The 85,184-nt window shown below is 64.7% G+C and carries 85 protein-coding genes; 55 read left to right on the top strand and 30 right to left on the bottom strand.

The window, feature by feature from the left end; all coding sequences use genetic code 11:
* Window positions 1-133 precede the first annotated feature (133 nt).
* A complete protein-coding gene (locus tag FFS21_RS14295; protein WP_137925449.1) occupies window positions 134-448 on the top strand; it encodes a GIY-YIG nuclease family protein in 315 nt (104 codons plus the stop codon).
* Between the two features lie 40 nt (window positions 449-488).
* Here FFS21_RS14295 and FFS21_RS14300 read toward each other — a convergent pair whose 3' ends face one another.
* The gene (locus FFS21_RS14300) at window positions 489-911 is read right to left on the bottom strand and encodes an organic hydroperoxide resistance protein (protein ID WP_137925450.1); all 423 of its coding nucleotides are present in this window, start codon (window positions 909-911) and stop codon (window positions 489-491) included.
* A 71-nt stretch (window positions 912-982) separates the two neighbouring features.
* Complete coding sequence (locus FFS21_RS14305) at window positions 983-1,456, bottom strand: MarR family winged helix-turn-helix transcriptional regulator (RefSeq protein ID WP_137925451.1); 474 nt, start codon at window positions 1,454-1,456, stop codon at window positions 983-985.
* A 255-nt stretch (window positions 1,457-1,711) separates the two neighbouring features.
* Here FFS21_RS14305 and FFS21_RS14310 point away from each other — a divergent pair, with 255 nt between their 5' ends.
* Window positions 1,712-3,169 (top strand): DegQ family serine endoprotease, encoded by a 1,458-nt coding sequence (locus tag FFS21_RS14310; protein ID WP_137925452.1) that lies wholly within the window; start codon window positions 1,712-1,714, stop codon window positions 3,167-3,169.
* A 259-nt stretch (window positions 3,170-3,428) separates the two neighbouring features.
* Window positions 3,429-3,752 carry a hypothetical protein gene (locus FFS21_RS14315; RefSeq protein WP_137925453.1) on the top strand — a complete coding sequence of 108 codons (324 nt, stop codon included), beginning with the start codon at window positions 3,429-3,431 and terminating at the stop codon, window positions 3,750-3,752.
* 103 nt (window positions 3,753-3,855) lie between these two features.
* On the opposite strand, the gene FFS21_RS14320 is transcribed toward FFS21_RS14315, so the two are convergent.
* From FFS21_RS14320 to FFS21_RS14340, 5 genes are all read right to left on the bottom strand, one after another.
* Window positions 3,856-5,376: an MFS transporter gene (locus tag FFS21_RS14320; RefSeq protein ID WP_137925523.1), complete on the bottom strand. Its 1,521-nt coding sequence runs from the start codon at window positions 5,374-5,376 to the stop codon at window positions 3,856-3,858.
* A gap of 53 nt (window positions 5,377-5,429) precedes the next feature.
* Complete coding sequence (locus tag FFS21_RS14325) at window positions 5,430-5,927, bottom strand: MarR family winged helix-turn-helix transcriptional regulator (RefSeq protein WP_137925454.1); 498 nt, start codon at window positions 5,925-5,927, stop codon at window positions 5,430-5,432.
* A 96-nt stretch (window positions 5,928-6,023) separates the two neighbouring features.
* The gene (locus FFS21_RS14330) at window positions 6,024-8,048 is read right to left on the bottom strand and encodes a transglutaminase TgpA family protein (protein WP_137925455.1); all 2,025 of its coding nucleotides are present in this window, start codon (window positions 8,046-8,048) and stop codon (window positions 6,024-6,026) included.
* Complete coding sequence (locus FFS21_RS14335; RefSeq protein WP_137925456.1) at window positions 8,045-9,070, bottom strand: DUF58 domain-containing protein; 1,026 nt, start codon at window positions 9,068-9,070, stop codon at window positions 8,045-8,047. Before FFS21_RS14335 ends, FFS21_RS14330 begins: the two co-directional genes overlap by 4 nt.
* 21 nt (window positions 9,071-9,091) lie before the next feature.
* Window positions 9,092-10,003, bottom strand: coding sequence for an AAA family ATPase (locus FFS21_RS14340; protein WP_137925457.1), 912 nt, complete (start codon window positions 10,001-10,003; stop codon window positions 9,092-9,094).
* Between the two features lie 251 nt (window positions 10,004-10,254).
* On the opposite strand from FFS21_RS14340, the gene FFS21_RS14345 reads away from it, so the two are divergent.
* Window positions 10,255-11,100 (top strand): phytanoyl-CoA dioxygenase family protein, encoded by an 846-nt coding sequence (locus FFS21_RS14345; RefSeq protein ID WP_137925458.1) that lies wholly within the window; start codon window positions 10,255-10,257, stop codon window positions 11,098-11,100.
* Window positions 11,101-11,180: 80 nt separating this feature from the next.
* On the opposite strand, the gene FFS21_RS32020 is transcribed toward FFS21_RS14345, so the two are convergent.
* The 7 genes from FFS21_RS32020 to FFS21_RS14375 form a co-directional block, all read right to left on the bottom strand.
* Complete coding sequence (locus FFS21_RS32020; RefSeq protein WP_171020413.1) at window positions 11,181-11,348, bottom strand: hypothetical protein; 168 nt, start codon at window positions 11,346-11,348, stop codon at window positions 11,181-11,183.
* Window positions 11,349-11,456: 108 nt separating this feature from the next.
* Window positions 11,457-12,170: a GntR family transcriptional regulator gene (locus FFS21_RS14350; RefSeq protein WP_137925459.1), complete on the bottom strand. Its 714-nt coding sequence runs from the start codon at window positions 12,168-12,170 to the stop codon at window positions 11,457-11,459.
* Window positions 12,171-12,288: 118 nt separating this feature from the next.
* Window positions 12,289-13,293, bottom strand: a complete 1,005-nt coding sequence (locus tag FFS21_RS14355; RefSeq protein WP_137925460.1) for a 2Fe-2S iron-sulfur cluster-binding protein — start codon at window positions 13,291-13,293, stop codon at window positions 12,289-12,291.
* A 13-nt stretch (window positions 13,294-13,306) separates the two neighbouring features.
* Window positions 13,307-13,786, bottom strand: coding sequence for a GlcG/HbpS family heme-binding protein (locus FFS21_RS14360; RefSeq protein WP_137925461.1), 480 nt, complete (start codon window positions 13,784-13,786; stop codon window positions 13,307-13,309).
* Window positions 13,787-13,788: 2 nt separating this feature from the next.
* Window positions 13,789-15,237, bottom strand: a complete 1,449-nt coding sequence (locus FFS21_RS14365) for an aldehyde dehydrogenase family protein (RefSeq protein WP_137925462.1) — start codon at window positions 15,235-15,237, stop codon at window positions 13,789-13,791.
* Window positions 15,238-15,333: 96 nt separating this feature from the next.
* Complete coding sequence (locus FFS21_RS14370; RefSeq protein WP_137925463.1) at window positions 15,334-16,059, bottom strand: iron-containing redox enzyme family protein; 726 nt, start codon at window positions 16,057-16,059, stop codon at window positions 15,334-15,336.
* A gap of 118 nt (window positions 16,060-16,177) precedes the next feature.
* Complete coding sequence (locus tag FFS21_RS14375; protein WP_137925464.1) at window positions 16,178-17,107, bottom strand: ornithine cyclodeaminase family protein; 930 nt, start codon at window positions 17,105-17,107, stop codon at window positions 16,178-16,180.
* 341 nt (window positions 17,108-17,448) lie between these two features.
* Between FFS21_RS14375 and FFS21_RS14380 the strand changes: the two genes are divergently transcribed.
* The 4 genes from FFS21_RS14380 to FFS21_RS14395 are packed head-to-tail and all read left to right on the top strand — an operon-like array spanning window position 17,449 to window position 20,034.
* Window positions 17,449-18,987, top strand: coding sequence for a hypothetical protein (locus FFS21_RS14380; RefSeq protein ID WP_137925465.1), 1,539 nt, complete (start codon window positions 17,449-17,451; stop codon window positions 18,985-18,987).
* Window positions 18,988-19,017: 30 nt separating this feature from the next.
* On the top strand, window positions 19,018-19,371 hold the full coding sequence (locus FFS21_RS14385; protein ID WP_137925466.1) for a 2Fe-2S iron-sulfur cluster-binding protein: 354 nt from the start codon (window positions 19,018-19,020) through the stop codon (window positions 19,369-19,371).
* Between the two features lies 1 nt (window position 19,372).
* Entirely contained in the window at window positions 19,373-19,687 is a 315-nt protein-coding gene (locus FFS21_RS14390) for a ferredoxin (RefSeq protein ID WP_137925467.1), read from the top strand.
* Entirely contained in the window at window positions 19,687-20,034 is a 348-nt protein-coding gene (locus FFS21_RS14395; RefSeq protein WP_137925524.1) for a 2Fe-2S iron-sulfur cluster-binding protein, read from the top strand. Before FFS21_RS14390 ends, FFS21_RS14395 begins: the two co-directional genes overlap by 1 nt.
* 168 nt (window positions 20,035-20,202) lie before the next feature.
* On the opposite strand, the gene FFS21_RS14400 is transcribed toward FFS21_RS14395, so the two are convergent.
* A complete protein-coding gene (locus tag FFS21_RS14400) occupies window positions 20,203-21,024 on the bottom strand; it encodes an IclR family transcriptional regulator (RefSeq protein ID WP_137925468.1) in 822 nt (273 codons plus the stop codon).
* Window positions 21,025-21,200: 176 nt separating this feature from the next.
* On the opposite strand from FFS21_RS14400, the gene FFS21_RS14405 reads away from it, so the two are divergent.
* A complete protein-coding gene (locus FFS21_RS14405) occupies window positions 21,201-22,112 on the top strand; it encodes a LysR family transcriptional regulator (RefSeq protein WP_137925469.1) in 912 nt (303 codons plus the stop codon).
* 113 nt (window positions 22,113-22,225) lie between these two features.
* Here the strand turns inward: FFS21_RS14405 and FFS21_RS14410 are convergent, their stop codons facing one another.
* Window positions 22,226-22,498 (bottom strand): hypothetical protein, encoded by a 273-nt coding sequence (locus tag FFS21_RS14410; RefSeq protein WP_137925470.1) that lies wholly within the window; start codon window positions 22,496-22,498, stop codon window positions 22,226-22,228.
* Between the two features lie 198 nt (window positions 22,499-22,696).
* On the bottom strand, window positions 22,697-23,248 hold the full coding sequence (locus tag FFS21_RS14415) for a YggT family protein (protein ID WP_137925471.1): 552 nt from the start codon (window positions 23,246-23,248) through the stop codon (window positions 22,697-22,699).
* Between the two features lie 197 nt (window positions 23,249-23,445).
* On the opposite strand from FFS21_RS14415, the gene FFS21_RS14420 reads away from it, so the two are divergent.
* Together FFS21_RS14420 and FFS21_RS14425 are read left to right on the top strand one after the other, a co-directional pair.
* Window positions 23,446-23,934, top strand: a complete 489-nt coding sequence (locus FFS21_RS14420; protein ID WP_137925472.1) for a MarR family winged helix-turn-helix transcriptional regulator — start codon at window positions 23,446-23,448, stop codon at window positions 23,932-23,934.
* A gap of 155 nt (window positions 23,935-24,089) precedes the next feature.
* A complete protein-coding gene (locus FFS21_RS14425; protein ID WP_137925473.1) occupies window positions 24,090-24,857 on the top strand; it encodes a glycine zipper 2TM domain-containing protein in 768 nt (255 codons plus the stop codon).
* Window positions 24,858-24,927: 70 nt separating this feature from the next.
* On the opposite strand, the gene FFS21_RS14430 is transcribed toward FFS21_RS14425, so the two are convergent.
* The 3 genes from FFS21_RS14430 to FFS21_RS14440 all read right to left on the bottom strand — a co-directional run bounded on the left by FFS21_RS14430 (window position 24,928) and on the right by FFS21_RS14440 (window position 27,122).
* Entirely contained in the window at window positions 24,928-25,653 is a 726-nt protein-coding gene (locus FFS21_RS14430) for a dienelactone hydrolase family protein (RefSeq protein ID WP_137925474.1), read from the bottom strand.
* A gap of 195 nt (window positions 25,654-25,848) precedes the next feature.
* Window positions 25,849-26,262, bottom strand: coding sequence for a hypothetical protein (locus tag FFS21_RS14435; protein WP_137925475.1), 414 nt, complete (start codon window positions 26,260-26,262; stop codon window positions 25,849-25,851).
* Between the two features lie 287 nt (window positions 26,263-26,549).
* Window positions 26,550-27,122, bottom strand: a complete 573-nt coding sequence (locus FFS21_RS14440; RefSeq protein WP_237380633.1) for a phospholipase D family nuclease — start codon at window positions 27,120-27,122, stop codon at window positions 26,550-26,552.
* Window positions 27,123-27,368: 246 nt separating this feature from the next.
* Here FFS21_RS14440 and FFS21_RS14445 point away from each other — a divergent pair, with 246 nt between their 5' ends.
* Window positions 27,369-27,575 carry a dodecin gene (locus FFS21_RS14445; protein ID WP_137925477.1) on the top strand — a complete coding sequence of 69 codons (207 nt, stop codon included), beginning with the start codon at window positions 27,369-27,371 and terminating at the stop codon, window positions 27,573-27,575.
* Window positions 27,576-27,591: 16 nt separating this feature from the next.
* Here FFS21_RS14445 and FFS21_RS14450 read toward each other — a convergent pair whose 3' ends face one another.
* Entirely contained in the window at window positions 27,592-29,268 is a 1,677-nt protein-coding gene (locus FFS21_RS14450) for a ShlB/FhaC/HecB family hemolysin secretion/activation protein (protein WP_137925478.1), read from the bottom strand.
* 142 nt (window positions 29,269-29,410) lie between these two features.
* The gene (locus FFS21_RS14455; protein ID WP_137925479.1) at window positions 29,411-30,850 is read right to left on the bottom strand and encodes a collagen-like triple helix repeat-containing protein; all 1,440 of its coding nucleotides are present in this window, start codon (window positions 30,848-30,850) and stop codon (window positions 29,411-29,413) included.
* 677 nt (window positions 30,851-31,527) lie between these two features.
* Here FFS21_RS14455 and FFS21_RS14460 point away from each other — a divergent pair.
* The 20 genes from FFS21_RS14460 (at window position 31,528) to FFS21_RS14555 (ending at window position 55,139) form a co-directional block, all read left to right on the top strand.
* Window positions 31,528-32,721: a collagen-like triple helix repeat-containing protein gene (locus FFS21_RS14460; protein ID WP_137925480.1), complete on the top strand. Its 1,194-nt coding sequence runs from the start codon at window positions 31,528-31,530 to the stop codon at window positions 32,719-32,721.
* Between the two features lie 427 nt (window positions 32,722-33,148).
* A complete protein-coding gene (locus FFS21_RS14465; protein ID WP_137925481.1) occupies window positions 33,149-33,349 on the top strand; it encodes a Flp family type IVb pilin in 201 nt (66 codons plus the stop codon).
* Window positions 33,350-33,713: 364 nt separating this feature from the next.
* Window positions 33,714-34,175, top strand: a complete 462-nt coding sequence (locus tag FFS21_RS14470) for a TadE/TadG family type IV pilus assembly protein (RefSeq protein ID WP_137925482.1) — start codon at window positions 33,714-33,716, stop codon at window positions 34,173-34,175.
* A gap of 66 nt (window positions 34,176-34,241) precedes the next feature.
* Entirely contained in the window at window positions 34,242-35,186 is a 945-nt protein-coding gene (cpaB, locus tag FFS21_RS14475) for a Flp pilus assembly protein CpaB (RefSeq protein ID WP_137925483.1), read from the top strand.
* 49 nt (window positions 35,187-35,235) lie between these two features.
* Window positions 35,236-36,624, top strand: coding sequence for a type II and III secretion system protein family protein (locus FFS21_RS14480; protein WP_502705174.1), 1,389 nt, complete (start codon window positions 35,236-35,238; stop codon window positions 36,622-36,624).
* Window positions 36,625-36,660: 36 nt separating this feature from the next.
* Entirely contained in the window at window positions 36,661-37,881 is a 1,221-nt protein-coding gene (locus FFS21_RS14485; RefSeq protein ID WP_137925485.1) for a cellulose synthase operon protein YhjQ/BcsQ, read from the top strand.
* 1 nt (window position 37,882) lies between these two features.
* The gene (locus FFS21_RS14490) at window positions 37,883-39,199 is read left to right on the top strand and encodes a TadA family conjugal transfer-associated ATPase (protein ID WP_137925486.1); all 1,317 of its coding nucleotides are present in this window, start codon (window positions 37,883-37,885) and stop codon (window positions 39,197-39,199) included.
* The gene (locus FFS21_RS14495; protein ID WP_137925525.1) at window positions 39,192-40,118 is read left to right on the top strand and encodes a type II secretion system F family protein; all 927 of its coding nucleotides are present in this window, start codon (window positions 39,192-39,194) and stop codon (window positions 40,116-40,118) included. Before FFS21_RS14490 ends, FFS21_RS14495 begins: the two co-directional genes overlap by 8 nt.
* A 15-nt stretch (window positions 40,119-40,133) precedes the next feature.
* Window positions 40,134-41,225: a type II secretion system F family protein gene (locus FFS21_RS14500; RefSeq protein WP_171020414.1), complete on the top strand. Its 1,092-nt coding sequence runs from the start codon at window positions 40,134-40,136 to the stop codon at window positions 41,223-41,225.
* The gene (locus tag FFS21_RS14505) at window positions 41,225-42,052 is read left to right on the top strand and encodes a tetratricopeptide repeat protein (protein WP_249359389.1); all 828 of its coding nucleotides are present in this window, start codon (window positions 41,225-41,227) and stop codon (window positions 42,050-42,052) included. Before FFS21_RS14500 ends, FFS21_RS14505 begins: the two co-directional genes overlap by 1 nt.
* Window positions 42,049-42,408 (top strand): DUF3613 domain-containing protein, encoded by a 360-nt coding sequence (locus tag FFS21_RS14510; protein ID WP_249359391.1) that lies wholly within the window; start codon window positions 42,049-42,051, stop codon window positions 42,406-42,408. Before FFS21_RS14505 ends, FFS21_RS14510 begins: the two co-directional genes overlap by 4 nt.
* Window positions 42,409-42,421: 13 nt before the next feature.
* Window positions 42,422-44,122: a TadG family pilus assembly protein gene (locus FFS21_RS14515; RefSeq protein WP_249359393.1), complete on the top strand. Its 1,701-nt coding sequence runs from the start codon at window positions 42,422-42,424 to the stop codon at window positions 44,120-44,122.
* A gap of 21 nt (window positions 44,123-44,143) precedes the next feature.
* Complete coding sequence (locus FFS21_RS14520; RefSeq protein WP_137925487.1) at window positions 44,144-45,511, top strand: sigma 54-interacting transcriptional regulator; 1,368 nt, start codon at window positions 44,144-44,146, stop codon at window positions 45,509-45,511.
* A 105-nt stretch (window positions 45,512-45,616) separates the two neighbouring features.
* On the top strand, window positions 45,617-46,762 hold the full coding sequence (locus tag FFS21_RS14525) for an exonuclease SbcCD subunit D (RefSeq protein ID WP_137925488.1): 1,146 nt from the start codon (window positions 45,617-45,619) through the stop codon (window positions 46,760-46,762).
* Window positions 46,759-49,812 (top strand): AAA family ATPase, encoded by a 3,054-nt coding sequence (locus FFS21_RS14530; RefSeq protein WP_137925489.1) that lies wholly within the window; start codon window positions 46,759-46,761, stop codon window positions 49,810-49,812. The genes FFS21_RS14525 and FFS21_RS14530 overlap by 4 nt, the downstream gene beginning before the upstream one ends.
* 551 nt (window positions 49,813-50,363) lie before the next feature.
* The gene (locus FFS21_RS14535; RefSeq protein WP_137925490.1) at window positions 50,364-51,047 is read left to right on the top strand and encodes a 3-oxoacid CoA-transferase subunit A; all 684 of its coding nucleotides are present in this window, start codon (window positions 50,364-50,366) and stop codon (window positions 51,045-51,047) included.
* A gap of 19 nt (window positions 51,048-51,066) precedes the next feature.
* Window positions 51,067-51,714, top strand: coding sequence for a 3-oxoacid CoA-transferase subunit B (locus FFS21_RS14540; RefSeq protein WP_137925491.1), 648 nt, complete (start codon window positions 51,067-51,069; stop codon window positions 51,712-51,714).
* A gap of 29 nt (window positions 51,715-51,743) precedes the next feature.
* Entirely contained in the window at window positions 51,744-52,946 is a 1,203-nt protein-coding gene (pcaF, locus tag FFS21_RS14545; RefSeq protein ID WP_137925492.1) for a 3-oxoadipyl-CoA thiolase, read from the top strand.
* Between the two features lie 344 nt (window positions 52,947-53,290).
* Window positions 53,291-54,022, top strand: a complete 732-nt coding sequence (locus tag FFS21_RS14550; RefSeq protein WP_137925493.1) for an SDR family NAD(P)-dependent oxidoreductase — start codon at window positions 53,291-53,293, stop codon at window positions 54,020-54,022.
* Window positions 54,023-54,134: 112 nt separating this feature from the next.
* A complete protein-coding gene (locus tag FFS21_RS14555; protein ID WP_137925494.1) occupies window positions 54,135-55,139 on the top strand; it encodes a Bug family tripartite tricarboxylate transporter substrate binding protein in 1,005 nt (334 codons plus the stop codon).
* Between the two features lie 108 nt (window positions 55,140-55,247).
* Here FFS21_RS14555 and FFS21_RS14560 read toward each other — a convergent pair whose 3' ends face one another.
* From FFS21_RS14560 to FFS21_RS14580, 5 genes are all read right to left on the bottom strand, one after another.
* Complete coding sequence (locus FFS21_RS14560) at window positions 55,248-55,598, bottom strand: hypothetical protein (RefSeq protein ID WP_137925495.1); 351 nt, start codon at window positions 55,596-55,598, stop codon at window positions 55,248-55,250.
* On the bottom strand, window positions 55,595-56,212 hold the full coding sequence (locus FFS21_RS14565) for a hypothetical protein (protein WP_137925496.1): 618 nt from the start codon (window positions 56,210-56,212) through the stop codon (window positions 55,595-55,597). Before FFS21_RS14565 ends, FFS21_RS14560 begins: the two co-directional genes overlap by 4 nt.
* Window positions 56,209-56,841 carry a PAAR domain-containing protein gene (locus FFS21_RS14570; RefSeq protein ID WP_137925497.1) on the bottom strand — a complete coding sequence of 211 codons (633 nt, stop codon included), beginning with the start codon at window positions 56,839-56,841 and terminating at the stop codon, window positions 56,209-56,211. The genes FFS21_RS14565 and FFS21_RS14570 overlap by 4 nt, the downstream gene beginning before the upstream one ends.
* A gap of 198 nt (window positions 56,842-57,039) precedes the next feature.
* Entirely contained in the window at window positions 57,040-57,255 is a 216-nt protein-coding gene (locus FFS21_RS14575) for a hypothetical protein (protein ID WP_137925498.1), read from the bottom strand.
* Window positions 57,230-57,523 carry a hypothetical protein gene (locus tag FFS21_RS14580; RefSeq protein ID WP_137925499.1) on the bottom strand — a complete coding sequence of 98 codons (294 nt, stop codon included), beginning with the start codon at window positions 57,521-57,523 and terminating at the stop codon, window positions 57,230-57,232. Before FFS21_RS14580 ends, FFS21_RS14575 begins: the two co-directional genes overlap by 26 nt.
* 72 nt (window positions 57,524-57,595) lie before the next feature.
* Here FFS21_RS14580 and FFS21_RS14585 point away from each other — a divergent pair, with 72 nt between their 5' ends.
* Complete coding sequence (locus tag FFS21_RS14585) at window positions 57,596-58,165, top strand: PadR family transcriptional regulator (protein WP_137925500.1); 570 nt, start codon at window positions 57,596-57,598, stop codon at window positions 58,163-58,165.
* Between the two features lie 49 nt (window positions 58,166-58,214).
* Here the strand turns inward: FFS21_RS14585 and FFS21_RS14590 are convergent, their stop codons facing one another.
* The gene (locus FFS21_RS14590; RefSeq protein WP_137925501.1) at window positions 58,215-59,204 is read right to left on the bottom strand and encodes an NAD(P)H-dependent flavin oxidoreductase; all 990 of its coding nucleotides are present in this window, start codon (window positions 59,202-59,204) and stop codon (window positions 58,215-58,217) included.
* A gap of 215 nt (window positions 59,205-59,419) precedes the next feature.
* Here FFS21_RS14590 and FFS21_RS14595 point away from each other — a divergent pair, with 215 nt between their 5' ends.
* Complete coding sequence (locus FFS21_RS14595; protein WP_249359395.1) at window positions 59,420-60,490, top strand: tyrosine-type recombinase/integrase; 1,071 nt, start codon at window positions 59,420-59,422, stop codon at window positions 60,488-60,490.
* Window positions 60,491-60,578: 88 nt separating this feature from the next.
* The gene (gene galE / locus FFS21_RS14600; protein WP_137925503.1) at window positions 60,579-61,601 is read left to right on the top strand and encodes a UDP-glucose 4-epimerase GalE; all 1,023 of its coding nucleotides are present in this window, start codon (window positions 60,579-60,581) and stop codon (window positions 61,599-61,601) included.
* A gap of 41 nt (window positions 61,602-61,642) precedes the next feature.
* Here galE and FFS21_RS14605 read toward each other — a convergent pair whose 3' ends face one another.
* The gene (locus FFS21_RS14605; RefSeq protein WP_137925504.1) at window positions 61,643-61,954 is read right to left on the bottom strand and encodes an H-NS histone family protein; all 312 of its coding nucleotides are present in this window, start codon (window positions 61,952-61,954) and stop codon (window positions 61,643-61,645) included.
* 495 nt (window positions 61,955-62,449) lie between these two features.
* Here FFS21_RS14605 and FFS21_RS14610 point away from each other — a divergent pair, with 495 nt between their 5' ends.
* From FFS21_RS14610 to cheZ, 18 genes are all read left to right on the top strand, one after another.
* On the top strand, window positions 62,450-64,225 hold the full coding sequence (locus FFS21_RS14610) for a methyl-accepting chemotaxis protein (RefSeq protein ID WP_137925505.1): 1,776 nt from the start codon (window positions 62,450-62,452) through the stop codon (window positions 64,223-64,225).
* 150 nt (window positions 64,226-64,375) lie between these two features.
* Window positions 64,376-66,370: a putative bifunctional diguanylate cyclase/phosphodiesterase gene (locus FFS21_RS14615; RefSeq protein WP_137925506.1), complete on the top strand. Its 1,995-nt coding sequence runs from the start codon at window positions 64,376-64,378 to the stop codon at window positions 66,368-66,370.
* Between the two features lie 232 nt (window positions 66,371-66,602).
* Entirely contained in the window at window positions 66,603-66,986 is a 384-nt protein-coding gene (locus FFS21_RS14620; protein WP_137925507.1) for a response regulator, read from the top strand.
* Between the two features lie 190 nt (window positions 66,987-67,176).
* Window positions 67,177-67,662, top strand: coding sequence for a chemotaxis protein CheW (locus FFS21_RS14625; RefSeq protein ID WP_137925508.1), 486 nt, complete (start codon window positions 67,177-67,179; stop codon window positions 67,660-67,662).
* Window positions 67,663-67,740: 78 nt separating this feature from the next.
* Window positions 67,741-69,378: a methyl-accepting chemotaxis protein gene (locus FFS21_RS14630; protein WP_137925509.1), complete on the top strand. Its 1,638-nt coding sequence runs from the start codon at window positions 67,741-67,743 to the stop codon at window positions 69,376-69,378.
* Between the two features lie 183 nt (window positions 69,379-69,561).
* Window positions 69,562-71,418 carry a methyl-accepting chemotaxis protein gene (locus FFS21_RS14635; RefSeq protein WP_137925510.1) on the top strand — a complete coding sequence of 619 codons (1,857 nt, stop codon included), beginning with the start codon at window positions 69,562-69,564 and terminating at the stop codon, window positions 71,416-71,418.
* Between the two features lie 93 nt (window positions 71,419-71,511).
* Entirely contained in the window at window positions 71,512-72,264 is a 753-nt protein-coding gene (locus FFS21_RS14640) for a DUF4088 family protein (protein ID WP_137925511.1), read from the top strand.
* A 397-nt stretch (window positions 72,265-72,661) separates the two neighbouring features.
* Entirely contained in the window at window positions 72,662-72,979 is a 318-nt protein-coding gene (gene flhD / locus FFS21_RS14645; RefSeq protein ID WP_008647543.1) for a flagellar transcriptional regulator FlhD, read from the top strand.
* On the top strand, window positions 72,976-73,581 hold the full coding sequence (flhC, locus tag FFS21_RS14650; protein ID WP_137925512.1) for a flagellar transcriptional regulator FlhC: 606 nt from the start codon (window positions 72,976-72,978) through the stop codon (window positions 73,579-73,581). Before flhD ends, flhC begins: the two co-directional genes overlap by 4 nt.
* 129 nt (window positions 73,582-73,710) lie before the next feature.
* Window positions 73,711-74,574: a flagellar motor stator protein MotA gene (motA, locus tag FFS21_RS14655; protein WP_137925513.1), complete on the top strand. Its 864-nt coding sequence runs from the start codon at window positions 73,711-73,713 to the stop codon at window positions 74,572-74,574.
* Window positions 74,575-74,587: 13 nt separating this feature from the next.
* On the top strand, window positions 74,588-75,565 hold the full coding sequence (gene motB / locus FFS21_RS14660) for a flagellar motor protein MotB (RefSeq protein ID WP_137925514.1): 978 nt from the start codon (window positions 74,588-74,590) through the stop codon (window positions 75,563-75,565).
* 59 nt (window positions 75,566-75,624) lie between these two features.
* The gene (cheA, locus tag FFS21_RS14665) at window positions 75,625-77,646 is read left to right on the top strand and encodes a chemotaxis protein CheA (protein ID WP_137925515.1); all 2,022 of its coding nucleotides are present in this window, start codon (window positions 75,625-75,627) and stop codon (window positions 77,644-77,646) included.
* Window positions 77,647-77,670: 24 nt separating this feature from the next.
* Entirely contained in the window at window positions 77,671-78,165 is a 495-nt protein-coding gene (locus tag FFS21_RS14670) for a chemotaxis protein CheW (RefSeq protein ID WP_137925516.1), read from the top strand.
* A gap of 68 nt (window positions 78,166-78,233) precedes the next feature.
* Window positions 78,234-79,145, top strand: a complete 912-nt coding sequence (locus FFS21_RS14675; protein WP_137925517.1) for a CheR family methyltransferase — start codon at window positions 78,234-78,236, stop codon at window positions 79,143-79,145.
* Window positions 79,142-79,804 (top strand): chemoreceptor glutamine deamidase CheD, encoded by a 663-nt coding sequence (gene cheD, locus FFS21_RS14680; RefSeq protein WP_370459350.1) that lies wholly within the window; start codon window positions 79,142-79,144, stop codon window positions 79,802-79,804. Before FFS21_RS14675 ends, cheD begins: the two co-directional genes overlap by 4 nt.
* A 24-nt stretch (window positions 79,805-79,828) precedes the next feature.
* Window positions 79,829-80,902, top strand: coding sequence for a protein-glutamate methylesterase/protein-glutamine glutaminase (locus FFS21_RS14685; RefSeq protein ID WP_137925518.1), 1,074 nt, complete (start codon window positions 79,829-79,831; stop codon window positions 80,900-80,902).
* 92 nt (window positions 80,903-80,994) lie between these two features.
* Window positions 80,995-81,381 carry a chemotaxis response regulator CheY gene (gene cheY / locus FFS21_RS14690; protein ID WP_137925519.1) on the top strand — a complete coding sequence of 129 codons (387 nt, stop codon included), beginning with the start codon at window positions 80,995-80,997 and terminating at the stop codon, window positions 81,379-81,381.
* 12 nt (window positions 81,382-81,393) lie between these two features.
* Window positions 81,394-82,029, top strand: coding sequence for a protein phosphatase CheZ (gene cheZ / locus FFS21_RS14695; RefSeq protein ID WP_137925520.1), 636 nt, complete (start codon window positions 81,394-81,396; stop codon window positions 82,027-82,029).
* Between the two features lie 178 nt (window positions 82,030-82,207).
* Here cheZ and FFS21_RS14700 read toward each other — a convergent pair whose 3' ends face one another.
* Window positions 82,208-83,158, bottom strand: coding sequence for an ABC transporter substrate-binding protein (locus tag FFS21_RS14700; protein ID WP_137925521.1), 951 nt, complete (start codon window positions 83,156-83,158; stop codon window positions 82,208-82,210).
* A 144-nt stretch (window positions 83,159-83,302) separates the two neighbouring features.
* Between FFS21_RS14700 and FFS21_RS14705 the strand changes: the two genes are divergently transcribed.
* On the top strand, window positions 83,303-84,010 hold the full coding sequence (locus FFS21_RS14705; RefSeq protein ID WP_137925522.1) for a YceH family protein: 708 nt from the start codon (window positions 83,303-83,305) through the stop codon (window positions 84,008-84,010).
* 97 nt (window positions 84,011-84,107) lie between these two features.
* A partial coding sequence (locus tag FFS21_RS14710; RefSeq protein WP_212745242.1) for a hypothetical protein occupies window positions 84,108-85,184 on the top strand: 1,077 nt, incomplete at its 3' end.

Below are 85,184 nucleotides of genomic sequence, written 5' to 3' on the forward strand. Positions count from 1 at the left end.
GCGCCGATGATAGTGCGGATACCCGTGTGAAAGTAGGTCATCGCCAGGCTCTTATGCCCCAAAACCCCTCGACAGCTAACGCTGCGAGGGGTTTTGTCTTTGGGTTCCAGGTTTCCGATATGATCGTGAAGCAATGACAGACGAATCCGACCTCGAACAGCGCGAGGAGACGCCCTGGTTTCTTTACCTGATCGAATGCGAAGGTGCATCGATCTATACCGGCATCACGATTGACGTGGCGCGGCGGTATGCGGCGCATGTTTCTGGAAGAGGTGCGAAATACACGCGTGCCCGTAAGCCGATGCAATTGCTTGGATGGCTGGAGTTTCCGAACAAATCCGAGGCATTGAAGGCTGAAATCCGCATCAAACGGCTGACAGCGGCTCAGAAGCGGGCGTTGGTCGGTGAGTTGAGGTCGGAACCCGCACAACAAAAAACGCCGGCATGACGCCGGCGTTTTTTGTTGGCGGTAAGCCCTGAGTCGTGTTTTAGACCACGATCAGCGTTACCTCGATATTGCCGCGCGTGGCATTCGAATACGGGCAAACCTGGTGGGCTGCCTCGACCAACTTTTGGGCCGCTTCTTTTTCCATGCCCGGCAGCGAAATCTTCAGCTCGGCCTGGATGCCGAAGCCTTGCGGAATCTGGCCGATACCGACGGCGCCTTCGATCTTGGCGTCGGGGGAAACGGTGATCTTTTGCTGGCTGGCCACGAAACGGATCGCGCCAAGGAAACACGCTGAATAGCCAGCGGCGAACAGTTGCTCTGGGTTCAGCCCGTTGCCGGCGCCGCCCATTTCCTTCGGCACCGCCAGCTTGACATCCAGTTGACCATCGGACGTCACCGCACGGCCGTCACGGCCACCGGTTGCGGAAGCATGGGCGGTGTAAAGGACTTTTTCGAGTTTCATTTGTACGCTCCTGGGTAGTGCCCGTCGGGGGCAGTGTTCAACACGTTCAACAAAATGCCGGTAACCGGCAGTCAATCTTCGGCCCGCGCCACTTCGAGCGTGGACCGCAAATCTTGCAGTCGCTTCGTCAGCGACTGGATTTCTTCAAGCGAGCACTGCGTGGCACACAAAATCTCTTCGGGGATCCCGGCTGCCGCCTGTCGCAGATTCCTGCCGGACTGAGTCAACGTCACCAGAACCCGACGCTCGTCGTCAGTATCTCTTTCTCGATGGACATATCCGGCTGCCTCCAGCCGCTTCAACAGCGGCGTCAACGTACCCGAGTCCAACTTCAGCTTCCCCCCTAAATCCGAGATCGTGATACCGCTCTGTTGCCACAACACAAGCATGACGAGGTACTGCGGATAAGTGAGTCCAAGCTCACTGAGGATAGGCTTGTACATCTTGGTCATCGCCAACGATGCCGAATACAGCGCAAAGCACAGTTGCCGATCAAGCTCGAGCCAGTCTTCTGCAGGTGGTGGGATCGTCGTTTGCTTCGTCATGTAAGTTATCTTATACACAATTAGCTTGTGTGCAAGATAAAATTTCTATCAGTCCAATAGCGTTATAGAGAATAGGGGGCGCTCATGTCGGAGCCAAGTCGTACCTTACCCTCGCTGGGATGACCTGAAGGTGGATGCGGCAATACCTGAAGAGAAATTAGATCCTTTAAGTCTGGCTTAAGTGTGGCTACCTACGATGGCACTGTCGCGAAACGCCCGCATGCGGCGACGCCAACCAACGAAAGGAAAGCCACCATGATTCGCCAGACTCTCGCCCGTACCGCCGTAGGTGTTGCAGCGCTTGCTGCGCTTGGCGGCGGTTATGCCTATCTGCAGAAGGACGCCATTACGCCGACGTTTGCTGCGCAAACGCCCGTCAGCGCTGCCCCTTTGGCTGTGGCCACGCCGACCGACTTCTCCGGCATCGTCGATCAGTACGGCCCCGCAGTGGTGAATATCAGCGTGACTGCCCGCGCGCAGCGTACCTCGGCGCAGGTGCCCTCGGGCATGGACCCTGATGATCCGCTGTTCCAGTTCTTCAAGCGCTTCGGCCCGCAATTCCAGGGGCCGCAGGGCGGCCAGCCGCAACTGGTAAGGGGCCTTGGCTCGGGCTTCATTGTCAGCTCCGATGGCCTGATTCTGACGAACGCGCACGTGGTCGACAACGCCACCGAAGTCACCGTGAAGCTGACGGACCGCCGTGAATTCAAGGCCAAGGTGCTTGGCGTCGATCCGCAGAGCGATATCGCGGTGATCCGCATCGATGCGAAGGATCTGCCGACCGTCCGTCTGGGGGATCCGTCAAAAATCCGGGTGGGAGAGCCGGTCCTGGCCATCGGATCGCCCTACGGTTTCGAGAATACGGTGACCGCCGGCATCGTGAGTGCAAAGTCGCGCTCGCTGCCCGACGATACCTATGTGCCGTTCATCCAGACCGATGTGGCGGTGAACCCAGGCAACTCCGGTGGTCCGCTCTTCAATCAGCGCGGCGAAGTCATTGGCATCAACTCGCAGATCTACAGTCAGACCGGCGGCTATCAGGGCCTGTCGTTCGCGATACCGATCAACGTGGCGACCAAGGTCGAGCAGCAGTTGGTGGCACATGGCAAGGTGACACGCGGACGTCTCGGCATTTCGGTGCAGGAGGTCAACCAGGCGTTGGCGCAGTCATTCAACCTGCCAAAGCCGACGGGCGCATTGGTCAATTCCGTGGAGCCTGACAGCCCCGCGGCCAAGGCTGGCTTGAAGCCAGGAGACGTGATCGTGCAGCTTGGCGATGACAAGATCGACCATTCTGGCGACTTGCCAGAACATGTTGCCGATATTCGTCCGGGCACCGAGACCAGTCTCAAGATCATCCGCAAGGGCGAGCCGCTGACGCTGAGCGTCAAGGTGGGTGCTGTAAAGGAAGGCACCGTAGCGCAAGGCAAGAACGGCGGTGAAGCGGCCGGACGGCTCGGCCTGGCCGTGCGCCCGCTCTCGCCAGCAGAGCAACGCGGCAGCGGTATTGATAGCGGTCTGGTCGTCGAGGATGTGACTGGGCCCGCCGCCCGGGTTGGCATCCAGCAGGGCGATGTCATCCTGTCGCTCAATGGTACGCCAGTGACGTCGGCCGAGCAGTTGAGGGCGCTGGTGGCGAAGTCCGGCAAGCAAGTTGCGTTGTTGGTGCAACGTGACGACGCACGGATCTTCATCCCGCTCGACCTCGGCTGATCGCTGCATCGGCCACGCGGTATACGTGCCACTCCAGCATGTAGATCGCAGCTGAGTCGCAGGTACAGCGGGCGTATACGCACCTCACCAACGAACTGCGTATACGCCCGCAAACCGTTGCTACAGGCGGATTTCGGGGCGACAAAACGCCCCAATGCGGCGCGCAAACAGGTATCATCTCGACTGCGATGCTCGAAGCGAGTGGTGACTCACGTCACCATGCTAGGTTCTTGCTCAATCGACAGAAGAAGGATGTCTAATGCAGTTGGATTTCAACCGCGCCCCTATCTCGCCGGTCACCGACCTGGCGCGGCGGCTGTCACCAGCCGCTGCCAAGCCGACCACTCGTCGGCGCAAGAAGGAAGTCCCGCCCCACTGGGAGCGTGGCTACCGCTCCCACTACTACCGCAGTGAACGTGGCGACAAGCTTGGCGAAGTCCGCTTGTCCGATCGTGGCGACCTGCCCGTGGTGTACCACTGGGCAGCGGGTAACTATTCCGGCGCGGAAGGTTCGCTTGCGCATGCACGTGCGCGCGTGGAAGAAACCGTGGGTTTCGGCATGCGCCAGATGTCGCTGTTTTGAGTCGGCATTGACGCGCTGCTGGGTGGCGACTCCAGCGCGAACGTAGTACCTCTCACCGTAGTTCAGTAGTTCCGTTGCCCTGCAACGCTCCACATCCGCCCGGCTAGTCGAGCCGGCGCTGCATCAGCATGAAGACCGCTGCCAGCACGGCAATCGCGGCAATCAACCGGTAGAGATCCTCGCAGGCAATCAATCGTGCCTGTTGATCGACGATGGCCGCCATCTGGGCGAGCGCACCGGCGTGGGCCTGTCCGGCATCGAACCCGCGCGCGACCAGTGCCGCCTGCGCGGCGTCCATCCATTGCGCGGTTTCGGCTGGCCGTTGGCCCACGGCATGTACCAGGCTCGTGTGCACCGCGAACTGCCGGTTCTGTAGCAGCACCGCGCCTATCGCCGAAGCGAACGAACTGGCGATCTGCCGGACCAGGTTCTTGCTGCGATAGCCGTGCCCGAAATCCTCGCCTTTCAGCGAACTGAACGTGATGCCCGCAATGGGGATGATGACCATCACACCGAACAGCCCCTTGGCCACAAGGCCGGGTACCAGCGCAGCGGGTCCGACGCTGGGCGACATGATCGAGAACCACATCATCGCGCCGGCCATCAGCAGCAGGCCAGCCACCATCACGGGCTTCTTGTGGGTCAGTCGGCGCGCCACGCGCAGATAGAACCAAATGCCGGCAAGGCTGATGAGCGCGGCAAAGGTGTTGAGCCAGCCGGTGGTCGCCAGCGGAAAGCCGAGCGCCTGTTCAGCGTAGATCGGGAACACGTAGCTGCTCAGGTTGCTGATCATGTAGTAGATGAAGTACATCGCCAGGCCAGCGATATAGACCGGCTGGCGCAGCGCACGCAGATGGAGTACGGGCGCGGCGTGGTGCCATTGGTGCCAAAGGAAGACGCCGAGCAGTGCCAGTGCGATCCCGCCGGTGACCGTCACACGCAACGGGTGCGAGAAGATATCGAAGCGCGCTTCGGTCATGGCCGCTTGCAGGGCTACGATGGCAACACCGAACAGCAGCAGCGGCACGAGTGCGGGACCTTCCGTATCATCCCGCGGCTCGGCATCGGGTAGCAGCAACCACGCGCCTGCCGTTGCCAGCGCGGCAAAGGGCAGCACGCCATAGAACACGTCCTGCCAGACACCGTGCTCGATCAGCTCTGCGGCAAAAGCCGGCGCCAGCGCCGAGGCGCCAAAGATGCCGAGCATGAAGATGCGCGATGCGCGCGGACGGTCAACGGGCGCGAACATCAGGTTGACCAGGATACGGCAACTCGTGAAGAGCGCGCCACCGCCCACGCCCTGCATGAAGCGGGCAAGCACCAGTTGCTGCAGACCCGTGCTGGTGGCGGCCACCAGTGTGCCGGCCATGAACAGCAGCAGCGATGCGGTCAGGTAGCGACGATAACCGAAACGCTGCGCCAGCCACTGCTGCTTCAGGATCATCATCATGCTGCCCACTGCGTAGGCGGCCTGCACGAGCGCGAAGCTGCGCGGGTCGGCGGAGATCCCGCCCACGATATGGCTCGATGCAAACACGAACATGATGTTCTCGAGGAACTCCACGCCCGTTGCCAGCGCCAGCAGCATCATCATCAAGGTCTGGCGTTGCGGGCGGCTCAGCATCCTCAGCCAGCGAAAGCCGGCGCGCACGCGTCGCCATGGCCTGGTTGCCACATTCACGGCTTGGCCGCCTCCAGCTCGGCGAGGTGGCTATGGAGCGTGGTCAGCCCGCGGATAGTCGTAGCCAGTTCCGTCTTGCCGAGCGGCCCCCATGCCTCGGCATAGGCCGCATGCACGACGGGCACCGCGCGTTTCAGCAAGGCACGCGCAGCAGGCGTCAGACTCAGTTCGAGGCTGCGGCGGTCATGGGCGGCCGGCTTGCGTCGCACCAGTCCGCGCGTTTCCAGTCCATCGACAAGCCGTGTCATCTGCGTGCGCGTGGCATCGATCGACATGCCGAGTTCGGACGGCATGGTGGGCTCGCTGGCGTCGATGGCGAGCATGCTGATCACCAGGTACTGGTTCAGGTCCAGATCATAGGGGGCGAGCGCACGTTCGATATGCTGGCGCATCAGTCGAGCCGAGCGCAGCAACAGGCGTGAGGCGAGGATCAGGTCGCGCGGCGCGTCGGGATTGTCGGCGCAAAAACGGTCGATGCGGCGTTCAAACGACATGTTGTTTCATTCGTAATAGTTACGGATGAAACTATATGCCTCGTCATGCCGATCGGCAAGGCATCGCTGCATAGACAGATTGATCGGCTGGCCGAACTATCTGAGCGCGGCAGCGAGCTCGCGCAGTGCCGCGCGCAGGCGCGCGGCGGACCTGGCGGCCTGATCAGCATCACCATTCGCCAATCCGTAGCGCCAGTCGACGTAGCCATCTGTGAAGGCACGCACCGCCGTTGCCGCGCGGGGGAGGGCGGTTGCGGCGCGGGTGCCGAAGTCGATGGGTCCTTCGGAGACGCCTCGCGTGCAACCGTGGCGCGCAAGCGTCGCGCAGAAGCGCTCGTAGAGCGCCTGCACCGGTTCCACGCGGCGACGTCGCAGCCACATCGGGAGCAGAGCCAAGAGGCTCAACACCGCCATGCCAACTGCCAGCACGCTGGGCAACTGATTGCCGAGTCCCGCCAGTTCGAGCAGTCGCTGCTGCTGGCCGCGATCGTAATCGAGGACCCAGCGCTGCCAGCGATAGGTCAGGCCGTCGATGCCCCAGCGGATGTCACGCAGCCAGCCGGGCGCGCGCAGATCGCGCAAGGCGCCGATTTCTTCGCCGGCCAGCGCCGCGTCCACGCCATCTTCCACGCGGCTCGGTGCCACCGCGCTGGTGGGGTCCACTCGCACCCAGCCCCGGTCTTGCAGCCATACTTCGGCCCATGCATGCGCGTCGGATTGCCGGATGACGTAGTGCTTGCCGACGGGGTTGTACTCGCCACCCTGGTAGCCGGTCACCACGCGGGCGGGCACGCCGGCGGCGCGCATCAGGAACACGAAGCTGCTGGCGTAGTGCTCGCAGAAGCCCCGTCGGGTATCGAATATGAAGCTGTCCACCTGCTGGCCGCCGAGCAGCGGGGGCGACAACGTATAGGCGAACGGCGACGATGCGAACAACCGCATTGCGGCCTGCACGCGCTGCCACGGATCGGCGTACTCGCGCGCCCAGTCGGCGGCCAGGGCGCGGCTGCGCGGATTGCCTTCCGGCAGCGCAAGGGAAAGCCGCAGCGTGCGCCGCGTCAGTGGCTGGGACGCGCCACCCAGCGTCGACTGTGCGCGGTATCGGAGGGTGCGTTCCACGGGCGTGCGTGCGAAGAATTCGTCGTCGGCGGACGAGCGTGCGCCCAGATTCTCCGAGATGGCCACGCCACGGTCCAGCAGATAGAGCCACGACTTGTGCGTGGGTTCGAGCGTAACGTTGTACTCGCGCACGTCCGGGGCGAGCGCCGCAGCGCCCTCGTCTCCCTCATCGACGAGCGAGGGTGCTTCACGCAATGGTGGATTGGCATCGAGCCGCCACACCTGCCCGTCGTACTCCCACATCACCAGCGCACGCCAGTAGAGCGCGCTGGCGGGCAGGGGATCGCCGACGATGTCGGCGCGAAATGCCACATCGGGCGAGCGGATCAGATGACCGATGCTGCCGGGCTTCATCGTGTCGCCGATGCCCATGCGTCCGGTAGGTTCCGACTGCGGCAGGCGCCACAGCGGATGATCGAGGCGCGGAAACAGTACGAACAGGCACAGCGCCCATGGCAGGCCGAACAGCGCCATGCGGCCGAGCAGCGGCCAGATGGCAAGCCGCTCGCGGGCTTCGGGATGATGGAACAGCAGCCAGTTGCGCAAGATCCACGTGCCGATGGCCATGCTGTAGAGCGCCAGCCAGAAAGGCTGTTCCGCCAGATACAGCGTGAGCAGAAGATAGAAGGAGAGTTGCGTGACCAGCGTGGCATCGGCCAGCGCGCGTGTCTCCATCAACTTGAGGATGACAAAGGCCGCGAGCAGCGCCACGCAGAGTTCGCGGCCCAGGCTGCCGCCCGCCTGCCAGACCAGCGCGGCGGCGATGACGAGTACCAGCATGGCCGTCACGCCAATCATCAGCTTCGATGGCAGCGGCGCCCGCTGCCGCCACAACAGCCAGCGCCAGCCGAGCAGCAACAGGAGCAGCAGGCTGATCGACACGGGCAGCGTGCGGGCCTGGGGCACGAGCACCAGCGCTAGCTGGCCGATCAGCATGCCGTGCTCCTGATGGCCGAGCGGGCGTGGCGGTGCCTTTGTCGTCTTGGTTGCCCGGGCCGTCATGACGCGCGCCGCTCCGGCCACAGCGCCAGGGCTTCCAGGCAAGAGCGGCGATGGGCAGCGCCGTGGCCGGGCGGGATTTCCACGCCCGGCAGGCGCAGGCCGATGTCCACGCTGTCACCCGCCGACACCAGCCACGCGCAGAGCCGTGAGAGTCGCGCTTCGGTATCCATCGACACCGGCAGCGTGTGCCAGTCGATCCAGCACGCAGGCGGTTGAGGCATCTGGCCGGTGCGGCTCATCCAGCGGCCCGTGCGGGCACTGTGCTTCCAGGCGATGCGATGCAGGGGGTCGCCGGGGCGATATTTGCGAAGCTGGTCAATGCCATCCTCCGCGGCCGTGGTGACCGCGCCTTCGTCGTCATCGCCGGGGCCCGACATCTGCGGCAGCGGTGGCGCATGGCGCTCGGGCGCAGGATAGACGATGGTCGCCAGCGGGAAATCCGCATAGCTCCACACGTGGAACATGCCGAACGGGAAGCGGCTGAACAGCGTAACGCGCGGCAATGCGAGTCTCCCGCGTTGCTGCGCCGGAAGGCGAATCGACAGCGTACCCTCGTTGCCTTGCGTGCCTCCGAGTGTCAGCGAGACCGCATCGACCGCGTCCGACGATGCGCAGCGCGCTTCGATACCGATGCGCGCCAGGCCATCGTGCTGCCGCGCGTACAGCACGAAGACTGCCGCGTCTCCGGCGAAGGCCGGGGCCACAGGGCCGGCAGAGAGTTCGAGGTCGAGCAGGTTGCGATAGGCCATCCACATGCAGGACATGCCGATGCCGACCAGCAGGAATGTCAGCGCGAAGCCCAGGCTGATGTTGTAGTTCAGCGAGGTGGTCAGCATCGCCAGCAGCAGCACGACAAAGCCGAGTCCGCTGCGGGTGGGCAGGATATAGAGATGACGGCGGTCGAGCCTGATCACGCCGTTGACGGGCGGGCGTGGGCGGCGCGGCCACCTCGACGATGTGCGTGCGGAGGTAGTCGGTCGTATCGAGCCGCGTGGATCGGGCACCGCCGGGGCGCGTCGCATGGTTGCGGAAGGGAAATCCGGTCAGGGAATCGCCACGCCCGCCAGCAGACGGTCGAGGGCTGTGGTCGGCTGGCCGGACGGCAGCAACCTGTGCGCGGCCACCGGCACGAACACCGCCTGGATATCTTCAGGGATCACCATTTCGCGTTGGTGCAGCAGTGCCCAGGCGCGGGCGCAGGCCAGTAGCGACAGCCCGGCGCGCGGCGAGAGTCCTGCAATGAAACCCGATTCGTTGCGCGTGGTCTGGACCAGTGCGAGTGCGTAGTCCACCAGCGCGGGACTCGCGTAGACGCGGCCGACCGCCGCCTGCAGCGCCACGACCTGTTCCGCGTCCATCACCGCCGTGACTTCCGGCTTGGCGGTGCCGCCGAGATACAGCACGCGCTCGAAGGCGGGGTCGGGATAGCCGAGCGAGATGCGCATCGCAAACCGGTCAAGCTGGGATTCGGGCAACGCGTGGGTGCCAACCTGTTCGAGCGGATTCTGCGTGGCGATCACGAAGAACGGCGCCGGCAACGCGTGGGTCACGCCGTCGTGCGTGACCTGGCGTTCGGCCATGGCTTCGAGCAGCGCGCTTTGCGTCTTCGGCGGTGCGCGGTTGATTTCGTCGGCCAGTACAAGTTGAGCGAAGACCGGGCCGCGATGGAATCGGAAATCGCTGGATTCACGGTTGAACACCGATACGCCGATCAGGTCAGCCGGCAGCAGGTCACTGGTGAACTGCACGCGCCGATACTGCAAGCCCAATGTTTGCGCCAGCGCATGGGCCAGCGTGGTCTTGCCTACGCCGGGCACGTCCTCCAGCAGCAGGTGGCCGCCAGCGAGCATGCATGCCAGCGCCAGCCGCAGTTGGCGGGGTTTGCCCAGCACGATGCGGCCTAGCTGGTTCTGGGCCTCGGCGAGCGAGGCGGTAATGCGGGGTCGGGCAGTCACGATGGCGGCATCAGTAGGGTTGGCGATGTCGTTCGGTGCAGCAGGGTCGGGCCATTGTAGCGGCGGTAACGGCGCATGGGTCGCATTGGACCGTGGGTTTCCGCACCATGATTGAGGCGTTGGAGTGGGCGGGCGGGCCGATATCTCACCGCATTTGGCTGGACGGCGATGTCGACTCGCACCGGATCGCGCCGGTTCTGGCATCATCGGCCTGTTAGCAGCTGCCACTTTCAGAAAAGTCTTACCCTGCAATGACTGCCTCGCCATCGCGCGCCGCTCAGGCGTCCGCCTCCCTCGATTTCGATTGTTCCGCGCCGCTGGCTGATCAGGCGGCATTGGCCAGCCTGGCCCGCGAGTTTCAGGCTGGCGGCTATATCGTGCTGCGTAACTTTGCCAGCGAGGCCACCTGCGCCGCGCTGGAAACCGTGACGCGCCAGCATCTGGCGGCGGCGGCACCGCCGGTCGAGTTCGAGGCCGATCTTGGCTACCCTGGGGCGCCGGCCACGCGGCAGGCCGAAGGCGGCCATACGGTGCGCCGGTTGCGCCAGGCATACGGCCGCGACGAAGCCTTCCGACGCTGGGCCAGCGATCCGCAACTGCTGGCCACGGTGGAGGCACTATTGGGCGAGCCGACTCGCCTGACGCTGGCACATCATAACTGCGTGATGACAAAGCATCCGCACTTCGGCAGCCAGACCGGCTGGCACCGCGATACGCGCTATTGGTCGTTCGTGAAACCCGAATTGGTCACGGTGTGGCTGGCGCTGGGCGATGAAGACGAGCGCAACGGCGTGCTGCGCGTGATCCCGGCGTCGCATCGCGCGAAACTCGACCCGGCCCAGCTCGATCCCGCCGAATTCCTCATCGAAGCGCACCCGAACAGCCAGGCGCTGCTCAAGGGCGCGATGCCGCTGGCGCTGCATCGTGGCGACGTTCTGATGTTCGACAGCCGGCTGTTCCACGCGGCAGGGCGCAACGATTCGGAAGCGGTCAAGCTGTCGGTGGCGTTTGCCTACTTTGGCGCCAGCAACCGGCCCATCAGTGGATCGCGCTCGGCGGAGTTCGGCAGTGTGGAGATGCCACCGTCGGCGCTGTGACCTCGGACTGAACGAAAAAAAGCCGCCTCATGTTTGAAGGCGGCTTTTCTTTTGCCGAGGCGCAGAGCTTTCGAGCTGGCTCAGACAGCTTTCCGTCGATCGGACGTGCCGCGGAGCAGTGCGACGAGATCGGCAAAGCGGAAGGGCAGCAGCGGCGTGGCGTGCCGGATGGCATCACGGCGTGCGAAGTGGCTCAGGAGCTGCTCGCCCACCGGACGGTCGAAGTACGAAGCCTCCGGGTAGTTCATGGTTAATCCCCATTGTGGTCACAAAACGCAGACAGTATACACTTCGATGGTGCACTGCGCCATTTCGTGGTGCGTAATGGGGTATTGCGTGGTGCGTGGGCGAAGCGCCTAGCTTTGCTCGCCGCCCTCCGCCTGGATCGATTCCACGGCCTTGGCGGCGCTGAAAACATGCCGCGTGGCCAGCAGCGCGGCCAGGTCGGCGTCGCCGGCAATGACGGCCTGGAGGATCTGCGCGTGCTCGTCCCAGTTGGTGCGCGCGCGGCTCATGTTGGCCGGCGCGAAGAGCAGCGCGGTGCGTTCGCGCAGCGAGCGCATCATGTCCTGCAGCACGCTGTTGGCAGCGATGTTGCCAAGCACTTCGTGAAAGCGCGAGTTCAGTTCGACAAAGCGTTCGGTCTGGCCGGTGTTCACGGCCTCGTTCCCCTCCCTGAGTACCTGCTCGATTTCCGCGATCAGCGCCGGGTCGCGGCGCTGCGCGGCCAGCTTGGCGTTGAGCCCTTCGAGCGTGGCGCGTACCTCGACCATTTCCCGCGCGATGTTGGGCGACAGTCGGGCCACCGAGGCCCCCCGGCGCGGCTCGATGCGCACCAGCCCTTCGGCGGCCAGCGCGCGCAGCGCTTCGCGCACCGGAATGCGGGATACGCCAAGTTCGAGCGAGAGGGTGTTCTCGACGAGCCGTTCGCCTTGTTCGTACTGACCGCCAAGGATGCGCTGGCGCAGGGTGTCGGTCACAAGTGCGAAGAGCGGGGAATGCTGGGCGCCCAGGCTGGTGGCCGGGGCGTCAGGATTCGGCTTGAGGGCACTGGCGGTGGCGTCGTTCATGGTCGGGATCGGCCGTCGGAATACTGGGAAACGCCGTAGCGATGGCTACGGCTGGAATGCCGCTATTGTATACCGTCCCTACTTCATGCAGACATAGGGTAGACATCCACCCGCCCGATCAGCCGCCTCCGTGCTGGAACGTGAACCCGTCCGCGCGAAGGAAGGGCACCTGCGCGCCCAGCGCCATGAAGGTCTGCTTGGCGTCGTGGATCATGTTTGGTGAACCGCACAGGTAGATCGCATGCTCGGAGAGGTCGCCCAGGTCCGCGGCGACCGCGTCGTGCACATAGCCGCGTCGCCCATGCCACGTATCGTCGCCGCGCGACAGTACTGGCACGTATTGAAAGTCGTAGAGCCGCTCGCCCCATCTAGCGATTTCCTCGTGCAGATAGAGGTCCGCCGCCGTGCGCATGCCCCAGTAGAGCCAGACGGGCGGGCAGTCGGGGTCGTCCATCAGGGATTCGAGCATGCTCTTGATCGGCGCGAGGCCGGTGCCCGTGGCCACCATCAGCAGCGGGCGATAGTCCTCCTTGTGCAGGCTGAAGCTGCCATGCGGGATTTCCACGTCGAGCGTGTCGCCAGCATGCAGACGCGGCAACTGTTGCGACGTGAATCGTCCATTGGCGATCTGCCTGACGTGGAAGTCGACGACGTTGCCATTCGGTGCCGATGCCATCGAGAAACTGCGATGGGTACCATCCTCCAGCAGCACCTTGAGGTATTGCCCAGGCGCGAAGTCGAACGGTTCGTCATCGGGCAGCGCGAGTTGCAGGTGCAGTACGTCGGGCCCGAGCGGCGAGACTGCGCGCACCGTGGCGGTAGTGCGCCGGGCAGGTGCCAGATTGCTCGCTTCACGCGCGGTGCTGAGGACGAGGTCGCCATCGGGCCGTGCCTGGCAGGCCAGCGCGTAGCCGTCGGCGGCCTCGGCCTCGGACAGTCCCATCGGAAAATCCTCGTAGGAGACCGACCCCTGCACCACGCGCACGCGGCAGGTGCCGCAGCCGCCGAACGTGCATTCGTGGGCCAGGTCCACGCCGCTGCGCAACGCGGCGTCCAGTACCGATTCGCCTGGGGCCACCATGAAGACCTGCTGTGTTTCCGCGATCTCTACGCGATGGGACATGACCCCTCCTTCCTTATTTCTTGATGTCGGCTTGCGCCAGCACGGTCAGGTCTTCGGCGGCCAGCAGGTCGCGCAGCGCTTCGAGCGCCGCCACGCCGCAGGCGGTGTCTTGCTCGCCGTTGCCACCGGAGAGGCCCACGCCGCCGATCACTTCGCCGTTGACCACGATCGGGTAGCCGCCCACGAACACGGCGAACTTGCCTTCGAAGCTCCACTGGATGCCGAAGGCTTCGTTGCCGGGCAGGGCGGGGCCATTCGGCGCCGTGTTGAACAGGTGCGTGGACCGCTTGTGGCCGGCGGCGGTGAACGCCTTGTTCCACGCGATCTGCGGGCCGGTGATGCGCGCGCCGTCCATGCGTTCGAGCAGCAGTGGATAGCCGCCGTCATCGACGATGCAGATGGATTCCAGCACGCCGATTTCCTCGGCGCGGCGAACGGCGGCGGCCACCATGTGGCGGGCTTCCCGCAGTTCGAGCTTGATGGCTTTCTTCATGGTTAAACCCCCTGGTAGATGGTCTTGATCTGCGTGTAGAAGTCCAGCCCGGCGCGGCCCGATTCGCGGAACGTGGAGGTGCTGGAGCGCTTCAGGCCGCCGAACGGCGCGTTGACGAGATTGCCGGTGGTGGTGCGGTTGATCTTCACCGTGCCGGATTCGATATCGCGCGCGAAGTCGTGCATATAGCGCGGATTGCGCGTGGCAATGGCGGCGGACAACCCGTATTCCGTGTCGTTGGCCGTGGCGATGGCCTCGGCATAGCTGCTCACTTCGATGATGGCGAGCACCGGGCCGAAGATTTCCTCGCGTGCGATGCGCATTTGCTGCGTGACATCGGCGAATACGGCTGGCGCCACGTAGTAGCCGTGCGCGAAATCGCCATCGGTCAGCCGCTCGCCGCCGCATAGCAGCGTGGCTTCCTGCTTGCCGGTTTTGATATAGCCGAGCACTGTGTCGAGCTGCTTGCGCGTGGCAAGCGGGCCGAGGTCCATGCCCGGCGTCGGGCCACTGCCGATCTTCAGCGCCTTGACCTTGCTGACGAGCTTTTCCGTGAACGCCTGCTTCACCTCGCGCATGACCAGGATGCGACTCGTGCCTGTGCATGCCTGGCCGGACAGCGACAGGCCGCCCTTGATGGCGAGATCCACGGCGCGGTCCAGATCGGCGTCTTCCATGACGATCAGCGGGTTCTTGCCGCCGAGTTCCATCTGCGTGCGCGTGGTCATCGGCGCGGAGCGGTGAATCTGCTCGCCGGCTGCGGTCGATCCCGTGAACGACACGGCGCGCACCGCGCGGCTTTCGACGATGGTCGGACCCACTTCGGCGGCGCTGCCGGTGATGAAATTCAGCACGCCTTTGGGGATGCCAGCGCGCACGAAGGCTTCGGCCAGGCGATAGCCGGACAGCGGCGCGTCCGACGATGGCTTGAAGACTACGGTGTTGCCCGTGATCAGCGCCGGGGCGATCTTGCGGGCTGGAATCGAAACCGGGAAGTTCCACGGCGAGATCACGGTCACCACGCCCAGCGGTTCGCGCTGGCTGTAGACCAGCATGTCCGGATCATCGTTCGGATAGCTCTCACCGCCAAAGGTCTGGCCTTCCACCGCGTAGAAACGCAGCGTTTGCGCCGAGCGCATGACTTCATCGCGCGCCAGGTTCAGCGCCTTGCCTTCCTCGCGTGTCAGTTCGGCGGCAATGGTGTCGGCGTTGGCTTCCAGATGCGCGGCGGCATCGTTGAGGATCTTCGCGCGCTTGCCGATCGGCGTTTTTTTCCAGCCATCGAACGCGGCGGCTGCGGCGGAGACGGCGGCAGCGGCGTCGCGCGCATCGGAGGCGGCATGGCGGCTCACGATGTCGCGCGTGTCAGCCGGATTGACGTTCTCCAGCGTGCGGCCGCTGGTGCTGTCACACCATTCGCCGTCGATGTAGTTGCGGTACGTCTCGGTCATTGTGGGGGCTCTGTCGAGGGACTCTGGGGATGCGTGGACCGGACGCCGGCGCATGGGCGCGGCATCCGGCGTGGGGCAATGCCGTAAGGTGACCGCTCAGGCGGCCACAGCCTCGGCCCCAGTCTTCACGTCGACGTAGTCGTAGTACAGGGCCGTGGTGTACAGCAGCCGCATCTGCGCGCCGATCTCGCAGATCTTCAGGCAGCGCGCCTGCAGCTCGGGCGTGTTGGCGTGCTCGAGCACGATCTGATAGCCGCGCTCGCCGTGGATTTCGTCGGAGACGATATGGAGGTCGAAGAACTCCACTTCCTCGTCGGTGAAGCCGTACTTTTCGCGCAGCGTGGGGGTTTGCTTGCGGTAGATCGACGGCACTTGCGACTCCAGGCCCACTACGAGGCCGGCAACAGCGACTACCGGGTCTTCGCGCATTGCCACGGCGTAGCACCAGCTTTGCAGGCCGCGCGTGGTGGGCGACATGTTGTCGGGGCTCACCACACGTTCGCGCGTGGTGCCGCAGGCTTCGGCAAAGCGGATCAGCAGGTCGGTGTGGCGATCGCCGCCGATCTCTTCCTCGTACATGTTGGCCAGCAGGAAGTCCTTGGCCTCGGTCATGTGGTCGGGCGTGCGCGCATAGATGTAGGCGAGGTAGTCGGCGAACGGGCCCACGTAGTGATAGTGGTTCTCGGCCCAGCGCGCCAGATGCTCGCGCGAGAGCGTGCCGCTGGCCCATGCCTTGCTGAACGGCGCCTGGTTGGCGCTCTTGCCCTTGATGGCGTTTTCGAGCGCAGCACGGAATTCTTCACGGTTCATCAGTTCGGCCATTTGAGGCTCCTTGTGTCTGGATCTTCTGATCGCGGGGTGGAAGGACTACTTTGTATACTTTCTACAACGTGATTCGGGCGATAAAAAACCGCGCAGCGCCGGGCTTGCGCGGTCCGGGTCAGGCGGCGAGTGCCTGCGCCGCTTCAATGCGTTGCCAGGCCACACCGGCCAGCGCCACATCCTCAAGGCCGACGCCAACTGACTTGTAAATGACGATGTCGTCGTCGGACTGGCGCACGGTGCGGGACGCCAGCAGGACTTCGGAAAGCTCGACGATCTTGCTGTCGGGCAGTGCGGACTTATCGGCCAGCACCAGATCACCGGCTTCACGCAGCGACTGCGGGCGCCACTCCACCACTACGGCGGCGGCGCGCGCCAGCAGCGTGTCGTCGAGTTCGCGCGTCTGCGGCAGGCTCGATCCGATAGCTGCGACGAAAGCGCCGGGGCGCACCAGATCGCCGGAGAACAACGGCGTGGTGGAGCGCGACGCGGTAACGATGATGTCGGCCGCCGCAGCGGCATCTTCGGGTTTGGCGAACTCGACGGAGATGCCGCACGCCTTGGCAAGGCGACTGGCGGCGCCGGTATCGGCGTACGGATCGCAGATCAGGATGCGCCGCAGCGGCAGTGCAGCCGACAGTTGCAGCGCGTGTTGCACGCCCTGCGTGCCGGCGCCGAATAGCGCCAGCGTCTCGGCACCGGGACGGGCCAGTTGTTGCGCAGCCAGCACGGTGCAGGCTGCGGTGCGCAGCCGCGTGATAGCGCCCGCGTCGAACGAGGCCAGTGGGCGGCCGTCAACCGTCGAAAACAGCAGGATGACAAACGAGAACTGCCCGGCGATGGTCGTGTAGATCTTGGCGCCTGCCACTTGCTGCGTGGGGATGACCGCGCCGAGCGTGGAGAGCTTCACGCCGCCCGCCTCTGTCCGGATGCGTTCCTGCATGGCGGCGTCGCCCTGGCCAAAGCTGCGGAAGGCTTCGCGCATTGCGCCCTGGGCGTCGGCGGCGGTGACGTGGCGGTCGATCATCGCGTCGGTGATATGGAGCATCGTGGGGACGTCCTCGAATGGCGTGGGAACGATTTGGTATACAGTCTACACACGATTCCAGAAAACGCCAGTGGGTTTTTTCACCATGACATCCTGCGCCGGGCTGGTGCCATGTGCCCGGAAACCGTGCTGTTATGCGGTTCTTCCGGGATATTCGCGCACCCATCGGGGGATTTCCCTAGATCCGTCAGTTTTTGCTTGTTCCGGGAACCTGTCGGGATATAGTATACAAATTGGTAGCAGACAAAAACGAGCAGGCGGAGAGCCGCTCAGGTTTCGGCTTCAGATTCAGAACATTCTTATACCGCCCCCACAAGGGCCTCCATGATCAGGGGAGCCTCATGCATCAAACCGTAGAGATCGGCCTGGCCCATTGGGTGTATCTGCTAGGCGTGGCAGTGATCGTCTTGACGATGATCCTGCGAGCCAACGTTGTGGTGCCGTCGATTGTCGGTACCTTCCTCGTCATCCTGGCGATTACCGGTAACCCGGTCAGTGCGCTCGGGGGCATCTTCTCCGCCAGCCTTGTGGCGGCCAAGGAGTTGTTCAACATCTTCCTGGTCATTGCGTTCATGACCGCGCTACTCAACGCGTTGAAGACCCTGCGCTCGGATATCCGCATGGTCGAGCCGTTCCGCGTGGTGATGAAGAACGGGCATAGCGCGTACTTCATCCTGGCGGGCATTACCTATGTGATCTCGCTGTTCTTCTGGCCCACGCCGGCGGTGCCGCTGGTGTCGGCAATTTTGCTGCCAGCCGCTATCGCCGCGGGTTTGCCGCCGCTGGCGGGTGCCATGGCGATTGCCATCGCTGGGCAGGGCATGGCGCTGTCGTCGGACTATGTGATTGGCGTGGCGCCGGGTATCAGCGCCAAGGCGGCGGGCGCGGCGGTCAGCGCAGCCGTGGTAGCGGATCGTGCGCTGGTGCTGTCGGTGATTACCGGTGCCATCGCACTGACGCTGGCGTACCTGTCGATGCGGCGCCATATCGTGCCGGCCAACGGCGCGTTGCTGGATCGCTGGCAAGCGCGCGCATCAGGCAGCGATGCGGCCGTCGAAGCGACCGGCACGTTCGACAAGGCCGAGATTGCACGCGGCACGTCGCATGAGGAGCCGCTGGTCACCGACGCCAACATCGAAAGCAGTCTGGCCATGGTGGCCAAGCGCCGCGTGAAGTGGTCAAAGTTCTTTGCCGTGCTGACGCCGATTGCGTTTCTCTGCGTGGTCACGCTGATGGTGCTGCCGAAGATTTCATCCGCAGCCGGTGATCTCAAGGGCGGTGCGGCAGCGGCATTGGTGGGCGGCGTGGCGGCGGTGCTGATGATGCTGGCCACGCTGGCCGCCGAGGGCCCGCGCCGGATGCTCGACGTCTGCCCCGAGCACATCACGGACGGCTTCGTGTTCGCGTTCAAGGCGATGGGTTCGGTGCTGCCGATTGCGGGATTCTTCTTTGTCGGCGCCGGTGAGACCGCCGCGCAGATTCTCGGTGTGGATGCCGGCAAGGCGCCCAGCCTGCTGTTCGAATTGATCCAGGCCTACCAGCACATGATTCCGGACAACCACGTGCTGGTGGCGTTCGGTGTGCTGCTCGTCGGCATGATCACCGGTATCGATGGCTCGGGCTTTGCCGGGTTGCCGCTGACCGGCACGCTGGCCGGGGCGCTGGGTCCGGTGGTGGGATTCGATTCCGCCACGCTCGCGGCCGTGGGCCAGATGGGCGCGGTGTGGACCGGTGGCGGCACGCTGATCGCATGGTCGTCGCTGATTGCCGTGGCCGGGTTTGCGCGGGTGCCGGTGCTCGATGCCGTGCGCGCGCTGCTGCTGCCGGTGCTCGCCGGACTGTTCGTGTCGACGATCTGCGCAATGCTGATCTGGCACTGATCCCAACTCACTGAACTCAAGCAGAACGCCATGCCGAAAGTTGTCTTCCACAAGAATGGACAGGTGTACGTGGACGAGGTCAAGCCGGAGACCAACATCGTGGTGCGCGCCGGCATCAAGCAGTTTCCGTATCCGAACCTGCGCTACGAGTGCGGCATGGGCAAATGCTCCAAGTGCGCGTGCCGCGTGCTGGCGGGCGCCGAGCACCTGCCGCCGCCGAACTGGAAAGAGAAAAAGCAACTGGGCGAGCGGCTGGAGCAGGGGTTCCGGCTGACCTGCCAGCTCTGGCTCACGCACGATATCGAACTGGAGCAGCCGGAGCAGCCGGAGCAGGCGGAGTCATCGCCGCAGGTTCAGGTGGCTCTGCCGGCCAGGGCTGTCTGACATGTTCGTGATCCTGACCAGCAAGCCCGGCCAGTTCCGCACCGAGGCCGTACCCGGCGTGGTGCCCGTGGAAACCTGGGAATACCTGTTCTACGGGCGCCCGAAGGCCACCTTCGTGATCGCGGTGCTGGAGGACGCGCCGGCTTCCACGAAGGTGCGCGTGATCGACGAGACGGACGGCCCCGACGCCGCGCCCGTGGTCAACCACGTACCCGTCAAATTTCTGGAGCGCTTCGACACGCTCGACGCTGCCCACGCCGCGCTTCGGCAACTGGCGCACTTTGGCAGCATGGATCTTTCACTGAGGAAACAATGATGCAGGCGGACACCGCAGCGGACACCAAAGCGCCCGTGCAGGCGCGCACCGTCGCTATCACCTTCCTGACCAACGCCGGCAAGACCGTCACCGCGCCAGAGAACAGCAACCTGCTGCGCGTATCGCTGCGCGAGCAGGGCGGCATCCCGTTCAAATGCGGCGGCGGCATCTGCGGCACGTGCAAGTGCAAGGTCGAGAAAGGGCTGGAACATACCGACGCCGTGAAGCCGAAGGAGCGCAAGCACCTGACCGAAGAGGATCTGCAGGCTGGCTATCGGATGGCTTGCCAGACGTTTGTGAAGGGGGATGTGGCGGTGTCGTGGGAGCCGAGGGTGGGGCCGCGATAGGTACTAGCTTCTGAGGGTTTGCTCCCCTCTCCCGCCTGCGGGAGAGGGGTGGGGGAGAGGGCCAGCAGTTCAAATTGCCAAACGTTGGCAAGCAGAGCCTCCGGCCCTCTCCCCCAACCCCTCTCCCATTTCATGGGAGAGGGGAGCCAAAACCCTCGGCAGTTTGAGTTACGTCCTCAACCCCACCATCGCCGAGATCTTTTCCGCGGCTTCCTGCAGCGGTGGCAGGAACTGGTCCACCATTTCCTGGGCGCTCGTGCGGTTGGCCTGGCCACTGATATTGATGGCAGCGATCACCTGGCCGGACCGGTTGCGGATGGGCGCGGCCAGCGATACCAGTCCTTCTTCCAGTTCCTGATCGTTCTGCGCCCAGCCCCGTGCGCGGATATCGGCGATCAGCGTCTTCAGCCGGGCGGGGTCGGTGACTGTGCGCCGCGTACGCGGTTGCAGGTCCGACGCCTGCAGCACGGCATCGAGTTCCTCGGCGTTCAGCCCCGACAGCAGCACGCGACCCATTGACGAGCAATAGGCAGGCAGCCGGCTGCCGATCGACAGGTTGATGGTCATGATCTTGCGCGCCGGCACGCGCAGCACGTAGACGATCTCGGTGCCGTCGAGCACGGAGATCGAGCAGCTTTCGTGCACGGATTGCGAGAGCGATTCCATGACCGGCTCGGCCAGATTCCAGAACGGCATCGAGGTCAGGTACGCGAAGCCCAGGTCCAGGATCTTGGGCGTGAGGCGGAACAGCCGTCCGTCGTTCCGAACGTAGCCCAGGCCCACCAGCGTCAGCAGGATGCGGCGGGCGCCAGCGCGCGTCAGGCCGCTGGCCTGGGCGATCTCGGTCAGGGTCTGCGCCGGATGGCTGGCATCGAATGCGCGGATCACCGACAGGCCGCGCGCGAACGACTGGACGTAACTGTCGCTGGGCTTCTCGCCGGAGATGGCGGCCGGTGCGTCGGGCAGTGCGGGATCGGCTGGATTCGCCATGTATCGGAAGGACTCGGAAAGGATTCGGGAAGGCCGAAAGGGTAGAGGAAATGTGCGGGCTTTGCCAGTCTGGCGCCGGGTCGAAGATGTCTGCCGCATAATGTGCGTCCGCACATTGCCGCATCCTACGGCAACAGGCGGTCACGACAATAGTGTCTGGCAAGGGAAACGGGTCTGTGAACGAGACAATCCAGTGGAACGATTGGGAGGCTTTCTGTTGTGTGGTGGAGCAGGGCACGTTCACGGCGGCTGCCGCGACGCTGGACTGCCCCAAATCACGCGTATCGGCGGCGGTGATCCGCCTGGAAACAGCGATCGGCGCCAAGCTGCTGGAGCGCACCACGCGCCGCATGCGGCTCACAGATGCGGGCGGCGCGGTCTATCGCGACGTGGCGCCGCTATTTGCCCGCCTGCGTGAAATCCGCCAGGAGACGCTGGCACGCGAGGAACGCGTGCAGGGCATGCTCCGCATCGCCACGCCTTACGAATTCGGCGCCCAGCAATTGGGCGGCGTCATCTGCCGCACGCTGGCGGCCCACCCGGCGCTCGATATCACCGTGGAAATCGCACAGGGGCTGGTCGATCCGATCCGCGAGGGCTTTGACATCGCCTTTGTCACGGTGGATGCAGACCTGCCCGACTCCGGCACCATCGCGCGCCGGATCTGGCACGTGGAGCGCGGCCTGGTGGCGGCGCCGTCGCTGGCGGCCAGCCTGCCCGCCCAGATGGTGCCGGAAGACCTCTCGAACATGCCCACACTGGCCACGCCGGGCGCCTCGGTCTGGGAATTCTCAAGAAACGGATCGCGCGTGCAGGTGCCGATCCGTCCACGTATGCAGACCTATAACGCCGAATTGCGCATGCAGGCGGCGCTGGCCGGGCTGGGCATCGCGCGGGTGCCGATGACGGCTGCGGGAACGGAGATTGCGCAGGGCAGGCTGGTGCGGGTGATGCCGGATTACCCGTTGCCGCCGCTGAGGGTGTTTGCGCTACTGCCCGACCGACGGCTCCAGCCGCGCAAGGTGCGCGCGTTCATGGAAGCCATCGAATCGATGATGGGGGAAGATCTCGACGACCTCGGGCAGTAACTTGCGTGTGTGGACCGGGTCTACCGGTCAGGCGTGGCAGGGGCACCACGCCGAACCTGCTGGTGCGCCCGATGGCAGTCGGGGCATGCAGGTGAGCGCTGGATCAGGAGAGATCAGGCGCCTTCGCTGAAAACGTCGCGCTTCTCGGTCACGCCACGGGCGCCTTCCGAGTACACATCGCGCTTTTCGGTGACGCTGCGGGCGCCTTCGGTGTACACGTCACGCTTTTCGGTCACGCTGCGGGCGCCGTCGAGGTACGGGTCGATCTTGCGGCCGATGCTGCCGTCGAGGCGGGCCAGATCGGATACGGATTGCGAAGCTTGGGCGGCAGTGGCAGCGGCCGACAGGCCGATGGCGCAGATCAGGGAGAGAGCGAGGGTCTTCATGGTTGTGCTGTTCCTACTTATTGGCATGAACGCGGTGGTTCCGCGCTGGCTGTAATGTAGGCTTCGACACCCCCCCGAAAAAGGGTGATTCCTCGACACTCTGTCCAACTGACCGAACAATACGGGTTAACCCTTGGGGTTCATTCCGTGATACGGTGGCGCCCCGCCACCGGGCGCGCCACGCAGGTTAGTACATGCTCACACCACGCCGCGACTGAGCCCGGCGATGACCATCAACAGGATCTGCGCCACCACGAACAGCACCAGCGGCGAGAGATCGAAACCGCCCAGGCGCGGCATCACGCGCTGGATCGGGCGCAGCAGCGGCGCGGTCAGATGCCAGATGGGTCCGGCCAGCGGGGATTGCGGATTCACCCACGAGAGCACCGCCATCAGCAGCGTGACCCACATGACCATGCTGATGGCCCACTTGAGCATGGTCAGCAGGGCCAGCGCGAGGATGGCGGGCAGGAAGGACACCGGATCGGCACCCAGAATCAGCGTGCGGCAGACCAGGAACGCGACCGCGGTGAGGTAGACCGACACCACGGTAGCCCAGTCGATACCGCCGATGCCAGGCAGGATGCGGCGCAGCGGACGCACGATCCAGTCGGTGACCTGGAATACCCCCTGCGATACGGGGTTGCGCGAGGGCAGCCGGGTGAGTTGCATCCACAGGCGCAGCAGCAGTGCCATGCCGAAGAGGGTAAAGACGGTATCTAGCAGGAACAGGACGATTTCCGTGAACATCGGGCGGATTTCCCTTTCAGGCGTGTTGAGGTGTGACTTGGCGACAGGGTGTCGGCGACCGCACAGATTCTGCCATACCGGCCTGACGGGCTTGCGGCAAAAATACCACCCGTATGCGCGTCAACGCACCGGGCGTAAATTCCGCTGCTCCTATAATGGCGCCCGAACCAGTGATCTCCGCGTCCCGTTTAGTGCTTATGTCCCGAAAGCCCGCCGCAAAATCAGCCAGCAAGTCTGCCTCCAGGCCAGCCACACCCGAGGTCGCCCTCGGCAAGGAGGATTTCGAAGCCCTGTCCGATTTTCGCTACCAGCTTCGACGCTTCCTGCGGTTTTCCGAAGACGCCGCCCAGGCCGAAGGCGTGACCGTGCAGCAGTACCTGTTGATGCTGCACATCCGGGGCAGCCGGGAGAAGAACTGGGCGTCGATCGGCGAGCTGGCCGAGCGCCTGCAGGCCAAGCAGCATGGCGTGGTGGCACTGGTGAATCGCTGCGAGGCAGCCGGGCTGGTGACACGCCGGGTGAATCCCGACGACCGGCGCGTGGTGCAGATCCACCTGCTGACCAAGGGCGAGCGCTGCCTGAATCGCCTGGCCACGCTGCATCGTGCGGAACTCGAATCGCTGCGCGGCGCCTTCCGTGTGGCGCGCATCACCGCGTTCAACGACGACGAATCCGAACGCGGCTGACGCTTGACTGCGGAATCCGGCGTAGCGTTACAGCCGGTTACCCAACACAATCTCCGGTGACACCTGCCTGTGGAGAGCGGCTCTAGACTGCCGCCCAATATCCACATGCCCTCATTCTGCGGGCGATTCTGCGCGCAGGCGCCGGAGCTTCGATCATGTCCATCCCGTCCCATCCGGCTCAACCGACTCGCCCGTCGGCGCGCCGGGGTCTTCGTCCAGCCTTTCGCACCGCCGCACTCGCTGCGCTGGCTGCCAGCGTGCTGGGCGGCTGTGCCGTGCCTTACGGTGCGGGGTACGGCGATGGCTACCAGACGGGCTATCAGACCGGTGCGATCACGGGTGCAGCGACGGGCTATGGCGGATATGGTGGCTATGGCAATGCTGGCTACGACCAGGGAACGTCAGGCACGCAAATCAGCGGCACCGCCCAGCCAGGCTATCCGCAATCCTCCTATCCCCAATCGTCGTATCCGCAGCAACCGGCTTATCCGCAGCAGCCCGGTTACGACCAATATGGCTATCCGCAACAGCCACAACCGCAGCAACCGGGACAGGGCAGCTACTACGGTCAGTCCGATCCCTATGCGGTGCGCTATGGCTGGGTGGAGTCGATCGAACAACTGGGCGGGCAACCGGCTGACACCAGCGGTGCCGGCGCGGTCATTGGCGGGGTGGTGGGCGGCCTGCTCGGCCATCAGGTCGGTGGCGGACGCGGCAACACCGTGGCGACCATCGGCGGCGCGGTAGCCGGTGCGCTGGCGGGCAACGAAGTGGAGAAGCGCTCCAGCACCAGCCCTGCCGCGTTCCGCGTCCGTGTGCGCACGCAGGACAACGGCTACCTGACGCTGACGCAGGGCAGCCCGTACAACATGCGTATCGGCGATCGGGTCAAGGTGCAGAACGGAGTGGCGGTGCCGTATTGATGACGGTGCCGTCTGCAACAAAAAAGCCCGGCTCACAAGCCGGGCTTTTGTTTTCCGCTCGTCGAGCGTTTCAGGCCAACGCATTCGCCAGGAACACCAGCGCCCGCCCGTGCGCCAGCGCCGCCGCGCGCTGGTTGTACGAACCACGCGCCCAGCAGTTGAAGCCGTGATCGGCCTGGTCGTAGACGAAGACTTCGGTGCCGCGCTTGCCGGCCACTGCCTGGCGGACCTTTTCCACGTCCTCTTGCGGAATGTGAGCGTCGATGGCGCCGTAGTGGAACTGCACGGGCACGTTGAGCGCCGTGGCTTCGTGCAGATGATTGTGAATGCCGCCGCCGTAGTAAGGCACCGCTGCATCCACCAGCCCGCGTGCGGCGGCGAGGAATGACGTGAGTCCGCCGAAGCAGAAACCTACGGCCGCCACCTTGCCGCCCTGGCCGATCTCGTTGCGCAGGGCGCTGACCGTGGCGGCGATATCGCCAAGGGTGTCTTCAAGGTTGACGGCCTTGTACAACGTCATGGCCTTTTCCCAGTCTGGTCCGGTGTAGCCCAGTTCCACGTGCGGTTGGGAGCGCCAGAACACGTCGGGGGCGAGCACCACGTAGCCGTCGGCGGCGTACTGGTCTGCCACGGAGCGGATATGTTCGTTCACGCCGAAGATTTCCTGCACGAGCACGATGCCGGGGCCGCCGGGTTGCTTGCCGGCCGGGGGCAGGCTCAGGTACGCGTCGAAGCTGCCAGCGGCGGTGTCGATCTTGATCCAGCGGCTGTTGGGATTGTTGGGCGTGGTGGTCATGGTTCCGCAGACTCCGGGAGGGGAATGGAAGCGCAAGTGTGCCACTGCGGCGGCGATCGTGCAGGGTCAGCGCGAAAGCCGTCGCACAAAAAAATATGCCGGCTCCGCGGGGCGGTAGCCGGCATGGCGGCCGCCCGGAGGCGGCTCAGTACAGCTTGATCAGTACAGCTTGATCGCTACGTTCCGTGCCGAGGCTTACCAGCGCATCTGCACGTTCTTGTCTCCGGTGGCAACCGTCGTACGCTTCGACGTGCCCTCGTAGGTGGCTACTACCTGATACGACGCATGCGGGCCCCGGATCAGGCAGCGCGGGCCGGTCGAGGTGAACTCCGCCACCTGCTTGCCGTTGCGCATCAGCTTCACGTTGACGTCCGAGAGAAACTCGCCGCGTCCGCCCTGCGTGAACAGCAGGCCCATGTCGTAGTGACGCGCCTCGGCGCGCATCTCGGCCTGTTCGTCTGCAGCCACGCCGCCACAGACGTAGGTGAACGGTCCGGCCGTCGATGTTGTCATGTCCGCCTGCGCGGGCATCGACAGACCTAGTGCCACCGCAGCCGCGCCAGCGGCGCACCACAGGCGCCTACGGATTGCTGGATTTTCGGTTTGCATCGCTTCCTCCTGCCTCGGGTTGGCGGGATGGCGCGACACAGGCCATGCGGCAGGTGCATGGCCGGGCAACAACCAACAACTTGTCGCGCGGCATCCGCAGATACGTTACCCGTAGTAGATACCGCGGTGCAGCAGGTCGTCTGTCAGCGTTTGACTGATCTTCCTGCGGGAAGACGTCGGGGCATGCGCGAATTAGCGGGGTGTTCGGACCGCAATCGTCCGGCCACGCCGCGTATGAGAGGCGCTGCTCACTTGGCGCCCCTATGGTGTTCCCGGATTGGCCCGCTTCAATACGCCGAGGACTTGCCGTAACGCGTGCGCCAGTTGTCCGAGTACGCCTTCACCACCGCGCTGTCGCCGCGAATCAGCATGCCGTTCTCGGCATTGCGCTCCTCGGCGGATTTCGTGAAGTTGAACGATCCGGTGAACACGGCCTGCTCGTCGAACACCATCACCTTGTTATGGGCGATGGCCGGCTTGGTATCGATAACGACGGCGATGCCCGCGTTCTTGAGGAAGGTGGCGCTTGTGTAACGTTCGGACGACTGGCTCTTGTCAACAATGACACGAACGTCCACGCCACGCTGGTGGGCTTCCACCACGGCCTTGGCAATCTCCTTGTTGGTGAAGGAGTACGCCTGAATCAGCAACTGGCGGCGCGTGCGATGAATGGCATCGACGATCATGTCCTGGCAACTCGGGCCGTCAGGCACGAAGCACAGTGTGTACGTGCTGCCTGCAGCGAACTGGCTGGTCTGCGGGCGCGGCTCGGTCAACGTGCGGGTCAGGTGCTCCAGCGTGGAGACGGTGCGGGCCTGGGCGGTGCCCGCTGCGGATGCGATGGCGAGCAGGCCGGCCATAGCAAGCCGCCTGTATCGAGGCAAGGAAAGAAACATCGGGTAACAGGATGAGGGAGGGGAGGGACAGGCAATCGAGGGCACGCAGCGTAACAGGCACCAACCCCGGTCCGCAACAGAAAGTCGGGAACTGCATGCATGCCTTGGGACTCGATCCAGCAGGTGCCTATGATGAAGGCATGCCGTGCGACGCTTTCCTGTGGAGCGTCGTGTCCGAACCTCGTTATCCAATACTGCTGGAGACCCGATATGACCAACCACACCTACAAGCTGGTCGAGATCGTCGGCACGTCGCCCGATGGCAACGATGCCGCGATTCGCAATGCGCTGGCCAAGGCCGGCGAGACCATCAAGCACATCGACTGGTTCGAGGTGCTGGAAATGCGCGGCCATGTTACCGATGGCAAGATCGCGCATTTCCAGGTCACGCTCAAGATAGGCTTCCGCGTGAACTGACCCGCCGCATCGGCGTTCAATCGAACTGGTACGACCAGAGCAGGTTGATACGCGGCGAACGGTGGCTGGCGTTCGTGGGCTTGTCGCCCACGGGCTGCGCCACCGAGACATCCATCGTGTAGTAGCGGCGGTCCGAGAAGCGCAGGCCGATGCCAACCGATTGCAGGCTGCGGTGCGACAGCGAAACACTGTTGGAGTACACACGCGCGATGTCAGTCACGATGAACGGCTGCAGCGTTTTCAGATACGTGAAGTCCACCGTGAACAGGCGGTTGATCTCGAATGACGCGCCCCAGCCCTTGTCGCCCGCCACTTCGCCAGCCGGATAGCCGAGCCCGAAGAAGCGGCCGCCGAAGCTGATCTGCTCGCTCGATGCCAGGCGGTTGCCGCTGTACTGGCCGGCTGCGGAGACCGACATGCCAAAGCCGAAAGGCAGGTCGCTGGCCTGCGACACCGCCAGGCGCGTGCGCCAGAAGCTGAGGTCATTGTTGTTGTTCTCCCGATCCGCGCCGAGCGCGTCGAAGCCCTTGTAGACGCCGAACGTGGCGTTGCGCGTCACGCCGACACCGCGCTGCAGGTACGACACCTCGGCCGTGGCCACACGCACGCTGGTAGACAACTCAACCTGACGCCCCGCGCCGGGCTGCACCGCCTGCGTGTAGCGCTCGAACTGGTTATTGGCATAGAAGCCGCCCGCGAGCGTCAGCACGTGCCGGTTGTTGAGGATGACCGGATAGCTCAGCGTGCCGCCCAGCCGTTTGGAGTCGTTCACGTAGCGCGATTCGAACCCGATCGGCGCCAGCGAGCTGTTCTGCGGGACACCGCGATAGTGCGAAGCCGTGACCTTGGCGAGCATGCCCTCGGTGCCCAGCGGCTGTGCGTAGGTGGCGGCGTAGTACTCCTCGTTGTCGCGGCCCTTGGGGAACAGCGTGGAGACCGAGAGTTGCTCGCCCAGCGGCGTGAGGCTGTTCGTCGTGGCCGTGGCGATGGCGCGCACGCCGGGCGACATCCACTCCACGCCGGTGCCGAACGTGAACGGCTTGCGCTTGACCTCCAGAATCATGTCGCACGCACCGTCGGTGGTGGTGGGCGGCTGCACCGTGGCATTGACCTGCATGCCGGGCTGCTGCGCGAGCACGTTGACGTAGTGCTCGAAGCTCTCCTGGCGCAGGGGCCGGTCCTTCTTCAGTTGCTCTGCGATCTTGCGCAGGCGTCCTTCGGCCGGGCCGGGTTTGCCGCGCACCGTGATGTTGGCGACATAGCCTTCCACCACGGTCACCAGCACGTTGCCGTTCTCGAAGCTCTGCGCTGGCACGAATGCGAACGAGAGGGGATAGCCGGCGTCCTTGTACATCTGCGTGACGGCCTCTGCGGCCTGCAGTAGTTCGGCGACCGTGATCTCGCGATTGGCGAGCGGTGCGAACTGCGCGGCGATCTTTTCAAAGGGCAGCGTCTTCGAGCCTTCGATCTGGAAGTGTTTGGGTGTGAGTCGCGCGGCCAGCAGATTCTGCAGCGCCGAATCGGGCCGCTCTACCTGGACGGTGACATTGCTCTGGGCCGGCTTGCTGGGTGCAATGCTCGGCAGGGTCTGTGTTGGATCGCCCTGTACGGGGCCCCGTTCCGCGTGAGACAGGCCGCTTTGGATGACGCCGACGCCGATCAACAGCGCAGCAACGCGAGTGCGTGGTCGCATGGTCTTACCCCTCGGATGAAAACTGCTTTGCGGCTATGGCATTGCGTGCCACGGGCAGTGGGGATGCCGCTTCCCCACCGCCCACCTCGTGGCCGTCACGCCTGATATGGATGGGCGCTCTCCGGCGCCCGGTGCCGAGTGCCTAGCGCTTGCCGCCCAGTGCGCCGGTCAGGCCGCCGACGAGTCCGCCGACCAGGCCCGTGACAGGCGCCAGCGGATTCGCCGGCTTGGTGCCACCCGTGCTGCCACCGGTGCCAGTGCTGGGGGCCGGTGCGTTGCCGCCGGTCAGTGCGCCGACGAGGCCGGTGACCGGAGCCAGCGGGCTGGCGCTGCTGCCCGAACCGCTGGTTGCGCCGCCGACCGCGCTGGTCAGTCCGCTGGTGATGCCGCTGACGAGTCCGGTCACGGGGGCGAGCGGGCTGGCGCTGCCGCCCGTGGCGCTGGTCAGTCCGCTGGTGATGCCGCTGACAAGGCCGGTCACCGGAGCAAGCGGGCTTGCACCGCTGCCTCCGGAACCACCCAGTCCGCCGAGTCCGCCAGTCAGTCCGCCGATCAGGCCCGTGACAGGTGCCAGCGGGCTACCGGCGCTACCGCCTGCGGGGCCGTTCAAGACACCGCCCACCGAAGCCACCGTAGTGCCGGCGCCCGTGACGATGCCGCCGACACCGGAGACCACGGGGGTGTTGGTGTTAGTCAGTTGCGTACCGGCCGTGGCCAGCGCGCCGCCTACCGTTGCCAGCAGGTTGTTGATCGGCTGGCCCAGGCCGGTTGCCGCGCCCAGGGTCTGCGTGCCGTTGGTCAGCGTGGAAGTCAGCGGCACGATGGCCTTGCTCACGCTGCTGGTCAGTTGTTCGACCGGCCCCGTGGAGAGTGCGGTGCCAAGCTTGTCGCCGACGTTGCCGACCACGCCGCCCACTTGCGAGACCACGCCACCGAGTGGAGTGGTCAGCGCGCCGAGCGGTGCCAGCGGACCGCTACCCAGACCCGCCACCGCGCTGCCGGCATTCGTCACGGCGTTGCCAACCTGGCTGACCACGCCGCCCGTGCTGGCCACCGTCGTGCCGAGCGGGTTGGTAGCGTTGGGCATGTTGCCAAGCCCGCTCTGCAAGCCCGTGCCAAGCGTGGTGACGGCATCGCCCAGCGAGCCCACCACACCGGCCAGCCCGTCCTTGGTCTGCGTGGAGACCACCGGAACGTCAGCGTTCTTGATGGCATCGCCCACACCGCTCACGGTGTTGCCTACGCCGTTGACAATGCCGCCCGCGTTGTTGACCACCGTGCTGGTGGGCGTGAGCGGCTTCGGCGTGGTGCCGCCGCCATTGTCTCCACCACCGTCACCATTTCCGCCGCCACCGCCATTTCCGCCGCCACCACCACCGCCGATGCCGGCGTTGTCAGTGCCACCCGTGCCACCCGTGCCGCCCGTCGTGGCCGTGTTGTTCGAGCCGCCCGAACCACCGGCACCGCTCGTACCCATCGACGTGGAACCGCTGCCGCTGGCGCAACCGCCCAGTGCCAGCAGTGACCCCAGCAGGGTCGCCACGAGAATCTGCTTGCCGAACTGTTGTTGTGATTGACGCATGACCGTTGTCCTTTTTCCTTTGGTTTTCCCGACCGAGATTCACGGTCACGCGTCCATTTGAATTCTTGCTGAGTGCGTTGGCGTGCCGTGTTCGTTTCGATAAGCGCAAGCGGTATGCCAATGGTCCGAAAGGATTACCCCGGCACCATACGAAGGAAGGGGAGGTGTGGCGGAAACGTCCATCCGACGCGGCTTTCCGGGCGATGGGTCAAACGCGCGCATGAAGCAGGCGGCGCGGCGCCACACCGCGCCAGGCGTTACGCGTTACGTAACGTGGCCGTGACGAACGGGAACGGCAACGCTGCTACGCGGCCCCGTTCGCGTGCGGCGCAAGGGTTGAGACATGGTGGGGATGACTAGCGGATGAGGATGAAAAGCGCATGAGGTCCGGCGTTACGTCCGGGGCGTCACGTTACGTAGCACGTAACACCGCGCGCCATCGGTCTGGTATCGCCTGGCCGCCTCGCATGCAATGCATGCCATCGCCCGCAGACCCGCGCCGCGCAAGCCTCTGCGGACCATTGACGCACGGTGCCGACCCGCCGTATCGAACATGCGATTGAGGCTGGCACACCGATTGCGCTACCGGTATCGCAACGCCCTTCCGGCAGGACGGCGCGGGCCACAGGACACGCAGACAGCCAACACTCACAAAGAACATTGAAGGAGAACAGGTCATGAAGTCGACGATGCAAACGCGCGGTCTCAAGATGACGACACTTGCCTGTGCGGCAGTGGTAGTGCTGCTGGCTGGCTGCGCCTCGGGCGGCTCCAGCGGCGGTGCGGCAACGCCCACCACGCCATCCACGCCGACCAATCCCGGCACGAACAATCCGCAACCGACGGCCGAGAACACTTCCACCGGCAAGGTCGTGGAAGGTGCAGGCAATACGGTCGTGGCAACGGGCAACGCCGTGAGCCAGATCGGCCAGCAGATCAAGGACACCAATGTGCCGCTGCTGCCGGCTGGTGCGAAGAACGCCACGGGCGACGTGGTGATCAACGCGGGCAATACGGTCGCCACGCTCGGTGAAGGCGTGCGCGATGGCCTGGGCAAGATGGGCGCTGTCGAGAATCCGCTGGGTGTGACCGTTGCCAACACCGGCAACGTGGTATCGAAGGCCGGCGTGACCGTGGTCAGCGCGGGCGATCTGGTGAAGGCCATCGGCAGCGATCAGCTCGCGCCGCTGGCTGCGGTGACGAACCCCGTGGGCGGCCTCGTGCAGCAAGTGGGTGGTGTGGTGATGACGGGTGGCGACAAGCTCGGCCAGGCGCTGTCCACCGGTCCCGTCGCGCAACTGACCGGCGGCGTCAGCAAGGCCATCGTCCCGTTGACGACGCAAGTGACCAGCACCACGCAGACGCTGGGCGCCGCAACGGGCCTGGGCTCACCGGTGAACAACCTCCTGACGCAACTCGGCAATACGTTGGCCACCGGTGGCGACCTGATTGCCGGCAAGAACTTCCCGATCGTCTCGCCGCTGGGTGGTGTCGTGAACGAAGCCGGCAAGACCGTCGCGGTGACCGGCGTGCTGCTGCATGGCAACGGCACCGTCGGCGGCAATCCGCTTGGCGGCCTGCTCAATACCCTGCCGCTCGGTGGTGCATCGAATGGATCGGGTCCGCTGGCACCTGTGACCGGTTTGCTCGGCAATCTGACGGGCGCGTTGGGTGGAGTGGGTGGTGCCGCATCGGGCAATGGCGCGAGTCCGCTCGCACCGGTGACGGGTCTGCTCGGCACGGTGACCGGCACGATCACCACGACCACCACCACGACGACTACGAGTGCGACGGGTGCGGCATCGGGCAACAACGCCAGCAATCCGCTCGCGCCGTTGACGGGTCTACTCGGCGGACTGACGCGCCACTGATACACGCTGGGCCCTGGATGACCGGGGACTTTCCCTGTCATCCAATTCGATTACTTTACGGTGCGTTGTCGTCCTTACCCCGCGCGGCGCATCCTTTTATTTCGTGCCGTGCGGTCAGTCTGTGCCAGCAGGTGCAGGCCTCCGCACGGCATACCGCTTTTATTGCGCGCTCTTTAACAATTAGCTTCCGCTCAGCCGAAGAGCGGAGAGGCTCCCGTATTGTTTCAAACGTCTGTCCTCCAATAAGCTGAAGCAACCATAGCTCGTTTGGGGGGTATGGATGAAACAAGCCATGTCTTATAAATTGTTCACCAGCAGCAAAAACAACATAAGAGCCACAAATAGCAATTAGATGGCAATCGGATTGGGGTCAGAAAGCACTGCTGGAATCCACTCAGGGGTAACTCACTTTTCGGGAGTGAACATCATGAAGCATCTGGCGCGCATCCACACCAACAAGCTCACCAAACGCACCCAGCGCGGTGCCACGGCTATCGAGTATGGCCTCATCGTCGGCCTCATCGCACTCGGGGTAGTCACCGGTGCGACGAGCCTCGGCACGAATCTCGGCACGGGTTTCGACACACTCGCGAACAAGGTTTCAGGCTTGTTCACCGCGAAGCCGTAGCAGGCGTCCCCAAGGTACACCATTCGCTGACTCACGGGTTGCAGTACCGTCCGCGGCTTCCGCTCGCGGCGGTGGCTGCTCGCGCCGTGCGTCCACACTGATCTCTACCGGCTGGCAACGGCACGCGGGGGCGGTTGCCGGACGGAAGAGTCTTGCAGCAAGGCAACTGAAGAAGTGGTAGCTCGGCACTGGCCGCAGGCAATCACGGACGGCCAGGCAAGGACAGTAAGAGTGGTTCCAAGTCGCGAAGCGTAGTGCGAGTACGCCCAATGGGCACACCGTCCCCGGGGCCGGCCATGCCGGCCCCGGCGGAACGGTGCCGGGTCGCCATCGGGTTGGCGCATCGAACATGTCTGGGTGAAGCATGGCATCACGGGGAAACGCGCATCGTCATCGCGACGACGGTGCCGTAGCGCTTGAGTTCGCATTGGTGTTTCCGCTCCTGCTGGCAGTGGTTCTGGGCATCGTCTACTACGGCGTGATCCTGGCCATGCAGCAGGTGCTCACGCTCGCCGCCGAGGAAGGTGCGCGGGCTGCCTTGCGTTATCCCCTCACAACGAATAACGGCACGCTGGCCGATACCGTGGCCCTGCGTGTTTCTGCCGCGGAACAGACGGCGCGCGGCACGCTGCCTGCCACCGTAGAGTCCAACCTGACCAAGGGTGCCGTGGCCCAGGCCGTTGCCTGCACCGCGCCCGCCGGGCAGCAATGTGTACAGGTCACGCTGAACCTGCCCACCAATTCGCTGCTGCCGGTGATGCCATTCGTTCCCGTGCCTGCCTCGCTGACCGGGCAGGCCATTGTCCAGCTTTCTCCCGATACGTGAACCCATGGAGCCGCCTCGTTCGACGCGCACTGCGTTGCCTTCCAACACTTCGTACAGGAGACCGACATGAGCAGTAAACAGATACGGATACTCGCCGTCGTCCTGCTGGTGCTGGCCGGACTGCTGGCGTTGATGGCCTGGCGCGTTGCACGGCATCAGCCGCTGCCCGCTGTCAGCACGGAGCAGGCGGCCTCGCACGCGGTGGTGGTCACCACGCGCGCGGTGGAAGCGGGCAAGCCGCTGCCGGCCGATGCGTTGACCGTGATGCAGTTGCCGATGGACCCGGCAGGCGGCTATCGAGACATCTCGCGCGTGGCGGGACAGGTGCCGCTGGTCAATCTCGGCGCCCATGTGCCCGTGCTCGAAAGCCAGTTGCTGGCAGGACTGGCGCGGCAGATTCCCGAGGGCGACCGCGCGTTGGCCGTGGCGGTGGATGAAGTGGTGGGCGTGGGCCACCAGGTGCAGCCGGGCGATTTCGTGGATGTGTTCGTGATCCTGCGTCGCGACAGCCAGGAAATCACCGACAGCCAGACCCGGCTGCTGCTCTCGCACCTGCGCGTGCTGGCTTACGGCGCGGGTGCGGTGAACGAATCGGCCAAGGCGCAGGGCGAGCAGATGATGGCGCGGCGTGAAGGGGCCAAGACGGCGGTGCTGTCGGTGCCGGTGGATCAGGTGGGCAAGCTCGCGATGGCGCAGCAGGCCGGCCGCTTGATCCTGGCGCTGCGCAATCCAAAGGATGAATCGGTGCCGAGCGAAGGCATGTACAGCGAGCCGCCGCCCGTGTTGCAGGCCCGCGCGGGTGTGCCGCCGCCTGCGGAGCGTGCGCCGGTGGACAGGGCCATGGCGGGCGTGAGCCTGGCGGGGCTGGTGCGCAGCGATGCATCGCGTCCCGCCGCAGCAGGCGTGCGGCAGGTATCGGCGCCGGTGCAGACGCCGATGGCACGACGCGATAACCCGGACAACCGCAGCGGCGTGGAAGTGATCCGCGCCGGCAAGCGAGACATCGAATAACGGACCACACGGCATGAGCAAACTGATCGAAGACCGTGTTTTGGCGCGCATGCGCAAGAAGACGAATGCCCTGGCATGGGCCGCGCTGATGGCGCTGGCGGCGGCCTCGGCCCTCACCATGCGTCCGGCCGACGCGCAACTTGCCACGGATGCGCCGCCGGTGGCATCCACGACCTCCATCCGCACGCTGCGCCTGATGGCCGGCGCGCAGCAGGAGATCCGGCCCGGCCAGGCGCTGGAGCGTGTGGCGGTGGGCAATCCGGCGGTGGCCGATGCGCTGCTGCTGAAGAACAAGGGCGGCGTGCCGACGGTGCTTGTGGTGGCGAAGAAGCCGGGCACCACGGACCTGATGCTCTGGACCCGCAACGGACCGCCCGTGAGCTACACGGTACAGGTGGATGCCGTGGCGCAGGATGCGGGCGGCGCAAAGATCGAGACGTCCGCTGCCGGTGCCACGATCAGCGGCGAGTCGCCAAACTCCGCGGCTGCCGCGCGTGCGCAGTTGGCAGCGCGTGCGGCGGTGGCCGGCGCCGATGGCAAGGGCGGCGTGGTTGTGGATCGGTCCATCGTGCCGGTATCGGGCACGGTGCAGGTCGATGTGAAAGTCGTGGAGATCAGCCGCACCGTGCTGAAGGAGGTGGGACTGAACTTCCTGCGCAGCAAGAACGGATTCGCGTTCGGCTCGTTCAGCCCGTCGTCGCTGACCAAGGCGGACAACATCACGATGCCGAATCCGGTGATCGAGACCGTGTCGCCCATCAGCAGCGCGTTCAACCTCGTCGCGGCGTCGGCATCGAAAGGCATTTTCGCGAACCTGAGCCTGCTGGAGTCCAACGGTCTGGTGCGCGTGCTGGCGGAGCCGAGTCTTGTTGCGCTGTCGGGCCAGAGTGCGAGTTTCCTCGCCGGTGGCGAAATCCCGATTCCCGTGCCGCAGGCGCTGGGCACGACGACGATCCAGTTCAAGCCGTTTGGTATCGGTTTGACGGTGTCGCCCACGGTGTTGTCCAGCGATCGCATCGCGTTGAAGGTGGCGCCCGAGGCAAGCGATCTCGATCCGTCGCGCGGCATCTCGATCAATGGCGCATCGGTGCCGGCCATCGTCACGCGGCGCGCTGACACGATGATCGAACTGGGCGATGGAGAGAGCTTTGTGATCGGCGGGCTGGTCAGCCGCAACACGGTGAGCAACGTGAGCAAGGTGCCGTTCCTGGGAGACCTGCCCGTGCTGGGTGCGTTCTTCAAGAACCTGAATTTCCACCAGGAGGACCGCGAACTGATGATCGTGGTGACGCCGCATCTGGTGAAGCCGCTGGCCCGCGATTCGCAGGCGGCGGCCAATGTGGCCAACGACGGCCGCACGACGTCGAGCCCCAACGTCTGGGGCCGCTTCGTGATGGGCGAGTACGTGGACCGGACACTGCCGGGATTCTCCCGGTAACCGTCAACTGCATGGCTGATGGAGCGAGACAGGCGGATGGATGACTTTCTGCTGAACACCACGCACGAGGAAGTGCGCCACTGGCTGGGCCACGCGCTCCAGGGTGCTGGCAGGCTCGTCGCCGAGGATGGCGCACAGGAGGCGTTCATCGACCAGATCGGCGCGCTGCGCCCGGGGCTGGTCTTCCTCGATTTCACGGCGGCACACGCGAGCGCGTCGGCGCGGCTGGCCGAACAGGTGGTGCGGCTGTTTCCGCAACTGCCGATGGTGGCGGTGGGCCATGCGGCCGAATCCGAGACCATGCTCACGGCGATGCGCGCCGGCGTGCGCGATTTCATCGACCTGCGCGGCGCACCCGCACAGGCCACGGCCGCCGTGAAGCGGCTGGTGGTGCCGCGCGCCCAGGTGCGTGCCGTGACGCACAAGGATCGGCACGGCAAGGTAGTGGCGCTGCTCGGCGCACGGCCCGGTGTGGGCGTGACGAGTCTCGCGGTCAACCTTGCCGCGGCGGTGCGGCAGCGGCAGGACGCAGAAGTGCTGCTGCTCGATCTTGGACTGCCCGCACGCGATGGCGCGCTGTACCTCAACATCGCGCCGGAATTCCATTTCGTGGAGGCCGTGCGCAATGTGCGCCGCTTCGATCATGTGTTCGTGCAGACGGCGCTCGCGCGCCACGCCAACGGCGTGTCCGTGCTGCCGCTGCCGGCCACGCTGGCCGAACTGCGCGACATCTCGTACTCCGAAGCCCTCACGCTGTTCGACCGCCTGCGCGCGTTCTTCGATCTTCAGGTGATCGACCTCGGCGGCTTCACCAATGCGGAGTTCATGGCACAGATCGTCAAGGCGGCCGATGCCGTGGTGCTGGTGGCCGAGCAGAGCGTGGGCGCGATCGTGTCCGCAGCCGAAGTCGTGCAGGAGTTGCACAAGCGCGAGGTGGAGCGGCAGGACATGCATCTGCTGGTCTCGCGTTTCGATCCCGAGTTGGGCGTGGAGGCGCAGCAGATCGCCGAGCGCATCGGTGTGTCGAGCGTTGGGACGCTGCCCGACCGGCGCGCGGCGCTGCTGCAGGCCGCCAATCGTGGCGTGGTGCTGGCCGACGAGGCACCCGCCGATCCCTACGTGCGCGCCCTGGGCGCGTTGATGGAGCGGCTGGGATACCACGCCGGACAACTGTCCGAGCGCGGCATCCTGGCACGGATCAAGGACAAACTGCCCGATGCGCTGCGTGTGGCGCGCACTGCCCGGGCCGGGAACTGACATGACCGACGCGATTGAATTCTCGGACAACACCGCCGCTCCGTTTCCTGTTTCGCAGGAGTTCCACAAGATCAAGGAGGCCGCGCACGAGCACCTGCTCACCCGCATCGAGGAACTGGGCGCGGAGTTCGGGCGATGGTCGCGCGCGGCCATCCAGCGCTTTGTCGATCTGGAACTGGAGAGCTTCACGCGCTTGCGCCGCATCCCGATCAACGAGGCGGAACTGAAGCAGATCTCCGAGGCCCTGACCAAGGAGCTGGCGGGCTTCGGTCCCATCGAGGATCTGCTGCACGATCCCGCCGTGGAAGACATCCTCGTCAACGGCCATCACGACGTGTACGTGTCGCGCCATGGCGTGCTGGAGCGCATACCGGTGCGCTTCGCGGACAACGGCCACTTGCTGCGCATCGTGCGTCGCATCCTGGCGCCGATTGGCCGCCGGCTGGACGAGTCGAACCCGATGGTCGATGCGCGTCTGCCCGACGGGGGCCGCATCAACGTGATCATCCCGCCGCTGGCATTGGCCGGCCCCGTGGTCTCGATTCGCAAGTTCCGCAAGGACCCGCTCACGCCCGCAGACCTGCAGGGGCTTGGCACGATGAGCCCGGAGATCACCGAGCTGCTCGAAGCCGCAGTGCGGGCGCGCTGCAACATCCTGGTGAGCGGCGGTACAAGTTCGGGCAAGACCTCGCTGCTCAACGCGCTGGCCACGTTCATCCCCGTCACCGAGCGCGTGATCACGATCGAGGACACGGCCGAGTTGGCACTGAACCATCCGCACGTGGTGCGGCTGGAGAGCCGGCCCGGCGGCTTCGAGGGCACGGGCACGGTGACGATTCGCGACCTGCTGCGCAACAGTCTGCGGATGCGGCCGGACCGCATCATCGTGGGCGAAGTGCGCGGCGGCGAGGTGCTGGAGATGCTGCAGGCGATGAGCACGGGGCACGATGGCTCGATGGGCACCATCCACGCGAGCAGTCCGCGCGAATGCCTGTACCGGCTGGAGATGCTGGCGGGCTTTGCAGGCTTCCAGGGCAGCGAGGTGAGCCTGCGCCGCCAGATCGCCAACGCGGTGGATTTCATCGTGCAGATCGGGCGGCTGTCGAGTGGCCGGCGTCGCATCGTGTCGATCACCGAGGTCACAGGGCTGGGGGACAACATCATCTCCACGCAGGAGCTGTATCGGCACGAGCCCGTGCAGAACCCGGACGGCACCGAGACCGATCGCTGGCAGGCGCTCGGCATCCTGCCGCATTCGCCCAAGCTGGCGCGCTTGCGCCCGGCCGGCTTCGCGCTGGATGACCGCTTTGATCTCTAGCGCCAGCCTCCTCATCGCCGCGTGTGCCCTGGTGCTGCTGGGGCTGGGCCTGCTGATGCTGGCCACGGCGCGCGCGCGCGGCCACGCCGAACACGCGCGTGCGCACCTGACGGCGCAGACCGAGCAGGTCCGTGCGCGCTACGCCGTGGCGTCGGAGCCGGCACAGCCGGGCACGACGCGCGACCTGCGCCGCCGCTGGACGGAACTGCTGCGCCGCGCCGACCTGACACCGGCACGTGGCACCTACCTGCGCTGGGGCGCGCCGCCGCTGGTACTGGTGCTGATCGGCGCGCTGGCGGGTGGCCTGATCGGCGCGGTGTCGATGTTGCTGACCGGCGGGGCGCTGCTCGTGTTCGTGCTGTCGATGCGCATTCGCCGCATCAAGGACAAGATGCTGCGCCAGTTGCCCGGCTTTCTCGATGGCGTGGTGCGGTTGATGACCATCGGCAGCAGTGTGCCGGCAGCGTTCCAGAACTCCGTAGCCAATACCGAGCCGCCTTTGCGCCAGTGTCTGGTGCAGGCCATCCATCTGCAGCGTGCGGGCAAGGAACTCGATCAGGCGGTGCTGCACGTAGGACGCGCGTACCGGCTCGACGAACTGGTCATCGTGTCGTCCGTGCTGCGGCTGTCGCAACGCTATGGCGGACGGGCCGACGTGGTCATGGAGCGCACGGCCACATTCATGCGCGACCGGGAGGAAGCGCAGCGTGAACTGCTGGCGCTGTCGGCAGAGACGCGCCTCTCGGCATGGGTGCTGGGGCTGTTGCCGCTGGTGGTGGCGGGCGGGTTGTTCGTGATGAATGCGGGCTACATCATGCTGATGTGGCGCGATCCGTCGGGCCGTTCGATGCTGATCGGCGCGGGCATGCTGGAGATCATCGGCGTGCTGCTGCTGTACCGGCTGGCAAAGTCGATCTAGGGGCGCGCGATGCAGATCGAACTCTCGCTCCTGGTGTCTGCCAGCCTGTTCGTCGCAGCCGGTGCGCTCGCGCTGCTGGCGTGGCCGCTGATGCAGCAGTGGCGGCAGCGGCGGACGGCCACGCGCACGATCGATGCCGCACTGCAAAGGCAGGCAGCCCACGTAGCGCAGGTTGCGCAGGCTGCGGCCGGCGCAGCGCCGGCAGTCACGATGCCTTCATCGCCTGCCACGACCTCGGCAGCGCAGACGCCGCAGATGTCTGCCCGCGCCGCGTCGGCGGCTGCGGCCATTGCAAAGGGCGCCACGCCTGGTGCTCCCGCCTCGCTCGGCACGAAGATCGGTGCCGAATTCGGCGAGCGCTTCAACCAGCGCTGGCTGGAGTCGCGGCTCGGGCGCGCGGTGGTCACGCAGGAAGAGCAGTTGCTGCTGGAGCAGAGCGGCTTCTACGGCGTGCAGCCGCGTGCGGTGTTCGGGGGCATTCGCGTACTGGTGCCCACTGTGCTGGCCGTGTGCGTATTTGCGTGGCGGATCGACAAAGGACTGATGCCGGCATTGGTGTCGGCGTTCGTTGCGTTCGCATTGCTGTTCCTGCTCCCCAAGTTCATCCTGCGGCGCCGCGTGCGCAACCGCGTGGCACAGGTGGCGGAAGAACTGCCGGTGCTGATCGACATGCTGCGGTTGCTGCAGGGCGTGGGATTGTCGATCGACCAGAGCCTGCAGATCATCGTGGTGGAGTTCGGCACGATGCTGCGCGTGCTGGGTCCGGAATTGCAACGCGCCAACCAGCAGTTTGCATCGGGCCGCTCGCGGGAGCAGACGTTGATGCGGATTGGCAAGCTGTTCGATGACGAGGACCTCAAGAGCCTGATCACGCTGTTGACGCAGGTGGATCGCCACGGCGGCGCGGTGCAGGAGCCGCTGAGGCAGTTTGGCGAGCGACTGCAAGTGGCACGCAAGGCGCGCCTGAAGGACAAGATCGGCCGGCTCACCGTCAAGATGACCGGCGTGATGGTGGTCAGCCTGCTGCCGGTGCTGCTGATCCTGACAGCGGGCCCCGGTTTCCTGGGCGTGATACGCATGCTTTCGCGCATGAACGGAGGACATTGATGACGCAACAGATCAGGGCGCCGTGGATGTTGGCTGCGCTGGCCGCATTGATGACCACGCTCGTGCTGGGCGGCTGTGCCACGCCACCCGGCAGTGCCGACGCACTGGCACGCCAGACCGAGGCGCAGATCGAACTGGCGCGCCTGCAGGAGAAGGAGGCACGCGCCGAGTACAACGACCAGGGCGTGTACCTGGGATTGATCGGCCGCATGCAGCAGGAGGGAATGTACTACGCGTCGCTGGCCCACGTCGACGCATTTCAGAAGAAGTTCGGCAGCAACACCGCGCTGCAGGTCCTGCGCGCCGATGCGTTACGCGAGACGGGTCAGGATGACGCGGCGCTGCAGGCTTATCGCGACCTGCTGAACACGGATCGCGCTGCGCGTGCACGCCATGGCATGGGTCTGGTGCTGGGCCGGCAGGGCGATTTCATGCGCGCCGCCGTTGAGTTGCGGCAGGCCGCTGCGATCGATCCCGTCAATGCACAGGTTGCCAACGATCTCGGATACGCGTTGATGCGCGGCGGCGCCCTGCAGGAGGCGCGCGTGCCGGTGATGCAGGCGCTGGAACTCGATGCCAACAATCCGCGCGCCATCAGCAACGCGGTGGTGTGGATGCTGGCCACGGGCAAGCGCTCGGAAGCCAACGCGATGATGCAGCGCGCGGCAATGCCGGAGCCGACGCGCGCCGCCGTGCGCAAGGAAGCGGATCGCGTGGCAAAGGCCGCGCAACAGCGCGAGAAAGCCGCGCCGCGCGGCACCGCCAGCGCGGTAGTGAATTCACATGCCACGCAAGCCGTGGCGCTCAACGCAGGAGCCCGGCCATGAGGCATGTATCGATTCTCGCGAAACTTGCGGTAACCGTGGCGATGGCCGCCGCATCGCTGGCAGCAGGCGCACAGACCACACAACCGCCACAGACGGAAACGATGCCCGACGCATCGGCCAGCCAGTATCGGCCCAACGATGTGCCGGTTGGCGACACCACGCGCAACCTGCTCGCCATCCAGCGCAGCGGTACGCAGGCGGGCAAGATGCTGCCGATGACCGGCGAGCAGGCAGCGCTCGGTTATGCGCGCTACATGCAGAGCTTCAACTACGCGCTGCCGGAATACTTCACCAGCCAGTCCACGGGCAGCCCATTGCGCAGCGGCTCGGCAGCCCAGTCCATCAACGGGCGGTAGCCAGAGACGCGCCATGGTCCGCCCCGCCGTTCTCCAAGCTCAGCAACGCGGTGCCATCAGCGTGATGGCGGCCGTGCTGATTGCCACCATCGCCATCGGTGCGCTGGTGTCGATCGACGTCGGCTATGTGTTCTACAGCCAGCGGCAGTTGCAGAAGACGGTGGATCTCGCGGCGTTGTCTGGCGCGCAGCAACTGAAACGGGCTGACGACCTGGCCACTACCTCGACCAATGTCCTGGCGTCCGTCAGTGCGGCGGCAAGCCAGAACGGATACGGCAGTGCCGTTGCGGCCAACTGCGCCGATGCAGCGGTTGGCGCAGCGGATGGCATGCGTACCTGCCTGGGCCTGTGGGACCCCGCCAATCCGGACAATGGTGACAGCGTGCGGCACTTCACGGGCGCGTACGACGCCGCCCTGGTCTCTCCCAATGCGGTACGCGTGCAGGCCACGCATACCGTGCCGATGATGTTCGTGCTGCCGGGCGGACAGTCGCGGCAACTGCGGGCCGAGGCGATCGCGGCGGGGAGTCCGCCGGTAGCGTCGCTGTCGCTTGGTAGCGGGCTATTGAACCTGAGCACGGCCAGCAGCGTGCTGGGGCTGCTACTGGGCAACACGGTCAACCTTTCGATAGCAGACTGGAATGGGCTGGCGAACGCCAATGTCACGCTGGAGCAGTTGCGCCTCAGGCTCGGTGCCGGGACGGTCGATCAACTACTGAACACCACGTTGTCGATCCAGGACTTTTATGCGCTGGTGCTGAACGCCGCGAGCAAGCAGGCGCTGCTTGGTGCCGCGCTGGGCAGCCCCGTGACGCAGCTTGGACTCAATGGCATCGGTACGAAGCTGACGTTGCAGCAGTTGCTCGATTTAGGCGTGCTGACGCCTGCGGCATCGTCGGCGGCGGAAGTGGGGCTGAATGTGGCGTCGCTGCTGACGGCTGCGGCGTATGTGGCGCGGGGGACCGATGCGGTGGCGTTGAACGTGCCGAATCTCAACCTCAATATCGGCATAGCGAAGACGTCGGCGACGGCGGCCATGACCGTTATTCAGCCGCCGCAAGTTGCCGTAGGTCCCGCACGCCAGTTGCCCGATGGCACGTGGCGGACTACGGCGAGTGCTGCGCAATTGGGTCTCAATCTCAATGTGAACGCTACTGTAGACCTGCTCTTGTTGAAGGCGGAGGTGAATCTGCCGGTATTGGCCAGGGCGGCCACGGCACAGGCCGATCTCACGGCGCTACAGTGCGCCGCGCAGCCTTCGCAGCGGCGGGCCACGGTCAATGTCTCGACAAAGCTGCTGGACGCCTGCATGAGCGAAGATGGCCGTCAATGCTCCAACAAGTCTGTGGGCATCGCCAAGGTCTACTTGCTGGGCGCGCAGGTCACCGGTGTGACAGCGCACCCGACCACGCCCAATCCGGCTTGGCAGTCGTCCAGCCAAATCACCCTTGCGCCGGGCGGCAGCGCCCAGTTGTCGTCGAATACGGCGCTCGCCGGGGCGGTGGACTCGCTACTAAAGAATCTCAATCCGACGCTGGATACCCCGGTGGCCAACCTGAAACTTGGCGATCTGTTGGACGCGTTGCTGTCTCCAGTCATCGGGTTGCTAAGCCTCGTGGTGGATTTTCTTGCCAACACCCTCGGCATCAACCTCGCCAACGCCGACCTGCAAGTCAACAGCATCGATTGCAACAACGCCGAACTGGTGTACTGAACCGAATTGAACTGAACCATCATGAAAGCAGAGCGCTGGGCTTACGAGACCCTTGAGGTCTATGTCTGGGAGGGCCAGTACGAGATTGCCGATCGCGTGGCGCGCTTCCTGACGCCGCTGGGCGCCGAAGTGATTCGCGCCGGGGCGCTCGATGCGCTGCCGCCCGGCGAGGCGCGTGCAAAGCCGTGCATCGCGGTGATCAGCGCGTCGGTCATCGGGTCCGCCAAGTTCACGTTGGACGGGGAGGCCGCGCACGGCATGCCTGTGATCTGGGTGGGCGCGCCGGACCGCGAGACCGATCCCGGTCGCTTCCCGGCCGAGTACGCGCACATCCTGCCGCACGACTTTACGGGCGCGGATTTGCGCACGCAGATCGCCAAGCTGATGCCGCAACTGCTGGCGGCGGCGGAGTCGCGTCCCGACGTGGCGGATCTTGTGGCGGGTTCGCCCGCGATGCTGCAACTGCTGGAGCAGGTGGATACGTTTGCGCGCTTCGACAGCAACGTCATGCTCTATGGCGAGACTGGCGCGGGCAAGGAGCGCATCGCGCGGCTATTCCATGAGCGCAACGGCACCTATGGCAAGGGCCCGTTCGTGGCGGTGAACTGCGGGGCGATTCCGGACGGGCTGTTCGAGTCGCAGTTCTTCGGCCATGCCAAGGGTGCGTTCACGGGCGCAATGTTCGCGCATCGCGGCTACTTCGAGCAGGCCACGGGTGGCACGCTGTTCCTCGACGAAATCGGCGACCTGCCGATGTTCCAGCAGGTCAAGCTGCTGCGCGTGCTGGAAGAAAACGCGCTGACGCGGCTCGGCTCCACGATGGCCGTGAAGCTCGACTTCCGGTTGGTAGCTGCTACCAACAAGGATCTCCGCGAAGCCGTGAGTCAGGGACGCTTCCGCGCCGACCTGTACTTCCGGCTGGCCGTGATCGAGTTGCGCATTCCGACGCTGGAAGAACGCGGCCCGGCAGACAAGGTGGGGCTGCTGCAGTCGTTCCTGCGCCACATGATCGGTGCGGCCACGTACGATGCGCTGCCGCCGATGCCGGACTGGCTCAAGGGCGCCGTGGGGACCGCGTTCTTCATCGGCAATGTGCGCGAGCTGCGCAACCTGGCCGAACGCGTGGGCATCACGGTGCAGCACTGTGGCGAGTGGGACGAGGAACGCATCCGCCCGTTGTTTCGCGCCCTGCGTCCTGGCGCATTCGATGGCACCGAGCGCGCCGATCCGCGTGGCGATGCCGAGGAACGGCGTCGCATCATCGCGGCGCTCGATGCCAATGGCTGGCGGCGTCAGGACACGGCGGCCTGCCTGGGCATCAGCCGCAAGGTGCTCTGGGAAAAGATGCGCAAATTCCAGATTGCGGACAGTGAAGCGGAGCCAGTCTGAGGGGCGCGCCGGCCCGGCGACGTTATGATGCGGGACCGCGCGGCATTGCCGTGCCTGCTGCGCCACTGCGCCCGCCGTTGCGCCACTACGCCCCAAGGAACCGAATTGCGTTTTCTGCACACCGCCGACTGGCATCTGGGTCGGCTTTTCCATGCGCGCAGCCTGATCGAGGATCAGGCTTATGTGCTCGACCAGTTCGTCACGCTCGTTCGTGACGTACGTCCCGACGCCGTGCTGATTGCCGGCGATGTCTATGACCGTGCCGTTCCGCCGCCCGAGGCCGTGGCACTGCTGGACGACGTGCTGGCCCGCATCGTAATTGGCGAGGGCGTGCCAGTGGTGATGATCGCCGGCAACCACGATAGCGCGCAGCGGCTCGATTTCGGCGCGCGCCTGATGGCGGGGCGCGGATTGCATGTGGCGGGCCGCGTCGGTGCGGCCACCACCTGCGTGACGCTGAGCGATGCGCATGGGGACGTCCGCATCTACGCGCTGCCTTACGCGGAACCCGCCGTGGTGCGCGATGCGCTGGGCGTTGACCTGTCATCGCACGAGGCCGCGCTAGGCGCGCAACTGGATGCCATCCGCGCGGACCACCCGGCGGGTGTGCGATCCGTGGCGGTCGCCCATGCCTTCGTGGTGGGCGGCGCGGTCAGCGAATCGGAGCGCCCGCTGTCAGTGGGCGGCAGCGGCGCGGTGGCTGCCGAACTGTTCCATGGGTTCGATTTCGTGGCGCTCGGCCACCTGCACCGGCCCCAGACCATTGGCGGGCGGGTGCATTATTCAGGCTCGCTGCTCAAGTATTCGCTGTCGGAAGCCGATCACAGCAAGAGCGTGTCGCTGATCGAACTTGATGAAGCGGGCGGCGTACGCATCGAACAAATGGCCTTGCAACCGCGCCGCAACCTGCGCATTCTGAACGGGGAGCTGGCGGCGTTGATCGCGGCCGGTGCCGGAGACGCGCACCGCGACGATTATGTCCACGCCGTGCTGACCGATATCGGCGCGCTGCTGGACCCCATGGCGCGGCTGCGCGAGGTGTACCCCAACGCGCTGGCCATCGAACGTGCCATCCTCGCCCGCAGTGGGCAGGCGGGCGAGGCCGGGCGCCAGCTTCGCGAACTCGACACAGGCAGTCTGTTCGCCAATTTTTTCCGCGAAGTGTCTGACGCGGACCTGAACGGCGACCAGCGCCGCGCACTCGACGATCTGCTCGCGAGCCTGGAGGCATCGGAAAGGGAATCGGCATGAAACCGCTTTACCTGAAGCTGCAGGCGTTCGGACCGTTCGCCGCCACGGAAACCATCGACTTCACCCAGCTGGGTGATCAGGCATTTTTCCTGATCCACGGCCCCACGGGCGCGGGCAAGACCACGCTGCTCGATGCCATCTGCTTTGCGCTCTATGGCGATACGTCGGGCGGCGAGCGCAGTCCGCAGGACATGCGCAGTGCGAACGCGGACCCCGCGCTGCGCACCGAGGTCACGCTGGAGTTCGCGCTGGGATCGATGCACTACCGCGTCACGCGCTCCCCCACGCAGGATCGGCCCAGCCAGCGCGCGGCGGGTGGGTTCGTCAAGGAGACGCCCAAGGCCCAGCTCGACGTGCAGCTCGACGGCGCGTGGAAGAGCCACGCCAGCCAACCCAACCGGGTGAGCGATGCGGTGCGCGACCTGCTCGGCTTCGACAGCGCGCAGTTCCGGCAGGTCATCGTCCTGCCCCAGGGCCGTTTCCGCGAACTGCTGACGGCGGATTCGCGCGCGCGCCAGAACATTCTGGAGCGACTGTTCCACACCGAGCTCTATCGCCGCGTGGAGGAACTGCTCAAGGAGCAGGCCGCTGGCATCCGCCGCGAAGCAGAGAACATCACGCTGCGGCGCAAGGCGCTGCTGGACCAGTACAAGATGGAATCGGTCGAGGTCATGGCCGGCCAGATCGGCGCACTGCAGGAGACATTGATCGAACTGCTGCGCCGTGAGGATATGGCGCGCGCCGCCAGCGAGGCCGCGCAGGCGTCGCTGCGCCGCGGCGAACTGGAGAGCACGCAGATCCAGGCGTGGCGCGAGGCCGAAGGCGTTCACGCGGTGTTTTCCGCGAAGGTGGCCGCCGTGGACGCCGATCGCACGCGTCTGCAGGCTGCGCGGCGCGCGGCGACTGTCACGCCGACCGTGCAGCATCTGGCGTCCGCGCAGCAAGAGCGTACGGAGGCGGCGTCCGCACTGGTACGCGCCGAAGCGTCGGCAGCAGGTGCCGCGCAGGCTGCCGATGCCGCCGCGCGCACGCTGCAGGCCGAACAGGCCCGCCACGGCGCACGCCTGGCCGCGCAGCGCACCGTCACCACGCTCGAGAATCTGTTGCCGCAGGCGTGCAAGCTTGGCGTGCTGCGCAATGCCGTGGCGCAGGCCGGGACGGAACTGGCGATGTCGCAGGCCGCCTGCACCAAGAAGGTGGAGCAGTTCCAGACGGCCACCGCCGCACTGAAAACCATCGAAGCCGACGCCGAACACGCCCGTGCAGCCAGTGCGGGACTGCAGGCATTGGAGTTGCGCATCGCCCATGCCCGCGAGCGCGCCGCGCGCATCGGCAAGTGCCGGCAGATCGAGGCCGGACTGGCTCCGCTGCGACAGGCACTGCTGGGTGCCGCCACGCTCAAGCGCACGGCAACCGAGGCGCGTGACGCGGCGCGGGCCGCCGTGCAGCAGGCCGAGGTCGACTGGCGATTCGGGCAGGCCGCGCGGCTGGCGGCTGGGTTGCGCCGGGGCGAGCAGTGCCCGGTCTGCGGCGGCAAGGACCACCCCGCACTGGCGCAACAGACGCTGGCGCTGGTGAGCGATGACGATCTGGATACCGTGCGCGCCACGCTGCGGCAGGCGGAAGACAAACTGGCCGAAGCGGTAGCGGCGCATCAGCAGGCCGACACACAGGTGCAGCAGGCACAGGCGCGGCTCGCAGACTTGTCCGAGGCCGCTGGCGATGTTTCGGATGCTGGCGCGCAGGCGCTGGATGCGGAAGTCGCCGCGCTGGCGCAGTCCGTTGCCGTGGCCGCGCAGGCGGCAAAGCGCGCCGAGACGCTGGTCGCACAACTCGCGCAGGCCCGGACGCATCGCGAGGCATCGGAGGCCGCCGCACAGGCTGCCGATCATGCCGTGCGGGTCGCCGTGGCCCAACACGCGCGCCTCGAAGGGGAATGGCAGGCCCAATGCGAGCAGGTGCCCGAAGAATCGCGCGATCCCGATGTCATGCGCGCCACGCTGGAGGCCGCGCGTCGCGAGGCAGGCGCACTGGAAGCAGCGCTACAGGCCGCACAGGGAGCCGAGCGAGATGCCGTAGCCTTGCGTGCCGCCACGGCAGCGGCGCTGGCATCGGCCAATGCGGGGCTAGCGCAAGCCGACGCGCGACAAGCCCAACGCGAGGGCGCGTTGGCCGAGGCATTGCAGGCCGCGGCTTTCGCCGATCTCGATGCCTATCGCGCGGCATGCCTGCCCGACGACGAACTGGCGGCGCTGGACGAGTCCATCCGCGTGTTCGATGTGGAGTTGGCCAAGGCTACCGAATGGCGCGCCCGCACGGCCGCCATCGCGCAGTCTTTGCAGACACCAGACCTGCCCGCGCTGCTGGCCACGCGCGACGAGGGCGCGGTCCGGCTGGAAGCCGCTATCCGCGAGCGCAGCGAAGTGGCCGCCCAGCGCGATGCGCTGCTGCATTGCAAGGGTCAGGTCGATTCGCTGGCGGCGGAAGGCCGCGAGGTGGAGACGCGCTACGCGGTGCTCGGCCGCCTGTCCGAAGTGGCCAACGGCAACAATCCGCGCCGCATGACCTTCCAGCGCTTTGTGCTGGCCACGCTGCTCGACGAGGTGCTCGAGGCGGCCACGCTGCGGCTGATGCGCATGAGCCGAGGCCGCTACGCATTGCAGCGCGTGCGCGAGCAGGGCGACCAGCGTGTGGCGGGCGGACTCGAACTGGAAGTCTTCGATCACGATACCGGCGCCACGCGCCCGGCCAATACGCTGTCTGGCGGAGAAGGCTTCCTGGCCTCGCTGTCGCTGGCGCTGGGACTGGCAGACGTGGTGCAGTCGCGCGCCGGCGGCATGCAACTCGACACCCTGTTCGTGGACGAAGGCTTTGGCACGCTCGATCCCGAAAGCCTCGATTTTGCGATCCGCACCTTGCTGGATCTGCAGCAGGCCGGGCGCCTGGTGGGAATCATTTCCCACGTGACGGAGCTGCGGGAACGGATCGATGTAAGGCTGGAAGTCAGGCCGGGGGTGAGTGGGAGTCAGGCGGTGTTGAGGATGCCTTGACGTCCGTTGTCTCGCTCTGTTGTTGCTCCCCTCTCCCGCCTAATCTTTCTCCCCTCTCCCGCTTGCGGGAGAGGGGCGGGGGAGAGGGCCAGCAGTTCAAATTGCGACGCGTCGGCAAGCAGAACCTCCAGCCCTCTCCCCCAACCCCTCTCCCAAAGGGAGAGGGGAGCAAAGAATAAGCGGGACAGCGGAGTAACCCCCGCCACATTGCTGCACCGCAAAACGTCCGCTGCGCGATTATCGCCCTTCCCGCGCCAACCCTTATTGCCGCGCGGAAGGGTGGCGTGTAACCTTTGTTCATTCTGCGAATTGGAGTTCGTATAGCGAACGCGCTTGCGAGCCGTCCCAATAACGCGCAGATTCTCGCAAGGCCGCCAAGAAGACGGCCGTCAAGACAACTGCAAGTTGGACCCTGTCCTCGTGTGTGATCGGAACGGATCGGCGCACGGACTGGACGCCCGTCTGAGCAGACCACCGGAGACACTCTTTGCGTGCCGCACTTTGTGGCCGGTCCCGGTGCGATGTCGGACCCCTTCCGTACTGGAACGCAAGTGATCAACAAGCTATATGACTCGGTGGAAGCGGCAGTGGCCGGTATCCACGATGGCGCCACGATCCTGATCGGTGGTTTTGGCCTGGCAGGTATGCCGGCGGAGCTGATCGATGCACTGATCGCCTCGGGTGCGCGCGACCTCACCATCGTCAACAACAACGCCGGCAACGGCGATACGGGCCTGGCGGCGCTGCTCAAGACCAAGCGCGTACGCAAGATCATTTGCTCGTTCCCGCGCCAGGCGGATTCGTATGTGTTCGATTCGCTGTACCACGCAGGCGAAATCGAACTGGAACTGGTGCCGCAGGGCAACCTGGCCGAGCGCATCCGCGCGGCGGGTGCCGGCATCGGCGGTTTCTTCACGCGCACGGCCTACGGCACCCCGTTGGCTGACGGCAAGGAAACGCGCATCATCGACGGCCAGGGCTACGTGTTCGAAAGCCCGATCCACGCCGACTTCGCACTGATCAAGGCCGATACCGCCGACCGTTGGGGCAACCTCACTTACCGCAAGACGGCCCGCAACTTCGGCCCGATCATGGCGATGGCCGCCAAGTGCGCCATCGTTCAGGTCAGCCATGTGGTGGAGCTGGGCGAGATGGACCCCGAGCACATCGTCACGCCGGGCCTGTTCGTCAAGCGTGTGGTGAAGGTTGCTGGCGCCGCCGCCAAGGCCGCCTGAGCGCAAGGAGAAAAATACGATGCAACGCCTGACCCGCGATCAGATGGCCGCCCGCGTGGCCAAAGACATTCCGGAAGGTGCCGTGGTGAACCTCGGCATCGGCCTGCCCACCCTCGTCGGCAATCACCTGCCGGCCGACCGTGAAATCCTGCTGCACAGCGAGAACGGCCTGCTCGGCATGGGCTCCGCACCGCCCCCGGGCGAGGAAGACGGCGACCTGATCAACGCCGGCAAGCAGCCCGTGACGATCAAGGCCGGTGGTTCGTACTTCCACCACGCCGATTCGTTTGCAATGATGCGCGGCGGCCACCTCGACTTTTGCGTGCTGGGCGCGTTCCAGGTGTCGCAGCGTGGTGACCTGGCCAACTGGCATACCGGCGCGCCGGGCGCCATCCCCGCCGTGGGCGGCGCGATGGACCTCGCCATCGGCGCCAAGCAGGTGTTCGTGATGATGGAACACCAGACCAAGCAGGGCGAGAGCAAGGTCGTGGCCGAATGCACGTACCCGCTGACCGGCATCGGCTGCGTGACGCGTATCTATACGGACCTGGCCACCATCGACGTGACGCCCGATGGCCTGGTGGCCCGCGATCTCGTCGACGGCCTGTCGTTCGACGAACTGCAACGCCTGACCGGCGTGCCCCTGAAGCAGGCCGTAGCCGCCTGACCCTCCACCCAGAACGAGTGAGACAGAACATGAGCGACGCATTTATCGTTGACGCCATCCGTACCCCGATCGGTCGCTACGGCGGCAGCCTGTCCGCCGTGCGCGCGGACGATCTGGGCGCAGTGCCGCTGAAGGCCCTGATGGCACGCAATCCGAACCTGGACTGGAAGGCCATCGACGACGTGATCTTCGGCAACGCCAACCAGGCCGGCGAAGACAACCGCAACGTGGCGCGCATGTCGTCGCTGCTGGCCGGCCTGCCGCAGGACGTGCCGGGCTCGACGATCAACCGCCTGTGCGGTTCGGGCATGGATGCCACCGGCACGGCAGCGCGCGCGCTGAAGTCCGGCGAGACCAACCTGATGATCTCGGGCGGCGTGGAAAGCATGAGCCGCGCCCCGTTCGTGATGGGCAAGGCCACGTCGGCCTTCTCGCGCGATGCGCAGATTTTCGACACCACCATCGGCTGGCGCTTCATCAACCCGGCGATGCGTGCGGCCTACGGCGTGGACTCGATGCCCGAGACCGCCGAGAACGTGGCCACCGACTACAAGATCAGCCGCGAAGACCAGGATCTGATGGCGCTTCGCAGCCAGGAAAAGGCTTCGCGCGCACAGGCCGACGGTACGCTGGCCCAGGAAATCACCGCCGTGACGATCGCCCAGAAGAAGGGCGACCCGCTGGTGGTGGATCGTGACGAGCACCCGCGTGCCACGAGCATGGAAGCGCTGGCCAAGCTGCGCGGCGTGGTGCGTCCGGACGGCACCGTCACGGCCGGCAATGCGTCGGGCGTGAACGATGGCGCCTGCGCCATCCTGCTGGCAAGCGAAGCCGGCCTGAAGCAGCACAACCTGAAGCCGCGCGCCCGCATCGTGGGCATGGCCACGGCTGGCGTGGCACCGCGCGTGATGGGCATCGGCCCGGCACCGGCCACCCAGAAGCTGATGAAGCAACTGGGCATGACGCTGGACCAGATCGACGTGATCGAACTGAACGAAGCCTTTGCCGCACAGGGCCTGGCCGTGCTGCGCGAACTGGGCATCGCCGACGATGACAAGCGCGTGAACCCGAACGGCGGCGCCATCGCCCTGGGCCACCCGCTGGGCATGAGCGGCGCGCGTCTGGTGACGACTGCGCTGTACCAACTGGAGCGTACCAATGGCCGCTTCGCGCTGTGCACGATGTGCATCGGCGTGGGCCAGGGTATTGCGATGGTGATCGAGCGGGTTTGAGGTTGTTGATTGCCTGACGTTTTGCTCCCCTCTCCCATGGAATGGGAGAGGGGTTGGGGGAGAGGGCTGGAGGTTCTGCTTGCCGATCATTGGCAATTGCACCGCTGGCCCTCTCCCCCGCCCCTCTCCCGCTCGCGGGAGAGGGGAGAAAGACAAACAAGGCAGAGAACGCAATACCTCAAAGCGCTTAATTTCCGACATTTCCCGCCGTTAGTTTGAGCGGGAAGTTTCAGTGGTGTCTCTTCCCCAACGAGGTAGAGCATTGCGGCCAGACCGACGGGCTCGCCGGTCTTGCCGCATCTTTTTCCGTATGTCCCGGCGCTTGATGCCGGTGGAGTATCGAGATGTCCCTTCCCGTTGCCACGCTTGTCACCGGCGCCAGTTCCGGTATTGGCCGTGCCATTGCCGAAATGCTGCTCGCCGACGGCGTGACGCGTGTGATCAACGTCGACTATGCTGAACCGACGTGGTCACATCCGAACCTGACCTTCTTCCAGGCCGACCTGACCAACGCCGACGCCACGCGCGCGGTGGCGGCGCAGGTGACCTCGCAATACGCGGTGACGCGGCTGGTGAACAACGCCGGCGCTACCCGCCCCGGCACGGCCGATACGGCCACCGCCGCGGATCTCGACTATGTCGTGGGCCTCACGTTGCAGGCCACGATGCTGCTGACCCAGGCCTGCCTGCCCGCGATGCGCGCGGCCGGCTTTGGCCGCATCGTCAACATGGCCTCGCGCGCGGCGCTGGGCAAGCCCGAGCGCGTGGTGTATTCCGCAGCCAAGGCAGGGCTGGTTGGCATGACCCGAACGCTGGCGATGGAGCTGGGCGGCGACGGTATCACCGTCAACGCCGTGGCACCGGGTCCCATCGCCACCGAGCTGTTCCGAAAGAGCAATCCCGAGGGCAGCGAACAGACACGGCGCATCCTGGCAAGTATCGCCGTGAAACGCATGGGTACCCCGGAAGACGTGGCGCGTGCCTCGCTGTTCTTCCTCGCCCCCGAAAATGGTTTCGTTACCGGACAGGTGCTGTACGTCTGCGGCGGAACCACGCTTGGTGTGGCGCCCGTATAAGAAGTCGAAGTTGCCCGCCCCAAGGCACGGGGTGGAAGAGCGATTCAAGCATTGCGCCCGCGGCACTCACAAGGTTTGCCGGCGTGCGTAGCATCAACTCCTGGAGCACAGTATGAGCAACACCATTCACACCTCGAAGGCGCGCAGACGCCTGCTGGCCGCTGGCGTGGCACTGGCCGCCGGCTTTGCCACCATGACCGGCGCGCAGGCGCAGGGCACGTACCCGACCAAGCCGATCACCATGGTCGTGCCGTTCTCGGCAGGCGGCACCACCGACATCCTGGCCCGCATCGTCAGCCTGCAACTGGGCAAGGCACTGGGCCAGCCGGTCGTCGTGGACAACCGTCCGGGCGCTGGCGGCAACATTGGAGCATCGCTGGCTGCCAAGGCACCGGCTGACGGCTACACGCTGTTCATGGGCACCATCGGCACGCACGCCATCAACCAGTCGCTGTACTCGAAGCTGCCGTTCGATCCGGTCAAGGATTTCGCGCCGATCACGCGTATCGCCATGGTGCCGAACATCGTTGTGGTGAACCCGAAGGTGCCGGTCCACAACATCAAGGAACTGATCGCCTACGTGAAGGCGAATCCGGACAAGCTGTCGTACGGTTCGTCGGGCAGCGGCTCGTCGATGCACCTGTCGGGCGAGCTGTTCAACTCGATGACGGGCCTGCACATTCAGCACATCCCGTACAAGGGCAGCGCCCCGGCCGTGAACGACCTGCTGGGCAACCAGATCGGCCTGATGTTCGACAACCTGCCGTCGTCGTTCCAGCACGTGAAGGCTGGCAAGCTGCGCGCACTGGCCGTGACCTCGGGCAAGCGCTCGCCGGCCCTGCCGGACGTGCCGACCGTGGCCGAAGCCGGCGTGCCTGGCTATGAAGCCACGTCGTGGTTCGCGCTGTACGCCACGGGCGGCACGCCGCAGCCGATCGTCGACCGCATCAACGCCGAAGTGGTCAAGATCCTGGCCATGCCGGAAGTGAAGAAGCAGATGGCCGAGCAGGGCGCCGAGCCCAACCCGGAAAAGCCGGCACAGCTGGCCGCTTTCATGAAGTCCGAAGCCACCAAGTGGGCCAAGGTCGTGAAGGCTTCGGGCGCAACGGTGGACTGATCCAGTTCCCGACCGCTTTTGCAGTTCGTGGTACTGAAACCGGCCCTGGCGGCCGGTTTTTTTTCGCTGCACGTGTTGCAAGTTGCAATGAACAGACCATTTCCGGATTCAGCGCTCGAGCAGCACACGCAGTGCTGAAGGAATCTCCGTAAACTTGCTCTCGGTCTCGAATTTCCGGCAATCGGGTGCCACAAGCGTTTCCGGTCTCTTGCCTACCTTTGCGAAGAGCTGCTCGCTGTCACAGCGAAGCTTCGCGACCAGGCGCTTCGTTCTCTTGTTCCTGACTTCGGCGATCCAGCACGCGTCCGCGGCGCCGCAAGAACGATATTCGAGAACCTCTGTTCGAGGCTCCCATTCGAGAAGCGCGACACGGTTACCGCTGGATGCAGCGGCTTCATGTGCTACGACCGTCAACGCTAAAAGCAGCACGCATGCCAAAACTGGGTTTTTCCCTCTCATCTGTACGCTTTCCCGCCCGTGGCATTGATGTATTCGGTTGGATGTTTCCAGAAAACGGTGCTGCCATGCGCCGCTGTCGAGACCCAAACCGCATCGTAGCGTCCACGTTCGCCGCTATCCACGATCTTTCCCGTCACTCTATTCCGGACTTTCCAGCGGATGACTACCTCTCGCCTTCTTTCCCGAACGCCAAATATATTGTGAGTGGGGTCACCGAATTTGAATCCATCAAGCACTTTGCGGTGGTTCTTGTAGTTGGTTTTGAAGTCCAAGCCGTCCCACCAATAGGCACCGTTCGATGGGTCATCCCCTTTGTTGCTCAGATCAGAAGTCGCCCACTCAATCGCAAGAGACATGCCCGTATCCTTCGTGATTGCCGTCTCGCTGGCGTTCATAAGCCTGTTGAAGCGGGCGTTGCTCCCGTCCCACGCATAGGCGTAGTTGGGATCAGCAACCTTCAAGGCCGTAATCGTCTTACTGCCCCACGCTCTACACCGATTGGCAACGGCAAATGCAATGCCGCCTATTTCTTTGGAGTCATTGGCAGTGGATGCCTCGCCATAGGCAATAGCGGCAAGCAGGCGCTTATCCGCATGAAGCTGGTCGGCACTCATCCCTTCGCTCCATTGATCCATGCAATAAAGCTCAGATCTGGATGCTCATTAAAGGACTGTGCCTTGCTTCTCCCACCTTCCAGCTTCTGATCGTCGAGTAGCGTCCGGCTACCGCTTACCAACTTGTACGTCATACCTTCGACCGGCTCTTCGGTAAGAGCATCGAAGATCTCGTACACGATTTCGTGTCCATCGGACAGATGTCCCGCATACGCCTGCCACCCAATGGCCCCTGCCATGTGCGCCAGCTCGTACGCCTCAAAGTTCATCGAAATATCATGGAACCGTGCTTTTAAACGCGGCGGAACTTGGCATCTGCAAAGGCACAAATCCCCGTCCAGATTGGCTTGCCTTCCCCTTGAGTCGGTACACGGGCGAAAGGGCGGCACGCATTTGGTAGCACCCCAGCTCTTGCAGGTATTGCAATAGACAGGATCGCCTTCGTGGCAAGCGAGTTTCCCGTCGTAGGTAGAGGGAAACTGCTGTGGAACGGGTTGGACTTTTCCACCACCCGGACTAAGCGTGTCGCCTTCCCGGACAAATGATCGCTTGTACATGACTTCCCCATCCTTCATCGTTTCAATTGGCTTGGGGACGTCTTGCTCGCTTTTAGGCTCGAGCTCAACCATGCATTACATGGACGAATCCTTGATATGTCAATTGATTGAAATCAGACGTCTTGATGGGTCACGGGGAGGCGAAGGTTTGGGCACAGCATGATCTCCCCCCCATCAAAGAAAAAACCCGCGAGGTTGTCGCGGGTTCAAATCCCAGGTCCGTGCTGGACGGGAGGAGACATGCGTTGGCGCTGTGGGTCAGGGGAGAAATCAGCCCAGGACGTATTTGACGACCTGTTCCTCGACACCCACGAAGCGCACCAGCTGGCGCAGGCCGCTGGCGTATTCCTTGATATGGTGGCCTTCCGGTGTGTCCGGTAGCCGATAGTAGATCGGCGCCGTGCCGGCGCGGGCACGGGCTGCGAGGACCGACGCGGATGCCTCGCCTGCCGCCGTGCCCTCAGTGAATTCCGGTCTTGCGTTCATCGTCATCTCTCCATGGACGCATGGCGCTGAACGTTGGGCCGGGAGAAGGAAGGCGCGCGCATGCGAGTCGCAATGTCTGGAATGTATTGCAGTCGGTCGCGAAATGCCATTTCGTTTTTTTTAAATCAGTATCGAGATAATTGACCAAATTGTCATATTTGGCGATGCCGCCGCGGCGGGCTCCTCTACAGCGCGGATATCCGGCGTGTGGCGCGGCAGCCGCTCCCGGGTTAACGGCATGACGCGCCATGAACTTGCGCGCTACCATTACGCCACCTGAATGCTGCTGGGTGGGGAGAGCAACTCTCGTGCCAGCGTCTTTGTCTCTTTCTGGCCGCGAATGTCCACTCAGCACGCGCTACTGATTTCCCTCATCGAGAAGCCTTCCTCGGGCTACGATCTGGCCCGCCGTTTCGACAAATCCATCGGCTATTTCTGGCACGCCACGCACCAGCAGATCTACCGGGAACTGGGGCGCATGGCCGATCTCGGCTGGATTGCCGCCGATGAAGCGGCCGTGCCGGCGCGGACGGTCGAGGGCGAAGGGATGGAAAGGAAGAACCGGAAAAAGGTCTATGGCGTGTTGCCCGCAGGGCGCGACGAACTGGCGCGCTGGGTGTTGGCGCCGGGAGCCGGACTGGATCAGCGCGAGGAAATTCTGGTCAAGTTGCGTGCAGATGCTGCAATCGGACCGCTCGGGCTGGACAAGGAAATGTTGCGGCTGATTGCGCTGCACGAGGAACGGCTGGCGCTCTATCGGAACATCGAGCGCAAGGATTTTTCGGGCACGCTGGACCGCCGGCAGCAGATCCAGTACGCGCTGTTGCAGCGCGGTATCGGCTTCCAGGAGGATTGGGTCAAGTGGGGCCGCGCGCTGCTACCGCTGCTGGAAGTCCCTGAGAAAAAGTAAAAAAACTGGCTCCCGAGGGGAGCCAGTTTTTTATCACCCTGCGGCGGATTTACGCCAGGTCGGCCGTCTGGCCAGCCTTGGCCGGTGCGGCCAGGCCCAGGCGGCGGCGCGCCACGGCGTATTCCTCGACAAACCGCTTCACCAGTTCACCGGCCGGCACCACGCGCTTGATGGCGCCCACGCCCTGGCCCGCACCCCAGATTTCCTTCCACGGCTTGACGCGTGTCGAGCCGAAATTCATGGCGGAGGCGTCTGACGTCGGCAGCGCAGCCGGATCGAGACCCGCGCGCACGATGCTGTCGCGCAGGTAGTTGCCGTGCACACCCGTGAACAGGTTCGAGTAGATGATGTCGTCGGCGGTGCTGTCGACGATCATCTGCTTGTAGGCCTCCTCGGCGTTGGCTTCGTGCGTGGCGATGAAGGCCGACCCGATATAGGCCAGGTCGGCGCCGGCAGCCTGCGCGGCCAGCACGGCGTCGCCGCTGGCGATGGCGCCGGAGAGTAGCAGCGGACCATCGAACCACTCGCGGATCTCATGCAGCAGTGCGAACGGCGACAGCACGCCAGCGTGCCCGCCCGCGCCGGCCGCCACGGCGATCAGGCCATCGGCGCCTTTCTCGATTGCCTTGCGCGCGAACGTGTTGTTGATGACGTCGTGCAGCACGATGCCGCCATACGAATGCACGGCCTCGTTGACTTCCACGCGCGCGCCCAGCGACGTGATCACGATGGGCACCTTGTAGCGCACGCACATTTCCAGATCGTGTTCGAGTCGGTCGTTGGACTTGTGCACGATCTGGTTGACCGCGAACGGCGCGGCAGGCCGATCCGGATGCTTGTCGTTGTACTCGCCCAGCTCCGTCGTGATGCGATCCAGCCATTCCGCGAGCTTCTCCACGGGGCGCGCATTGAGCGCCGGGAACGAGCCCACCACGCCGGCCTTGCATTGCGCGATGACCAGATCGGGATTGGAAATGATGAACAGCGGCGAGCAGACAGCCGGCAGCGACAGGTTTTGCAGCAGGGCGGGAATGGCCATGACAGGGTCTCCGATTCGTACAGATCGATGCGAACGATGCGTGTTGAAGCAACTATATGCAACCAGTTGCATATTGGTGGAGAAAGTACCATGGCTCTGGTGCTTCGCGCAATGGCCGGACGGCGTGTGGGGCGATTGCCGGGCGATCCATCCAACGTGGCGTGTTGTCTACAATGAGCAGATTGCCGATCCAGGCATCACGGAAGAAGTCAGTGATTACTCCCACGAAGACGGCCGCGACACAGCCGGGCGCAACCGAAGTGGAGCCGAGCGAACTGTTCGATGCGGATCTGGCGGCCTGGTATGCGCATCCGGAGCGGGCCTTCGACGGCTGGCTGGCGCGCCACGGCTTCCGGCACGGCACGGCCACGGTGTACCGCGCGATGTGGGGCAAGCTTCTGCGCTGGTCCGGCGAACAGGGCATGCCGCCGCTGAAATGGTCGGCAGACCAGCTCGCCGCATTCCTGGATGCCCAGAACCTTCACAAGCGCCATCGCTATCGGTACGCGCGTCTGATCGAACGGGTGTTCCATCACCTGTCCACGCTGCAGCAGAATCTGCACAACCCGGCCAGCCAGGCGGTCAAGGCGCATCTGGCCGAAGGCGAGAACGATCCCACGGCCTTTCTGCTGCCCGGCGAGCGTGACCTGCTGGTGGCCCGCATCCTGGCGCCCGAACCGGAGCCGCTGCCAGCGAAAGACGGCGAGCGTGGCATTTCGCCGACCCAGTGGAAACGCGCGCGCGATATCGCGCTGCTGGCTGTGCTGCTCGGCGGGGGCCTGAAAGTGGCCGAAGTCCGTGCCCTGCGGCTGGAATCGCTGGAGGGGGTGGGCCAGGGCGCCATCGGCATCCGCATGGTTCGCACCGACAATGGCCGGGCGTACCAGGTGCCATTGTTCTCCTTTGTCCAGGCGCCATTGCGGCATTGGCTGGCCTTGCGGGAGGCGGCAGGTTCCCTTGGCGAACTGGTCTTCCCGGCCATGGCGAACGGACGGCCGATGCACGCCGCGTCGATCTATCGCCGGATCGAGATCTTGCTGGAGGAGGCGGGCGTGCTGGCCGGACGCAGCGAGCGCGCGTCGCCGCAGACGCTGCGCAATACCTGCGGTGCCATGCATTTCGATGCGGGAACGCCGCCGGCAGCCGTCGCGCAGTTGCTCGGCATGCGGGATCTCGAATCAGGCTGGCGTTTGCATTCGGCGTATGAAGCGTGGCAGGCCCGCACGGGATTGCCGCCGCAGCCCAAGCCTGGCGGGCGGCAGGCCGGAGAAGCCACGCAGGCTTAATCTGGCGCGGTTATGATGCTCCCGGTAAGGGTTCCGCCCTGACGTCCGGCGCCTTACCTTTTTCAAACGCTTTCCGACTTAAGAATCCATGGCTGAAACCCTACTGCTGACAGGTGCCACTGGCTATATTGCTTCGCATACCTGGGTGGCGTTGCATGAGGCTGGCTATCACGTAATCGGGCTTGATAATCTTTGTAACAGCAATCGGGAGGTTGTGAACCGCCTGGCACGGATCACTGGCACCACGCCCCATTTCGTGGAAGGCGATGTCCGCGACCGCGCGCTGTTGGATCAGCTGTTTGCCGAGCACAAGATTGCCGGGGCCATCCATTTTGCGGCGTTGAAGGCCGTGGGCGAATCGGTCAGCAAACCGCTGGAGTATTACGGGAACAATCTGGCGGGCATGATCACGCTGTGCAGCGCCATGCAGGCCGCGGGCGTCAAGCAATTGGTGTTCAGTTCGTCGGCCACGGTCTATGGAAACCCCCATACCGTGCCGATTCTTGAAGATTTTCCGCTGTCGGCGACCAATCCGTATGGTCAGACCAAGCTGATGGGCGAGCAAATCCTGCGTGACCTTGAAATCTCCGACCCGGAATGGCGGATCGCATTTCTACGATATTTCAATCCGGTCGGCGCGCACGAAAGCGGGCTGATCGGCGAAGATCCGGGCGGTATCCCGAATAACCTGATGCCTTATGTGGCACAGGTGGCGGGTGGCCGTCGCGAAAAACTCAGTGTTTATGGTGGCGACTATCCCACGGTCGATGGCACCGGGGTCCGGGATTACATCCACGTATGCGATCTGGCCGATGGCCACGTGGCTGCGCTGAACTACCTGGGCAAGCACCCGCGCGGCATGACGGTCAACCTGGGCACGGGTCGTGGCTACAGCGTCCTGGAGGTAGTGAAGGCCTACGAACGTGCCAGCGGACGTCCGGTTCCCTATCAGATCGTGGCGCGCCGTCCGGGCGACATCGCCTCCTGCTTTGCCGATCCCGCCCTGGCGGAATCCCTGATCGGCTGGCGTGCCCGGCACGATATCGACCGCATGTGCGAGGATTCCTGGCGCTGGCAGTCGACAAATCCGCTGGGGTTTGCCAAGGCATAAAAAAACCGGGCCCAGGCCCGGTTTTTTTATGCAGCAAACGCTTAGCGAATCAGGAAGTCTTCCATCGACTTGCCATTTGCCAGGGCCTGGGTCAGCCAGCCCGGGCGCTTGCCACGGCCGGTCCAGGTATTGCCCGCGCTGTCCCGGTAGCGGACCGGCACCTTGCGGGCGGCGGCGGCCTTCTTGGCGCCGGGCAGCTTGCCGCCAAATCCGAGATCTTCGGCGGTCAGGCCAAACTGTTCGATTTTCTCGCGAATCTCGGCGATCACGGTCGCTTGCTCGCGCGCCTTGATTTCTTCGGCCTGCTTCTGCAGTTCGCTGATTTTCTGAACGATTTCCTGATATGTCGCCATTTGTATCCCTCTATTTACTGTTGGGTCACCGTGAATTTCACGCAGGCCATTATAACCACTGTGCGCCGGGCTGCAAATCCGTTTTTCCGGACGCCTATCGGCAATGCGAAATTTCTTAAAATTGATTTATTACTGAACTTTTCTTCACGGGACGAATGCATGCCCGCAAACCGGCGCGGGGGGCCGCCGCCAAATGGCGGCTGCCGGCCATGGCCGGACAGTCGGGCGTACGGGATTGTCGATTCGGAAACACTGAATATCGCAATGTTTAATTCGGATGAGGCCCGGTATTTCAAGGGCGGAATGCATCGCATCGGATATTGAGGGGGGCTTCGTGTGCGCCCTGCGTCATTCCTTGAAAATGCTCCCATTGCTTACCTCAAGGTTGAATGCATGGGCGCCGTTATGGAGTCCTGAGCAGGCCGTACGGGGTGTCGGTCTGCCGGACCGGAGCATGGGAGTGGCTTCGGGTTAACTCCTTCAGACCAGCACATCATGTCCTTTCATCAGAATATTCAGATCAAGACCCTCCTGCGGGGCGCCATGGCGTTGCTCACGGCGATCCTGCTGCTCGTGGGTGGCGCAGGGCTGTATGGCATCTCGCGGTCCAACGATGCGCTGAAGGAGACCTACTCGAACCAGCTCGCCTCGTCGCAGGCGCTGGCCGAGGCCATGATCGGCACCACCCGGCTGCGTCTGGCGCTGGACCGGGGCATCATGCCCGGCAGCGAAGGCGAGGACCTGAAGAAACACGTCGACCGCTCGCTGGTGTTCGTCGAGGTGTCGGATCGTGGCTGGAAGAAATACCTTGCGTTGCCGCAAGCCGATGACGAAAAGGCCCTGTCGTCCGCACTGGCCGCCAAGCGCCAGGAATTCTTCGAAAAGGGTGTCGCGCTGTGGCAGAAGGCACTGGCCGATGGCAATCGCGAGGAAGCGCTGCGGATTGGCCGCGACGTGATGCCGGACCTGCAGCGCAGCATGTCCGCCGCGCACGAGAAGCTCGAGAAGTTCCAGATGGAAGCGGGCCGCGCCAACTTCGAAGCCGCCCAGTCGCGCTACGACACCATCCGCCTGATGTGCATCCTGCTGATCGTGATTGGCGCGGCGCTGGCGTTCGTGTCGGCCACGATGCTGAACCGCGCGATCGTGCGTCCGGTGGAAGAAGCCCTGAACGTATTCGAGCGCATGGCCGGTGGCGACCTGACGTCGCGTATCACCAGCATGTCGAACAACGAGATCGGCCGCATGATGCAGGCGCTGGCCAAGATGCAGCAGAGCCTGTCGGGCATCGTGCATGAAGTGCGCGGCGGCACGGACTCCATCGCCTCGGCCACGCAGCAGATCTCGGCGGGCAACACCGACCTGTCGCAACGCACCGAAGAACAGGCGGCCTCGCTGGAGCAGACCGCTGCCAGCATGGAAGAACTCACCACGGTGGTGAAGCAGAACGCGGACAACGCCCGCCAGGCTGGCGTGCTGGCTGGCGAAGCCTCGCAGATCGCGCTGAAGGGCGGCGATGTGGTGGGCCGCGTGGTGGATACGATGAACGAGATCAACGGCGCGTCGCGCAAGGTGGTCGAGATCATCGGCGTGATCGAAGGTATTGCGTTCCAGACCAACATCCTGGCGCTGAATGCCGCCGTGGAAGCGGCGCGCGCCGGTGAACAGGGACGCGGCTTTGCCGTGGTGGCTGGCGAGGTGCGCAGCCTGGCGCAACGCAGCGCCAACGCCGCCAAGGAAATCGAATCGCTGATCAGCGAGTCTGGCCAGCGCGTGGAGAGCGGCACGAAGCTGGTGGCCGAGGCCGGCCAGACGATGGGCGAAATCGTGCAGGCAGTGCGCCGCGTGACGGACATCATGAACGAGATCAGCGCCGCGTCGCAGGAGCAGACCACGGGCATCGAGCAGGTCAACCAGGCCGTGGCGCAGATGGACCAGGTCACGCAGCAGAATGCCGCGCTGGTGGAAGAAGCGGCTGCTGCGGCGGGTGCGCTGGAAGAGCAGGCGCAGAAGCTCAAGAGCGTGGTGTCGGTGTTCACGGTGGCGGCCGACGGTACGGTGTCGCGTCAGGTGGTGAGCGTGCCGCACGTTGCGCACACGCTGACGGCGGGCAAGCCGGCAATGAAGGCCGCCGTGGTGCCGGTGCGTCCGGCCGCGCAGCGTCCGCCGATTGTGCCGAAGTCCCGCGATGCCCAGTTGCTGCGTCCGAAGCTGAGTCAGCCTGCTGCTGCGGCGTCGTCCGCATCGGACGACAACTGGTCCGCCTTCTGATCGATTTTGATTCTTTGTCCAGACGGATACACGTAACGAACGCGTGAACAAGGTTCACATGGTGCGCGCGAGATGCCATGATGCGGGGTTTTGTCTGCCTCGCCTCCTGATGTCTCGCGCATGCTCGTCTCGCCTCTCCGCGCAGCTCCGATGATTGCCACGAACTTCAGCCTACTGCTGCTTGCGGCGTTGCTCGGCCTGATGGCCGCGCAAGGCCTGCGCACGGTCCGACAGGACGGCGCGCCGGAGCGCAAGTCCGCCCGGTCGCTGGCCTGGTGGGCGGCCCTGATGTCGCAGGGCACGATGGGCATGCCGCTCTGGGTGGCTGCCGCATCCGGCACGCTGACGGCTGCCAACAACGGCGCCAAGTTCGCTGCGGCCTTTGCGGTGACGCTCGTCGCCAGCATGGCCGCCTCGCATATGCTCGCCCCCACATGGTTGTGGCTGCGTGGCCATGGCCGTGGCTGGCAGCTTGCCATTGCCACGGCGATGATTGCCGGCGCCGGCCTCGTGGCCATGGCGGGTGCCCGGCTGGGCCGCGTGTGCGGCGGCACGTCGATGACGCCGCGCGACTGTATCGACGCGGCCGGCGTGCAGGGTCCGGGCTGGCTGGCCGGCGGCCTCGCGCTGCTTTGCGCGGGCTTGTACTTCATGCACCGTATCCAGACAAACCGCTGGAACGCCGTGCAGGCCGATGGCGCGGGCCGTGATGATTTCGATGAATTCCCCATGCCGGGCCGCGCTGGCAACGCCGGCGGCGCAGGCGAGGCGCGCAGCAGCATCCGTCGCAACCTTGGCCGCTTCGGTGGCCTGACCGTGCGGATGTCCGCGCGCGACCAGCGGCCGGTGGGCGAGTACAGCGTCAGCACGGAGTTGCCGGACCGTACCGCGTTTGCGCGCTGGCTCGACAAGAGCATGGCGCAATCGCGCCTGTCGGATACCAGTTGCGCGGTGCTGCTGATCCACATCGCCGATTTCCGCGAGGTGGACGAAGTCTTCGAGGTGCGTGCCGACGATATCCTCGCGCAGGATGCCGGGGCACTGGCCCAGGCCGCGCTGGAACCCCATCACTTCCTGGCACGTCTGGCGCGCGACGAGTTTGCCGTGGGTGTGCCGGAACTTATCCAGCACAGCCGCGCGCATGAACTGGGCGACAAGGTGCTGGGCTCGCTGTCGGAATTCGTGGCCGCGCGCGGCCTGCAGATGCAGATCGGCGTGAACATCGGCATCGCCATTTCGCCGCGTGACGCCACGACATCGGAAGCATTGATGCAGGCGGCACGCGTGAGCCTGAGCGAGGCGCGCGAGAGCGGATCGAACCAGATGCGCATGTTCAACTCGGCTGCGGGCGAGCGCGCGCGCCGCATGCGCGTGATTCGCCGCGATCTGTGGCCCGCCATCCAGGACGACGCGCTGTCGCTGGTGTACCAGCCCAAGTACGACGTGAAGACGCGCAGCGTGATCGGGGCCGAGGCGCTGTGCCGCTGGCGCCATCCCACGCTGGGCGCGGTCAATCCGGCCGAGTTCATCATGGTGGCCGAGCAGTCGGGCCAGATCGACAAGCTCGACGACTGGGTCATCTCGCAGGTGTGCCGCCAGGTGCGGATGTGGCACGACGCCGGGCTGCCGCCCGCGCCGGTAGCGATCAACGTATCGGGTTTGCGCTTTGCGAGCCGGAACTTCCCGCAATACCTGCTCGAACAGATCCACCAGCACGACATTCCGCCATCGGCCATCACGCTGGAGATCACCGAGACGGCGGCGATGAAGGACATCGGCAAGTCCCTGGAGACGTTGACGGAGCTGCAGTCGCTGGGCATTCACGTGGCGCTGGACGATTTCGGCAGCGGCTACTCAAGCCTGGGCTACCTCAAGCGGCTGCGCGTGGGCACGCTCAAGATCGACCGCACGCTGATTGGCGGACTCGATGCCGATCCGCAGGGGCGGGCCATTGTCGGATCGATGGTGGCGTTGGCGCACGAACTGCGCATGAAGGTGGTGGCGGAAGGCGTGGAGTCTGCCTCGCAGCTCGACATTCTCGATGCCATGGGCTGCGACGAAGTGCAGGGCTACCTGATGGCCATGCCGCTGGAGGCGTCGGTGTTTGCCGACCTGCTGCAGGGCGCGCGGACGGCGCGGATCTGATTCCTGGCGCCGAAGGCCGGCCGCGCGGCGATCTAGAGCGATTCCTCTAATACCGGGGTGAGCGGCCTGCCAGGCGGGCGGGGGTGCTAAAGCCGGTCTGCCGGCGTGTCGATAAGTCCAGGACAGGGCAGTGGCATTTGCCGTTCTTCGCGGCACATGCCAGCGCGCTGGCTTGTCCGTCGCCGGCCGCATTCCTTGCCACTGGCGGACCCACCTCGAACGGAGTCCCCGAATGTCTCTTCCGCATATCCTCGTCGTTGACGATTCGCCATCCCTGCGCCGCATGACGGGCGCCTGCCTGCGCGCGGGCGGATTCACGGTGACGGAGGCGTCCGATGGCAAGGAGGCGCTGGAAGTGGCCATGGAGGGCCGCTTCGGCATGCTGGTCACGGACCAGGTGATGCCGGTCATGGACGGCCTGTCGCTGATTCGCGCGCTGCGTGCCACGCCGGACTATGCGTCGATTCCCATCCTGATGCTCTCCACGGAGCATGACGCCACCATCCTCGACCGCGCCCGCGAGGCCGGTGCATCCGGTTTCCTGGCCAAGCCGTTCGATCCCGAAGAGTTGATGGCGTCGGTCGATGCCTTGCTGACCCCTCCCACGGAGGGGTGAGGTCTCCGCCAAGTCGCCCTTAATCCACCTCGGTGGATGCCGATATCACAGGAAGGCCATATCAGGTGGTCCGGTCCTGCTGCTGCCATGTTCGATACGCGGCGCGGCGGGGCGGGCCATTGCATCGGGTCGCCAGCAGCCGGGGGCACGTAACTCCCGGCCACGACCAACCATGCCAGCGGGGGCAACCATGAACCACAGCACGAACCGCGCGGACGGCGCGGGAGAAGAATTCCTGGCTTTCCGGCTCGGTCGCGAAGAGTACGGCATCGACATCCTCAAGGTTCAGGAGATTCGCGGCTACGAGTCCGTCACGCAGATTGCGAACGCGCCCGACTACCTGAAGGGCGTGGTCAACCTGCGCGGCACCATCGTGCCGATCATCGACCTGCGCATCAAGTTCCGGCAGGCCGAGATCAGCTACGACCAGTACACCGTGGTGATCATCGTCGATATCCATGAACGCACCACCGGTATCGTGGTTGACGGCGTGTCCGATGTGCTGACGCTGACGCCCGCGCAGATCAAGCCGGCACCGGCGTTGTCCGGCGGCGTGGAAACCGAGTACATCCGCGGACTGGGCTCGCTCGAAGGCCGCATGCTGATCCTGGCCGATATCGAGAAGCTCATGAATATCGATGACCTCGCGGCACTGGATGCCGCGGCGGGCGCCTGATGCCACAGAGGGGACGCGCCGGGCGCGGCCCCAACTTTTTCGAGCCGCTTTCCGAGCCGCCTTTCGAGCAGTAGAGCCATGCGCAACAACCAGCCTGTCACCCAGCGCGAGCATCCGCTCTCGCCGAACGATTACCTGATCTCGCGGACCGACCTCAAGGGTCGCATCACGTTCGCCAACCGGGCGTTCGTGGAGATCAGCGGCTTCACGTCGCGAGAGCTGCTTGGTGCGGCGCATAACCTGGTCCGGCATCCGGACATGCCGTCCGAAGCCTTCGCGGACCTCTGGTCGTCCATCCAGGCGGGCAAGACCTGGGTGGGCATCGTCAAGAACCGCCGCAAGAATGGCGACCACTACTGGGTGCAGGCCACCGTCACGCCTACGCGCGTGGACGGCCGCATCATCGGCTATACCTCGGTGCGGTCGATGGCCACGCGCGCGCAGATCGATGCAGCCGAGGCCGCATATCGTCGCTTCCGCGAGAACCGCGCCAGCGGGCTGGCCATTCGCGATGGCGCCGTGGTCCGCACTGGCGTGGCGGGCCTGCTGGGCCGCCTGATGCGCATGACGCTGCGCCGCCGGATCATGCTGGCGCAGGCAGCCGGCGTGGCGTGGTTCCTGGTGGCGCTGGGCGGCGTGCACTGGATGTCTCCTGACGCCGCCGCGCAACTCTGGCCGTGGCTGTGGGGCACCTTCGCGATGGGCGTGGTGTCGTCGTTCGCGGCGGGCTCGCTGCTGGTCTCGCGTGTGGACCGCCCGGTCGGAGAAATGCTCGATTTCGCGCTGCGCATGGGCGCGGGCGACCTGACCACCACGTACGAACACAAGGCCAATGACGAAGTGGGTTCGCTGTCGCGCGCCATGCGCACGATGCAGCGCAGCCTGCTGTCGGTGGTGCATGACATCCAGGAAGGCATGGCCAGCATCTCTACCGTGACGCATCAGGTGGCCGCCGGCAACAACGATCTCTCGCAACGTACCGAGCAGCAGGCGGCCTCGCTGGAGGAGACCGCTTCGAGCATGGAGCAGTTGACGGGCACCGTGCGCCAGAACGCCGATAACGCGCGCCAGGCCACGGGGTTGGCGGCCACGGCGTCGGAGACGGCGCTGCGCGGCGGCGAAGCCGTGGGCCGCGTGGTGCAGACCATGGACGAGATCAACGAGGCGTCGCACAAGATCGTCGACATCATCGGCGTGATCGAGGGCATTGCCTTCCAGACCAACATCCTGGCGCTGAACGCGGCGGTGGAAGCGGCACGCGCCGGCGAGCAAGGCCGTGGCTTTGCGGTAGTGGCTGGCGAGGTGCGCAGCCTGGCGCAGCGCAGCGCTAACGCGGCCAAGGAAATCAAGGGCCTGATCGGCAACACCGTGGAGCGCGTGGAGAACGGCGCGGCGCAGGTGTCGGACGCCGGGGCGACGATGGACGAGATCGTGCAGGCCGTGAAGCGCGTGACCGACATCATGGGCGAGATCAGTTCGGCATCGGCCGAGCAGAGCACGGGCATCGAACAGGTGAACGAGGCCGTGGCACAGATGGATGAAGTCACGCAGCAGAACGCTGCGCTGGTGGAGCAGGCCGCTGCCGCGGCAGGCTCGCTGGAGGAACAAGCCGACCGCCTGCGCGAGTCGATTTCCACTTTCCGCATCAGCACGCAGGCCGAGACCCGGCCCGTGCGGCAGCGGCAGGCGGAGTTGGCAGTCGAGGCAGTTGGCTGAAGTGGGGAGCGCGGCCAGCGCCCGTCAAGGGTGCGGAGCCGACCAAAAGCGCCGCGCGCCTTTCCTTTGCGCGCGGCATCAGGAACGGGGTAGATCGGCCGCCCACGCAGGCGGCAGCGACAACAACTCGGGACGGAGAGACTGGCCAACCCGAACTTTCTGACACAAGAAGGGGGTAGTTCAATGCAGTGGTTCAATCAACTACGTGTGACAACCAGGCTCATCGCCGGCTTCCTGGTTGTTTCCGTGATCGGCGCCATCATCGGCCTGCTGGGCGTGGTCAACATGGGGCGCATGGCGGAGTGGACCGGCAAGATCTACAACACCGATCTGCAGGCGCTGAAGGCCGTGCAGGACGGCAACATCAACTTGGTCTACGCCAGCCGTGCGCAGATCGCGCTGCTGTCGGCATCGACCATGGGCGAGCGCGCCACCGAGAAGACCCAGATCGAGAAATCGCTGGGCGAAATGGAGGCGCGGGTAAAAACTGCAAAGGATTCGTTCGCGCAGCCTGAAGGCCAGGCGCTGTTCAAGCAGTACGAAACGCTGGTGCCGCCGTTCAAGGAACGGATGACGAAATACGTGGCGCTGGTGAGCAAGCAGCCGCTGGACACCTCGCAGTTCGACAGCAACGTCTTCACGGAAAGCAGCGAGCTGCTCAAGGACAGCCACGCGCTGGAAGAGATCCTGTTCAAGATGGTCAAGCGCCGCGACGAGCGCGCCAAGTCCAACATGGAAGAGTCCACGAGCGTCTACAACAGCTCGCGCGTGGCGATGCTGCTGCTGGTGCTGGGTGGCATGGTGGTGTCGGTGCTGCTGGGATTGTTCCTGGCACGCCAGCTCTCGCGCCAACTGGGTGGAGAGCCCGCCTACGCCGCGTCGATTGCCGCACGTATCGCCGAGGGAGATTTCTCGGGCAAGGTGGACCTGCGCGCAGGTGACCAGGCCAGCCTGTTGCACGCCATGGGCCAGATGCAGCAGCAGCTCTCGCACATGGTGCGCGACTTCAAGGAATCGGCCGAATCGATCGGCACGGCCTCGCGTGAAATCGCTGCGGGCAACAACGACTTGTCTCAGCGTACCGAGCAGCAGGCGGCCTCGCTGGAGGAAACCGCTTCCAGCATGGAAGAACTGACCAGCACCGTGCGTCAGAACGCGGATAACGCACGTCAGGCCAGCGGTCTGGCGGCCAATGCGTCGGAGACCGCGGTGCGCGGCGGCGAAGTGGTCAGCGAAGTGGTCAAGACGATGGGCGAGATCAACGGCGCTTCGCGCAAGATCGTCGACATCATCGGCGTGATCGAAGGTATTGCGTTCCAGACCAACATCCTGGCGCTGAATGCTGCCGTGGAAGCGGCGCGCGCCGGTGAACAGGGCCGCGGCTTTGCGGTGGTGGCTGGCGAGGTGCGCAGCCTGGCGCAACGCAGCGCCAACGCGGCCAAGGAAATCAAGACGCTGATCGACAACTCGGTGGCGCAGGTGGATACCGGCGCGACGCTGGTGGGTCAGGCCGGCACGACGATGGAAGAAATCGTGCAGGCCGTGAAGCGCGTGACCGACATCATGGGCGAGATCAGCGCGGCTTCCGCCGAACAAAGCTCGGGCATCGAGCAGGTCAACCAGGCCGTGGCGCAGATGGACGAAGTCACGCAGCAGAATGCCGCGCTGGTGGAACAGGCCGCTGCCGCAGCGGGTTCGCTGCAGGATCAGGCGGGCCGTCTGATGGAGTCGGTGTCGGGCTTCCGCCTGTCCGATGAGGATGTCTCGCACGCCGTGCCTGCTCTGCCGGCACCGGTGGCACGTTCGGTGACGCGTCCGAGCGCCAAGGCACCTGTCGCGCGCACGAAGGCCGCTGCAAAGACCGCCAGGGCACCGAAGGCCGCCAAGGCTGCCGGTACGGCACTGGTTGCCACGACCGCCGAACCTGCGCTGGCTGAAGTTGGCGACGAAGATGCCGATACCCAGATGAAGCGTCCCGCCCTTGCCGCGAAACCGGCAGGCCATGGCGCATCCGACAACGGTGACTGGAGCGCGTTCTGATCGCCTGACCGCATCGCTGCGATCTCGATAGCGCACGCCCCGGCCCGCCTTGTAAAAGTTGCGCCGGGGCGCTTACTCGTTCAAAGAACAACCATGCAAACCGATATCAGCCTGTCCCTGTCGGCCGAAGCCACGGCGCGGCTGCGCGCGGACTTCGATGCCTTTGTAAGAGTTTCAACGGGCATCGACGCCGAGTTCATTCCGCCCGCCTTCGACGATTTCCTGCGTGCCCGTCTGATGCAGCAGGACGGCCCGCTGACCGAACGTGCCGTGATGCGCCTGCTGGCCAGCGGCGAGTACGGATGGGCCAGGAAGGTCTTCGACAAGCAACTGCCGAACGCATTGGCCGCGCTGATGCGCGATGCCGCGCGCTTCGGCTTCGGCCTGGCTGTGCAGCCCGCATGGTCCGCACAGCAGCGCATGGAACATGCGCGCGAATGGGCCACCAACATCCTGAGCGAAGCCGGCGCGGACACCGCCTTCACCGAGGCGCTGGCCGCGCAGATCTCGTCATCCGCCGTGGACATCTGCACGTTGGAAGAGCGCATGCGCACGCCCGCATGGCGCGTGGCCGACGGCCTGCGCCAGCGGGCCTACGACGTCATGTACGCGCTGCAGACCGAGCAGAGCGAAGCCCTGGGCCGCAGCAAGGTAGGCGAGCTGCGCGCGCTGCTGGGCCTCGCGCTCGAATACCGCTCCGTGACCGCAGAAGAAGCCGCGCGCGTGCTGGAGCAGGTGGAGCGCTCGCGTCCGAACCTGTTCCGCGAAGCCCCTGACGATGTGTTCGCGCGCCTTGCTGCATGGCTGCGTCGCGCGTTTAGCCAAACTGTGGTGGCGCGTCAATAGTGGAATCCAGCAACACTGTTCAGCGCAGTGATCTGTGCACCGCAACAGGACCTTGTCCGTTGAGTACGCAACCGTTACAGCCTTGATGTAAATCAAAAGTCAGACATCGGTCCTGTTACAAAATTCGCGACCTATGTATGTTCCTTGCGACATTTGTGAATCCCCAACGTAAGTAGGGATTGGCATTGCAGGCCGATTGCCGATATAAACGTAACAGTTTCACTTACACTCTGTAACATCTGTAACGTTTCGGAGAGAAGGTGTAACCGGGCGAAGTTCCTTTCGTAGTACGTCGTACCTACTCGAACACGCACCAAACGATCTGGTCGCCGGCAAGCAGTGTCTGCCGGTAAGCGCCGGACAAGCGGTCGAGAGGTTATTTGGTAGCGGGGAAAAATTGGAAAGCAGTGAAGTTCTCCAGGAGATCAGGGAGGTTAACCTCGCCTATCTTCTGCTTGCGCAACGACTGGTGCGCGAAAACCAGGTGGAAGCCATGTTCAGGCTTGGCGTCAGCAAGGAAATTGCTGAGATTCTGGCCAAACTGACCTCGGCGCAACTCGTCAAGCTGGCAGCATCCAACATGGTGCTGTGCCGTTTCCGCTTTGACGATCATGCGCTGCTGTCCACGCTCACTCACACGGCCAAGAGCCATGATATGCAGCAGATCCACGCTGCTATCCTGCTGGCACGGCAACCTGTGGAGTCGCTCAATTGACCGCACTCCTCCAGGCCTCGCCGGGCAGCAGCTTCACGGCCACGACCGTACCCAACCGCAAGAGCGTCCTGCAGGATGCCAACCAGACCCAGCTCGCCATCGAGCTGATTGGCCTGGGTGCGCGCCTGCAAGTGCTTGAAGCCGAGACCACGCTCTCGCGCGACCGGTTGATCCGCCTCTACAAGGAGCTGCGCGGCGCCTCGCCGCCCAAGGGCATGCTCCCGTTCTCGACAGACTGGTTCACGACCTGGCTGCCGAATATCCATTCGTCGCTGTTCTTCTCTGCTTACCAGTTCATGGTGCAGGAAGGCGAGACGTCGGGCATTCGTGCGGTAGTGGCCGCTTACCGTCTGTACCTGGAACACGTTTCGCTGCTCGGCGGCGAAATCGTCTTAAGTTTCACCCGTGCCTGGACGTTAGTACGGTTTTTCGAGAGCAACATGCTGCAGCTTTCCAGCTGTACCTGTTGCGGCGGCCAGTTCGTGACGCATGCCTATGAGCCGCACGCGAACTTTGTCTGCAGCCTGTGCCGTCCGCCCTCGCGGGCCGGAAAGGTAAAGAAGCTCTCGAAGGACGCCACTGCCGCGCAGACCGTAGCCTGAGTTCATCGGGCTGACGTCTGCAAGGCAAGGTGGGCCCCGGAACGTACCGGCAGGCGCTGACGGCGCTCGCCTGTACGGCCGCGAGCCCCCGGGGCGCCTGACGCGTGTTATTCAGACGGGGATCCGATCGTGCTAGTTGTTCTTGGCTATGTCGTCGTAGTGGTTGCGGTGCTGGGCGGTTACGCCATCACCGGTGGCCACATGGGCGCGCTCTACCAACCGGCAGAGCTCATCATCATCGGCGGTGCCGCCGTTGGTGCGTTCATCAGCTCGAACAGCGGCAAGGCCATCAAGGCCACGGGCAAGGCCATGCCGATGCTGCTGAAGGGTTCCAAGTACAAGAAGGAACTCTACCTGGACGTGATGGCACTGCTGTACGTGCTGCTCTCCAAGGCCCGCCGCGAGGGCATCCTGTTCCTCGAAAAGGAAATTGCAGACCCTGCCTCCAGCAGCGTGTTCAGTCAGTACCCCCGCATCCTGGCCGACGCCAAGATGATGGAGTTCCTGACGGACTACCTGCGGATGATGGTCAACGGCAACATGAACGCCTTCGAGATCGAGGCGCTCATGGACCACGAAATCGAAACGTACCGCCACGAGGCCGAGATTCCCGTCCATGCGCTGTCGCGCGTTGGCGACGGCCTGCCCGCCTTCGGCATCGTGGCCGCGGTGATGGGCGTGGTGCACGCACTGGCCTCGGCAGACCTGCCGCCGGCCGAGCTGGGTGCGCTGATCGCCAACGCACTGGTCGGTACGTTCCTGGGCATTCTGCTGGCGTACGGCTTTGTCTCGCCGCTGTCGTCCCGCGTCGAGCACCAGGTGTCCGAAAGCATCAAGGTGTACGAGTGCATCAAGGTCACGCTGCTGGCATCGCTCAATGGTTACGCACCGCTGGTGGCGGTGGAATTCGGCCGCAAGGTGCTGTACTCGACGGTGCGTCCGTCGTTCCTTGAGCTGGACGACCATGTGCGCGAAGTCAAGAGCCTGACCTGACGGGAGAGCAGCCATGAGCAGCGCCCAGGACCTACGTCCCATCGTCATCAAGAAGGTCAAGGGGCATCACAAGCCCCATGGCAACCACAGCTGGAAAATCGCCTATGCCGACTTCATGACGGCCATGATGGCGCTCTTCCTGGTGCTGTGGCTGCTGAGTTCGTCGTCGCCCAAGACGCTGGTCGGCGTGGCCGAGTATTTCAAGACACCGCTCAAGGTGGCGGTGGCCGGCGGCGACAAGAGCAGCCTGTCCAAGAGCGTGATTCCGGGCGGCGGCAAGGACCCGATGGCAAAGGATGGCGAAGTCATGCGGGCCATGACGAATGATCCGGCCGACGCGCAGCGCCGCCGTGACCAGCTCGAGTCCGAACGCCTGCACGCGCTGAAGGGCCGCCTCGAACAGATCATCGAGAACAACCCGCAGCTCAAGCAATTCCGTCCGCAACTGCTGCTGGACATCACCAGCGAAGGGCTGCGCATCCAGATCCTGGATACGCAGAACCGTCCGATGTTCCGTACCGGCAGCGCAGCGGTGGAGCCGTACATGCGCACCATCCTGCGCGAGATCGGCCCCGTGCTCAACGAGATGCCCAACAAGGTGAGTCTCTCGGGACACACCGACTCGGCCACCTACATGGCGGGCGAGCGTGCCTACAGCAACTGGGAGCTGTCGGCGGATCGCGCCAACGCCTCGCGTCAGGAACTGATCGCGGGTGGCATGCAGGAAGGCAAGGTCCTGCGCGTGCTGGGACTGGCGGACACCATGCCGCTGGAAAAGAAAGACCCGCTCGCTGCCGTTAATCGTCGTATCAGCATCGTGGTGCTGAACAAGCGGGCGCAGGCGCAGTTCGAGTCGGAAAACGCCAGCGCGGCGGACGTATCCGTGCAGGCGCAGAAGGGACGTACGGCGGAAGAGATCCAGTCGCAGCTCGGGGCCGCTTCGGCGCCCGCTGCCCGCCCGGCCTCTGCGCCCCGCGGCAAGATCGAATGAGGCGCGCCGCCCGGGGAGGGCGGCGCATCTTCCAGAGCAACTAGCGAGTCAGGACGATCATGTCTGTCGATATCGATATCACCCAGTTCTATCAGACCTTCTTCGAGGAGGCGGAAGAGCTGCTCGTTGAAATGGAGCAGCTGCTGCTCGAGGTGGACATCGAGTCCCCCGATGCCGAGGCGCTCAATGCCATCTTCCGGGCAGCGCACTCCATCAAGGGCGGCGCCGCGACGTTCGGCTTCACGGCGCTGACCGAGACCACGCACATCTTCGAGAACCTGCTCGACCGTACGCGTCGGCGGGAACTGGCCCTGACCCGGGTCATCATCGACACCTTTCTGGAAACCAAGGACGTGTTGCAAGACCAGCTCAACGCCTATCGCAACGGCACCGAACCCGATCCGGAAACGTTCAAGCGCATCTGCGCCGTGCTGCAGCAGCTGGCCCAGGAGGCCAATGGCGACGCCGCACCGGCTCCGGCCCCCGCACCCGCCGCAGCCCCGGCACCCGCAGCGGCACCGGCAGCCGGCGGCAACCTCAAGGTCCGCCTGATCAAGGTATCGGCGGGTGACCAGGCGCTGATGCGCGAGGAACTGGCCAACCTGGGCGAGATCACCGGACAGGAAGAAGCCGACGGCGACCTGACCATCTGGCTGAACAGCGCCTGCAGCGCCGATGACATCATCGCGGTCTGCTGCTTCGTGATCGACGAGAAACAGATCGTGGTGGAAGCCGTGGCCGCAGGCGAAGCACCTGCCGCAGCCGCACCCGCGCCGGCCCCGGTGGCCGCACCGGCTCCGGTGGCTGCCGCGCCGGCCGCAGCCCCTGCTGCACCGGCTGCCAAGGACAAGGAAAAAGCCAAGCCCGCTGCGGCCGCCGCGCACGCACCGGACTCCGGCTCCATCCGCGTGCCGACCGAAAAGGTGGACCAGATCATCAACCTGGTGGGCGAACTGGTGATCACGCAATCGATGCTGGCGCAGACCGCATCGTCGCTGGACCCGGTACTGTTCGACCGCCTGTTCTCCGGCATGGGCCAGCTCGAACGCAATGCGCGCGATCTGCAGGAAGCGGTGATGTCGATCCGCATGATGCCGATGGACTACGTGTTCTCGCGCTTCCCGCGTCTGGTGCGTGACCTGGCCAGCAAGCTGAACAAGCAGATCGATCTGGTCACGTTCGGCAAGGCGACCGAACTCGACAAGAGCCTGATCGAACGCATCATCGATCCGCTGACGCACCTGGTGCGCAACAGCCTGGATCACGGCATCGAAACGCCCGAGAAGCGCATGGCCGCCGGCAAGGAAGCTACGGGCCAGCTGATTCTGTCCGCGCAGCACGCAGGCGGCAATATCGTGATCGAAGTCAGCGACGACGGCGGTGGCCTGAATCGCGAGCGCATCCTGGCCAAGGCCATCCAGAACAACCTGCCGGGCGCGTCGGAAAGCATGACCGACGACGAAGTGTGGCAGCTGATCTTTGCACCGGGCTTCTCCACTGCCGAAGTCGTGACCGATGTGTCGGGCCGTGGCGTGGGCATGGACGTGGTGAAGCGGAACATCCAGGAAATGGGCGGCCACGTGGAAATCGCGTCGCGTCCGGGCCTGGGCACCACCACGCGCATCGTGCTGCCGCTGACGCTGGCGATTCTCGATGGCATGTCGGTGCGCACCGGCGAAGAGACTTTCATCCTGCCGCTGAACTGCGTGATGGAGTCCCTGCAGCCGAAGTCCGAAGACGTGCATACGGCCGCCAACGGCGAGCGTGTGATGAACGTGCGCGGCGAATACCTGCCGCTGCTGGAACTGCACAAGGTCTTCAACGTGGCCAACGCCGTGCAGGAACCCACGCAGGGCATCGCCGTGATCCTGGCTGCGGAAGGCAAGCGCTTTGCGCTGCTGGTAGACCAGTTGATCGGCCAGCACCAGGTGGTGCTGAAGAATCTCGAAACGAACTATCGCAAGGTGCCGTGCATCTCGGCCGCAACGATCCTCGGCGACGGCAGCGTTGCGCTGATCGTGGACGTGGGTGCGTTGCAGCGCACGGGTGTGCGCCGCCAGGACCCGGTAGCCGTTGCGTAACTGAAAGAAGCAAGGAGAACAGACATGGCCGGCATCGGACAGATCGATACCCAGGGCAGCGAAGCCTCTGGTCAGGAGTACCTGGTCTTCACGCTGGGCACCGAGGAATATGGCATCGACATCCTCAAGGTGCAGGAGATCCGCAGCTACGAAACGGTGACGCGCATTGCCAATGCGCCGGACTTCATCAAGGGCGTGACGAACCTGCGCGGCGTGATCGTGCCGATCGTCGACCTGCGTTTGAAGTTCGACCTCGGCAACGTGCGCTATGACCACCAGACCGTGGTGATCATCCTGAACGTGGCGGGCCGCGTGGTTGGCATCGTCGTGGATGGCGTGTCGGACGTGCTGACGCTCACGGGCGACGATATCAAGCCGGCGCCGGAGTTTGGCGTGTCGGTGTCGAACGAGCATCTCACGGGCCTCGGCTCGGTGGAAGGCCGCATGCTGATCCTGATCGACATCGAACGCATGATGACCAGCCCCGAGATGTCGCTGATCGAAGCCGAACTCGCCTGACGCGCGAGCTGGTTCCGTCCCCAAGAATTGAAACTGCCGCGACCCGGCATCCCTGACGATACACACACATGACGCCGCTCCGTTCTTCCTCCAGCCCCACCGGGAAGCCAGGCGCGGCCGTGAGTCCGGCAATGCCGGTGCTGACGCCGCTGCGCGACGACATGCGTGACTTCCTGCTGACCGAGCGCGACTTCGAGAAGGTGCGCCAGCTGATTCACAAGCGTGCGGGCATCTCGCTGGGCGCGCACAAGCGCGAGATGGTGTACAGCCGTCTGGCGCGGCGCCTGCGTTCGCTGCAATTGAGCGATTTCGGCACGTACCTGGAATTGCTGGAAGCCGACGACCGTTCCGACGAATGGGAGTACTTCACCAACGCGCTGACGACCAACCTCACATCGTTCTTCCGTGAGGCGCACCACTTTCCGCTGCTGGCCGAGCACGCCAGGAAGATCGGCCGCCCGTACAGCGTGTGGTGCGCGGCGGCATCGACTGGCGAAGAGCCCTACTCGATTGCGATCACGCTGGCCGAGGCGCTGGGCGAACGCGCAGGCACGGTGCTGGCCACCGACATCGACACGCAGGTACTGGCCAAGGCCCGCGCAGGCGTCTATACGACCGAACAGGTGGCGCGGCTTTCGCAAGAGCAGTTGAAGCGCTTCTTCCTGAAGGGCACTGGCGCACGCGCTGGCGCCGTGAAGGTCAAGCCGGACCTGGCATCGACGATTGCGTTCGAGCCGCTGAACCTGCTGGCGCCCGATTGGGGCATCCGCGAGAAGTTCGACGCCATCTTCTGCCGCAACGTGATGATCTATTTCGACAAGCCGACCCAGGGCCGCATTCTGGAGCGGTTTGCGCCGATGCTGAAGCCGCACGGCCTGCTGTTTGCCGGGCACTCGGAGAATTTCTCGTATGTCACGCGCGCGTTTCAACTGCGCGGACAGACGGTGTACGAACTGTCGGGCAAGGGCGGAGGTGCATGATGCGCGGCACGCCCCAGATGCCAGAGGCCATTGCCACGCGAAAATACTTCGATCGCGAATTCGGCAAGCAGGCCATCAAGCTGTTGCCCAACGAATACTTCGTGACCGGCGATGACGTGGTGCTGACCACGGTGCTGGGATCGTGCGTGTCCGCATGCATCCGCGACGAGTACACCGGCGTGGGCGGCATGAACCATTTCATGCTGCCCGACGACGAGAACGCGGGCCCGGATCGCATGCTGTCGGCATCGATGCGCTACGGCTGCTATGCGCTGGAAGTGCTCATCAATGAATTGCTGAAGATGGGCGCACGCCGCGAACGTCTGGAGGCGAAAGTTTTTGGTGGCGGCGCGGTACTGGCGAACATGACCACCCTCAATATTGGGGACCGGAATGCCGATTTCGTACTGAAGTACCTGCGCACCGAAGAGATTCGCGTGGCCGCACAGGATTTGCGCGGGCCGCATGCGCGCCGCGTCAGCTATTTCCCGAAAACGGGGCTGGCGCTGGTGCGCCGGCTGACGCGTCAGGACGATACGGTAGGCGTGGAACGCGAGGAACGTGCCCTGGCGCGTGCGCTGTCCACCTCCACGAAGGCACCCGCACGTGGTGCCGTGGAATTGTTTACGCGGCAGGCATCGGCCAAGACGCCGACCTGAAACCTTTAAGACGTAGAGACAAACATGACTGCCGCGAAGATCAAGGTGCTGTGCGTGGACGATTCCGCGCTGATCCGCAGCCTGATGACGGAGATCATCAACAGCCAGCCCGATATGGAGGTGGTAGGTACTGCCCCCGATCCGCTGGTGGCGCGAGACATGATCAAGCGCCTGAACCCCGACGTGCTGACGCTCGACGTGGAAATGCCGCGCATGGATGGGCTGGATTTCCTGGAACGCCTGATGCGCCTGCGCCCGATGCCGGTGCTGATGGTGTCGTCGCTGACCGAGCGCGGATCGGAAATCACGATGCGCGCGCTGGAGCTGGGTGCCGTCGATTTCGTGACCAAGCCCAAGCTCGGCATTCGCGAAGGGCTGATCGAATACACCGACACCATCGCGGATAAACTGCGCGCGGCGTCGCGTGCCCGCGTGAAGGCCCGCACCGAATCGGCACCGGGCAGCACGCCTGCCGCGCCGATCCTGCGCGCGCCGCTGCTGTCGACGGAAAAGCTGATCATCGTCGGCGCATCGACGGGCGGCACCGAGGCCATCAAGGAATTCCTGATGCCGCTGCCGCCGGATTCGCCCGCGATCATGATCGTGCAGCACATGCCGGCCGGCTTCACGAAATCGTTCGCGCAACGGCTCAACGGCCTGTGCCGCATCACGGTGAAGGAAGCCGAGCACGGCGAGCGCGTGCTGCCGGGCTATGCGTATATCGCGCCCGGCGATTCGCACCTGCTGCTCACGCGCAGCGGCGCCAACTACGTGGCGCATCTGTCGCAGGAAGCACCGGTCAATCGCCATCGTCCTTCGGTGGATGTGCTGTTCGATTCGGCGGCGATCCACGGCGGCAAGAACGTGACCGGCGTGATCCTGACCGGCATGGGCAAGGATGGCGCGCGCGGCATGCTGCGCATGAAGGAAGCGGGTTCATACAATTTGGCGCAGGACGAGCAGTCCTGCATCGTGTTTGGCATGCCGAAGGAGGCCATCGCCACCGGCGGCGTGCATGAAGTCGTACCCCTGCACCAGATGAGCCAGCGCGTCATGGCGCACCTGGCAACGTTTGGTGCGCGGGCGCAACGCGTGTAGGCCCGGACCGACAAGGCGCCGCGCGCGAAGAGGTCAGATCAGCAACAACAACCGGATGGCACTGTCATCCGCAACCGTATTGGAGCCGTAAAGTGGATAAGAACATCAAGATCCTCGTGGTCGACGACTTTCCGACCATGCGTCGGATTATTCGCAACCTGCTCAAGGAGCTGGGGTTCAACAACGTCGAGGAAGCCGAAGACGGCGCCGCCGGTCTTGAAAAGGCCAAGGACGGCAGCTTCCAGTTCGTGGTGTCGGACTGGAACATGCCGAACATGGACGGCCTGACGATGTTGCAATCGATCCGCGCCACGCCTGGTATCGAAAAGACGCCGGTGCTGATGGTGACGGCCGAAGCCAAGAAGGAAAACATCATCGCCGCCGCACAGGCCGGTGCCAACGGTTATGTCGTGAAGCCCTTCACGGCCGCAACGCTCGACGAAAAGATCACCAAGATCTTCGAGAAGCTGGCTCAATAAGAGGTACGCGATATGTCGACGACTCCGACTTTCAGCCAAGAATCGGCCGATCAGATCATCCATCGCATCGGCAACCTGACGCGCATGCTGCGCGACAACATGCGGGAGCTGGGGCTCGACAAGGAGATCGAGAAGGCCGCGCAGGCCATTCCCGATGCGCGCGACCGCCTCAGCTACATCGCCGCGATGACCGAGCAGGCCGCCGAGCGTTCGCTCACGGCCGTGGAACTGGCGCAACCGCTGCAGGAAGAACTCGAAGCCCGCGCCAACGCGCTCGACAAGCGCTGGGAGGCGTGGTTCGAGAAGCCCGTGGAACTGGGTGACGCGCGCGCGCTGGTGCTCGATACCCGCGAGTTCCTGACCGACGTGCCGGCCAAGACCAAGGCCACGGGCAGCCACCTGCTCGAGATCATGATGGCGCAGGACTTCCAGGATCTGACGGGTCAGGTCATCAAGAAGATGATGGACATGATCCGCGGCCTGGAGCAGGAACTGCTGCAGGTGCTGATCGACAACGTGCCCGCCGATCGCCGCGTGGAAGCTCCGCCCACGCTGATGAACGGCCCGCAGATCAACCCCGAAGGCAAGGCCGACGTGGTGGCGGATCAGTCGCAGGTGGATGATTTGCTGGCGAGCTTGGGGTTCTGAGTTTCGTTGCTCCCCTCGCTGTTTTGGCTCCCCTCTCCCGCATCGCGGGAGAGGGGTTGGGGGAGAGGGCAAAGCGGTTCTGCTTGCCGACAAGTGGCAGATTGCACCGCCAGCCCTCTCCCCCGCCCCTCTCCCAAAGGGAGAGGGGAGCAAACCATGGGAGAGCCGTGGTCCTTGGTCAACCCACCACCACCCGCTCGAACGTCCCCGCCACCTCCAGCCTCTGCTTCAGCAACCCCGTCTTCAAGTAAAAGTCCGCCGTCTGCTGCTGCACGGCCACGACTTCCGCGTCGATGGCCTGCCATTGCGTCTTGCGTCGCTCGAACTGCAATCGCGCCGCTTCCGGTGGAATGCCGATGATGCGCGCCAGCGTGGCCGAGAACTCCGGCACATGCTGGTAGGACCACGCCTGCGCACGCGCCACGCGCTGCAGGAAATCGCCCAGCACCGCGCGCTTGCTTGCCAATGCAGATTCCGTCGCGGCCAGATAACTGAGCCCGGACCACAAGCCTCGCCCGTTCACCAGCACGCGCGCATGACCGCTGGTCTCCGCCATCGCGGTGTACGGTTCCCATGTGGCCCACGCATCCACCGATCCGTTGGTCAGTGCCAGCTTCGCGTCTGCGGGCGGCAGGAAGCGGATGTCGGCGTCCTCGGGTTTCAATCCGGCCGATGCCAGTGCCTTGAGCGTGACAAAGTGTCCGATCGATCCACGATTCGTGCCGATGCGCTTGCCCTTGAGATCGGCGGCGGTCTTGAGCGGCGAATCGGGGCGCACCAGCACCGCCGTGCCATACGGGTCGGACCGGTTCACGCCGATCAGCTTGATCCGAGTCCCGGCAGCCAATGCGAAGATGGCCGGTGCATCGCCGATGGGGCCGCTATCTACCGCGCCCGCATTGAGCGCCTCGGCCAGCGGCGCGGCGGCGGGGAATTCGGTCCACTGGATGTCGTAGGTCACACCCTTCAACGCATCGGCCGCTTCCAGCAGAGCGCGCAATCCGCCTTTCTGGTCACCGGCTTTCAGGACGGGCCGCGTCTGGGCGTGTGCGGCATGCACGGCGGGAACGAGCGCGAGCATGGCGCCGGCATTGACGGTGTTCAGGAAGTGGCGGCGGGAACGGTTCATGGCGTGGCGGGAAGTGAGTCGAAGCCCTGACCGTACGTGCAACACGGACACCGGCCAACGAATGTTTTCGCAAATCCATATGCCGGTTGCATCGGCGGGGCGCTTGCGCTTCAATGTGGCACCGCATCCAACCTGCCGCCGACGATGGACCAGACCTCCGCACCCGCTTCACGCCCCGCCCTTCGCGAACTGACTGCGCTCGAAGGCCGCGTGGTGGCCGTGCTGCTCGAAAAGCAGTTCACCGTGCCCGATACCTACCCGCTGTCGCTCAATGCGCTGGCATCGGGCTGCAACCAGAAGACCGCCCGCGCACCCGTGATGAGCGTGACCGAGGACGAGATCCTGACCGCCATCGATGGCCTGAAATCCCTGAGCCTCGTGTTCGAAGGCAGCAGCAGCCGCGTGCCGCGCTTCGAGCAGAACCTCGGCAAGGTGCTCGGCGTGCCAAGCCAGTCGGCGGCGCTGCTGTCCACCCTGCTGCTGCGCGGCCCGCAAACCGCTGCCGAACTGCGGCTGAATACCGCCCGCCTGCACGCCTTCGCCGATATCTCGTCCGTCGAAGGGTTCCTGGATGAACTCGCCGAACGCACCCCGGCGCTGGTGGTCCGGCTGCCCCGCGCCCCCGGCGAGCGCGAACACCGCTGGATGCACCTGCTCTGCGGCGAAGTCAGCATTCCGGAAAACGCTGTCGCCTACCGGCCCGGCGCGGAGTCCGCCGCATCCCCTTCGGAACTGGAAGCCCTGCGCATCAGCCACCGCGCGCTCGAAGACAAGGTGGCAAAACTGCAGGCGCTGGTGGTGGAGATGGCCGGTCAGTTGGGCATCGAGGTGGAGGCGGGGCGGCTGGAATGAGACGAATCTGAAAGGGACCTGTTGCACGACCTGGCGCAGTACATCGGGCGGAGTGCATTGCTAGTCTTCCTGCATGTTCATGGTCAGGGAGTTTGCAATGGGATTCAGAAATCCGGGGGCCGCTGTTGCCGTGTCACGCATTGACCCGGCGCTGCTGCAGCTGGTCGACGTGGCCAGGGAGTCGCTGGAAGCGACGCAGAGGCGTCAGCGGGCCCGCAAGGCAAGCACGCTGATCCAGGGCTGGAAAGATGAAGGTATCTACCCCTTTGGTGGTCTGGCAGCCGATCCGCTCGAAGCCGCGCGGCGCGATATGTTCGATATCTGCGCGCTGGGTATCGACGAATGCCTGGAGGTGTTCCGGACGGGGACCGTGCATGATCGACGTTTCACCCTGGCGATGCTCAAGGCGACGCTTGAAGCGGGCGCTGGCCCCTTGAAGCAGGTGCTTGCCGAAGTTTTCAACCTGCCCGCCGCCAGGACCAGCGAGCTGCTCGGGCTGATGCAGTTGACCTCGTTGTCCTCGATGATCGAATGCAGCCGGTTGGTGACAGACCGGCTTCACTTCCTGACCGGCCTGGAGTCGATGCTGTTCGACATCGGTAACAAGCGCGGCTTCCGCGAGCGCGGACAGTTGCATCGCCTGATTGAAAACGAGACGTGGATCTTCGGTGAAGAATTCCGGCTGACGAGCAGCGGGGAGAGCCTGAACACGGTGTTGCGCAAGCATGTCCACAAGCTCGACATGGGCAAGGGGTGGCTTCAGCAAGCGGTGCTCCGCGACGACGGCAAACGCGGTTTCATCGACTTTGTGCTGGGGCGCGAATTGCCAGCCCCGGGCCTGCAGCGGGAATTTCTCGTTGTGGAATTGAAGCGTCCGATGAAAAAGGTCGACATGGAGGCGAAAGGGCAGATCGAACGCTACGCGATGGCCGTGGCGTCGGACGAGCGGTTCGACAAGGCCAATACACGATGGACGTTCATCGCGCTGTCGAACGAGATGACGCCGGAAGCGACCCGAATGGTGCAGTACATGCAAGGCGCCTTCGGCTGTACCTATCAGGACTCCACGCTGCGCATCGGCCTCTGTTCCTGGAGCGGCGTGCTCAATATGGCGCGGGTCCGGATGGAGGCGCTTCGGTCCAAGTTGAACTGCACTGTTTCCAGCGATCAAGGA

Origin of the sequence: Cupriavidus sp. 2SB, assembly GCF_005503625.1 — a bacterium.
In the GTDB taxonomy this organism is placed as follows: Bacteria; Pseudomonadota; Gammaproteobacteria; order Burkholderiales; family Burkholderiaceae; genus Cupriavidus.

Excerpts from the sequence above, each read along its gene's own strand:
- FFS21_RS14620 (WP_137925507.1), top strand. The coding sequence starts at position 66,603 with ATGTCTCTTCCGCATATCCTCGTCGTTGACGATTCGCCATCCCTGCGC.
- FFS21_RS14700 (WP_137925521.1), bottom strand. The coding sequence starts at position 83,158 with ATGAACCGTTCCCGCCGCCACTTCCTGAACACCGTCAATGCCGGCGCC.
- FFS21_RS14325 (WP_137925454.1), bottom strand. The coding sequence starts at position 5,927 with ATGTCGTTTGAACGCCGCATCGACCGTTTTTGCGCCGACAATCCCGAC.
- FFS21_RS14520 (WP_137925487.1), top strand. The coding sequence starts at position 44,144 with ATGAAAGCAGAGCGCTGGGCTTACGAGACCCTTGAGGTCTATGTCTGG.
- FFS21_RS14460 (WP_137925480.1), top strand. The coding sequence starts at position 31,528 with ATGAAGTCGACGATGCAAACGCGCGGTCTCAAGATGACGACACTTGCC.
- FFS21_RS14315 (WP_137925453.1), top strand. The coding sequence starts at position 3,429 with ATGCAGTTGGATTTCAACCGCGCCCCTATCTCGCCGGTCACCGACCTG.
- FFS21_RS14380 (WP_137925465.1), top strand. The coding sequence starts at position 17,449 with ATGCATCAAACCGTAGAGATCGGCCTGGCCCATTGGGTGTATCTGCTA.
- FFS21_RS14305 (WP_137925451.1), bottom strand. The coding sequence starts at position 1,456 with ATGACGAAGCAAACGACGATCCCACCACCTGCAGAAGACTGGCTCGAG.
- FFS21_RS14560 (WP_137925495.1), bottom strand. The coding sequence starts at position 55,598 with ATGAGAGGGAAAAACCCAGTTTTGGCATGCGTGCTGCTTTTAGCGTTG.
- FFS21_RS14295 (WP_137925449.1), top strand. The coding sequence starts at position 134 with ATGACAGACGAATCCGACCTCGAACAGCGCGAGGAGACGCCCTGGTTT.
- FFS21_RS14670 (WP_137925516.1), top strand. The coding sequence starts at position 77,671 with ATGGCCGGCATCGGACAGATCGATACCCAGGGCAGCGAAGCCTCTGGT.
- FFS21_RS14350 (WP_137925459.1), bottom strand. The coding sequence starts at position 12,170 with ATGAACGACGCCACCGCCAGTGCCCTCAAGCCGAATCCTGACGCCCCG.
- FFS21_RS14455 (WP_137925479.1), bottom strand. The coding sequence starts at position 30,850 with ATGCGTCAATCACAACAACAGTTCGGCAAGCAGATTCTCGTGGCGACC.
- FFS21_RS14320 (WP_137925523.1), bottom strand. The coding sequence starts at position 5,376 with ATGCTGAGCCGCCCGCAACGCCAGACCTTGATGATGATGCTGCTGGCG.
- FFS21_RS14390 (WP_137925467.1), top strand. The coding sequence starts at position 19,373 with ATGTTCGTGATCCTGACCAGCAAGCCCGGCCAGTTCCGCACCGAGGCC.
- FFS21_RS14370 (WP_137925463.1), bottom strand. The coding sequence starts at position 16,059 with ATGGCCGAACTGATGAACCGTGAAGAATTCCGTGCTGCGCTCGAAAAC.
- FFS21_RS14610 (WP_137925505.1), top strand. The coding sequence starts at position 62,450 with ATGTCCTTTCATCAGAATATTCAGATCAAGACCCTCCTGCGGGGCGCC.
- FFS21_RS14335 (WP_137925456.1), bottom strand. The coding sequence starts at position 9,070 with ATGCGACGCGCCCCGGCGGTGCCCGATCCACGCGGCTCGATACGACCG.
- FFS21_RS14585 (WP_137925500.1), top strand. The coding sequence starts at position 57,596 with ATGTCCACTCAGCACGCGCTACTGATTTCCCTCATCGAGAAGCCTTCC.
- FFS21_RS14420 (WP_137925472.1), top strand. The coding sequence starts at position 23,446 with ATGTCCCGAAAGCCCGCCGCAAAATCAGCCAGCAAGTCTGCCTCCAGG.
- FFS21_RS14490 (WP_137925486.1), top strand. The coding sequence starts at position 37,883 with ATGACCGACGCGATTGAATTCTCGGACAACACCGCCGCTCCGTTTCCT.
- FFS21_RS14395 (WP_137925524.1), top strand. The coding sequence starts at position 19,687 with ATGCAGGCGGACACCGCAGCGGACACCAAAGCGCCCGTGCAGGCGCGC.
- FFS21_RS14465 (WP_137925481.1), top strand. The coding sequence starts at position 33,149 with ATGAAGCATCTGGCGCGCATCCACACCAACAAGCTCACCAAACGCACC.
- FFS21_RS14445 (WP_137925477.1), top strand. The coding sequence starts at position 27,369 with ATGACCAACCACACCTACAAGCTGGTCGAGATCGTCGGCACGTCGCCC.
- cheA (WP_137925515.1), top strand. The coding sequence starts at position 75,625 with ATGTCTGTCGATATCGATATCACCCAGTTCTATCAGACCTTCTTCGAG.
- FFS21_RS14555 (WP_137925494.1), top strand. The coding sequence starts at position 54,135 with ATGAGCAACACCATTCACACCTCGAAGGCGCGCAGACGCCTGCTGGCC.
- FFS21_RS14580 (WP_137925499.1), bottom strand. The coding sequence starts at position 57,523 with ATGGTAGCGCGCAAGTTCATGGCGCGTCATGCCGTTAACCCGGGAGCG.
- FFS21_RS14355 (WP_137925460.1), bottom strand. The coding sequence starts at position 13,293 with ATGTCCCATCGCGTAGAGATCGCGGAAACACAGCAGGTCTTCATGGTG.
- FFS21_RS14480 (WP_502705174.1), top strand. The coding sequence starts at position 35,236 with ATGCGCAAGAAGACGAATGCCCTGGCATGGGCCGCGCTGATGGCGCTG.
- cheD (WP_370459350.1), top strand. The coding sequence starts at position 79,142 with ATGATGCGCGGCACGCCCCAGATGCCAGAGGCCATTGCCACGCGAAAA.
- FFS21_RS14540 (WP_137925491.1), top strand. The coding sequence starts at position 51,067 with ATGCAACGCCTGACCCGCGATCAGATGGCCGCCCGCGTGGCCAAAGAC.
- FFS21_RS14345 (WP_137925458.1), top strand. The coding sequence starts at position 10,255 with ATGACTGCCTCGCCATCGCGCGCCGCTCAGGCGTCCGCCTCCCTCGAT.
- FFS21_RS32020 (WP_171020413.1), bottom strand. The coding sequence starts at position 11,348 with ATGAACTACCCGGAGGCTTCGTACTTCGACCGTCCGGTGGGCGAGCAG.
- FFS21_RS14590 (WP_137925501.1), bottom strand. The coding sequence starts at position 59,204 with ATGGCCATTCCCGCCCTGCTGCAAAACCTGTCGCTGCCGGCTGTCTGC.
- FFS21_RS14415 (WP_137925471.1), bottom strand. The coding sequence starts at position 23,248 with ATGTTCACGGAAATCGTCCTGTTCCTGCTAGATACCGTCTTTACCCTC.
- FFS21_RS14615 (WP_137925506.1), top strand. The coding sequence starts at position 64,376 with ATGATTGCCACGAACTTCAGCCTACTGCTGCTTGCGGCGTTGCTCGGC.
- FFS21_RS14640 (WP_137925511.1), top strand. The coding sequence starts at position 71,512 with ATGCAAACCGATATCAGCCTGTCCCTGTCGGCCGAAGCCACGGCGCGG.
- FFS21_RS14685 (WP_137925518.1), top strand. The coding sequence starts at position 79,829 with ATGACTGCCGCGAAGATCAAGGTGCTGTGCGTGGACGATTCCGCGCTG.
- cpaB (WP_137925483.1), top strand. The coding sequence starts at position 34,242 with ATGAGCAGTAAACAGATACGGATACTCGCCGTCGTCCTGCTGGTGCTG.
- FFS21_RS14570 (WP_137925497.1), bottom strand. The coding sequence starts at position 56,841 with ATGGTTGAGCTCGAGCCTAAAAGCGAGCAAGACGTCCCCAAGCCAATT.
- FFS21_RS14575 (WP_137925498.1), bottom strand. The coding sequence starts at position 57,255 with ATGAACGCAAGACCGGAATTCACTGAGGGCACGGCGGCAGGCGAGGCA.
- FFS21_RS14330 (WP_137925455.1), bottom strand. The coding sequence starts at position 8,048 with ATGACGGCCCGGGCAACCAAGACGACAAAGGCACCGCCACGCCCGCTC.
- FFS21_RS14385 (WP_137925466.1), top strand. The coding sequence starts at position 19,018 with ATGCCGAAAGTTGTCTTCCACAAGAATGGACAGGTGTACGTGGACGAG.
- FFS21_RS14310 (WP_137925452.1), top strand. The coding sequence starts at position 1,712 with ATGATTCGCCAGACTCTCGCCCGTACCGCCGTAGGTGTTGCAGCGCTT.
- FFS21_RS14435 (WP_137925475.1), bottom strand. The coding sequence starts at position 26,262 with ATGCAAACCGAAAATCCAGCAATCCGTAGGCGCCTGTGGTGCGCCGCT.
- FFS21_RS14675 (WP_137925517.1), top strand. The coding sequence starts at position 78,234 with ATGACGCCGCTCCGTTCTTCCTCCAGCCCCACCGGGAAGCCAGGCGCG.
- FFS21_RS14635 (WP_137925510.1), top strand. The coding sequence starts at position 69,562 with ATGCAGTGGTTCAATCAACTACGTGTGACAACCAGGCTCATCGCCGGC.
- FFS21_RS14430 (WP_137925474.1), bottom strand. The coding sequence starts at position 25,653 with ATGACCACCACGCCCAACAATCCCAACAGCCGCTGGATCAAGATCGAC.
- FFS21_RS14450 (WP_137925478.1), bottom strand. The coding sequence starts at position 29,268 with ATGCGACCACGCACTCGCGTTGCTGCGCTGTTGATCGGCGTCGGCGTC.
- FFS21_RS14300 (WP_137925450.1), bottom strand. The coding sequence starts at position 911 with ATGAAACTCGAAAAAGTCCTTTACACCGCCCATGCTTCCGCAACCGGT.
- FFS21_RS14705 (WP_137925522.1), top strand. The coding sequence starts at position 83,303 with ATGGACCAGACCTCCGCACCCGCTTCACGCCCCGCCCTTCGCGAACTG.
- FFS21_RS14605 (WP_137925504.1), bottom strand. The coding sequence starts at position 61,954 with ATGGCGACATATCAGGAAATCGTTCAGAAAATCAGCGAACTGCAGAAG.
- FFS21_RS14400 (WP_137925468.1), bottom strand. The coding sequence starts at position 21,024 with ATGGCGAATCCAGCCGATCCCGCACTGCCCGACGCACCGGCCGCCATC.
- FFS21_RS14440 (WP_237380633.1), bottom strand. The coding sequence starts at position 27,122 with ATGGCCGGCCTGCTCGCCATCGCATCCGCAGCGGGCACCGCCCAGGCC.
- pcaF (WP_137925492.1), top strand. The coding sequence starts at position 51,744 with ATGAGCGACGCATTTATCGTTGACGCCATCCGTACCCCGATCGGTCGC.
- FFS21_RS14510 (WP_249359391.1), top strand. The coding sequence starts at position 42,049 with ATGAGGCATGTATCGATTCTCGCGAAACTTGCGGTAACCGTGGCGATG.
- FFS21_RS14410 (WP_137925470.1), bottom strand. The coding sequence starts at position 22,498 with ATGAAGACCCTCGCTCTCTCCCTGATCTGCGCCATCGGCCTGTCGGCC.
- FFS21_RS14515 (WP_249359393.1), top strand. The coding sequence starts at position 42,422 with ATGGTCCGCCCCGCCGTTCTCCAAGCTCAGCAACGCGGTGCCATCAGC.
- FFS21_RS14360 (WP_137925461.1), bottom strand. The coding sequence starts at position 13,786 with ATGAAGAAAGCCATCAAGCTCGAACTGCGGGAAGCCCGCCACATGGTG.
- FFS21_RS14470 (WP_137925482.1), top strand. The coding sequence starts at position 33,714 with ATGGCATCACGGGGAAACGCGCATCGTCATCGCGACGACGGTGCCGTA.
- galE (WP_137925503.1), top strand. The coding sequence starts at position 60,579 with ATGGCTGAAACCCTACTGCTGACAGGTGCCACTGGCTATATTGCTTCG.
- motB (WP_137925514.1), top strand. The coding sequence starts at position 74,588 with ATGAGCAGCGCCCAGGACCTACGTCCCATCGTCATCAAGAAGGTCAAG.
- FFS21_RS14485 (WP_137925485.1), top strand. The coding sequence starts at position 36,661 with ATGGATGACTTTCTGCTGAACACCACGCACGAGGAAGTGCGCCACTGG.
- FFS21_RS14530 (WP_137925489.1), top strand. The coding sequence starts at position 46,759 with ATGAAACCGCTTTACCTGAAGCTGCAGGCGTTCGGACCGTTCGCCGCC.
- FFS21_RS14630 (WP_137925509.1), top strand. The coding sequence starts at position 67,741 with ATGCGCAACAACCAGCCTGTCACCCAGCGCGAGCATCCGCTCTCGCCG.
- FFS21_RS14505 (WP_249359389.1), top strand. The coding sequence starts at position 41,225 with ATGACGCAACAGATCAGGGCGCCGTGGATGTTGGCTGCGCTGGCCGCA.
- FFS21_RS14550 (WP_137925493.1), top strand. The coding sequence starts at position 53,291 with ATGTCCCTTCCCGTTGCCACGCTTGTCACCGGCGCCAGTTCCGGTATT.
- FFS21_RS14375 (WP_137925464.1), bottom strand. The coding sequence starts at position 17,107 with ATGCTCCATATCACCGACGCGATGATCGACCGCCACGTCACCGCCGCC.
- FFS21_RS14365 (WP_137925462.1), bottom strand. The coding sequence starts at position 15,237 with ATGACCGAGACGTACCGCAACTACATCGACGGCGAATGGTGTGACAGC.
- FFS21_RS14425 (WP_137925473.1), top strand. The coding sequence starts at position 24,090 with ATGTCCATCCCGTCCCATCCGGCTCAACCGACTCGCCCGTCGGCGCGC.
- cheZ (WP_137925520.1), top strand. The coding sequence starts at position 81,394 with ATGTCGACGACTCCGACTTTCAGCCAAGAATCGGCCGATCAGATCATC.
- FFS21_RS14565 (WP_137925496.1), bottom strand. The coding sequence starts at position 56,212 with ATGAGTGCCGACCAGCTTCATGCGGATAAGCGCCTGCTTGCCGCTATT.
- FFS21_RS14625 (WP_137925508.1), top strand. The coding sequence starts at position 67,177 with ATGAACCACAGCACGAACCGCGCGGACGGCGCGGGAGAAGAATTCCTG.